This window comes from Streptomyces sp. NPDC052225 (assembly GCF_040679615.1).
Lineage (GTDB): Bacteria > Actinomycetota > Actinomycetes > Streptomycetales > Streptomycetaceae > Streptomyces.
On record NZ_JBFAVD010000003.1, the window covers coordinates 55,006 to 163,222 of the forward strand.

Consider the following 108,217-nt stretch of genomic DNA (forward strand, 5'->3'; position numbering starts at 1 on the left):
CCTGAAGCACTTCGCGATCTTCGGCCGGTGCGCCGACTGCTCCAAGGCCCACGAGGCCGCGCAGGAATAGCGGGCAGGAACAGCGGGCTGGAATAAGCGGGTCCGTCCGCTCGTCGTAGTGTGTGTGAACATGCAGCGACATGCGACGACCAGCCCCCTGCTGACCCTGCCCGGCGCCGTCCCCGGCGAGGGCGTCGACGAAGGCGTGGCCGCGCACTACGGCGACCTGTTCCGCGAGCAGCGCTCGCTGGCCGACGGCGCCGGCGTCGTCGACCTCTCGCACCGCGGCGTCCTCACCGTCACCGGCGACGACCGGCTGAGCTGGCTGCACCTGCTGCTCACCCAGCATGTCGAGCAGCTCCCGCCGAACCAGGCCACGGAAGCGCTGATCCTCTCCGCCAACGGGCACATCGAGCACGCCCTGTACCTCGTCGACGACGGCACGACGACCTGGGCGCACGTCGAGCCCGGCACCCAGGAGGCGCTGCTCGCGTACCTGGAGTCCATGAAGTTCTTCTACCGGGTCGAAGTCGCCGACCGCACCGGCGAGTTCGCGGTCGTGCACCTGCCCGCCGGGTCCATCGCGCCGGTGCCCGACGGCGTCGCGGTGCGCGAGACGGCGTACGGGCGCGACGTCTTCCTGCCCCGGCAGGACCTGGAGTCGTACGCCACCGCGAACGGGCCCGCGATCGGCCTGCTCGCCTACGAGGCGCTCCGCGTCGAGCAGCACCGGCCGCGGCTGGGCTTCGAGACCGACCACCGCACGATCCCGCACGAGCTGGGGTGGATCGGCTCTGCCGTGCACCTTCAGAAGGGGTGCTACCGCGGGCAGGAGACCGTCGCCCGCGTGCAGAACCTGGGCAAGCCCCCGCGCCGCCTCGTCTTCCTGCACCTGGACGGCAGCGAGGTGCACCTGCCGCCGCACGGCGCCGAGGTGCGGCTCGCCGCGGACGGCCCCGAGGGCCGCAAGATCGGCTTCGTCACCACGTCCGTACGCCACCACGAGCTCGGGCCGATCGCCCTCGCGCTGGTGAAGCGGAACGTGGCGGTCGACGCGGAGCTGATGGCCGAGACGACGGCGGCGGCCCAGGAAGTCGTCGTCGAGCCGTAAGCGGCCTCGGCGGGGCTCACATCTCCAGGAGGACCGTGAACGGGCCGTCGTTCGTCAGGGACACCCGCATCTGCGCCCCGAACCGGCCCGTCGCCACGGTCGCGCCCAGCGCCCGCAACTGCGCCACGACCTCGTCGACCAGCGGCTCGGCCACATCGCCCGGTGCCGCCGCGTTCCACGTGGGGCGGCGGCCCTTGCGGGCGTCTCCGTAGAGCGTGAACTGGCTGATCACCAGGAGCGGCGCGTCGATGTCGCTGCACGACTTCTCGTCGGCGAGCATCCGGACCGACCAGAGTTTGCGGGCCAGCTGGGCCGCCTTCTCCTTGGTGTCCTCGTGCGTGACCCCGACGAGGACACACAGGCCCTCGCCCTTGATCTCGCCGACCGTCTCGCCCTCCACGACGACGCTCGCGCCGTCCACCCTCTGCACCACTGCACGCATACCGCCATCATGCCGTGCCGCGGTACCTGCCTCGTCCGTGCTCCCGAACCCCCCATCCGGGGCCGAAATGGGGCACTCGGGCACAGGAGGGCCACCGGGAGTGGCACGATGCTCACACGTGGTGCTCCGATGGCGCGCCGCGTCAGTCCGGTCGAGGGGACGGTAAGCACGCCATGGATGCCAACGCCATGAGCCACACCACTAGTTCGGGGCCACCCGCCCCGTCCGGGGAACCCGTGTCGCTGACACACGGGGGCCGGGCCGGCGGTGCGCTCGCCCGGCCGCCCGCCCAGCGCACCGGCAGCCCGGAGCTGCCGCCCGCTCCCGCGCCCGAACTGGCCGGCCTGCGCCTGCCCGAGCTGCGCACGCTGCGCCGTGACGCGCAGCAGGACGAGGCGGACCTCAGCTACGTACGACGTCTCCTCCAGGGCCGGATCGACATCCTGCGGGCCGAGCTGGGGCGCCGGCGCGACCCCGAGAGCCCCGTCGTGGACCGGCTCTCGGAGATCCTGCGGGACCAGCCGACGCGGCAGCGCTCCTCGGCCCGGCACGTCACGCTCGGCACCCCGCACAGCGAGGAGTCCCGGCGCCTGGCCGCGGAGATGCTTGCGGAGGTGGAGCTGTCGGATCTGGAGGCCCGTACGGATGTCGAGCTGCACGCGGCGATGGGGCGGCTCGTCCGGTACGAGCAGCAGGTGTCCCGGCGGCGGCAGCAGTTGCAGCGGGTGGCTGACGATTGCAGCGCGGAGATCGCTCGGCGGTACCGGGACGGGGAGGCGCAGGTGGAGGACTTGCTCGGGGGGTGACCCCGGGGGCGCACCGTAGGGGTGGGGGTTCGGTTGCCGGGTGCGGGTTGCGTTGTGGCTGGTCGCGCAGTTCCCCGCGCCCCTGAAGGCTTGCGGCTCCGCCGCTTGCCTTCATCGGGGAAACGCGACGCGCAGCGTCCGCATTTCGGGGACGCGGGGAACTGCGCGACCGGCCCCCACCGGACCCGCACCCGAAACAATCCCCGCGACACCGCCCCACCTCCCGCCTAGCGTGAACCCATGACATCCCGCACCGCCGACGGAACAGACGTACGGACGATCACCGATGACGAGCTGCCCGCCTGGCTGCGCGCCCTGAACACGGGGTTCCTGCGCACCCCGACCGCGTCGGACGAGCGCCTCGCCAAGGTCCGCGCCAACTTCGACCTCGACCGCACCCGCGCCGCCTTCGCCCCGGACGGATCCGGCGACGTCACGCAGGTGGCCACCTTCCGCTCGTTCGCGCAGCACCTCACCGTGCCCGGTGGGGCGAGCGTGCCCGCCGACGCCATCACGAACGTCACCGTCAGCCCCACCCACCGCCGCCGCGGCCTGCTCAGCCGGATGATGGCCGCCGACCTGGCCGACGCCAAGGCGCGCGGGGACGTCGCGGCGACGCTGATCGCCGCCGAGTACAACATCTACGGGCGGTACGGGTTCGGGCCCGCGACCACCACCACGCAGTGGGAGATCGATGTGCCGCGGGCCGGCCTCGACCCGCGCTGGTCGGGCCCGGACGACGGCGGCCGGATCGATCTGGCCGGCCCCGAGGAGGTGCGCAAGGTCGGCCCCGAGCTGCACGAGCGGCTGCGCGGACGGGTCGCCGGCGTCGTGTCGCGGGACGACTTCTGGTGGCAGTACAACACCGGCCTGTGGCCGACCCCCGAGGACCCGTGGAAGGAGCCGTTCCACGCCGTGTACCGCACTGCGCGCGGTGAGGTCGAGGGGCTCGTCGTGTACGCCGCCGACGGGCACTGGGGCGACGCCAAGATGCCCGGGAACACGGCGACCGTGCACCAGCTGCTCGGCCTGACGCCGGCCGCCGAGCGCGCCCTGTGGACGTATGTCTGCTCGATCGACTGGGTGACCGCCGTGAAGACCGGCGGCCGCGCCCCCGACGACCTGCTGCCGCACCTGCTCCCCGACCCCCGGGCCGCCCGCATCGTGACGCAGGCCGACTTCCTGTGGGTGCGGATCCTGGACGTCGTACGGGCCCTGGAGGCGCGGTCGTACGAGGCGAGCGGGGAGCTGGTCGTCGAGGTGCACGACCGGGCCGGGCTCGCCGGGGGACGGTTCAGGTTGGCGGCGGCGCCCGACGGAGCGGTCTGTGAGCCGAGCGCCGCGGCTCCTCAACTCACGCTCGATGTAGGTGAGTTGGGGGCGCTGTGGCTGGGCGACGCGTCCGCGGTGCGGCTGGCCGCCCTGGGCCGGGTGGTGGAGGAAGAGGCGGGCGCCGCCGCCGTTGCCGACGCCCTGTTCCGTACGCCGCGGCGACCGTGGTGCCCCGACGTCTTCTGACGGCCGTACGAGCCACTGAAGGGTGGCTCGAGACCGACCGGGCTCCCGGCTCCCCTCCGGAAGGGAGCCCGGTCAGCCGCTCTGGGCCAGCAGCATGACGAGGACAGCCGCCCCGATGCCGCTGATCATGGTGTTCTTGGCCTTGAGGCCGATGGAGAGCACGACGAAAGCGATGATGCCCATCGGCCCGTACTTCCACTGGATGAGCTGCTCGAATCCGATGGCGAGCGCGGCGATGAGGATGGCGAAGACCGGCATGGGACTTACCTCCTTCGGGACCTACGGGTCCGAGTGGTGACCAACTCACCCGACATAGCGGTGACGTAGACCAACCTGTGTGACCGACGCCAACCCCCGAGGTTGTCCGACCATGTCGCTCAAGTTGGTCACCAACTCACAGATACTTATCTCCGCTGAAGTGCGACTCATAACCACCTTCTTCTCAACTCCCCAAAGATGGCGGGAAGTTGTAGTGTTTGGTTGTGAGTGCGGAGCATGCCGCCGTCAACGGACGGCCCAGGTCGCAGCGGGCGCAGCAGTCGTACCGCGACGTGGCCGATGAGCTGCGCGCCCGGATCAGGTCCGGGTCGCTGAGGCCCGGCCAACGCATGCCTACGCAGGCGCAGTTGGCGGACGAGTTCGGGGTGGAGCGGTCCGCCGTACGTCAGGCGCTGCGCGTTCTCCAGTCCGAGCACCTGCTGGCCAATGTCTCGAAGGGCAGCCCGGCCACCGTCGCCGAGAACACCCGGCCCGCCTTCCGGGGCCCCGGCGCGCTGCCGCAGCCCACGATGGTGGCCCTCGCCCCGCGCATCGCGGCCGCCTTCCACCGGAGTGACGTGGAGATCGACGCCCTGTGCCTGACGGCGGTCTCGCTGACCCTCGCGATGGGGGAGCCGCTGCGCCAGATCCACGCGGGCCGCATGAAACCGGCCAAGGTGCGCGTACGGGTGCTGCTGCCCAGCAACGACATCGAGCTGGCCTTCCCTGCCCCGGCCGAGGGCGAGGTGGGATCCGGTTCGGGCGCCGTGGTCGGCGGCCGGCTGCAACGGACCTGGCTGGCGCAGCGCAACGCGCAGGGCCAGGTGCTCAGGCACAACCTGCTGGCCCTGCGCGGGACGCACGGGATCGATGTGTCGGTGGAGTTCCGGGCCCTGCCGTTCACGCCGCCGGTCAAGCTCTACCTGCTCAACAGCAACGAGGCGCTGTTCGCCTACTACACACTGTCCCGGCGCGGCGCGCAGATCGACCACGAGCGGCTCGACGTGTACGACGCGCAGGGGGTGCGGCAGATGCTCTTCGCCTTCGAGCAGGGGGCGGGGCTGCGGGACACGACGTTCGTGGAGCAGTCCCATCTGTGGTTCAACAGCCTCTGGAACACGATCAGTTCGGACCTGACGCTCGGTTCCTAGGCCGCGGCCGTCAGTGGAGCGCGGGGCCGGCCACCATGATGGCGAGCAGGACGCCGCCGATGGAGCTGCACGTGGCGTTGCGGGCCTTGACGCCGACGGTCAGCAGCAGCAGGCCCGCGATGCCGGCCGGTCCGTAGTGCCACTGGACGAGCTGCTCGAAGGTGATCGAGAACACCGCGGCGAGGAGGCTCAGGAGAGGCATGACGGGTTCCTCCTTCATCGGGCTTCGGACGCGTACGGAGGCGTTGGTCGATGTACTCGCCATCTCCGGCTAGCTTGCGCCAAGTTGGCCACCAACTCCATGATGGTTGTCCCCACTTGGTCGCAGTACTAAAACAAGTCGCCAACAACTCCCGCCAAATAAAAGGAAGTTGTACCGTTTGGTTGTGACCCAGGAGAGCGTGGCAGACATGGCGGACATGGCAGACACGACGCTGAACGGCAGCAGAAGGCGCGGGCCCCAGGAGATCGCCGACGACCTGCGCGAGCGCATCAGGGCCGGCGAGCTCAGGGCGGGCGACCGGCTGCCCACGCAGGCCACCCTCGCCGAGGAGTTCGGCGTGGAGCGCGGAACGGTCCGCCAGGCGCTCCAACTCCTCCAGTCCGACGGCCTGTTGAGCAACATCAGCAAGGGCAGCCCGCCCCGCATCGCCTCATCGGTGCCCGGCAGGGACGAGCCGCAGCCCACGATGGTCGGCCTAGCCCCCCGCCTGGTCGAGGCCTTCGAGGCGCCGCACGTACGCATCGACGCGGTCTGCCTGACCTCGGAGACGCTGATGCTGGCGCTCGGCGAGCCGCTGCGCCTGATCCACGAGGGCCGGATGCGCCCCGAGTCCATCGACGTACGCATCCTGCTGCCGAGCCGCGAGATCGACCTGGCGTTCCCGGTCCCGGTCGCCGACGGGACGAGCGCGACCGACGAGGAGGCCGTCCACCAGCGCTGGCTCGCCACGCGCAACGCGCAGGGCCAGGTCCTGCGCCACAACCTCCGCTCGCTGCGCTCCTCGCACGGCATCGACGTCCATGTCACCTTCCGCGCCCTGCCGTTCACGCCGCCGGTCAAGCTCTACCTGCTCAACGAGGCCGAGGCGCTGCTCTCGTACTACATGGTCACGCGGCGCGAGGAGGAGATCGACAGCGGCACCAAGCTGGAGATGTACGCCGCCACGGGCACGCAGGCGCTGCTGTTCTCGTTCGAGAAGCGGGCCGGGCACCGGGACCGGGCGTTCGTGGAGGAGTCGCAGAAGTGGTTCACCGCCCTCTGGGAAACCATCACGTCCGACCTGACACTCTCCTAGTGACTTCTGATGCGACGAAGCAGACTGTTCCGGTGGCAGAAGAGACGGAACCCGAGACAGGGCCCGAGGCCGACCTCCATCGTGAATTGGCCGAGTTGGTCAGGGGCGCGCGGTACGTGCTCTTCGACTTCGACGGGCCGATCTGCCGGCTCTTCGCGGGCCGGCCGGCGAAGGTGATCGCCCGCGAGCAGGTGGCGTGGTTGGACGGGCAGGGCCTGGGCGAGGCGCTGACCGAGGCCGAGCGCCTCGACGCCGACCCGCACAGCGCGCTGCGCAGCCTGGGGTTGCAGCGCCCCGACAGCGACCTGGTCATCGAGATGGAGAAACGTCTCACCGACCAGGAGCTGCGCGCCGTCCGCTCCGCGTGGCCCACGGAACACGCCGATCCGCTCATCCGTACCTGGACTGCGGTGGGCGCGCGCCTCGCGATCGCGACCAACAACGCCCCCGAAGCGGCCCGCCGCTACATCGAAGGCCGTGGCCTGTCCGAGTGCTTCGAGCCGCACATCTACGGCCGCACCCAGGACCTGAAACTCCTGAAGCCGGACCCGTACTGCCTCAACCGCGCCCTCCGGGCGATGGGGGCGGCCCCGGCGGCGACCCTGATGATCGGTGACACCCCCACGGACCTCGTGGCGGCACGGGCGGCAGGCGTCGGATTCCTCGGTTACGCCCGCAACGAGCGCAAGGCCGGGCTGCTGCGGGAGGCGGGGGCGCGGCATGTGGTCGGTTCGCTGGAGCCGCTCCTGGGCATTCTCAGAAAGCGTCGCTGAACTGCCTCTTTCGCGGATGTGCCCGCACATGTAGGGGAGTTGGCAGCCAACTGACGTAGAGTTGACGGGACTTGGCACGGCGGGGAGGAGTGGGTCGCGGTGAACGACAAGGGCAACGCGACCCCGAGGGTCACGTCCGAGGAGATCGCCGACGAACTGCGCGCGCGCATCAAGGCCGGCACCCTCCGCCCCGGCGACCGGCTGCCGACCCAGGCCGCCCTGGCGGAGGAGTTCGGCGTGGAGCGCGGCGCGGTGCGCAGTGCGCTCCAGCGGTTGCAGGCGGACGGACTGCTGACGAACGTGAGCAAGGGCAGCCCGCCGCAGGTCGCCCGCTCGGCCGTGGAGGCGCCGATCGGGTCGCGCTCGGCCCGCAGCATCCTGGGCCCGCGCCTGGTGGCGGCCTTCGAGGACCCGGACGTACGGGTGGACGTGGCCTGCCTGACGGCGGAGACCCTGATGACGGCGCTCGGCGAGCCGCTGCGCCATGTGTACGAGGGCGCGAGCCGGCCGCGCTCCATCTACCTGCGGGTGCTGCTGCCCAGCCTGGACCAGGACCTCGACTACCCGTCGCCCGTGGCCGGTTGGGGCCACGACGACAAGCTGGAGAAGGCGGTCAAGGAGCGCACCCGGATCCAGCGGGAGGCGCAGAGCACGGTGCTGCGGAGCAACTTCGCGGGGCTGCGGCGCAGCGGGATCGACGCGCGGATCGAGTTCCGGTACACGGTGGGGACGCCGAGCCGTAAGACGTATCTGCTGAACCGGCGGGAAGTGCTCCTCGGGCACTACGTCCCCGGCCATTTCCTGCGCGAGGTCGACGAGTACGCGGGGCCGAGTCCCGTGGAGCTCTGCGACGTGGAGGGGTTCGACACCTCCATGTTCGTCTTCGATCACGCCAGAGGGGCGGGCGAGGCCGCGTTCGTGGACGCGGAGCAGGCCATGTTCGACGGGATCTGGGACCACGTGGCCCGCGCCGACTCCTGACCGCCGGCCGTCAGCCGGCCTGTGCCACGAGCAGCAGGGCCAGTACGGCGCCGACGGCGGCCCAGGAGACGGACTTGCGCTCGGCCGACCACATGAGGGTCCAGGCGGTCAGAGCGAGGAGGCCGAGGAAACCGTATTCGGACTGGACGAACTGCTCGAGGCCGTAGCCCAGGAGAGTAGCCAGTACTTCGGGCATGAGGATCATGGGTCCCACCCCTTTGGTCTGCCGCCACCGCGGACAATCTCTGTCAACCATCGCCCCAATCGGTCAAGTGGACCGATTGGACTGGTGGACTTGGATTGGTCTTGCCCTGGCCGATAGATCCTTACTCAACGCCCGGGAAATGGAGGGAAGTTGGCTGCTTTTGGTGTGCCGTTGGGCTGACAGAGGTACGTTCCCTCTGTGACGAACGGCCGGAGCGGCACAAGCGGCATGAGCGGCGGCAGGGAAGTCTTCCGTGTCGTCGAGGAGCTGCGCGCCCGCATGGCCGGCGGCGACTACCCCCTCGGCTCGCTCCTTCCGGCGCAGCGCAAGCTGGCCGAGGAGTTCGATGTGTCCCGGGATACGGTGCAGCGCGCTTTGGTGCAGCTCGCTGAGGAGGGGTGGATCGAGGCGCGGCAGGGAAGCGGCACGCGTGTCCTGGATCCTGCGCAGGCCCAGGATCCTCCGGTGCAGGTCCTGCGGGCGCAGCAGGTGCAGTCGTACACGGCGCGGGCGGCCAGAGAGGGGCGGGTGACGCTGCGCGAGTTCTTTGATGAGGCGTTCGCCGGACCCGACGTCGTCCTCGATGTCTGCACCCTCACGTCGGAGTCCCTCGATACCCAGATCAAGGGGCAGATCGACCGGATCAGGTCGGGACTCGCGGCTCCGCGCAGCATCGCCATTCGCATGCTGCTGCCGTCGGAGTCACTCGTTCTGCCGTATCCACGGGCACTGATCGACGCGGACGGGGAAGTCACCGCTCAGCTGAAGACGAGGCTGCTGCGGATCACGCACCAGCACAGCGAATCCATCCGCGTGGAGCTTCGGCAGTTGCAGGTCGAGAAGCTGGTGGAGTCCGCTCGGATCGAGATCCGGCACGTCGACCTCACGCCGATCTTCAAGCTCTATTTGATCAACCGCACGCAGGCCCTGCACGCACCGTACGAAGTCATCGAGCGGCCGATCGTCCTGGGGGACACCGAGGTCGCGGCGCTGGACGTCCTGGGCCTGGGCGCGACGCTCACCCACTACGTGGTGGATGAGAAGAACCCCAACGGGCGCGGTTCGGTCTTCATCAAGGGCTGGCAGGCGTGGTTCGACTCGGTGTGGACGCACCTGGCGCGCTGATTCGGGCTCGGTTCGAACGCCCGGTCTCGTGAGTGTTTCTTTACTCCGCTGATACTGCGCACTCTCGGACTCCGGTCGTGGGGCCTTTGGTACGGCACTACTCTGTGGCCCTGTTACGGCCCGACGCATAAGTAACCAGGAGCGGCCTGTGGGCGCTGTGATCGCCCCGAGTGCCAGTACGCCCGACGATGTGTGGCGCAGTGTTGCGGCGCGCGCGCAGCGTCATGGCGAGGGGATGAGCGGACACCACAACCTGAACCATGTGGTCACGCTGTCCGACGACGAGGCTGCACGGTCCGGGCTCCGGGGCGGCTCGCGCGTCATCGTCCGGCGCCGGAAGAGCGGGATCGCCCCGGTCGTGATCCGGACGTGGAAGGACGAGCAGGCGGTTCTGGACGCGATCGGCAGGACTCTGCGCCATGTGCCGCAATGCCTTGCGCGGGTCGGCGACATCTCGATCCACAGCTATATGGAGGGCACCCCCCTCTCCAGCATCTGCCGAAACGGTAAGCCGGTGGACTCCCTGCTGATCGGGGCGTTCGCCGGGCTCTTGGCGGACATGGCGTGGGTGCCGTCGGGCGAGCTGCCACCCCGCCCAGCCTTCTGGCCGCGTGAGGGCGACAGCCGCGGATATCTGCGGAATCTGCTGCTTCAGGCGGAGGCGCAGATCCGGCTGCCCAACTGGGCTGAATTCGGTGGGCTGTTCGTGGCGCTCGGCGTCCCGGAGAACGCGCTGCGGCTGTCCGGTGTGTGGGCGCCCAACCTGACGCGGCGGCCCTTCAGCCTGCTCCACGGCGATCTGCACCGGGACAACGTCATCGTCACGTACGAGGGCGCGCCGCCCCTGGTGTGCGTGGACTGGGAGTTGGCGTCGTACGGAGATCCGCTTCACGACCTCGCCGTGCACCTGGTGCGGATGCAGTACCCGACTGAGCAGCAGGGCGAGGTGATCGCGCGTTGGGGGGACGCGATGGCCTGTGTCCGCCCCGAGGCGACCGAGGGACTCCACAGCGATCTGCGGCACTACATCGACTTCGAGCACGCCCAGTCCGTATACCCGGACGTGATCCGCGCGGTCGGCTCGCTCGGCGAGAACTTCAGCCAGAGCGACCTGGAGGGCGCGGCGGTGGAGGTCCATCGTGCGCTCGGGGTGGCCCAGCGACCGCTCAGGTTGCGCAACCTCCTGGGCCCGGAGGCGATCGAGCCCCTGCTCTACCGCTGGCGGGTCGCTCGCGGCGCACGCCACCGGGGCAGGTTCTCCGCGTCCATCAACTGGCAGCGGGACAAACGGGTGGAGCTGCGTGAACACTTCACCGCCGCGGAGGTCGAGGAGGCGCTGTGGGCGGAAGGCGCGGCCACGGCCCGGCAGGTCTTCAAGGGCACCGCCCACCTGGGTACTGTCGTACGTGTCACGGGTTACGGCCCCGTCATGGTGCGCCGCAAGGTGGGCAAGGCAACCCCGATCGAGCCCAGGTTTCTTGTGGAGCACGCGGTGCTCCGGGCGATCGAGGACTCCGGGACGGCCGTCAGCGCGCCCAAGGTTCTCGCCCTGGGCGTCAGTGACGTCGAGGATCAGTTCACCATCCAGTCGTACGTGGGCCCTTCTGACATCCAGAGCCGCCCCAGGCACCCGGTGCACGGGCTGCTCCCCGGCGAGGCACACAACTTGGTGGACCAGCTGGCCGCGCTGTCCCAGGTCGACAACTGGCTGTTGACCCAGGACATGAAGGGAGTCGGCTTCTACGAGTGGATGTGCTCCCAACTGGCCACGATGGTCCGTCAGTTCTCGCGCAAGACCAAGGACCTCGCCACCAGGCTGGGCCTACCTGGCGACGCCGAGTTGGAACGGCGACTGCTGACGCATCGAGTGACGGATCGTCACTACGCGCTGCTGCACGGCGATTTGAACCCGTGGAACCTGGTACGCCAGGAGCGCGGCTTCGACCTCACGCTCATCGACTGGGAGATGGCGATGGTGGGCGACCCGCTGTACGACCTCGTGCGGCACACCCATCTGACGCCGACGACCCGGGAGATGAGGGACCGGATGTACGCCCGCTGGGAAAGGCGTCTGGCCCCGCGCTTCACCCACGGCTGGGAACGCGACGTACCCGTCTACCAGGGCTTCGAACAGGTCCGCTCGGCCTACGTCGACCTGGACCGCCTCGTCACCGGCTCCGGTCTGGACGCCCCGAACGTCCGGCGGGCCGTGGGCTCGTACACGACGACGCTCCGCAAAGCCCTGAAGTGGCTGGAAATGCCTCCGGCAACCACCCACGCAGCCAACCCCTACCTTGCCTTGGCCCTGCCGCACGCGGACGATGAAGTACGGAGTGCACCGGGGGCGCTCGTGGGCGGCTGAGAGCCCCGGTCCATCCCCCGGGCCGGGGGAGGATGACGAATGTCCGCAGACTTGGACAGGGGTCAGGACGGGGCCGGCGTCGGGCGGGCGTTGCGGCGCCTCCAGCAGCGGGTCGAGCCGACGGCCGTGCGGGTGCTGCTGCTCGCCATCTTCGTCACCGGCCTGATCGCCCAGTTCGTCAAACCCGTCGGCGACGCCCTGGAAGGCAAGGCGTTCCTCGGCGGCGCGCTGCTCAGCCTGGTCGGGTTCGTCCTCTACGACGCGCTGAAGGAACTCACCGCGGCGTCCCGGCTGCCCGCACGGGTCGAGGCGACGTCCCGGAACCTGGGTGCCTTCGTCACGGAGGCATTCCATGTCCGCCGGGTGGAGATCAGCTTCTTCGGCTATACCGGCGAGACCCTCTTCAACGAGCTGTACCACCGCCTGGAGAGCCTCGCCGAGAACCCGGGCCCGACCCGGCACGTCGCCGTACGAATGATCGTCCCGGACTTCTCCCGGCCGATGACCGTGCCGTCGAGGGTCGGGGCGGGCGGGGAACCCGAGGACGCCCCGGAGTTCCGCCGTAGGGTCGAGCGCAAATGCCAGGAGTACGACCAGATCCTCTCGGACCTCGCCGCCGATCTCACCCGGCTCGGGCACATCGAGGTGCACTGCGAGTACCGCGTCTGCCCCGGGCCGCCGCTGCACAAGCTCTGCATCTTCAACCGGAAGCGCGTCCTGCACGGGCTGTACGACATCTCGTCCCGTATGTCGCTGCGCGGCCCCGAGTACTACGACCCCAAGGGCTACGACACCGACCTGTCCGTGCTCGCCGCCGAGCGCAGGGTGGAGGACGAGCCGGCCGTGGCCATGTGGGTCAAGCACTTCGACGACCTGTGGGCCCTGGCCTCGGAGACGCCGGCCTGGCGCCGCGCTGCCGCGGCCTGACCCCGGGCCCGTACCCTCCTCCCCATGACCCAAGGCCCCGCCCCCTCCCTCCGTGAACTGAAGAAGCGGCGCACCCGCGAGGCGCTCTCCGAAGCCGCGATCCGGCTGTTTCTGGAGAAGGGGTTCGAGAACGTGTCGGTCGCCGAGGTGGCCGCCGCCGCCGAGGTGTCGAAGCCGACCCTGTTCCGGTACTTCGCGAGCAAGGAGGACCTCGTCCTGCACCGGTTCGCCGATCACGAGGACGAGGCGGCGCGGGTCGTGGCGGGGCGTGCGGAGGGCGTGTCGGCGGTCGAGGCGCTGCGGCGGCATTTCGTGGCGGGCCTCGATCGGCGGGACCCCGTGACCGGGCTGTGCGACCACCCTGCCGTGCTGGCGTATCAGCGGCTGCTGTACGGGACGCCGTCGCTGGTGGCGCGGCTGCACGGATACCGGGAGCGGTCCGAGCAGGCGCTGGCCGGGGCGCTCGGCGGGCCCGCGATCGAGGCGCGGCTCGCCGCCGGGCAGATCGTGGCCGTGCAACGGGTCCTCGCCGAGGAGAACGTGCGGCGGATCGCGGCCGGGGAGTCCGCCGACGCGGTCGAGGGGGACGCGGTGCGGGCCGCGGAGGTGGGGTTCGCTCAGTTGGCGCGCGGCTTGCCTGAGTAAAAGATTTAACTCGGTTACGTTATTGCGTTACCGTGGATCCATGACTGCCGCCGTCAGCCCCGACACCCTCGACGCCGAACGCCGCTATCACGACACCTGCCGCGCCGCCCTCGCCGCCATGATCGAAGGCGCCGACGAGCAGGTCGTCATCGGGGAGAACGCCTCCGCATCCGGCGCCGACGCCGAGGTGCTCGGGTATCAACTGCGCAGCAGGGCCAAGGGACTTCACGAGCTGCCGCAGGCGCCGGCGTTCTTCGGGCGGCTCGACTTCGGGGCCGGCGGGGAGCACGCCGGGCAGCGTTACTACGTAGGACGGCTGCGGATCAGCGAGCATCCGGCCGCGCCGCCGCTCGTCGTCGACTGGCGGGCGCCGGTGTCACGGGCGTTCTACCAGGCGGGCGCGGGCGATCCCCAGGGTGTGGACGTACGACGGCGCTTCGGCTGGGCGCCGGGCAGCGTCGGGGACTCCCGCGATCTGACCGGCCTGGAGGACGAGCGGCTCGGCGCCGGGGAGGGCGGGGGCGGCAGCCGGATCCTCGCCGGGGAGATCGAGCGGCCCCGCGTCGGCCCGATGCGCGACATCGCCGCGACCATCCAGCCCGAGCAGGACGACCTGGTACGCGCTGACGCCGCCACGTCCGTGTGCGTGCAGGGCGCGCCCGGCGCCGGCAAGACGGCGGTCGGGCTGCACCGGGCCGCGTACCTGCTCTATACGTTCCCGCAGCGCGTCCAGCGCGGCGGGCTCCTGGTGCTCGGGCCCAACCGGACCTTCCTCTCCTACATCTCCGCCGTGCTGCCCGCGCTCGGCGAGACCGGGGTGCGGCAGTCGACCGTCGAGGAACTGATGGGGCGCGGGGAGGTGCGGGCGGACGACGACGAGGCCGCCGCCGTCGTCAAGCACGACGTCAGGATGGCCGAGGTGCTGCGCCGCGCGCTCTACGCGCGGGTGCGGAACGGGCCCGTCGAGGCCGTGGCGGTTCCCGAGGGGTCGTACCGGTGGCGGGTGCCCGCCGGCGAACTGCGGCGGATCGTCGACGGAGTACGGGCCGAGGAGCCTCCGTACGCCGTCGGGCGCGAGCGGGTGCGCAGCCGGGTCGTGGCCTGCATCCAGGTGCAGGCCGAGCGGCGCGCCTGGCCCGTGAACGCCGCCTGGGTACAGAGGATCGGGCGGGCCCCGGCCGTGAAGGAGTTCGTGGACACGGTGTGGCCGCGGGTGCGACCGGAGGAGGTGCTCGCTCAACTCCTGGCGAACGGAGAGGAGTTGGCGCGGGCCGCCGATGGGATTCTGGATGCCGACGAGCAGCGGGCGCTGCTGTGGGCCAGGCCGCCGCGCTCGTACAAGTCCGCCAAGTGGTCGGCCGCCGACCTCGTCCTGCTCGACGAGGTCGCCGGGCTGCTCGAACACCCCGAGGGGTACGGCCACATCGTCGTCGACGAGGCGCAGGACCTGTCGCCGATGCAGGCGCGGGCCGTGGCGCGGCGCGCGGAGTTCGGTTCGCTGACCGTGCTCGGCGATCTGGCGCAGGGCACCACACCGTGGGCGGCCCGGAGTTGGAGCGAACTGCTCGCGCACCTCGGCAAACCGGAGGCGGCGGTGGTGCCCCTCACGACCGGGTTCCGGGTGCCGGCCGCTGTGCTCGCGCTCGCCAACCGGGTCCTGGAGCGGATCGACGTGGACGTACCGGCGGCCCGGTCGCTGCGCGCGGACGGGGAGTTGAGGGTCGAGCGGGTGCGTGACGTGGTCGCGGGAACCGTCGACGCCGTGCGGCGCGCGCTCGCGTACGAAGGGTCGATCGGGGTGATCGCGGCCGCACGCGATGCGGGCGCGGTGCGCGAGGCGCTGGCCGCGGCGGGCATCGCGGCGGCCGGGCCCGACGATCTGGGGGCCCGGGTCACCGTGCTCGCGGCGGGCGTCGCGAAGGGTCTTGAGTACGACCATGTCGTCGCCGTCGAGCCCGCCGCGATCGTGGCGGCGGAGACGCGCGGGCTCCAGCGGCTGTACGTGGTGCTGACCCGGGCGGTGTCACGGCTGGACGTGGTGCATGCGCGGGAGCTGCCGTTCGCCGCTTGAGTTGCTCGTGGCCGCGGTGTCTCGGCCGTGCGGGCGCCCGACCGCCACCGGCCGCGGTGTCTCAGCCGCGCGGGTGCCTGGCCGCCACCGGCCGCGGTGTCTCAGCCGCGCTGGCGCGGGCGCCTGGCCGCCACCGGGCTCGGCACGGGCGTACTGAGATAGCCCTCCGCCAGGTGGTTCATCAGGCGCAGGAACGTCTCGCGGTCCTCGGGCGGGAACGCCGCGAGCGCCTTCTCGTGCACTCCGTCCACGATCTTCTGGCTGCGTGCCGCGATCCGTGCGCCCTCCTCGGTCACCGCGATGATCCGCGCCCGCCGGTCGGTGCTCGACGGGCGGCGCTCCGCGAGGCCGGCCTTCTCCAGGGCGTCGACGGTCACGACCATCGTCGTCTTGTCCATGTCGCCGATCTCGGCGAGCTGGGCCTGGGTGCGCTCCTCCTCCAGGGCGTGCACGAGCACGCAGTGCATGCGCGCCGTCAGCCCGATCTCGGCGAGCTCCGCCGCCATCTGAGTACGCAGCACGTGGCTGGTGTGGTCCAGGAGGTAGGAGAGGTCGGGCCTGGTCCGGGTGGGGGCGGGCGTCATGGAGGTCATGGCTCCAGGATAGTCCACAACTGGTTCCGAGAAATATAGTCTGCAACGGAACCATCTGTTACGGTCGTGTTGTCGCCGTCGCCGGGCCCGCAAGGGGCCCGGCCCGACCGTCCGACCGAAGGGCTTCGCCATGCCTGCCACGTCCGTCCTGCCCGCCGAGGCGCCCGCCCCGGCCGCGCCGTCGGGGAGCCGCTCCCGCTGGCTGGCCCTCGGGGTCATCGCCACCGGGACCCTGATGATCATCCTCGACGGCTCCATCGTCACCGTCGCGATGCCGGCCATCCAGAACGACCTCGACTTCAGCCCCACCGGACTGAGTTGGGTGGTGAACGCCTACCTCATCGCGTTCGGCAGCCTGCTCCTGCTCGCCGGGCGGCTCGGCGACCTCGTCGGCCGCAAGCGGATGTTCCTCACGGGCACCGCCGTCTTCACCGCGGCCTCGCTCCTCGCGGGGGTCGCAACCGGCCCCGCGGTCCTGCTCGCGGCCCGCTTCCTCCAGGGGGTCGGCAGCGCCATGGCGGCCGCGGTCGGCCTCGGCATCCTCGTCACGCTCTTCACCGACCCGCGCGAACGGGCCCGCGCCATAGGGGTGTTCAGCTTCACCGGCGCCGCGGGCGCGTCCATCGGGCAGGTCCTCGGCGGCGTCCTCACCGACGCCCTCGACTGGCACTGGATCTTCTTCATCAACCTGCCCATCGGCGCCGCCGTCCTCGCCCTCGCCGTGCCCGCGCTCCCCGCGGACCGGGGGCTCGGACTGCGCGCCGGAGCCGACGCGTGGGGCGCGCTGCTGATCACCGGCGGACTGATGGCGGCGATCTGGGGGGTCGTCAACATCGAGGCTTATGGGGTGAGTTCGGTGCGAGGCGGCGGTCTCATCGGGATCGGCCTCGCGCTCGTCGCCGGGTTCGTCGTGCGGCAGGCGCGGGCGCGCACACCGCTCATGCCGCTGCGCGTCCTGCGCTCGCGCACCGTCGTCGGCGCCAACGTCACCCAGATCCTCACCCTCGCCGCCATGTTCGCCTTCCAGGTGCTCGCCGCGCTCTACATGCAGAAGGTCCTCGGGTACGGGGCCGCGAAGACGGGCCTCGCGATGCTGCCCGCGGCGGTCGCGATCGGGGCCGTCTCGCTGGGCGTCTCGGCGCGGCTCGCGGCACGGTTCGGGGAGCGCCGGGTGCTGCTCGCGGGCCTCGTCCTCCTCGCCGGGGCGCTCGGGTATCTCGCACGGGTGCCGGTGCAGGGCTCGTACGTCCCTGATCTGCTGCCCGTGATGCTCCTCGTGTCCGGCGGCGGCCTGGTCCTGCCCGCGCTCGCCGGGCTCGGCATGTCGGCGGCGGACGAGGAGGACGCGGGGCTCGCGTCGGGCCTGTTCAACACGACGCAGCAGATCGGTATGGCGCTCGGTGTCGCGGTCCTGTCGACGCTGGCGGCGTCCCGCACCAACTCCCTTCTGGGGGAGGGCAGTTCGTCGGCGGCGGCGCTGACCGAGGGCTACCGGCTCGCGTTCGGGGTCGGGGCCGGTCTGATCGGGGCGGCGTTCGTGGTCGCGCTGGTGGTGTTGCGGCCCGCACGTATCCGGTGACGGCGCCCTGACCGACGTACCCCTCCACCCCTCGTATATGAAGTCACCGAACCGAAGGAGCACCCTCATGGCCGGCGCCGCACCCCGATCGCTCACCGAACCGGAGCTTCAAGAGATCCTCGAAGAAGGGAAGTTCGGGGTGCTCGCCAGTGTGCGCGCCACGGGGCACCCGCACCTGACCACGGTCCTCTACCACTGGATCCCGGACGAACGCATGCTGCGGATCTCCACGACGCGGGGCCGCCTCAAGCCCCGCCACTACCGCGCCGACCCGCACGCCGCGCTGCACGTCAGGCGGGACGACTTCGCGTTCGCCGTCGCGGAGGGGGAGGCGGAGGTGAGCGCCCCGAGCGCGGAGCCGGGTGACGCGGTGGGGCTCGAACTCCTCGGCATGGCAAGGGAGTTCGTGCCGGAAGGCGGCGAGGAGGAGTTCCTGGCGGAGGTCGCCGCGGAAGAGAGAGTGGTCGTACGGCTGAAGGTGGCGCGGTTGTACGGCACCGCGCTCGACGTCGGCTGAGGCGGCCGTGACGACCGCGAGACCCCTGCTGTTCCTGGACGTCGACGGCCCGCTGATCCCCTTCGGTCCGCCCCCTCCGGGCGGCCACCCGACGTACGAGCCGGACCCGGACCCCTCCGGCCACCCCCTCCTCTCCCGCGCGAACCCGGCCCTCGGCCCGGCCCTCGCCGCCCTGCCGTGCGACCTCGTGTGGGCCACGACCTGGATGGACGACGCGAACGCGCTGGTCGGCCCGCGGCTGGGGCTCCCGGTGCTGCCGGTTCTGGACGAGCCGGAGGAGGAGGACCCGGAGGTGGTGCGCGGGGTGCTGCACTGGAAGGTCCGCCCGGTCGTCGCCCGGGCGGCAGGACGGCCCTTCGTCTGGATCGACGACGAGATCGGCCACGGCGACCGGAACTGGGTCGCCGCCCACCACCCCGGGCGGGCGCTGCTCCACCGCGTCGACCCCGGCCGGGGGCTGGCAGGCGCCGACCTCCGTCTCGTAGGGGAGTGGCTGAGGGGGGTGTAGAGGGCCGGTAGGCGGGCGGGTGCGGATTGGGTGTTGCATGGTCATGCGTTGTGATGCATACTCTTCCTATGTCTAAGGTTCTCACTTCCCTCCCCGTCGGCGAGCGCGTCGGCATCGCCTTCTCGGGTGGCCTCGACACCTCCGTCGCGGTCGCGTGGATGCGAGACAAGGGCGCCGTCCCGTGCACGTACACGGCCGACATCGGTCAGTACGACGAGCCGGACATCGCCTCGGTACCCGGCCGGGCGAAGAGCTACGGTGCCGAGGTCGCGCGTCTGGTCGACTGCCGTGCCGCACTGGTCGAGGAAGGGCTCGCCGCGCTCGCGTGCGGCGCGTTCCACATCCGCTCCGGCGGCCGGGCCTACTTCAACACCACACCCCTCGGCCGCGCCGTCACCGGCACGCTCCTGGTCCGCGCGATGCTTGAGGACGACGTCCAGATCTGGGGCGACGGCTCGACCTTCAAGGGCAACGACATCGAGCGGTTCTACCGCTACGGCCTCCTGGCCAACCCGAACCTGCGGATCTACAAGCCCTGGCTCGACGCGGACTTCGTGACCGAGCTCGGCGGCCGCAAGGAGATGTCGGAGTGGCTGCTCGCCCACGAGCTGCCGTACCGGGACTCCACGGAGAAGGCGTACTCCACGGACGCCAACATCTGGGGCGCCACCCACGAGGCGAAGGTCCTGGAGCACCTGAACACGGGCGTCGAGACGGTCGACCCGATCATGGGCGTCAAGTTCTGGGACCCGTCCGTCGAGATCGCCACCGAGGACGTCACGATCGGCTTCCAGCAGGGCCGCCCGGTGACGATCAACGGCAAGGAGTTCGCCTCCGCCGTCGACCTCGTCATGGAGGCCAACGCGATCGGCGGCCGCCACGGCCTCGGCATGTCCGACCAGATCGAGAACCGGATCATCGAGGCCAAGAGCCGCGGCATCTACGAGGCGCCCGGCATGGCCCTCCTGCACGCCGCGTACGAGCGCCTCGTGAACGCCATCCACAACGAGGACACCCTCGCCCAGTACCACAACGAGGGCCGCAGGCTCGGCCGCCTCATGTACGAGGGCCGCTGGCTGGACCCGCAGGCGCTCATGGTCCGCGAGTCCCTCCAGCGCTGGGTCGGCGCCGCCGTCACCGGCGAGGTCACCCTGCGGCTGCGGCGCGGCGAGGACTACTCGATCCTCGACACCACCGGCCCGGCCTTCTCGTACCACCCGGACAAGCTCTCCATGGAGCGGACCGAGGACTCGGCGTTCGGCCCGGTCGACCGGATCGGCCAGCTCACCATGCGCAACCTCGACATCGCCGACTCGCGCGCCAAGCTGGAGCAGTACGCGGGCCTCGGCCTGCTCGGCGCCGGCAGCCAGCCCGCCGACTCCGCGATCGGCGCGGCCCAGGCCGCCGCGACCGGCCTGATCGGCACCCTCCCCGAGGGCGGCGCCGAGGCCATCGCCTCCCGCGGCGAGGTCTCCGGCGACGACGAGGCGCTCGACCGCGCCGCCATGGAGTTCGGCACGGACTAGGGCGGCATATCGCGTACATGTGAGGGCCGGCCGACGCGTTGAGCGTCAGCCGGCCCTCACACGTTCCCGCCCGAGCCCCCTACCTCAATGCGGCGCCAGCACGCAGAACTCGTGCCCCTCCGGGTCCGTCAGACACGTCCACGCCACATCGCCCTGGCCGACATCCAGATCCGAGGCGCCGAGGGCGCGCAGCCGGGCGACCTCCGCCGCCTGGTCGTCGCCGGGGTACGGCAGCAGGTCGACATGGAGGCGGTCCGGCGCCGTCTTCGCGCCCGGCGTGCGCAGGAACTCCAGATACGGGCCGACCCCCTTGGCGGAGCGCAACACGGCCTGGTCGTCGGTGACTCGGTGCAGGGAGCAGTCCGTCGCCCCGCCCCAGAACCGGGCCATGGCCCGCGGGTCCGCGCAGTCGACGACGATCGCGGCGACGGGGCCGGTGTCCCGGTAGACGTCCCGGGGTTCGAGGACGCAGAACTCGTTGCCCTCGGGGTCGGCGAGGACCGTCCACGGCACGTCGTCGCCCTGGCCCACATCGGCGGGCGTCGCGCCGAGAGCGATCAACCGGGCGGTCAGCTCCGCCTGATGGGCCGCGGACGTGGTCGCGAGATCGAGGTGCACCCGGTTCTTCACCGCGGGATCCTTCGGCTCCGGCACGGGCACCACGTCGAGGCCCACGAACACCGGATCCGGCCAGACGGGCTCACCGCCCGACCCGCCGGGCGGACCGACGTAGGTGACGACGCCGGGGCTGTACGCGGTCCACCCGAGCGCCTGGGCCCAGAACTGACCGACCGCCGTGGCGTCGACGGCCTTGATGATGACGTGAACGGGGCGCAGCGGCATGCCCGAGATCCTACGGACGGGCCGACGCGTGGCGTGAAGCACTTTTGCAAGCAGATGCTTGCAAAAGTTAGCGCCGCTGCGGCAGTATCGACGTATGGCATCGCTCAACGTCGGAAGTCTCGGGGAGTATCTGCGCGAGCAGCGTCGCACCGCGCAGTTGTCGCTCCGTCAGCTCGCCGAGGCCGCCGGGGTGTCCAATCCGTATCTCAGCCAGATCGAGCGCGGGCTGCGCAAGCCGAGCGCGGAGGTGTTGCAGCAGGTCGCCAAGGCGCTGCGGATCTCCGCCGAGACGCTGTACGTGCGCGCCGGCATCCTCGACGCGGAACGTGAGCGGGACGAGGTCGAGACGCGTGCGGTGATCCTCGCCGACCCCTCGCTCAACGAACGCCAGAAGAACGTCCTGTTGCAGATCTACGAGTCGTTCCGCAAGGAGAACGGGTTCGGGATCGCGGGCGACGGGGCAGCCGAAGAGACCGGCGGCGATGCCGAGCCCTCAAGCAGCAGTTGATGTGATCCGGGAGGACCACGCCATGGCCATCAAGGACGACCTGCGCAAGACCCTCACCGACCCGACGCCGCTCTACTTCGCGGCAGGCACCGCCGAGTTGGCGTTTCAGCAGGCCAAGAAGGTGCCGGGACTCGTCGAGCAGCTGCGCGCCGAGGCGCCGGCGCGGATCGAGTCCGTACGCAACACCGACCCCAAGGACGTGCAGGACAAGGCGTCCGCGCGGGCCAAGGAAGTTCAGGCGACCGTCACCGCCAAGGTGAACGAGATCGTCTCCACGTTCGACACCGACCTGAAGAAGCTCGGTGAGACCGCACAGGACCTCGCGCTGCGCGGTGTCGGCTTCGCCGCCGAGGCCGCCGTGAAGGCGCGCGAGACCTACGAGAAGGTCGCCGAGCACGGCGAGGAGGCCGTGAAGGCCTGGCGCGGCGAGGCCGCCGAGGAGATCAACGAGATCGCCGTGGCCGTCGAGCCGGAGGCCGCGGCGAAGCCCGAGGCCAAGCCGGACGAGACGTCCGGGGCCAAGGCCGCTCCCGCCGCGAAGAAGGCGCCCGCCGCCAAGAAGACGGCGCCGGCCAAGAAGACCGCTCCCGCCGCCAAGAAGACGGGCTCCGGCAGCACGCCGCCCGCCAAGTAAGGGGTACGGCGACGGGCCGGGCACTTGTGGAGTGCCCGGCCCGTTGTCCGGGTACGGTGGCCGGAGGTCCTGAGAACCGAAGGCCCCGAGAACTGTTCAGGAAGTCGATTCTGGTGGTGGCGTTGTGCTGATGCAGGGTTTCAACACGGTGATGTCGCTGCTGAGTCTGGCGCTGATCGTCTTCAGCGGCTTCGCGTTCATCGACGCCGCCGTCCGGCGCGAGGACGCCTACCGCGCCGCCGACAAGAAGACCAAGCCGTTCTGGCTGATCATCCTCGGCCTCGCCTTCGTCGTGAACCTGCTGTTCCCGATCCTGTCGTTCCTGCCGATCATCGGGCTCGTCGCCACCATCGTGTACATGGTCGACGTGCGGCCCGCCGTCCGGCAGATCTCCGGCGGCGGGGGTCGCAAGGGCCGCGGTTCCAGCAGCGACGGCCCGTACGGGCCGTACAACGGCGGGCGCTGACCCGCGCTCCCCGGGCCGCCTCAGCGGTCCAGGAGCAGCACCGCCACGTCGTCGGTCAGATCGCCGCCGTTCAGGTCGCGGACCTCGTTCATCGCCGCTTCCAGGAGTTCCTCGCCGCGCAGGCCCGCCGCGCGCTGGCGGCGCACCAGCTCCACCATGCCCTCCTGGCCCAGGCGCTGGTTCCCGTCGCCGACCCGGCCCTCGATCAGGCCGTCCGTGTAGAGCATCAGGCTCCAGGACGCGCCCAACTCCACCTGCATACGCGGCCATCGGGCCTTCGGCAGCAGGCCGAGCGCCGGGCCGCTGTTCTCGTACGGCAGCAGCGTCGCCGCGCGGCCGGGGCTCGCGATCAACGGCGACGGGTGGCCCGCGAGGCACAGGCCCGCGCGCCGTCCGTCCGGCGATATGTCCACCGTGCACAGCGTCGCGAAGATCTCGTCGTCGTCGCGCTCGTGCTCAAGAACCTGCTGGAGCGTGGAGAGCAGTTCGTCGCCGCACAGGCCCGCGAACGTCAACGCCCGCCACGCGATGCGCAGTTGGACGCCGAGCGCCGCCGCGTCGGGGCCGTGCCCGCAGACGTCGCCGATCATCGCGTGGACCGTGCCGTCGGGCGTGCGCACCGTGTCGTAGAAGTCGCCGCCGAGCAGCGCCCGGGAGCGGCCGGGGCGGTACCCCGCCGCGAACCGCAGCGGCGAGCCGTCCAGGAGCGGCGTCGGCAGCAGGCCCCGCTCCAGGCGGGCGTTCTCCTGCGCGCGCAGCCGGGACTCGGTGAGCTTGCGCTGCGCGATGTCGGCCCGCTTGCGCTCGACCGCGTACCGGATGGCCCGGCCGAGCACACGCGCGTCCAGCTCGTCCCGGAACAGGTAGTCCTGGGCGCCCACACGCACCGCCTCGGCGCCGCGCTCGGCGTCGCCGGACGTGGTCAGCGCCACGACGGCCTGGCGGGGCGCGAGACGCAGGATGTGCCGCAGGGTCTCCAGCTCGTCCCCGTCCGCGCGGCCGGCCTTGGTGCCGGGCAGCGCGAGGTCGAGCAGGATGCAGCTGACGTCGTCGGTGAGCAGCCGCTCGGCCTCGGTGAGGTTGCGGGCGGTGCGCACCCGGGCCGGCTTCCCCGCGGCGTCGGGCATCTCGGGGACGCTGAGGGACCCTGCCGGGTCGTCCTCGATGACGAGCAGGGTCAGCCCGGCCGTCGGAGCAGCCGGGGCGTCCGCGGGCGCGGTGGCGTCCGTGACGTGCGCGGCCGGTGCGGCGTGCGCGGTGGATTCGGCGTCGGTGCGGTGGTCGTGGTCGTCGGTCGCCTGCCTGGGCAGGTCGGCGGAGTGCAGAGTCGCCGGCGCGGTCGCAGCGTGAGCCTGACCACCTTCCACGGCCGGAACTGCTCTCTGCCGCGGTACGGGTACGGGCATCGCTTGGGTTTCCTTCCCTCCCCCCGAGGGCGCGGTGGGACGAAGGTCCTCGAACCACCGACGGGGACATTAGCGGTAGCCGACGCCCGAACGGAATGGTGAGCGGCAAACGGCCAGCGTCATATGCCGTCACCAGTACCGCAATTGGGCAGGTTCCGGCCTCGCGCCCGGCACCCGGGAATGACGAACATCACGTGCGGCGCCCGGAACCGGAGCGCCGCGAGTGCGGTGCGTCACGTGGGACGGGTCACGCATCGCGGGCACCCCAGGGCCTTTGGTCCGACGTCAGGCGTCGGGCCGTACAACACCCAATATCGCCATGGATCCGGCACCCGCGATCGTCACGGTCCGCCCGGGGCGGGGAGCGTGGATGATCGCGCCGTCGCCTATGTACATCCCGACGTGACTGGCGTCGTCGTGGTAGATGATCAGGTCGCCGGGGCGCATGTCCTTGATGTCGATGTGCTTGAGCTGCTTCCACTGCTCCTGCGACGTACGCGGGATCGGCTTGCCCGCGGCGGCCCATGCCTGGGAGGTCAGGCCCGAGCAGTCGAACGATTTCGGGCCTTCAGCGCCCCATACGTACGGCTTGCCGATCTGGGCGCTCGCGAACCGCACGGCTTCCTTGCCGGCCGCCGTCGCCCTGCCGTTGATCTCCTTGAGGACGCCGGAGGAGAGCCAGGCCGTCTGCTTCTGCTGCTCGGCCTGCTCCTCCAGCTTCTTCAGCCGGTCGCGCTCCTTCTTCTCGAGCTTGCCCTCGAGGTCCTGCGCGGCCTTGATCTGCTTCTCGATCTTCTTCTTGGCGGTGGCCTTCTTCTTGCGGCCCTCTTCGAGGCGCTTCCACTGGTCGGAGGCGTCCTCGGCGTAACCCGCCAGCGCGTTCTGCGTCTTGGTGAGCTGGGCGACCAGGTTCTTGGTGGCCTGCTGGCCCTGGTACATCCGGCCCGCGTTGTCGAGGAACTGCTGCGGGTCGCCGGAGAGCAGGAACCGGGCCTCGCGCGGCACGCCGCCGGTGCGGTACTGCTCCCGCGCGCTCGCGCCCGCGCTCGACTTCAGGCGGTCCAGCTTCTGCTGGCCTGCCGCGATCTTCTGGGCCAGCTTCACGATCTCGACGGACTGCTTGTCGGCCTTCTCCTCCGCCGCGTTGTACTCGTCCGTCGCGACGCCCGCGTCGTGGTACAGCTTGTCGATCTTCTGGCGGACGGCCTCAAGGTCCGTGTCGCTCGCGGGTGTTGAGGGCGAGGGCGTGGGAGCCGGTGCCGCGTGGGCCGCACCCGGCGCCGTCAGCACGGTCAGGGCGCACACCAGCGCCACCGCCGCCATCGTCGTCGTACTCCGCTTGCTCATCCGCTCCGCCCCCACAGCCGAGTCAACCTGAAGCCAAAACTGATTTACCGTCAGTAACTTCTCCGCGTGCTCCGGGGATGGTGCCATGCGCACGCTGAATACGACAGACCCCGACGCTCTGACGAACGACCCCCCGAATTCGTTCCCCCTGGCGTCGCTCAGGCCTCCCGGGGCGCCAACGCCCCCCACGCCACGGTCACTTCGCCCTGCCGCCAGCGCGCGGGCCCGTCCACCACGGGCCAGTGACCCGTCAGATCCCGCACCGCCCGGATCCACCGCTGGCGCGCGCCGTACGAGGCGTAGGGCGCGGCCGCCGCCCACGCCCGGTCGAAGTCGCGCAGGAACGCGTGCACGGGCTCGCCGGGGACATTGCGGTGGATCAGCGCCTTAGGCAGACGCTCGGCCAGGTCGGACGGCACCTCCAGGGAGCCGAGCCGGGTCGCGAAGGTCACCGTGCGCGGGCCCTCGGGGCCGAGCGCGACCCACACGTGCCGCCGCCCGATCTCGTCGCAGGTGCCCTCCACCAGGAGCCCGTCGGGCGCGAGCCGCGCGCACAGCCGCTCCCAGACGCCCGCGACCTGCTCCTCGTCGTACTGGCGCAGTACGTTCGCGGCGCGGATGAGCAGCGGGGGAGCGGTGAGCGGCAGCTCGAAGCCGCCGTGCCGGAATTCCAGGCCCTCGCGCTCGTACGGCTGCGCGGCCGCGACCCGCGCCGGTTCGATCTCGATGCCGACCACGCGCGCCCGGGGCGCCGCCTCGCGCAGTCTGGCCAGGAGCTCCACGGCGGTCCAGGGGGCGGCGCCGTAGCCGAGGTCGACCGCCACCGGGTCGGCGGCGCGGCGCAGGGCGGCGCCGTGCACGGCCGCGATCCAGCGGTCCATGCGGCGCAGCCGGTTCGGGTTGGTCGTTCCTCGCGTCACCGTTCCCACGGGGCGGGAAGGGGTACGCGGGGTCATGGACACAGCGTATGCCGTACGGGGAGCGGGGCTTTGGTTGAGCCTCGTACGGTAATGATTCGGCAAAGTGGAAATGGAGGGGAGCGCTCCGGCGTTGCCGCCCTTGGACGAGGGCTTCTGCCCTCCCCGAGTCGTGCCCGCAGGACCGCCCGTACGCCCCAGCAAGGAGGGCCCGCCACGTGAGTCAGTACGTGACCAGGTTCCGCCGCTCCGGGGCGGCCCCGGCCCGCCTCCGGTTCCCGGGGGCGCACCGGCGCCCGCGCCGCGTGGCGATGCTCAGCGTGCACACCTCGCCGCTGCACCAGCCCGGCACCGGCGACGCGGGCGGCATGAACGTCTACATCGTGGAGCTGGCCAAGCGCCTCGCCGCGATCAATATAGAAGTCGAGATCTTCACGCGGGCCACTACGGGCGGCCTGCCGCCGGAGGTCGAGCTCGCGCCCGGCGTCCTCGTACGGCACGTGGACGCGGGCCCCTACGAAGGCCTGGCCAAGGAAGAGCTCCCCGCCCAGCTGTGCGCCTTCACGCACGGCGTCATGCAGGCGTGGGCGGGGCACCGGCCCGGCTACTACGACCTGGTCCACTCGCACTACTGGCTCTCCGGGCACGTCGGCTGGCTGGCCGCCGAGCGCTGGGGGGTGCCGCTGGTGCACGCCATGCACACCATGGCCAAGGTCAAGAACGCGGCGCTGGCCGAGGGCGACACCCCCGAACCCGCCGCCCGCGTCATCGGCGAGACGCAGATCGTGCGCGCCGCCGACCGGCTCGTCGCGAACACCTCCGAAGAGGCCGACGAACTGGTCCGCCACTACGAGGCCGACCCGGGCAAGGTCGCCGTCGTCCACCCCGGCGTCAACCTGGACCGGTTCAAGGTCGGCGACGGCCGGGCCGCCGCGCGCGCCCGCCTCGGCCTGCCGCAGGACGCGCTCATCCCGCTCTTCGCGGGCCGCATCCAGCCGCTCAAGGCGCCCGACATCCTGCTCAAGGCCGTCGCCGTACTCCTCGACGAGCGCCCCGAACTGCGCTCCCGGATGCTGGTTCCGGTGGTCGGCGGCCCCAGCGGCAGCGGCCTCGCCAAGCCGGCCGCCCTCCAGAAGCTCGCCGCGAAGCTCGGCATCGCCGACGTCGTGCGCTTCCAGCCGCCGGTCGGCCAGGAACAGCTCGCGGACTGGTTCCGCGCCGCTTCCTTGCTCGTCATGCCCTCCTACAGCGAGTCGTTCGGGCTGGTCGCCATAGAGGCGCAGGCCACCGGTACGCCGGTCCTCGCCGCGTCCGTGGGCGGCCTGCCGGTAGCGGTGCGCGACGAAACGACCGGCTTCCTTGTCGACGGCCACGAACCGGCCCGCTACGCGCGCGTGCTGCGCGAGTTCGCCGACCATCCCCACCTGGTGGACCGGATGGGCGCGGCGGCCGCCCGGCACGCCCGCTCCTTCGGCTGGGACACGTCGGCATCGGCGACCGCGGACGTCTACACCGCGGCGATGCAGGAACACCGCCGTCACGTACCCTCGCACCATGGCTGAGCACCCCACCGCCGCGGAGACCGTCGAGTCCGTGCTCAAGGACGCCGAGCTGGAGTGGGAGAGCCCGGAGCCCGGCTCGTACGTGGTCAAGCTCCCCGGCACCCGCAAGCTCTCCACGACGCTCTCCCTGCGCCTCGGCAGGCACAGCCTCTCCCTCAACGCCTTCGTGATCCGTCACCCGGACGAGAACGAGGCGGGGGTCCACCGCTGGCTCCTGGAGCGCAATCTGCGCCTGTACGGCGTGAGTTACGCGGTCGACCAGCTCGGCGACATCTACCTCACGGGCAAGCTCCCGCTCGCCGCCGTCACCCCCGAGGAGCTCGACCGGCTGCTCGGCTCGGTCCTTGAGGCCGCCGACGGCGCCTTCAACACGCTCCTGGAACTCGGCTTCGCGAGCTCGATCCGCAAGGAGTACGCGTGGCGGGTCTCGCGCGGCGAATCGACCCGCAATCTGGACGCGTTCACACATCTGATCCAGCGGCCTTCCAAGTAGCGCCCTCGCGTCGTTGAGTCCTCTCCTGCGTCTCTCCCCTCACTCTCCCTCAGCCGCTGCCTGACCCCTTCCGCCCCGAGGGGCTGCGTGGCATGCTCACGCGCGGCACTCACGTGAACGTCGTTCATATATATGTACGTCGGTGAAGGGTGGCAGCGGTGCGGGATCTCAGCAGGCGCGGCATGTTGGGCGGGGCGGTCGCCGTGGCGGCCACGGCGGTGACCGGAATCGGAGCAGGCGCCGCCCGGGCGAGCGGGGGCCAAGTGCCGGACATCTGGGCCGAGTTCGCGAAGGCGCCCTGCACACACCCGCAGATCCCGTACGTCGGCCGCGCGGGCAGCCGCCGCGCGTCCCGCGCCCGCCGCGTCTTCCGCGCCGAGTCCTACGGAGCGGCAGCCGACGCCCCCACCGACAGCGCCCCCGCGATCAACCGTGCCCTCGCCGCCGCCGGACGGGCCGGCGGGGGCACGGTGCTCCTCGGCGCGGGTACGTACCGGATCGACGACCTGATCCACATCGGCCACGACGACGTCGTCCTCAAGGGCGCGGGCAGCACCCGCACCAAGCTCTACGCCACCAGGAGCCTCACCGAGCTCATCGGCGTCTACGGCTCCCGCTACGGCGGCGACAAGTCCTCCTGGTCCTGGGCCGGGGGCTTGATCTGGCTCTGTCCGGCCGACCGATTCCGTACGCTCACGGACGCGATCCGCGCGCGGGCCTGGCCGTTCGAGGGCTGGACCGGCAACAAGCGCGACGAGTGGCGGACCCTGACGACCGTCGCCCCGGCGCTGCGCGGCTCCTGGTCGGTCACGGTCGCGGACGCCACAGAGCTCCGCGCCGGCGACCTCGTCCTGCTCCGCCTCGCCGACGACGCCGACCACACCCTCCTGGAACACATGGCGGGCGGCGGCCCCGGCCCCGAGGCGTACTCCTGGGACGACAAGACCAAGCTCACCTCGTACGTCCCCTACGAGTGGCCGGTGCGGATCGCGTCGGTGCGCGGTGACAGGGTCACCTTCGAACGCCCGCTGCCCCTGGACGTGCGCGCCGCATGGGACCCGCGCCTCACCACCCACGTGACAGCCCTGACCGGCGCGGGGATCGAGGGCCTGACCCTGGAAGCCGTCGAGACCCCGCAGTCCCCCCACCTCCTCGACAAGGGCTACAACGGCGTCGCGCTGCAATGCACGTACGACTGCCTGATCGACGACGTCACCGTCTGGAACGTCGACAACGGCTTCGGGCTCGTCGCCGCCTCCGCCTCCACGCTGCGCCGCACCCGCGTCGGCGGGCGCGGCTCGCACCACCCGTACTTCTGCCGCGAGGGCTCGCACGACAACCTGATCGAGGACTTCACCATCGCGCAACGCACCGTCCCCGCCCCCTCCGGCACGCAGCTGCACGGCATCAACGTGGAAGGCCTGTCCTCCCACAACGTCTGGTCACGCGGCGACATGCGGATGGGCACCTTCGACTCGCACCGCGGGATGCCGTTCGCCAACGTCCGCACCGACATCACGGTGGACAACAACGGCCGGCACGGCGGCGACGCCTCCGCCGGGCCGCTCTTCGGGGCGCGCTTCACTCACTGGAACATCAGGGTCACCAACGAACGCGCCGGCCTCATGAAGATCGACGGCCTCGCGCCGTACAGCGCGACCGTCGGCATCAACACGGTCCGCGAGTTCGACCAGACCGACGTCCCGGACTTCACCGGCGCGCTCAACTCCCGCCTGGAGCTGTACGGCACGACGGACGTGGTGCGCCCGAAGAACCTCTACGACGCCCAACGCACCCTGTAGTCAGGGTCGGTCGAAGGTCAGCTGAGCGCCACCATCCGCACGACCGTCACGGTCAGCACGGTCCCCGAGACGTAGTACAGGACTATCGCCCCGCCGACCGTCGCCTCGCGCCGGTCCCGCTCACCGGCCACCGAACTGGAGCCGTGCCCGTACGGGTCATGGGCGAGCGTGCGGGCCATCTCGGCGCGGAAGGCGTCCGGGTTCGCCATCTTGGCGAGGGTGTCGTCGGCGGGCGGGGCGTACGCGATTCGGCAGGCGCTGCGCCTGCGGCGCCGGCTCAAGCCGTGCCCCGCCTCTCCGCCTCGTCACGGGCGAGCCGGGCGAGGATCGCGTCGGCCTCCGGGTCGGGCACGGCCTCCAGCATCCAGTGCCGCATGACGGCGTGGATCTCGTCGACCCCGGCGGCGTTGATGGCCTTGTCGAACTCCGTGCGGCGCTTCGGATCGAGCGCCGCACGGATGGCCGGGATGTTGTTGGGGACGTCGACCTCGACACCGCCCACCAGCGTTCTGGGCGGCTCGTCGGTCTTCGTGCTCCTCGGGGATTCGGGCATGTACGGTCACGTACCCGCCCAACTGCCCCGTCACGCAGGGGCGTTCCCGACAGCCTCGGCGGTTTCCACAGGGGTGGCCACCGGTGCGCTCGGCTGCGCGGGCAGTGCCCGCATCAGCAGCCGGTAGCCGGCCGCGGTCACCGTGCCGAGCGCCGCGCACCCGGCCCACAGCCAGCCGGCCCCGGCGGTGTCGAGGACCCAGCCGCCCGCGAGCGGGGCGACCAGCGCCGCCGCGGACCACGACATCGTGTAGACGCCCTGGTAGCGGCCGCGGCCCTCGGCGGGGGAGAGGCGGGCGACGAGGCCGGACTGGGTCGGCGCGTTGACCATCTCGCCGAGCGTCCAGACGATCACGGTGAGGGCGTACGCGGCCAGCGACCCGGCGAAGGCGGTGAGCGCGAACCCGTAACCGATGAGCAGGGACGACACGGCGAGCAGCCGGCCGGGGTCGCGGCGCTCGATGAACCGGGTCAGCGGGATCTGGAGCGCGACGATCACGATGCCGTTGACGGCGGCGACGAGCCCCACGTCCGAGCTGGAGAACCCGTTCTCGCCCATCACGATCGGCAGCCCGACCGAGCTCTGCGTGAAGATGACGGCGACCAGGAACGACAGGCCGACCATCAGCATGAAGCGCCCGTCGCGCAGCACCGTCCCCATGGTGACGACGGCCGACCGCTGCCCCGGCACCACGGGCCCGGCCTGCGGCCGCGACTCCTTCACCTTCACGAAGACGACACAGGCGCAGGCCAGCGTCATGCCCGCCTCGACGAGGAAGCCGAACGTGTAGCTCTGCGCGACGAGGAAACCGGCGTACACCGACGAGACCGCGAACCCCAGGTTGATCGCCCAGTAGTTGAGCGAGAAGGCCCGCACCCGGTCCTCCGGGCGCACGATGTCGGCCATCATCGCCTGGATCGCGGGCCGCGACGCGTTCGAGGCGAGCCCGAGCGCGAAACCCGTGACGGCGATGGAGACCGGGTCGCGCACGAAGGCGAGGACCGCGACCGTCGCGGCGGTCGCGAGCTGCGCGCCGAGCAGCGTGGGGCGCCGCCCGACCCGGTCGGCGAGCACCCCGCCGCCCATCGACGCGATGACACCGCCGAGCCCGATGAGCGAGGCGACGAGACCGGCGTACGCGGCCGAGAAGCCCCGCGCGGCCGTCAGGTACAGCGCGAGGAACGTGAGGACGAACCCGCCGAGCCGGTTCACGAGGGTGCTGGTCCACAGCCACCAGAACTCCCTCGGCAGCCCGGAGACGGACTCCTTGGCGGCACGTCTGAGCGAGGTGACTGACATGGGTGCATCCCCCGGGGGTGGAGTAAGTGGTGCGACAGGTTTGCGTAACTTACGACCTGGGTAATCGCGCGCGCCAATCAGTTGTCGACCACCGTCAATCGGCGCGGACCAGAGCCGTCTATTAGGCTCGGGGCCATGGCCGACGCACCGTACAAGCTGATCCTCCTCCGTCACGGCGAGAGCGAGTGGAACGCGAAGAACCTGTTCACCGGCTGGGTGGACGTCAACCTGAACGAGAAGGGCGAGAAGGAGGCGGTCCGCGGCGGTGAGCTGCTCAAGGACGCCGGCCTGCTCCCCGACGTGGTCCACACCTCGCTCCAGAAGCGCGCGATCCGCACCGCGCAGCTGGCCCTCGAGGCCGCCGACCGCCACTGGATCCCCGTCCACCGCAGCTGGCGCCTGAACGAGCGCCACTACGGCGCCCTCCAGGGCAAGGACAAGGCGCAGACCCTCGCGGAGTTCGGCGAGGAGCAGTTCATGCTGTGGCGCCGCTCGTACGACACCCCGCCGCCGCCGCTCGACCGCGACGCCGAGTACTCGCAGTTCGACGACCCGCGCTACGCGACGCTCCCGCCGGAGCTGCGCCCGCAGACGGAGTGCCTCAAGGACGTCGTCGTCCGCATGCTCCCGTACTGGTTCGACGGCATCGTCCCGGACCTCCTGACCGGCAGGACGGTCCTGGTGGCGGCCCACGGAAATTCGCTCCGCGCCCTGGTCAAGCACCTCGACGGCATCTCCGACGCCGACATCGCGGGCCTGAACATCCCGACCGGCATCCCGCTCTCCTACGAACTCGACGCCGACTTCAAGCCGGTGAAGGCGGGCGGCACGTACCTGGACCCGGACGCGGCCGCGGCGGCGATCGAGGCCGTGAAGAACCAGGGCAAGAAGAAGTAAGCAGAGCTGACGAAGCCCCCTACCTGCGGGTTGTCCGCCGGTAGGGGGCTTTTCACTGCCTCTGGGCCGTCTCCGGGCCGTCAGGGCGATGAGGCCGTGCGCTGTCCGGGCTCCGGCTCCTGCCTCCACTCCGCTCTGGCGCCGGCGCTCTGGAGTACCGCGACAGCGGACTGGGCCCTTTCCGCAGACAGACCCTCAAGGAGGGGGACGGGCGCTTGGCGTGCCAGCTCCCGGCTGTGCCACAAGCTCTGGCCGGTCACCTTGCGCACTGCCAGAACCACATCCATTTCGCGGGCTCCGCAGTCGACGAGCATCACCTCGTAGGACGGGTCGTCGCAGATCAGCGTGTAGTACTCCGTGCCCTGTTCGTCGGACATCTCGCCCTCCTGCCTCAGCGAACGGGAGCGTATGCGCCCTCGAAGACGGTAGCCACGGCTTTTCGAGGCAGCTCGCTCCGCCCGCCGCGCTCCTGTCTCCCCCCCACTCCAGCCAACGCGTGCAACAAGCACATGAAGAGGCTGCGAAAGGGCGTACCGCTCCTCGCCGGCCGGGCGCCTTCCACTCGGATGCTCCCGAGGGCCTGGGGCCTCAAGAACTGGCCAGAGTCCTCGCGATGGTGCGTAGCCGCCTCTCGACTCTGGATGCTCCTGGCATCGTCATCGGGGCCGTCCCTGGGCCGTCCGACGCCGCTCAACAGTGGCCGACGACGACCACCAGGCGCCCGAGCCGACTGCCCCTGGCGAGCAAAAACCCAGCTCCCCGAGATCCCCGACAACACCCAGGGCAAGAAGAAGTAGGTTCCGCGATCAGGTTCTTGGATCGCAGTCCTTTGATCGCAGCCCTTTGATCACGCCCCGGGCCGCCGCCCCTTCCGGCGCCGCCCGGGGCATGGCATTTTCGTGCCGTGACGACACATCAGGCACACCAGTCCCGCACCGACGGCGTCGACCGTGAACTCGTCGACGCCGCGACAGAGATCGCCCGCACCCGCTGCCGCGGTGACAACCACACCGTCGCGTCCGCGGCCCGCGACCGCGACGGGCGGATCGTGACCGGGGTGAACGCGTACCACTTCACCGGCGGGCCCTGCGCCGAGCTGGTCGTCATCGGGGCCGCCGCCGGGCAGGGCGCGTACGAGCTGGAGACGATCGTCGCCGTGGGGGACCGGGAGCGCGGGGTGATCCCGCCGTGCGGGCGGTGCCGGCAGGCGCTGCTCGACTACTTCCCGCACATCAACGTCATCGTGGGCCCGCCGGACGCCCTGCGCGCCGTGCCCGTCGCCGAGCTGCTCCCGGAGACGTACGTCTGGGCGGACCACGCCGAGTGAGGGGCGGCGTCAGCGCACGCGGGCCGCGATCTCCCGCGCGCACGCCATCGACTCGGCCCGCGTCGTGTCGACGACCAGGTCGTACGTGACGCCCTGGTGCACCAACTCGGCCTGGGACGCGGCCATCCCGGCCACCCGGTTCCCGCGGGCCACCTCGCGCCCCGCCGCGGTCCGCGCGTCGCAGCGCACGCCGACCCAGAGCACGTCGAGTCCGTCGAGCGCCTTGGCCCAGCGGGCCTGGGAGTGCGGGCCGCCCAGGAACACCTCGTCGACGATCACCTTCGCCCCGGCCGCGGCCATCGCCGCGACGCCGGCGGCCCAGGCCTCCTCCGCCCGACGGAAAACGGGGCCGACGGTGATGGATCCGTCGGCCCCGAGGTCGATCCCGCCCCCGGACGGCGGCAGGGCGTCGATGAGCGTGTCGACACCGAGCGTCAGCCAGGGCCCCGACACCAGCACGCTCTGCAGACAGCGGGCGATGCCCGACTTGCCCGAACTGGAGCCGCCGTTGAGGACGATCACGTCAGTCATGGCGCCAACGTAATCGCTGGGCGCGTCAGTTGGAGAAGTACAGGTACTTCCAGGTGCCGTACGTCGTCGAGTTGACGTTGTCCCCGGACGAGTCGTTGATGTACGCGGAGCGCACCCGCGCCTTGATCCCGGAGGTGCCGGGGGCGCCCAGGTTCACGGACGACTTTCCGGCGGAGTCCAGGGCGAAGTACTCCGAGTTCGTGGTGCGCCAGGCACCGCCCGAGTAGACCTGAAGCTGAAGACGCTGCTTGCGGCCCTTGTAGTAGGACATCGTCGTGTTGATGACCGGGGCCGTCTTCTTGTGGAACCAGTAGTAGGAGTGCGAGCCGATCGTGGCGCGCTTGTAGTGCTTGGTGACGGCCGTGGAGACCTTCACGCGCGCGTAGGCCGTCGTCCTCACCGTCTTCGGCGCGTACCGCGTGTCCCCGGCGAAGACCGCCATGACCTCGGTGTCGCGGGTCATGTCGACGGTCGCGGAGAAGTTCCCGCTGGAGTTGACCGTCCCGGTCTTGATCAGCTTGTTCGGCTTGTCGCCGCCGTACGGGTTCGCCCAGATCTCGACGGTCCGGTTCTTGTACGTCGTCCCCAGGTGCGCGGTGAAGGAGACGTCGGTGCCGTACGCGTAGACGTTGCCGCCCTTGTTCAGTGACAGGCTCGTCGTGGTGTACGAGGCCTCGACCTCGCGGGACACGGAGACCGCGGTGTGCTGCGCGTCGCCCGCGTACGCGACCCTGTACGTGACCGGACCGCCGGCCTGCGGGGTGTCGGTGAAGCTGTACGAGCCGTTCGCCGCGACCGTGACCGTGGGCAGCGCCTTGCCGCCGGGGCTCTCCGCATCGGTGCGGGTGACCGTCAGGGCGGAGCCGGCGGGCAGCGGCACCGAGGCCGTCAGCTTCCCGGTGACGGTGAGCTGCTTGCCGCGCGTGACGGACGACGGGGCGTCGACGGTGAGCGCGGGCACGCTCAGCGTCGGGTCGGTGAGGACCTTCAGCGCCTCGCCGCCGCTGCCGTCCCTGACCACGGCGAAGATCCGTGAGGAGTCCGGCGCCCAGGCCAGGGTGCCGGTGTAGCCGGGGTAGGTGTGCAGCGGCGTCGTGGTGCCGGGCCGGTACACGGTGATCCCGGTGCCGTCGGCGCCGGCGATCAGGCCGTTCGGGGCGACGTCGGCTCCGTGGGCGTCCGGGTAGCGGCCCGTCTCGCTGAACGCGCCGTCCGCGTACGCGTTCCGCACGGTGCCGTTGACCAGCACCTCGTCGGCGCCGGGCACCAGGTCGATGTCGCGGATGTCCCCGTCGGACGGGGCGGCGGCGCTCTCGCGCCAGGCGGTCACCCGCGGCGTGCCGGTGGTGACGTCGAGGACGGCCATCGAATCCGGCGTCCAGCTCACCTCGGCGACCGCGAGCACTCCGGGCCGGGCGGGGTCGGTGTCCAGGAGCGCCTGCCCGTACATCTGTTGCTCGCCGAAGGGGGACAGCCCCATCGTCACGGCGTTCTCCGCGTCGGCGGCCGGGTCGACCGAGCCGAGATCGGCCTCCCACCGGTCCCCGTACGTGAACCACAGCCTGCCGCCGGTGAAGGCGACATGGCGCGGCCAGGCGCCGTCGGGCAACGCGTACCGGGTCCTGATGTCGAGCGTGGCCGCGTCGAGCGCGACGATCTCGTCCGAGCGCGGCACGGCCACGTACAGGGTCGCGCCGTCGTCCGAGACGGCCAGGTTGCCCGCCCCCGCGAGCCCGTCCACCGAGTCGAGGGCCGCGCCCGTGTAGTCGGCGGCCCAGATCGTGCCCGCCTGTTCGTCGCTGACGAAGACCCGTTTCAGCGGGCCGTCCACGACGATGCCGCCAGGAGCGCCGACGGAGACGGTCGCGGCCGAGGCCGGGCCCGCCGCGACGACGCTGAGCGCCGCCGACGAGAAGAGGACCGCGAGCGCCGTCGCGGTGGAAATGCTGCGCTTACGCACAGGTACGAACCCCCACACACAAAGAGATCCCGGTGGATGGCCGGGAGATGAGAGCGCCGCGCGACACCCCGGGCGTCCTGTGACGGCTGGGGGCGCGGCTGCCAATGCGCAGAGTAGGGCACAAAGTTGCCTGGTGAGGAGGGGTTTCACCGAGAAGATGCGGAGGATGTGGGGCTGGGCCGACAGGCCGCGCACATGTGCGCCGTTGATGCGCCCGCCCCCCTGGGCATCAAATGGGAGAGGTACTCCATCGCGGAGGCCACCGAGGAGGGAAAACCGATGGCTGCCGAGTCCCCCAGGCCCGTCCAGATGCCAGAAGCCCCCGTTGAAGTGAGCCGCCCTGTACCGCAGTTGGTGCTGCTCGGAGCCTGCGGATGCGGCTCGGGCTGCGGCTGCGGATGCCAGTCCGGCGCGCCCTGCCAGTGCGGCGGCTGCTGCGGCTGACGCGTGACGCGCGAGGGCCCCGCGCGGAGGTACCGTGCGGGGCCCTCGCGGGTGCGGAAAGGCTCAGGCGCCCTCGACCGCCGCGGCCGCCGACGCGGCCTGCACGTCGTCCGCGTGCTCGCCCGTCACCAGATAGACGACGCGCTTGGCGACCGAGACCGCGTGGTCGGCGAAGCGCTCGTAGTAGCGGCCGAGCAGCGTCACGTCGACCGCCGTCTCGATGCCGTGCTTCCACTTCTCGTCCATCAGGTGCTGGAAGAGGGTGCGGTGCAGCAGGTCCATCTCGTCGTCGTCCTGCTCCAGCTGCATCGCCAGGTCGACGTCCTTGGTGATGATGACCTCCGCCGCCTTCGCCATCAGGCGCTGCGCGAGCTGGCCCATCTCCAGGATGGTCGCGTGCAGGTCGTGCGGCACGGCCCGCTCGGGGAAGCGAAGACGGGCGAGCTTGGCCACGTGCTGGGCCAGGTCGCCGCTGCGCTCCAGGTCGGCGCTCATCCGCAGCGACGTGACGACGATCCGCAGATCCGTCGCCACCGGCTGCTGCCGCGCGAGCAGGGCGATGGCCCGCGCCTCCAGCTCGTGCTGGAGATCGTCCACCTTCTGGTCCGCGGCGATCACGGTCTCGGCCAGCTTCAGATCGGCGTCGAGCATGGCCGTGGTGGCGCGCCCGATCGCCGACCCGACAAGACGGGCCATCTCGACCAGGCCCTCGCCGATCGAGTCCAGTTCCTCGTGGTACGCGTCACGCATACGACGTTCCCTCTCGTACGGGGTCTTCCGGTGCGGCGCTGCTGCGCCCACGGTCCCACGTTCGGCCCTGTACGCGTCGGGTTCCGGCACCCCAAGTGAATCAGCACCGTACCCAAGGTGAACTCTGGGCGACGAGTGTTCGAGCGGCCACCCGGACGGCTGTGGAGGAACCACTCGGCCCGCATAACCTGAAGACATGGACGTGAACGCGGCGGTCGCCGCAGCGGCAGCGATCGCCGGAGTGTGCACCGGCGTGATCGCCATGCTGGCGTTCCGCTGGAGCGAACGCGACCAGAAACGCCCCACCCGCACCTCCCTGCACACGGACCCGGTTCTGCCGCCCGGCGTCGACACGGTCCTGTCCGTGCTGCGCTCCTCCGCCGTCGTCCTCGACGAGGCGGACAGCGTGGTCAAGGCCAGCTCCGCGGCGTACGCCCTCGGTCTCGTACGCGGCGGGAAGCTCGCCGTCGAGCCGATGCTTCAGATGGCCCGCGACACCCGGCGCGACGGCGAGATACGACAGGTGGAGCTCGACCTTCCGCGGCGCGGCACCGGCCGGGGCGACGCCCTCGCCGTGTCGGCGCGCGTGGCCCCACTCGGCTCCCGGCTCGTCCTCCTCCTCGTCGAGGACCTCACCGAGGCCCGCCGCATCGAGGCCGTACGACGCGACTTCGTCGCCAACGTGAGCCATGAGCTGAAGACCCCGGTGGGAGCGCTTTCGCTGCTCTCCGAGGCCGTGATGGACGCCTCCGACGACCCCGAGGCCGTCGAGCGGTTCGCCGGCCGTATGCAGATCGAGGCGACCCGTCTGACCAGCCTCGTCCAGGAACTCATCGACCTCTCCCGGGTGCAGAACGACGACCCGCTGGAGGACGCCGAGCCGGTCCGGGTCGACGAACTCGTCGCCGAGGCCATCGACCGCTGCCGCCAGCCGGCCGCGACGAAGCAGATCACCATGGCGGCGGGCGGCACCGCCGACCTGCACGTCTGGGGCAACCGCGGCCAGCTCGCCGCGGCCCTCGGCAACCTCGTCGAGAACGCGGTCAACTACTCGCCCGCCCGCACCCGCGTCGGCATAGCAGCCCGCCGCGTCACGGCCCCCGGCGGCGACCTCCTGGAGATAGCCGTCACCGACCAGGGCATCGGCATCTCCGACCGGGACAAGGAGCGCATCTTCGAGCGCTTCTACCGCGTCGACCCCGCCCGCTCCCGGGCCACCGGCGGCACGGGCCTCGGCCTCGCCATCGTCAAGCACGTGGCCGCCTCGCACGGCGGGGAGGTCACCGTGTGGAGCTCCGAGGGACAGGGCTCCACGTTCACCCTGCGGCTGCCCGAGGCGGCCGCTCCCCGCACCGCCCCGCAGACCAGCAGCTCAGAAGGCCCCGGAAACGTACGCGACGAAGACGACGCACACGGGCCCGACCACACAACCGCATACGAATCCATTCCTGTCGCCCCGGAGGTCCTTCCGTGACCCGAGTGCTCGTCGTTGAGGACGAAGAGTCCTTCTCCGACGCCCTGTCGTACATGCTCCGCAAGGAAGGCTTCGAGGTCGCCATCGCGGCCACCGGGCCCGACGGCCTCGACGAGTTCGAGCGCAACGGCGCCGACCTCGTCCTGCTCGACCTGATGCTGCCGGGCCTGCCCGGCACCGAGGTCTGCCGTCAGCTGCGCGGCCGCTCCAACGTTCCCGTGATCATGGTGACGGCGAAGGACAGCGAGATCGACAAGGTCGTCGGCCTCGAAATAGGAGCCGACGACTACGTCACCAAGCCCTTCTCCTCGCGCGAACTGGTGGCCCGCATCCGGGCCGTCCTGCGCCGCCGCGGCGAGCCGGAGGAGGTCGCCCCGCAGGCCCTGGAGGCGGGCCCGGTCCGGATGGACGTGGACCGCCACGTCGTCACGGTGTCGGGCTCCAAGGTCGACCTGCCCCTGAAGGAGTTCGACCTCCTGGAGATGCTGCTGCGCAACGCGGGCCGCGTGCTGACCCGTATGCAGCTGATCGACCGAGTCTGGGGCGCCGACTACGTGGGCGACACCAAGACCCTCGACGTCCACGTGAAGCGCCTGCGCGCCAAGATCGAGCCGGACCCGGGCGCGCCGCGCTACCTGGTCACGGTCCGCGGCCTGGGCTACAAGTTCGAGCCGTAGACGGCACGCGCACTGAGACGCCGAAGGGCGGCCGGATCACGGGATCCGGCCGCCCTTCGGCGTACTGCTGCGTCAGGCTCAGTGGCCCGCGGCGGAGTGCGAGGCCGAGGCCGAGGCGCCGGTGTTCGGCGAGGCCGAGCCGGAGGCCTTCTGGCCCGCCGCGCCGTCGGCCGACTCCGACGGGGACTCCGAGGCCGTGGCGGACGCGCTCGGCGTGGCCGGCATCTCGGTCGGGCCCCACTTCTCGAAGTAGCTCTCGGCGGGGACGACGAACGCCTTCATCTTGATCTCGCCGGCCTCGCTGAACGAGAACGTGATGGCCTGGGCGTTGCCGTCCAGGACCGCGGTGCGGCTGTTCGGCAGCTCGGCGGAGGCGTTGCCCTTGCCGCCGAGGACGATCGAGCCGCCGGCGGGGACCGTGATGGTCGAGCCGCCCTTGGGGTCGGAGAGCTCGGCGGTCTTGCCGACCCCGTCGACGGTGATCGAGTCGAGGGTCTGGGCCGTGCGGCCGTTGTTGAAGAGTGTGGCGGTGACCACGGCCGGGCCCTTGGACGTGCGGTCCGGCTGGGTGATGACGGTGGCGTTCTGGATCTTGATGTCACCGACGGAGGTCGCGGCGTTGTCCGGCTTGACCTCGAGTGTCTGGGCGTTGTTGCCGGCACCGCACGCGGCGAGCGAGGCGATCGAGAACGCGATGGCGGCGGCGGCAAGGGCGCCGCGTCGAAGGCTGCTGCTCACGGCGGCGGCAACTCCTAGAACGTGGGCGGACGAACGGCCTCACGGGGTTGTAAAGCCGTCCTAAGGGTCTGTCAGCGGCCTTAGGTTACCGAGCCGTTCCCGCGCCGCCGCACCCGACCCGCCCCTACGGCCCTCCGCGCCGTGGACCGCCCTCCGTCCCGGCAGCCCCATTGGCATCACGTTCACCATTCACAAAACCGCTGTCCAGCGCCCTGTGGGGATTTCCGGTAAGGAATGCATGGGCGTACGGAAAAACGATCATCCGGGGCCGGGAATCGCGATGATCAATTCTGGATTGATCTCGAACGAGTCTGCGGTTCCTCGAACGGAGCAGCGGAAGTTCATCGCTTCGAACCACCCAAACCGGGACGTTCGACCCCTTGGGGGCCCGTTCGGACGCCTGTAACGTACGCGTTTCTCTCCCGCCGAAGAGCCGCTCCGACCTGCGAATACCCTCCTCCGCTACCCCTCCGCAGCACGTTCCTGTTGTTGTTGTCAAGCCCCGAGATATGCCCTGACCTGCGAAAACGCCATTCAGAACCCGCCGTTTCCGTGTTACCCTGGATAGCCACGGAAGGGGTACCTGTCACATGACGTTCAAGGTTGGCGACACCGTGGTCTATCCCCATCACGGGGCCGCGCTGATCGAGGCCATCGAAACTCGCCAGATCAAAGGCGTGGACAAGACCTACTTGGTGCTGAAGGTCGCCCAGGGCGACCTGACGGTGCGTGTGCCAGCGGACAATGCGGAGTTCGTCGGCGTGCGTGATGTGGTCGGTCAGGACGGGCTCGACCGGGTCTTCGAGGTACTGCGTGCGCCGTACGCCGAGGAGCCCACGAACTGGTCGCGCCGTTACAAGGCAAATCTGGAGAAGCTCGCCTCCGGCGATGTCATCAAGGTCGCGGAAGTCGTGCGTGACCTGTGGCGTCGGGAGCGTGAGCGCGGACTGTCCGCGGGTGAGAAGCGCATGCTCGCCAAGGCTCGCCAGATCCTGGTGAGCGAGCTCGCTCTCGCGGAGAACACGAACGAGGACAAGGCCGAGGCCCTGCTCGACGAGGTTCTCGCGTCCTGATACGCGTTGCCGTCACGCTGTAGTCGAAGCGCGGCGTAGGTGAAGCGCAGCATGAATAAATGCCGTGGTGCCCGATGACCCCTGATGGTGTCGCCGGGCGCCGCGGCATGTTGCGTACCTGTGCACAGGAACGATCCCGGTACTTGGCGTGCCGGGCCCGGGCAGCTGGCTCGACCGGTGTCACGGAAGGGTCCGGTCAAGGCGTCGCGCCCGGCACGATGTGGCCATACCCACCCTCCCCGAGCGTACAAACCTGAACGGAACCGATGTCTGACGAAACGCCTCCCGTGGCCGTCGGCGCCCGCACCGCGGCCGTGATTCCGGCCGCCGGACGGGGCGTGCGCCTCGGCCCCGGCGCCCCCAAAGCGCTCCGCGCGCTCAGTGGCATCCCGATGCTGGTGCACGCCGTCCGCGCCATGGCGGCCTCCCGCTCGGTCTCCCTCGTGGTGGTCGTCGCACCGCCCGACGGCGCCGCCGAGGTGAAGAGCCTGCTCGCCGACCACTCCCTGCCCGAGCGCACCGACTTCGTCGTCGTGCCCGGCGGTGAGTCGCGTCAGGAGTCCGTGAAGCTCGGGCTCGACGCGCTGCCCGACACCATCGACATCGTGCTCGTGCACGACGCCGCCCGGCCGCTGGTGCCGGTCGACACCGTCGACGCGGTCATCGAGGCCGTACGGGACGGAGCCCCGGCCGTCGTCCCCGCGCTGCCGCTCGCCGACACGGTCAAGGAAGTCGTGCCGAGCACCGACGGCTCGCCCGAGCCCGTCGTCGCGACGCCCTCGCGGGCCCGGCTGCGCGCCGTCCAGACGCCGCAGGGCTTCGACCACGACACGCTCGTACGGGCCCACGAGACCGTCACCGACGACGTCACCGACGACGCGAGCATGGTCGAGAAGCTGGGCCTCCAGGTCGTGCTCGTGCCCGGGCACGAAGAGGCCTTCAAGGTGACCCGGCCGCTCGATCTCGTGCTCGCCGAGGCCGTACTCGCCCGCAGGAGGGCCAACGATGGGTTCTGACCGCATGGTGCTTCCGCAGGTCGGGATCGGGACCGACATCCACGCCTTCGAGGACGGGCGCGAGATGTGGTGCGCAGGGCTGAAGTGGGAGGCGCCCGAGTACGAGGGCCCCGGGCTCGCCGGGCACTCGGACGCCGACGTCGTCGCGCACGCCGCCTGCAACGCGCTGTTCTCCGCGGCCGGCCTCGGCGACCTCGGGCAGCACTTCGGGACCGGGCGGCCCGAGTGGTCCGGGGCGAGCGGACTGACACTGCTCGCCGAGGCCGCGCGGATCGTGCGCGACGCCGGGTTCGTGATCGGGAACGTGGCCGTGCAGGTCGTCGGCCCCCGGCCCAAGATCGGCAAGCGGCGCGACGAGGCGCAGAAGGTGCTCTCCGAGGCCGCCGGGGCGCCGGTGTCGGTGTCGGGGGCCACGACCGACGGGCTCGGGTTCCCCGGGCGCGACGAGGGCCTGATGGCGATCGCGACCGCGCTGGTGGTGCGGTCGGAGGCCTGACCTCGGACGACCCTGGGTTCCTGCACCGACCTCCCGGCTTATTGCGCATGTATTGCAGTTAGCATGGGCGGGCAAGTGCGGGGGTGCCCGGTTCCGTCGTGGTGAAGGCAGTGTCAGGTGATGGTCGGTGAGGTCGGTGCGTACGAGATCCGCGTGGCCGGGGACGGCGACGTGGACGGAGCCCGCGCCGTCATGCTGGACACCGTCTACCGCGACCTGAGGTCCGGGTACGTGCCGCGCTGGCACGCCGACATCATCGACCCCGCCGCGCACTACCTGCGCCCCGAGCGCTGCACCCTGCTCGTCGCCGTGCACCGGGCGAGCGGCGAGATCGTCGCGACGGGCGGCGTGCGCGACCGCGCGCCCGCCTCCCCGCCCAACCCGCGATGGGTCGCCGACCGCTTCCCCTCCGGCAGCACCGCCCAGCTGTGCCGGATCTACGTACGCCCCGAGCACCGCAGGCACGGGCTCGCGCGGGCGCTCGTACGGGAGTTGACCGACTTCGTGGCCCGCACCGGCGGGTACGAGACGCTCTATCTGCACACCGATCCGGGCGTCACCGGGGCCGAGCCGTTCTGGCGGTCGCTCGCCCACGAGGTCTGCGACGAGCGGGAGCTGCCCGGCGGCGGACAGGGCATCGTGCACTTCGAACTGCCGCTGCCCGCACCGGTTTCCGCGCCCGCCGCCTGATGCGCCGCCGCGGCTTCCTCCTGGCGGCGGCCGGGATCGGGCTCACCAGTGCGTGCGGCTCGTTCACCGGGACCTCGGGCGGCGGCCGGATCGCCGTCGACCTCGCCTTCGCGCCCACCCAGGGGCTCTCCCCGTACGGCGACGACGGGCTGCTGCTCAGCCGCCTCGCCGTCGTCGACGGGCTCACCCGCATGGACACCGACGGCGTGATCCATCCGGCGCTGGCCGCGCAGTGGACCCGTACGAACGCCACCACCTGGGAGTTCACGCTGCGCCGCGCGCGGTTCCAGGACGGCTCGGACGTCACCGCCGGCGCCGTCGTCGACGCGCTGCGGCGGGCCGGGCGGGCGAAGGTGACGCCGCGGGTGCTCAGCGACGTGAAGCTCGACGCCGAGGCGGCCGGGGAGCGGACGGTGCGGATCACGACCGGGGCCGCCGACCCGCTGCTGCCCGCGCGGCTCGCGAACCCGTCCCTCGCCGTCTTCTCCCCGAAGGCGTACGGGAAGGACGGCGCCGTCGATCCGGTGGGCACCGCCACCGGACCCTTCGCGCTCACGCGGCTGAACGGGGCCGTGTCCGCGACGCTCGACCGGTTCGACGGGCACTGGCGCGGGCGGGCCGCCGCGCGCGGCGTCGACGTGACGTTCGTCGCCGACAACAACGCCCGTGCCAACGCGTTGCGTTCGGGCCAGATCGGCCTCGCCGAGTTCGTGCCCGCCGCCCAGGCGCTCGTCCTCGGGGACAGGGCCCGCAAGGTCGCCACCGTACGGACGACGACGCTGTACCTGAACACCGGGCGCGGGCCGCTCGCGGACGCCGGGCTGCGGGCCGCCGTGCGCGAGGGCATCGACACCAGCGCGCTCGCGCGCAGCGTGTACGAGGGGTACGCGGAGCGGGGGCGCGGACTGCTCGGGCCCGGGTTCGCCTGGGCCGGCGGAGCTCAACTACCGGTGCGGGGACGGGCGTTGGCCGTGAAGCCGCGCGGGCAGCGGGTGACGCTGGCCACCTACAGCAACCGCGCCGAGCTGCCCGAGGTCGCCGCCGCGCTCCAACAGCAGCTGGAGCGGGCGGGGTTCAGGGTACGGCTCGTCGTCAAGGACTACGCGCGGCTCGAATCCGGGGCGCTGGAAGGGGAGTTCGACGCCTTTCTGATGTCACGGTCCACCGCGCTCGACACCGGCGACCCCGTCTCCTACCTCGCCTCCGACTTCACCAGCGGCGGCAGCTTCAACATCGCGCAGCTCGCCGACCCGGACGTGGACGCCGCCGTGCGCGACGCCGCCGGACGCGAAGGGCGCGCACGGCAGCGGGCCGTGCTCGCCGCAGAGGCCGCGATCCTGCGCACCGACGCCGCCGTCCCGATCGTCCACGAAGAGCACCTCCAGGGCGTCGGCGCCGGGGTGCGCGGGGTCGTCCTCGACCCCTACGAGCGACAGTTCGTCGGTCTGGAGACACGCGGCTCATGAAGGTGGCAGGCGGGCGGATACTCGCGGCCGGCGGACTGCTCGCCGGAACGGCGCTGCTGCCGTGGCTGACCCGCACCGACCCGGCGCTCACCGTGCTGCACGCGCGGTACGGCGACGCGCCCACGACACCGTCGCAGCTCGCCGAGGTGCGGGCCCAACTCGGCCTGGGCGACGGGCCTTTCACCTTCTTCGGACAGTGGGTACGGGGTGTCGCGCACGGCGATCTCGGCGCGTCCTGGGTGACGGGCGCCGACGTCGGCCCTGACGTCGCGGCCGCGTTCGGGGTGTCCGTGTCCCTCATGGCGTACGCGATGGTCGTCGCGGTGGTCGTCGGGGTCGCCTTGTGCGTGCCCTCGTTGCGGCGGGCGCGGGCCGAACCCGTGGCCGGGGTCGGCGCCGGGGTGCTCGCCGCGCTGCCCGAGTTCCTGCTCGCCTCGGTGCTCGCCACCGTGTTCGCGGTACGGGTCGGCTGGTTCCCCGCGCAGGGCTGGGCCTCGCCCGCCTCCGCGGTGCTGCCCGCGCTCGCCCTCGGCATCCCCGCCGGCGCCGTCCTCGGGCGGCTCGGCCAGGACGCGCTGCCCGCCGCCTTCGCCGAACCCTGGGTGCGGACCTGGCGGGCCAACGGGATGCCGCGCTCGCGCATCGCCCGGCACGCGGCCCGGCGCGCCCTCCCCGCGGTGCTGCCGCAGGCGGGCCTCACGGTGGTCGGGCTCACCGGTGCCGCGGCGGCCGTCGAGGCGGTGTTCGCGATCCCGGGGCTCGGCGGGACGGCGGTCGCGGCCGCGCTCGATCTCGACCTGCCGCTGTTGCAGGGCTGTCTGCTGGTGCTGCTCGCGCTGGGCGTCTGCGCCGCCGTGGCCGTCGGTCTCGTACGGCGATGGCTCCTCGGTCCCGCGCTCAAGGCCGGGGCGCTGCCGGGGCTCGCGCCGGTGCGGGCCGGCGGGCCCGGGCGGCTGTACGCGGCCGGGGCCATCGCCGTACTGCTCGTGGCCGTCGCGGCGTGGGGCCTCACCCGCGATCCGCTCTCCGTCGACCTCGGGGCCCGGCTCGCCGCGCCGTCCTGGGCGCATCCGTTCGGCACGGACGCGCTCGGGCGCGACGTGCTGGCGCGGCTCGGGCACGGGGCGCTGCGCACGCTCGCCGTCGCCGCCGCGGTCTGCGCCGCGTGCTTCGTCGTCGGGGTCGCGCTCGGGCTCACCCGCTGGGCGACCGGCGTCACCGAGGTCGCCAACGCCATGCCCGCGATCCTGGCCGGGCTCCTGGTCACGGGGCTCTTCGGCGCGGGGACGACGGGGGCTGCCGTCGCCGTCGCGGCGGTGGGGTGGGCGCCGCTCGCCGCGCACACCGCGGCGCTGGCCGAGGCGGAACGGGGTTCGGGGCACGTGGAGGCGGCCGTCGTGTACGGGGCCTCGCGGTGGCATGTGCTGCGGTTCCACGTGCTGGGCGGGGTGCTGCCCGCTGTCGCGCGGCACGCGGCGCTGCGGCTCGCGCCGACGACCCTGGCGCTGGCCTCGCTGAGCTTTCTGGGGCTCGGGACGCAGCCGCCCGCTGCCGAGTGGGGGCGGTTGCTGATGGAGAACCTGCCGTATGCGGAGCGGGCGCCTTGGGCTGTGCTGGTTCCTGCGGGGGCGTTGGCGGGGGTGGGGGCGGTGGTCGTCCTTGCCGGGGCCGGGAGGTGGCGGCGGCGATGAGCGACCGTCACGGGGCTCCGCCCCGGGCCCTGCTCCTCAATCGCCGGAGGGGCTTGATTGTGCGGAGGCGGCGATGAGGGGGTGTCGTCGCGGGGCTCCGCCCCGGGCCCTGCTCATCAAACGCCGGAGGGGCTGGATGGGGCGTAGGGGCTTGGTCAGTGAGTTGCCCTCTTATCTTCGGCTGCTCGCCGGGACCCAGTTGGCGTTCAATCTCGGGTTCTATGCCGTGCTGCCCTATCTCGCCGCTCATCTCAGCGACAGCATCGGGCTCGCCGGGTGGGCCGTCGGTCTTGTGCTGGGGCTGCGGACCTTCAGTCAGCAGGGGCTGTTCGTCGTCGGCGGGGCGCTGACCGACCGGTTCGGGCCGCGGCCCGTCGTGCTCGCCGGGTGCGCGCTGCGGATCGCCGGGTTCGTGTGGCTGGCGTTCGCCGGGAGCACTGCCGGTGTCGTCGGGGCCGTCGTGCTGGTGGGGTTCGCCGCCGCCCTGTTCTCGCCGGCCGTCGAGTCGGAGACCGCCCGCGAGGCCGTGCGGCACGAGCGGGAGACAGGGGTGCCGCGCGCCCAGGTGCTCGGCGTGTTCTCGGCGGCCGGGCAGGCGGGCGCGTTCCTCGGGCCGCTGCTCGGCACGGCACTGCTGTGGGCCGGGTTCCGGGCCGCGTGCCTGGCCGGGGCGCTGGTCTTCGCCGGCGTCCTGGCGGGGCACGCCCGGCTGATGCCGCGCCGGGCGCCGGTACGGGAACGGGCGCGGAGCGCGGGCGCGCTGCGGGGCGTGTTCGCGCGGCCCCGGTTCCTCGCGCTCTGTCTCGCGTACAGCGGCTACCTGATCGCGTACAACCAGCTGTACCTGGCGCTGCCGGTCGAGATCGACCGGACCACCGGGTCGCAGGACGCGGTCGGCGTCCTGTTCGCGCTCTCCTCGCTGCTGGTCGTCGGCGCGCAGCTGCCGGTCAGCCGCTGGGCGGCGGCCCGGCTCGCGCCGCGCACGGCGCTCACGGCGGGGCTGCTCCTGGTGGCGGCGGGGTTCGCGGTGGTCGCGGCGAGCGCCCCGTACGTTCCGGACGGCACGGTCCACGCGCTGCTGCCCGCGGCCGGTCTGGTCGTGCTGCTCACGTTCGGCCAGATGCTGCTCGTGCCCGCCGCGCGCGGCCTCGTCCCCGACCTCGTCGACGAACGGCACCTCGGCCTCGCCACCGGCGCGCTCTCCTCGGTGTCCGGGCTCGCCGTGCTCGGCGGGAGCGCTGCCACGGGAGCGCTGCTCGGGCTGCCCGCGCCCGTGCTGTGGGCGGCGCTCGCGGCGGTGCCGCTGGGGGCGGCGGGGCTGGCGCGCTGTACGGCACCCGTGCGAAGCGGAAGCCGAAATGCGGGCGCGGACCGATGCGGTCCCGCAGGATCGGGTACGCGTCCCCCATCCCTGTCAGCCGAGAATTCCCTGTCCTCCGAGAAGGAGTGAGCCATGTCCGCCCAGCTGTCCGACGAACTCAAGGCGCTGCTCGACACCACCGTCTTCATCGCGGTCGCCACCATCCAGCCCGACGGGAGCCCCCAGGTCTCCCCGGTCTGGGTCAAGCGGGACGGCGAGGACGTCCTGTTCTCCACGACCGTGGGCCGCCAGAAGGAGAAGAACCTCAGCCGCGACCCCCGCGTCACCGTCCTCGTCCAGCCCGCCGACAACCCGTACTCCTACGCCGAGATCCGCGGCACCGCCGAGATCACGACCGAGGGCGGCCAGGAACTCATCGACGAACTGTCCGTGAAGTACACCGGCAAGAAGTACGCGGACTTCAACCCCGCGTCGGGCCAGGACGCGGAGCGGGTCGTCGTACGGGTGAAGGCCCGCAAGGTCGTCGGACGGATCTGAGCGGCATCGGCCCATGGCACTCCTCCGGGGCCACTACCCTGGAGGGGTGACTATTCGCCTGTACGACACCAGCGCCCGGCAGATTCGTGACTTCGAGCCCCTCACGCCGGGCTGCGTCTCGATCTACCTGTGTGGCGCTACCGTCCAGGCGGCCCCGCACATCGGGCACATCCGGTCGGGGCTGAACTTCGACATCATGCGCCGCTGGTTCACGTACCGCGGCTACGACGTGACGTTCGTCCGGAACGTGACGGACATCGACGACAAGATCATCAAGAAGGCGGCCGAGCAGAACCGCCCCTGGTGGTCGATCGGGTACGAGAACGAGCGGGCGTTCAACGACGCCTACAGCGCGCTCGGTTGCCTGCCCCCGACCTACGAGCCGCGCGCCACCGGCCACGTCACCGAGATGGTCGAGATGATGCGCGGCCTCATCGAGCGCGGGCACGCCTACGAGGCCGACGGGAACGTGTACTTCGACGTCCGCTCGTTCCCCGGCTACCTGGAGCTGTCCAACCAGGACATCGACGACCTGCGCCAGCCCAGCGAGGAAGGCATCACCGGCAAGCGCGACCCGCGCGACTTCGCCATGTGGAAGGCCACCAAGCCGGGCGAGCCCAGCTGGGAGACCCCGTGGGGACGCGGCCGCCCCGGCTGGCACCTGGAGTGCTCGGCGATGGCCCACAAGTACCTGGGCTCCGCGTTCGACATCCACGGCGGCGGCCTCGACCTCGTCTTCCCGCACCACGAGAACGAGATCGCGCAGGCCAAGGCGTACGGCGACGACTTCGCCTCGTACTGGGTGCACAACTACTGGGTCACCATGGCCGGCGAGAAGATGTCGAAGTCGCTGGGCAACAGCGTCCTCGTCAGCGAGATGGTCAAGCACTGGCGGCCCATCGTGCTCCGCTACTACCTCGGCACCCCGCACTACCGCTCCACCATCGAGTACAGCGAGGCCGCGCTGCGCGAGGCCGAGTCCGCGTTCGCGCGGATCGAAGGCTTCGTGCAGCGGGTCACCGAGCTGGCCGGCGGCACCGTCGCCCCGGCCGACGAGGTGCCCCCGGCGTTCGCCGAGGCCATGGACGACGACCTCGGCGTCCCGCAGGCCCTCGCGATCGTGCACACCGCCGTCCGGCAGGGGAACTCCGCCCTCGCCGCCGACGACAAGGAAGCCGCCGTCGCCCGCCTCGCCGAGGTGCGCGCCATGCTCGGCGTCCTCGGCCTCGACCCGCTCGACCCGCAGTGGGCCGGCACCGCCGACACCGGCACCGAGGACCTGCACGGCGTCGTCGACAGCCTCGTACGGCTCGTGCTCGACCAGCGCGAATCGGCCCGCGCCCGCAAGGACTGGGCCACCGCCGACGCCATCCGCGACCAGCTCGGCCAGTCCGGGCTCGTCATCGAGGACAGCCCGAGCGGCCCGCGCTGGACCCTCGGTCCGCGCTGACACCTCGGTAAATGTGCCGCCCGGCTCTCCGGGCGGCACACTTCATAGACGTACACACATTCACGTAAGAGACAGGTAGGTCATGGCCGCCAACAACAACCGCCGCATGTCCGGCAAGAAGGGCGCGCAGGTCGGCAGTGGCGGCCAGCGGCGCAAGGGTCTCGAAGGGCGCGGTCCGACGCCGCCCGCCGAGATGCGCAAGAAGCACAAGAAGAACCGCATCGCCAACGCCCAGGCCAAGCGCGCCCAGGGCCGCCCGACCAGCCGCACCGGCGGCCCGCGCGGCAAGTCCACCTCCGAGATGGTCGTCGGCCGCAACCCGGTCGTCGAGGCGCTGCGCGAGGGCGTGCCCGCCACGACCCTGTACGTGCAGCAGTTCATCGACAACGACGAGCGGGTCCGCGAGGCGCTCCAGCTCGCCGGCGAGCGCGGCGGCGTCCACCTCATGGAGGCCCCCCGCCCCGAGCTCGACCGGATGACCAACGGCCTCAACCACCAGGGCCTCGTCCTCCAGGTCCCGCCGTACGAGTACGCGTTCCCGGAGGACCTCGCCGCCGCCGCGTACGACGCCGGTGAGGACCCGCTGATCGTCGCCCTCGACGGCGTCACCGACCCGCGCAACCTGGGCGCCGTCGTGCGGTCCGTGAGCGCCTTCGGCGGCCACGGCGTCGTCGTGCCCGAGCGGCGCGCGGCCGGCATGACCGCCGGTGCCTGGAAGACGTCCGCGGGCGCCGCCGCCCGTACGCCCGTCGCCCGCGCCACGAACCTGACGCGCGCCCTGGAGCAGTACAAGAAGGCGGGCATCGCTATCGTCGGCCTCGCCGCCGACGGCGAGCACAAGGTCGGTGACCTGGAAGCCCTCGAAGGCCCCGTCGTCATCGTCGTCGGCAGCGAGGGCAAGGGCCTGTCCCGCCTCGTCGGCGAGACCTGCGACTTCCGCGTCCGCATCCCGATGCCGGGCGGCACCGAGTCCCTGAACGCCGGTGTCGCCGCCGGTGTCGTCCTCTACGAGGCGGCCCGCCGCCGCGCCTGACCCGGCCGGAACGAAACCCTGCCCTGTACGGCAAGTGCCGTACAGGGCAGGCCTGTACGGCCCCACCGGCGTTGACGCGTCTCGGACAGATCGGCACAGTCAAGGCAGTGTCCTAAACACACATCACTCGGTTAGATGAGTGTGGACACCAGAACGCCCCGCACACCCTCGGGGGACCGCTCGTCGGGCTTCGACGACGTGCCCGCGCTGAGCATGGTGAAGGTTCCGTGCGACCCGGCGCAGGTCATCGTCAACCACGCGAGTTTCCGCGTGCAGCTCCCCAGGGTGCAGCAGACGCAACTCCCGCGCATCGCACGGCACATGAGCGCCCTGGGCGTTCCCGGAGCCGACGCGGCGACCACCCGTATCCCCGTCATCACCGCGGCCGGCACGCCTGGCGCCCGGCGCCGGCCCGTCGTCATGAGCGGCGGCGGCGACCTCGCCGCCAGCGGCCTCCTCCAGAGCGCGCGCCGCGCCGGAGACCTGGACGACGGCGGTGCCACGCAGGTCATCCCGCGGATCGACCTCGACCGCGACCTCGCCGACGGCGACCTCTACGCAGGGGAGCCCACGGAGGAGACGCCCGTCGTCATCGACCCGCGCCAGGGCGGCGACGGCACCCGGATCCTGCCCCAGATGCGGCAGTCCGGCAGCGCCTTCGAGGAGAGCGGAGAGCTCGCCCAAGTCCCGTACGAGGACGCCGAGTTCGACGAGGAGGAGAGCGAGGGGCAGAGCACCGCCGCACGGCGCTACGGACCCGTCCGGCACGCCTACTACCCCGGCCGCCGGATGAACCTCGGCGTCGTCCTCCTCCCGCTGCGCGTCTTCCTCGGCTTCATCTCCATCTACGCCGGCATGGGCAAGCTCTGCGACCCCGTCTACTTCGACGGCGGCGAGCGCGGCTCCATGGTCAAGTGGCTGAATTCGCTGCACCCTTGGGCCCTCGCCGAGCCGATGCGCGACTGGGCGCTCCAGCACCCGGTCGGCGCCGGCCTCGCCATCGCCTTCCTCCAGGTCATCGTCGGCGTCCTCACCGTCCTCGGCCTCTGGCAGCGGGTCGCCGCCGTCGTCGGCGCGCTGCTCTCGGCCGCACTGCTGCTCACCGTCAGCTGGAAGACCGTCCCCGCCTACGACGCGCCGGACATCATCTACCTCGCCGCCTGGTCGCCGCTGATCATCGCCGGCGCCCCCGTCTACTCGATCGACGGACGCCTCGCGAGCGGCGCCTGGCGGCGGCTCGGACCCCGCGCCGCACTGTGGGAGCTGCGCCGCTACGTCCTGCGTCGCGGCACCGTCGTCGCCACCCTCGTCATCGGCGGCACGCTGCTCATCGGCTCCCTGCTCGGCGGCGCCGTCCGCGACGCCGACCGGGTCACCGCCCCCGGTCCCGGCGACGCCCCGCGCAACGAACTGCCCGGCTCGCCGCTCCCCTCGGAGCCCGGCCGCAAGCAGCACCGCGCGCCGAAGAGCCCCTCGGCCTCGAACTCGCCGACGCAGGGCACCACCGCCAGCCCGTCCGGCGCGCCGAGCACCGCACCGGAGGCCGGCGCCACCAGCGGCACCAGCACGACGACGCCGACGCAGGGCTCCACCGCGGGCCAGGCACCGCCGCGGCAGACGACCCCGCAGCAGCCGCCGACCAGCACCACCAGCGGACCGACGTCCGGGGGCACGACGTCCGGCGGCACCACCTCCGGCGGTACGTCGGACGGTGGGACGACGTCCGGCGGAGGCGGCTCCAACGACGGAGGCGGCAAGCTCGTGGGCGGCCTCCTCGGCTGATCCCTCTCCGCCCGTACGTCGATGGGGCCCCGCACCAGTCAGGTGCGGGGCCCCATCGACGTAACGGAAGAAGCGCGTCGGCGGCTCAACGAGCCGGCGTGGCAAGCTCCTTCGCGGCCTCCGTGAGGTCCTTCGCCGTGTCGATCGCCCGCCAGTACGCGCCCTGCGGGATCGGGAAGCCGGCCAGACGCTTGGCCCGGGCCAGGCGCGGGAACGTGGTGCGCTCGTGGTCGCCGGTGTCCGGGAGCAGCGAGGCGAACTCGGGGGAGAAGACGTAGACGCCCGCGTTGATCAGATACGGCGACGGCGGGGCCTCGATGAAGTCCGTGATGTGCCCGAACTCGTTCGTCTCGACGGCGCCCCACGGGATGCGCGGCCGGGCGAGGGCCAGCGTCGCGGTCGCCTCGCGCTCCGCGTGGAAATCGGCCATCTCCTGGAGCGAGAACCGCGTCCAGATGTCACCGTTCGTCGCGTACCAGGGGCGGTCCTGGTACGGCAGGTGCGCCGCCGCGAACTTCAGGCCGCCGCCACGGCCCAGCGGCTCCTTCTCGACGACCGTCGTGACCCGCAGCGGCAGATCGGCGGACTCCAGCCACTCCTGGAGCACCTCGGCGAGATGGCCGCAGGAGACGACGGCGTCGGTGACGCCCGCCTCGGCGAGCCAGGTCAGCTGATGGCCGATGATCGGCGTCCCCGTACCGGGGATCTCCACCATCGGCTTCGGCCGGTCGTCGGTGTAGGGGCGCAGCCGCGAACCCTGGCCGCCCGCCAGGACCACGGCCTGGGTGGGACGGTGCTCGGGGCGCGGATACGCGTGCGGGCCGTGCGCGGCCGGTTCAGCGGTCGTCATGACCGGAACTGTAACCGCGCACGGCTCGCCAGGCCCTAGGGGTCCGGATGCCGGTGGGATCAGCCGCGGAAGCCGGCCACCCCCGACGCGAAGGAGGTGTCGCAGACCGGGCGGGCGTACGACTGCGCGCGGGCCGGTCCGTAGGCCTGCACGGCCGCGCGGCCCAGGGCCTTCGCGATCGACATGCAGTGCTTGGCGAGAGAGGGGCGCCGGTCGACCTCCTGCTGAAGGTGGGTGAGCGCGATGCCGGGGTCCTTCTCCTGGAGCTCCAGGAGAAGACGGTCGCGCAACACGTCCTGAGGGGCGCGCGACTTGGCGCGCGCGGAGACGTCCTGTGAGGAAGCCGTGAGGATGGAGTCGGAGGAGCCCCCCGACCAGTTGACTCGGGTGACCGCGAGGGTCCCGGAGAGCACCAGCATCACCGGCAGGACGAAGGCGAGCGTGCGGGCGGCGCGGCGGGCGGGTCCCCGGCCCGGGGCCCGGCGCGACTTCTGGGTGTAGGTAGCGGAGTGCGTCACGCGAGTGAGCGTAGCGGTCGGTGATGATTTGGCGACATTTAGTCACTCTGATGAGGGACTATCAACTACGTTTTGATGCTCGCGTGTTGACGTTGATGGTTGAAATGCCTGAACTGTCTCAATTGCCGGGGTATTTGTCGACAACGTCAGGCACGCGCAGAACGGGCCCCGCACCGAAGTGCGGGGCCCGTCAGGCGATCTACCGGTGACCGGGTCCCGGGGACCTCGGCCGCGTCAGTCGTGCCAGTCGCGTCAGTCGGAGAGGCGCTCGCCCGTGGAGGTCGCGAACACGTGGGTCTCGCCCGGACGCGGCACGACGTGCAGCTGGGCGCCCTTCTCCGGGATCTGGCGGCCGTTCACACGGACGACCAGGTCCTTGGCCTCGCCACCGACCTGGGCGGTGCCGTAGACGAAGCCGTCGGCGCCGAGCTCCTCGACCACGTTCACGGAGACCGCGAGGCCCGCCGGGGCGTCGCTGGCGTCCTTGGTGAGGGTCTTCGCGGCCTCGCCGCCACCCAGCTCGACGATGTCGAAGTGCTCCGGACGGACACCGACCGTCACCGTGGTGTCGCCCTTGTCCGAGGCGGCCTTGAGGGCCTCACGGTTCACCGGGACGACCGAGTTGCCGAACTTCACGCCACCGTCGGTGATCGGGACCTCGACCAGGTTCATGGCCGGGGAGCCGATGAAGCCGGCGACGAAGAGGTTCGCGGGGCGGTCGTACATGTTGCGCGGCGAGTCGACCTGCTGGAGCAGACCGTCCTTCAGCACGGCCACCCGGTCACCCATGGTCATGGCCTCGACCTGGTCGTGCGTGACGTACACGGTCGTGATGCCGAGACGGCGCTGGAGCGAGGCGATCTGCGTACGGGTGCTGACACGGAGCTTGGCGTCGAGGTTCGACAGCGGCTCGTCCATGAGGAACACCTGCGGCTCACGCACGATGGCGCGACCCATGGCGACACGCTGGCGCTGACCACCGGAGAGCGCCTTCGGCTTGCGGTCCAGGTACTCGGTGAGGTCGAGGATCTTCGCGGCCTCTTCGACCTTCTGCCGGATCTCCGCCTTGTTCACGCCGGCGATCTTGAGCGCGAAGCCCATGTTGTCGGCGACGGACATGTGCGGGTAGAGCGCGTAGTTCTGGAACACCATGGCGATGTCCCGGTCCTTCGGCGGCAGGTGCGTGACGTCGCGGTCACCGATGCGGATCGCACCGCCGTTGACGTCCTCGAGACCCGCGAGCATGCGCAGGGAGGTCGACTTTCCGCAGCCGGAGGGACCGACGAGGACGAGGAACTCGCCGTCCTCGATCTCGATGTCCAGGCCGTCGACCGCGGGCTTGGTGGAACCCGGGTAGACGCGGGTCGCCTTGTCGAACGTGACAGAAGCCATGGCTGTGAAGCCCCCTTCACCGGCAGGAACGTGCCGGACGATCCGTTGTAAAGGTGGTGAACCCCGCCGGGCGTCCCGGAGAGGTGTAGTCCACGCGGGTGAACTGATCGGACGGTACCTGGGGGGTGGGGGGTCTGTCAGTAGGTCGGCGGGTGTGAGATTCGCCGAAATTTTCGAGCTGGGCAGAGCAACGCTCTTTTGACCTGCGCCTTGCGGCTTCCTGCTTCACCGCCCGCCGCCGACGGACGACGGGCTACCCCGCCGCACCGCACGGTCTCACACAGGCTCCACAGGCATTCCGGCCGACGGCCCGTCGGTCCGTACTACGTCATCACCTCGTCCTACGCGGCTGCCGCCAGCTCCTCCGGCGCCAGCTCCGACGCCCGCAGCACCGAAGGCACCGCCTGCCCCGGTGGCAGCGCCGACGCCACCAGCCAGTACAGCCGCATCCCCTCGTCCCGCAGATTCACCGCCGCGTTCACATCCCGATCATGGGCCGCGCCGCACTCGGCACACACCCACTCCCGCACCGACACATCCAGCTTCGGCCCCTTCGCATGACAGCCCGAACACCGCCGCGTCGACGGGAAGAACCGGTCCACGACCACCAGCGTCCGCCCGTACCACTCGCACTTGTACGTCAACTGCCGCAGCAGCTCACCCCAAGACGCGTCCCGGATCGAATCGTTGAGCCGCGCCTTGCGCCGTCGCCCCTTCCCCTTCGCCGGGGCCAGCAGGGTCACGATCGACAGATCCTCCACCACGAGCACTTGGTTCTCGCGCACGAGGCGGGTCGTCAACTGATCGAGCATGTCTTTGCGTACGTCACTGATCAGCGCGTACAGCCGGGCGATCTTGTGCCGTACCTTCTCCCGGTTCCGCGAACCGTGCTTCTTGCGATGCAACTCCCTTTGTAAACGAGCCAGTTGATCCGCGTAACGCCGCATCAACCTCGGAGGATCCACCTTTGTGCCGTCATCCAACGTCACCAGCGACGCCAGCCCCAGATCCACCCCCACGGCCCGAGGCTCACGCGACCCCGCCACGAACGCCTCCGGCAACGGTGCGACCGCCTCCTCCACCAGGAACGCCACAAAAAACCGCCCCGCCCGGTCCCGCGACACCGTCAACCGCAACGGCACCACCCCCGCAGGCAGCGGCCGCGACCACCGCACATCCAACGGCTCACTTTGCAACGCCAGCTTCACGGCCCCCGTACCCGGCCGCCCCGCATCCTCCCGCCAGCTGAACCCCGTCCGCGCATACGTCGCACCATCACGAGCCCGCCCTTTCTTCTTCGGCTTCGGATACTTCGCCGACCCCCGGAAGAACGCCTGAAACGCCGCCTGCAAATGCCGCAACGGCTGCTGCAACACAGTCGACGACACCTCGCCCAGCCACGCTGTCCCCTCCGCACGACGCCACCCCGTCAACGCCCGGCACGTCTCCGCGAACCCCACCGACACCCGATGCTCACGCCACGCCTTCTTCCGCAGCGCAAGACCCTCGTTGTAGACCCAGCGACACGCACCGAACGTCCTCACCAGCTGCTCGGCCTGCGCGTCGGTCGGATAACAGCGGTAGCGATAGACCCGCTCTCGGACACCGGACTCCTTGGCGCGCCGCGTGGCCGCCCTGCGGCCGCTCGGCCTGCTGCTGTCGGCGATCCCCAGCACCTCACGCTTCACACGCCTGGCCTCCGCGCCCGTCACCGACCGCGGCTTCTCCTTCTCCGCCGGAACATCCCCCATGAGCCCTGCCCCCTCGCTCCCGCAGTCCGATAGTCGGAACAGCGCGTCCGTACGATCAACGAACGGGTGGGCGGGAGGTCACGCCCGTGACTCCGGCGCCGGGGCGTACGAGAACTTCTTGGCCTGCGAGAAGGGGTGCTGTGTAGAGTGAGTGAGCCTTCGCGTACGGCGTTGTGGTGCGCGGTGCCGCCTTAGCTCAATTGGCAGAGCACCAACCTTGTAAGTTGGATGTCGTCGGTTCGATTCCGACAGGCGGCTCTGCAAAAGCCCAGGTCACTCCATGTGGCCTGGGCTTTCTGTTGTTGAGCGGTACACCTCGAGGGGCTCTGGATGACTGGTCGCGCCACCCGCGGGCGGCGCAGACCGCACGTCTGGTGGGCGACCGGCTTGAGGGCGTCCCGCTGCACGTCTCGGTGGTCGCCGGTGACCATGTGCCGTACGTGCCGGAGAAGGATGAGCTTCCGGCCGAGTCGGCGGTCTGCCTCCGGCTCCTCGCCGACGCCAGTGAGGTGAGCAGGAGCGCGGGCCCGGCGCCCGGATCGTCCGGGACGCCATGTGTGCGCCGAAGCGGCGGTGGCTCGGCCCCAGTTACTGCAATGCGGCCCTCGCGGTCATCCGCGACGCGCCCGATCGCCCCGCCTCCGTTCTCGTGGCCAACGACACGCGGCATCTGCCGACCGAACTGCGGTGGACGGGTTTTCCCCTGAGCTGCACGTGTGAAGCGCCGCTCAGGGCAGCTGTCAGTGTTCGGAGCCGGAGTCGTCGGGGCGCAGTCGTGGTGTGGGTCCCGCTGCATGGCGTACCGACTGGCTGCTTCCAGGGAAGGCGGCCGATATTGCTCAACTCCCTTTTTCCGCAAGCGGGTTGGAGCCCACCGGCGCCAATCAAGGGGGGTGGGCCGTCGTCGCGGGGGATGCTTGGGCAGCCGGTGTCCTGACCTTGAGATCTTGGAATCGTCCGCCGGGATCTGGCGGCTGTCTATGCCGCCCTTCGTTGCGATCGGCAACGTGCCGATGTGAGGATGTTGAGCATGGAGGGGACGGGGGCAGCGGTGAGACGTCCGGTGGCATGCGGCGTTCCGTGTTCGACGAGTACGCGGAGAGGGCGGACCGGCCGACGGCCGAGGTCCGGGACAGTATGGGCCGTTCACCGCAGGAGGGCCCTGCCGATCCGCTTGCTGAGGGGCCGTCTCCCGATGAGCCGCCGGTGTTCGTGCCCCTCGGCGAAGAGACGGACGGTGGCGCGCCCAGCATGCTGACTGCCGACTTCAACGGGATCCGTTTCCTTCTCGCCCTCCGCGATGAGCAGACGCCGATCAAGTACGCCCAGGCGCGCGGCGAGTACTTCCGCGTACCGGCGGCCGTGTTGCGCGCGGACCACGACTTGCCTGAAGGAGATGCGGCGTGACCAACGGGGGCGGCGCGAGCGGCAAGGACCTCAAGGCTGAGGGCCTGGAGCTGATCACCCAGGGGCTGACCGAGGCGCTGGCCGAGCTCAAGGAGCTCGGCATGGTCGGTGAGGCCGGCGCCGGGCGTGGCTTTTCGGACGTTGCCCTGTCCGGGCTCGAGTTGGGCGTGGACAACGTCACCGAGACGTTCAAGTCGTTCTGCGAGCGCTGGGAATGGGGCGTGCGCTCGTTGATCAACGAGGGCAATACGTTCGCGCAGGCCGTGGGCCTTTCCGCGGGCACGTACTACGAGACCGACCAGTACGTGGAGGGCACCCTGAAGGTGGCCACCAACTCGCTGATAGGCAATCCGTACGCGAGTGAGGACGAGGTCACCCAGAAGGGCTGGGGCGATATCGCCACCTCCGGCGTGCTCGGCGGCCCGGACTACAGCAAGGAGTCCTGGGACAAGGCGAACGCCAATGTGGAGCAGGGCTGGAAGGACGCCGGGCGAGACATCGTGACCTCACGCACCGGTGCCTTCGGCCTGAATCCGGAGAATCTGCACGGTGCCGCCGGGGTGTCTGACGCCGAGTACGACAAGTGGTTGGACGACACCTTCGGACCTTCCCCCGAGGCCCGTGCCAGGGCGGCCGAGGTGCAGAGCGGGGGCGACGGCGGGTGAGCGTCTTCGGTGACATCAAGGACGGTATCAACGGCGGACTGAAGGCCGGCGGCGATCTGATCGACGCGGGCAAGAAGAAGCTCGGTGAGGGCGTCGACTACGTCAGCGACAAGACCGGCGCCCTCCTGGACGAGGTCGGCTTGGACAAGGCCGGTGACTGGGTCCACAACGCGGGCGACCACGTTGCCGCGGGCCTTGGTGCCACCCCTACCGAACAGGGCCTGGGCCACACCGACGACCCCACCCAGCTGGTGCACGGCAACCCTGGCCACATTCGCGAGAGCGCCAAGCACCTGGCCGACTTCCATGCGGCCTTCGACCGCGTCGGCCAGGGCATGAGGAAGGTGCACGCCTCGGGCTGGACCGGCGAGGGCGGCGACGCCTTCCGCCGCACGTTCGAGATGCACCCCACGAAGTGGCTGCACGCGGCTGATGCCTGCGAGGATGCGGCCAAGGCCCTTGTCGCTTACGCGGAAGCGATCAAGTGGGCGCAGGACAAGGCGCAGGACGCCATCGACCTGTGGAAGAAGGCCGAGCACACCAGCAAGAGCGCGGTCGAGGCGTACAACAAGAAGGTCGACGTCTACAACGCCAAGGTCAAGGCGGACGAGGATCCCGGGCCCAAGCCCGATCCGTTCCACGACCCGGGCGATGCGCAGCGCAAGGAAGCCGAGAACCTCCTCGAGGACGCTCGACGAGGGCGGAACGAGGCGGCGGGCACAGCGGACGCGGCCATCAAGGCCGCCCTGGCGCACGCCCCCGCGGAGCCTCCGCCCTTGGACCAGATCGGCGGGAACCTCGGCGACCTCTACAAAGCAGGCAACATCGAGCGGACCCACCTGCTCGGCGGCGTGGTCAAGGGCACTGCGGGACTGCTCAACTTCGCTCGCGGTCTCAACCCCACCGACCCCTACAACCTGACCCACCCGGCCGCGTACTACCAGAACGTCAGCATGACCCTGTCGGGCCTCGTCTCGACGGGCACCCACCCCGAACGCATCGTCACCGCAGCAGTGGACGGCTTCAAGAACGATCCGTCCGAGTTTTTCGGCCGCCTTCTCCCTGAGCTCGCCGGCACCAAGGGAGCGGGCTTCGCCAAGAGCGGGATGCGGCTTGCGATGCGGGAGGGCGTGGAGGGCGCGGCGTCCGGTGTGGCGTCCAAGGGGCTGCGATACGGGGACGACCTCGGCAAAGCGGGTGCGCACGCGGACGATGCCCTCCAGGGGGCGCCGAAGCTTTCCATGGACGATTTCGACGAGCTCAGAACGGCGCAGAAGCATGCAGTGGCGTCTGGCGAGCTCTATGACGGCGCGCTCACCTTCCCGGATCAGAACGCCGCGATCTCCTATGGAAGAAATGTCTGGAACGACTACGCGGACAGCCTCCCTGAAGGAACAAAGAAGTCTCTCTTCGACTACTCGGACGAAAAGGGTGCACCGAACCCCGCGCACGCCACGTACAAGGAAATGAACGGCTACCTTCGCGGCAATACCGATCTTGGGACTCCAGACGTTCTCCGTAATATCGAGAACACCGACAAGGCGCTGGCAGGGACTCCTGTCCCTCAGGACATCACCGTCGTCCGCGGGACGGGCACGAGTCACATGGGGGCAGAGGCCCCTGATGACCTCATCGGCAGGCAGTTCACCGACGACGGTTACATGTCGACGTCACTCGGTGACAACGGCGCCGTCGGCGGATTCGGCGGCTCCGACGCCATCCTGCACCTTCGGGTCCCCGAGGGGACTCCGGCGATGTGGATGGAGAATGTCAGTAAATTTGGCATGGGTGAACGTGAGCTGCTCCTGGGGCGCGGTACCACCTACCAGGTGACCCGCGCCTTCGAGGAAAACGGCCAGTGGCACGTCTACGGCGAAGTCCTGCCGAGGAACTAGCAGAGGAAGCACTGATGAACTCCGAGCATGAGGCCAAGCCTCGCTTCGTCAAGCGGACCACCAACCCCCGCTTGCATGAGGAGGACCCGGTGCTCGTCGTGTCCGGTGGGCCGCCTCGCTACGGTTTCAAAACCACCGGTCCCGTGCGCTACGTGTCTGTGGCCGACAGTCAGAACGAACCGATCGGTTATCTGTGGTTCAACGACCATGATGAGGCGGCGAGTTGGGTCGCGCTCAAGGCGAAGGGTTCCGACGCCGTCAACCTGGGCGCCGCGTGGAAGAGGCGACTCGGGGCGGGCAAGGCTCGCGGGCTCACGCCGTCTCAAGCTGTGAACGAGCTGATCCAGCAGTGGCCCTCCACCAATAGCACCCATATTGTCCAGGGCTCGCTCGCTGAGGCGCCGAGCCTGGAAGCGCTCAAGGAGCTGGCCGGCCACTCCACCGTCCAGCGTGTCAGGAAGGCGGCGGCCGGTTCGCTCTTCGGCCTGGCCATCGGCGACGCCATGGGTTACCCCACCGAGTTCCTCGACATGGCTCAGATCACCGCGAAGTTCGGTCCCTGGCGCGAGATGGGGCTGCCGCTCTCCGCGGGCGATGTGGTTCGGGTGACCGACGACACGCAGATGATGCTGGCGGTCGGTGAGGCGCTCATGGAGGCGGGCATCGGCGATTCCGGAGCTCGTGGGGTCCGCGGCGCGGACACCGCTGCCGCGTTGACCCCGGTGTCGGTCGAGGCCGCTCTTCGCAAGCACTTCGTCTCGTGGCTGCACGACCCCGACAACAACCGAGCTCCCGGCCAGACCTGCCTCAACGCCTGCGTGGCCTTGGAACGCGGCATCCCCTGGCAGGAGGCCACCGTCATCAACTCCAAGGGCTGCGGCGCCAACATGCGCGTCACCCCGGTTGCCCTGATCCCCGGCCTGAGCCGTGGACAGCGGGCGGGTATCGCCCAGTTGCAGGCCGCGCTCACGCACGGCCACCCCACCGCGCTCGCCGCCAGCGACCTGACGGCCCATGCCACGTGGCTCCTCGCGCACGGCTGCTCGCTCGGCGACCTGATTCCCCAACTGCGCACGTACGCCCAGGAATCCCGCGGTTCCTACTACGGCGACTGGCTCGGGGATCTGGCGGCCAGGGCCGGGGCTTCCGACCCCGCTGCCTACATCGCCTTCGGCTGGGACGAGTGCCTGCGCGCGCTCGACACCGCGGCCTCCGCGCTGCGTACGAAGGACGCCGACCGGGACCCCTCCGCAGCCGTCGGCGCCGGTTGGGTGGCCGAGGAGGCGCTGGCAACGGCCCTGTACTCCTTCCTCGTGGTCGACGGCGATGCCCGCTCGGCAGTCATGCGGGCCTCCCACTCGTCCGGCGACTCGGACTCGATCGCCGCGCTGGCCGGAGCCTTCGCCGGTGCGAAGCACGGCGTCCTGTTCTGGCCTCCGGAGTGGCGGGAGGCCCTGGAGTACGAGGACCGCATCGGCGCGCTCGCCGCAGCGTGGGACACGGTCTGACGGCAGCAGCAGAGAGATGAACTGATGCGGGTACCTGTGCCGGCGGATCCCGCTGAGCGGACCACCGAGTGGTTGCAGGAGGTGTACGGCGGACTTGCCGAGCTGGCTACGCCGCGCCCTGTCTGCGAGACGGGAGCGGCGTGGATGATGTCCTGCCGCACGCTGGCGCAGCCGGGATTCCCCCGTACTCCGATGCTCGCGGCGTCCGTTGTGGTCCCCAAGGTCGGCGGGTACCCCTTCCATCCGGCCCCGAGTGATCCCTTTGCAGATCTGCAAGCGGTGCCACCTCAGCAATCCGCCGAGCGGATCACCGGCCAGGCCCGCAGAATCAATGCCCGTGGCTGCATCGCTGCGGTGCACTCCGGCGTGAACGGCTGTCCGTCCGTCGCGCTGCCCTGGCAGCCGGCCCACGAGGCACCGGGGTGGTGGGCTCGCCTCCGGCACCGTTACTTTGCGGACTTCGAGAACGTGTCCGTGCACGACTGGGACGACGTCGTCCGGGCCGTCGAGGCCCCTGGCCCGGACACCCGTGCGGTGATCTGGGTCCGGCGTGCGGTGGGCGGACACGAGGTCACTGGCAACTTGATCTATGGGCACAACCGCCAGGGGCAGGTCGACTTCGTGGACGGGGTGACCGCCTCGCGCGCGCGACTCGACACACAGTGGGTGCGCGAGGTGGTTCTCGCGCGAGCTCTTCCCGGTGCCGCCCGAGGCGCTCATCGCTGTCAGTGAGGCACGCGAGGCGGCGAGCCAGTGCGGTCGGCGGGCCCGGGTCAGCGGCGGCCTGCCACTCGGTCCGCTGCCTTTGCCAGGCGGGAGGAGTCCGGGGTGTGGGTGGTGAGTTCGCGGCGGTCGGCGGCGTAGTACGTGGCGTACATGCCGTGGACGCCGAGCCAGCGGAAGGGTTCGGGTTCCCACTTGCGGACCTTGTGGTTGACCCAGGGGAGGGTGGTGAGGTCGGTGGGGCCCGATTGGCCGGAGTCCTGTTGGACGAGGTCGCGCAGGGTGCGGGCGGCCAGGTTCGCGGTGGCTACGCCGCTTCCTACGTAGCCGCCTGCCCAGCCGAGGCCGGTTGAGCGGTCGAGGGTGACGGTGGCGCACCAGTCGCGGGGGACGCCGAGGACGCCGGACCAGGCGTGGGCGACGCCGATGCCGGTGAGCTGGGGGAAGAAGCGGGTGAGGATCTCGTAGAGCGAGTCGATGGTCTGTCGGTGGGTGCGGCCGTCGTTGTCGGTGCGGGAGCCGTAGCGGTACGGGACTCCTCGGCCGCCGATCGCGATGCGGTCGTCGGCGGTGCGCTGCGCGTACATGTAGGCGTGGGCCATGTCGCCGAGCGTCTCGCGGCCTTCCCAGCCGATGGATTCCCAGATCTCCGCCGGTAGTGGTTCGGTGGCGATCATGGAGGAGTTCATGGGGAGCCAGGTGCGGCGCTGGCCCTTGAGGGAGGCGGTGAAGCCCTCGGTGCAGCGCAGGACGTAGGGGGCGCGGACGGTGCCGTAGGGGGTGACCGCGTGCTTCGGCCTGATCTCCGTGACGGGCGTTGATTCGTGGATGGTGACGCCGAGGGATTCGACGGTCGCCGCCAGGCCCTGGACGAGCTTCACCGGGTGCAGGCGGGCGCCGTGCGGGGTCCAGGTCGAGCCGACCGCGCCCGCGACCCGGATGCGTTCCGCCGTTTCGCGGGCGCCGTGCAGGGTGCGTTCCTTTTCGCCGTACGTGAGTTCCGTGGCGTGGAAGGCCTTGAGGCGTGCCAACTGGGCCGGGGTGTAGGCGACTTCGAGGACGCCGCCGTGGTGGATGTCGGCGTCGATGGATTCGGTACGTGTCACGTCGATGACCTCGGTCACCGTGTCGTTCATGGCCTGCTGGAGGCGGACCGCCGCGTCGTGGCCGTGGAGCTTGGCGTAGCGGTCGCGGCCGGCGATGCCGTTGTAGAGCCAGCCGCCGTTGCGGCCCGACGCGCCGTAGCCGCAGAACTTCTGTTCCAGGACGGTGATGCGGAGGAAGGGGGCGGCCTTCTTCAGGTAGTACGCCGTCCACAGGCCTGTGTAGCCGCCGCCGACGATGACCACGTCGGCGCTCGCGTCGCCGGTCAGGGGCTCGCGGGCGACGGGGATGCCGACGCCCTGGTCGCGGGAGTACCAGAACGATATGCCGCCGTTGACCGTGGCCGTCGCGTTGTTCGAGCTGCTCATGGCGGTGGACGTTATCGGGAGGCCGGGGGTTTGCGGGAGGGGGGCGGGGCCTTGGTCCCGGGGGGTCGGGTCCTTCGGCGGCGTTGCCGGGTGTAGGGCGTGCGTAAGTTGGTGGGATCCGCCGTGTTGGGGCGAGTTGTTGTCGCTTTGCGGTTGTTTGTTGATGGGTTCGTTGCGCGGAGGGTTCGGTATGCGGAGTGCGGTGCGTGGTGCGGGGGCCGTCGCCCTGGTTCTGGCGCTCGGGGCGGGGGTCGCCGCCTGTTCGGGCGGGGCCTCCGGGGATGCCGGGGCCGCCGCCGAGGTGCGGGCCGTCGCCGATCCGGGCGGCCTCGCCGGGTTGCCGGCGCGGGTGGACGGCGCCGTCGTCACGGTCGGGGACGAGGACGCGCCGCACACGGTGCGGGTCTACGAGGACGCGCGCTGTCCGTACTGCAAGAAGTTCGAGGAGGGCGGGGCGCGGGCGCTGGTGGGTCCTGTGGCCGACGGTGACGTGAAGGTGGAGTACACGATCGCGTCGTTCCTGGACAAGAACCTGGGCGGTTCGGGCTCGGTGAACGCCGCGAACGCGCTGCGGGCCAGCGTCGACGCCGGGAAGTTCCCCGAGTTCCATGCCGCCGTGTTCGCCAGTCAGCCCGCCGACGAGTCCGTGGACGCGTACACGAACGGCTTTCTGCTGAAGATCGCGGACAAGGTGGACGGGCTGCGCTCCGGCGCCTTCGACAAGGCCGTGAACGACGGCTCGTACGTGAAGTGGGTCGGTGACGCGATGCGGGCGTTCCGGGACGACGGGGTGCAGGGCACGCCGACCGTCGTGATCGACGGGAAGAAGGCGGGCGGCGGCGAGGACGCGATGTACGGGCAGGCGTCGTTCGCGGCGGTGCTGAAGGACGCCGGGATCGGTTAGGCCGCCGCGCCCTTCCGGGTGGCCCGCGCCCTTCCGGGTGGCCCGCGCCCTTCCGGGTGGCCCGCACCCTTCTAGGCCGCCCGTGCCTTTCTGCGGAACGGGTGCCAGAGCGCGCCCCTGTCCCGGACGACCGGGTGGCACGCCAGGCCGATCAGGACCGAGGTGAAGTGGCCGAGGTCGGTGAAGGTGCGGCCGGTGAGCAGCGGGCTGCCGTAGACGACGAGGACGCCCGCGAGGTACACGTACCGCCAGGGCGGCGCGATCCGGTAGGTGAGGACCGCGACGATACCCGCGAGCGCGTAACTCACGCCGACGTCAAGGGTGTTGACCGAGGACGCGGGCGCGTGGCCGTGGCGGATCGCCCAGAGCAGGGCGCCCTCGCTGATCAGTGTCGCGAGGATGTGCGCGGCGCCGGCGACGCCGAGCCAGCGGGCCGTGCCGAGCCAGCGTTCCGCCTGCGCGTGGAAGACGGTGTAGAGCACGGCGTACGGCCACCAGCTGCTGCCGTCGATCCAGAACGCCGAGGAGACCAGGACCCGGATCGGGTCCGTCGACAGCTCGTGCAGGTTCGTGGAGCGCTGGCGCAGGAACTCCTGCTCGAAGTCGGGGCTCATGTGGTGCACGGCGACCGTCGTGATGAAGAGCGTGGCCAGCCAGAGGTACGTGCCCGGCGCGCTGCGGACGTACGACCACACGCGGTGCGGAAATTGGCGCATGGCTGATTGAGGCACGTCGGTAGGGTCGGTTCGGTGATCGACATTCCGGGTGGCCTGGTGGAGTCGCAGTACACGTACGCCGGGGAGGCCGGACGTGCGTTCATCGCGGCGCTGCCCGCGCGGGTCGAGGAGTTCCTGGAGAGGTGGGGCCTGCGGCCCGACGGGGCGCCGATGCACGGGATGGGCGCGCTGGTGCTGCCCGTGGTGCGGGCGGCCGACGGGGTGCCCGCGGTGGTGAAGTTCCAGGTCCTCGACGAGGAGACCGAGGGGGAGCCGGTCGCGCTGCGGCTGTGGGGCGGCGACGGGGCGGTCCGGCTCCTCGACCACGACCCGGCCACGGGCACGATGCTGCTCGAACGCCTCGACGCGGGGCGGATGTTGAGCGGTGTGGAGGACTCGCGCAGGGCGGTGCTCGTCATCGCGGAGCTGCTCGCACGGCTGACGGCCGGGCCGGCGCCGACCGGGGTGCGGCGGCTGTCGGACATCGCGGGCCGCATGCTCGCCGACGTACCGGAGGCCCTGCCGCGGATCGCCGACCCGGTCGGGCGGGGGATCGTGGCGGACTGCGCGGCGGCCGTACGGGAAGTCGCCGATGAACCCGGCGACCGGCTGCTCCACTGGGACCTGCACTTCGAGAACGTCCTCGCGCCGCTCGACGGCCGGGAGCCGTGGCTGGCGATCGATCCGAAGCCGCTCGCCGGGGACCCGGGGTTCGACCTGTGGCCCGCGCTCGACAACCGTTTCGAGCCGGACGAGGTGGTGTGGCGGTTCGACGCGATGACGGACGTGCTCGGTCTCGACCGGGGGCGGGCGCGCGCGTGGACGCTGGGGCGGGTGTTGCAGAACGCGCTGTGGGACGTCGAGGACGGGCGGCCGCTCGCGGCGGACGGGATGGAGATCGCACGGCGGCTCGCTCCGCGCTGAGCCGGGTTGACCTGCGGGGGTGGCGGGGCCGGTGACCTGCGGCGGTAGCCTGCGGGCATGATCCGTAACGCCACGCCCGCCGACGTCCCCGTCATCCACGCCATGGTCCGTGAACTCGCCGAGTACGAGAAGGCGTTGGACGAGGCCCGGGCCACCGAGGAGCAGGTGCGCGAGGCGCTGTTCGGGGAGCGGCCCGCCGCGTTCGCGCACATCGCCGAGGACGAGTCGACCGGAGAGCCCGTCGGGTTCGCGCTGTGGTTCCTGAACTTCTCGACGTGGCGCGGGGTGCACGGGATCTACCTGGAGGACCTGTACGTACGTCCCGAGGCGCGCGGCGGCGGCCACGGCAAGGCGCTGCTGACCGAGCTGGCGCGGATCTGCGTGGAGCGCGGTTACGAGCGCCTGGAGTGGTCGGTGCTGAACTGGAACGAGCCGTCGATCAACTTCTACCGGGCGCTCGGGGCGCTGCCGCAGGACGAGTGGACGGTGTACCGCCTGACGGACGACGCCCTCAACGAGCTCGGCAAGTAAGGGACTTACGGCTCCAGGACCACCTTGCCCGTCGTGCCCCGCGTCTCCAGGGCGCGGTGGGCGGCGGCCGCGTCGGCGAGCGGGAAGCGGTGCACCGCCGGGGCGAGGACGCCGCTCGCGGCCTGGGCGAGGGCGGCGAGTTCGAGGGTGCGTACGGGATTGTCGCCGCCGGCCTTGCGCATCATCGCGGGGCCGAGGACCTGTTCCTGGGTGATCGCGCGGCGGGCGAGGTCGTCCTCGGCGAGCAGGAGCGGGCCGCTGTCGCCGCCGATGCCCTGGCCGGACCAGCCGAAGATGAGGTGCTGCCCGCCGGGGCCGAGCAGGTCGAGGGCGGCGGTGGCGGTGTCGCCGCCGACGCCGTCGAAGAGGACGGTGGCGTCGAGGCCGCGCGCGTCGAGGAACTTCCGCGCCAGGGCGGGCCAGTCGGGGTCCTTGTAGTCGAGGGCGAGGTCGGCGCCGTTCGCCTCGACGAGGGCGGTCTTCGCGGGGCCGCCGGCCAGGCCGACGACGGTGCCGCCCGCGTGCTTCACGTACTGGACGAGGAGCGTGCCGATGCCGCCGGCCGCGGCCGGGACGAGGGCGACGGTGTCGGGTGTGACGGCCGTGAAGTTGAGGATGCCCAGGGTGGTGCGGCCCGTGCCGATCATGGCGACGGCCTGGGCCGCGTCCAGGTTCGGCGGGATCTCGTGGAGCCGGGCGGCGTCGGTGACGGCGAGTTCGGCGTAGCCGCCGGGGGCGAAGCCGAGGTGGGCGACGACCTGCTTGCCGAGCCAGGACGGGTCGGTGTCCGGGCCGAGCGACTCGACGGTGCCGGCGACCTCGCGGCCGGGGATCGTGGGCAGGTCGGGGAGCTGGGGGAGCGGGCCCTTCTCGCCGCCGCGGATCGCGGTGTCGAGCAGGTGGACGCCCGCGGCCGCGACCGCGATCCGGACCTGTCCCGGGCCGGGCTCGGGGTCGTCGGTCTTCTCGTACGTGAGGTTCTCGGCGGGGCCGAAGGCGTGCAGTCGGACGGCGTGCATGGGCGCTCCCGAGGGGCTCTGGGTGTCGGTGGCGCCAGTCTTCGACCTCAAGCGTGGTTGAGGTCAAGGCCCGCTCCGCCGGGGCCGGGCGGCGGTGATTGTCAGTGGCGGCGTGCAGCATGGGGTCATGGCGGACAGGCGTGGTGCGGCGGCGAAGGTGAAGAAGGCGCGGCGGCCGGAGGTGCGGCTGCCCCCGCTGGTGCCGTGGGCGGCGGGCGGCCGCCTCGAACCGGACGGGGACTACGACGGGGTGGAGTTCCGCGACGCGGACTTCGCCGGGCAGGAGGGGATCGGGGCGCGGTTCATGGACTGCGCGGTGGAGGGGTGCGGCTTCGACGAGACGGGGCTCGCCAAGGCGCGGATCCTGGACTCGACGCTGACCGGGGTGCGGGGCGTGGGCACGGACCTGGCGGGGGCGACGCTGCGGGACGTGGAGCTGGTGGACGCGCGCCTCGGCGGGGTGCAGCTGCACGGGGCCGTGATGGAGCGGGTCGTGATCCGCGGCGGGAAGATCGACTACCTGAACCTGCGCAAGGCGAAGCTGAAGGACGTGGTCTTCGAGGGCTGCGTGCTGGTGGAGCCGGACTTCGGGGGTGCGCGCCTGGAGCGCGTGGAGTTCGCGGGGTGCGTGCTGAAGGGCGTCGACTTCTCGGGGGCGACGCTGGTGGACGTCGACCTGCGGGACGCGGCGGACCTGGAGATCGCGCGGGGTGTGGACCGGCTGGGCGGCGCGGTGATCTCCACGTCCCAGCTCCTCGACCTGGCGCCGGTGTTCGCGGCGTTCCTGGGGGTGCGGGTGGAGGGGAGCTGAGGGAGCCCGGCTACTTCACGCGCGGGAAGCGGCCCTGGAGGTCCCAGATCGCCGGGTTGTCGGCCAGGTCCTCGTGCATGTCCGTGAGGTCGGCGAGCAGGTCGTGCAGGAAGTCCCGTGCCTCGCGGCGCAGTTCGGAGTGGGAGAAGGTCAGCGGGGGCTCGTCGCCGGGCATCCAGTCGGCCTCGATGTCGACCCAGCCGAAGCGGCGCTCGAAGAGCATGCGGTCGGTCGACTCGGTGAAGTCCAGCTCCGCGTACTGGGGGGTCGCGGAGCGGCTGCCGCGCGGGTCGCGGTCGACGCGCTCCACGATGTCGCACAGCGCCCACGCGAAGTCGAGCACCGGCACCCATCCCCAGGCTGTGGACAGTTCCCGGTCGGCCTTGGTGTCGGCCAGGTACACGTCGCCGCAGAACAGGTCGTGGCGCAGCGCGTGGACGTCCGCGCGCCGGTAGTCCGTCTGCGGCGGGTCCGGGAAGCGGCGGGAGAGGGCGTAACCGATGTCGAGCACGTACGTGATGGTGTCATGCCGGTGACGGTGCGGCTCAGGGCAGCAGGCGCTGCTCCTTCGCCACGGCGACCGCGCCCGCCCGGGTGTCGACGCCGAGCTTGTCGTAGATCCGGCCGAGGTGCGTCTTCACGGTGGCCTCGCTGATGAACAGGGCCTTGGCGATCTCCCGGTTGCCGAGCCCGTGCGCGAGCTGGGCGAGGATGTCGCGCTCGCGGTCGGTGAGGGTGGGCCGGGGCGTGCGCATATTGGCCATGACGCGGCTGGCGACCGGAGCCGACAGGGTCGTACGGCCCTGCGCCGCGGCGTGGATCGCGGCGAACAGCTCCTCCGGGCGCTCGGCCTTCAGGAGGTAGCCCGTGGCGCCGGCCTCGATGGCGCGGGTGATGTCGGCGTCGGTGTCGTACGTGGTGAGGACCAGGACGTGGGGGCTGCCGCCCGGGTCGGCGGACGTGAGGCGGCGGGTCGTCTCGACGCCGTCGATGCCGTCGCCGAGCTGGAGGTCCATGAGGACGACGTCCGGGTTCAGTTTCGCGGCGAGGGCGACGGCCTCCTCTCCGGTGCCCGCCTCGCCGACGACCTCGATGTCCGGGGCGCTGTCCAGCAGGGCGAGCAGCCCGGCCCGGACGACGACGTGGTCGTCGCAGAGCAGGATGGTGGTGGGCGTCTTGTCGGGGCTGGTCATGGGGTGGACCTCCTGGTGGGTTCGGCAGCATCACGCCCGAGCGAATCAGGCCCTTGGGGCGCGGGTGAGCCAATCAAGCCCCTGCGGCGATTGAGCAGCGGGGTCCGGGGCAGAGCCCCGGGGCCTCAGCATCATTGCCGGGTGCGGCGCCGTGGGGGCTGGTCGGCGCAGTTCCCCGCGCCCCTGCGGGGCGCTCCTACGGAGCCCGAGGCTCCAGCGGGACCGAGACGCTGAGGACCGTGCCCTCGCCCGGGGCCGACTCGATCGTCAGGGTGCCGCCGAGCTGATGAACCCGCGCCCGGATCGCCGGAAGACCGTGGCCCCGTACGCCGGAAGGACCCGCCGGCAAGGACGCCGGGTCGAACCCGTGCCCGTCGTCGGCGACATCCAGCAGCGCCCGGTCGTCGTCGAGCAGGGTCAGCGTCACCGCCGCACTCGTCGCCCCGGAGTGCTCCCGTACGTTGGCCAGCGCGCCCTGCGCGATCCGCAGCAGCCCCGACCGCACCCGGTCGGGGAGTACGGCCCCGTCACCCCCGTCGACGAGTACCCGTACGGTGAGGCGCTCCCCGGACTCCCGCCCCGCGAGGGCCCGCAACGCCTCCTCCAGGCTGCCGCCGCGCGCGAGATCCGCGGGCGCGAGGTCGTGCACGAAGCGGCGTGCCTCGACGAGGTTGTGCTCGGCGATCGACGCGGCGGTGCGCACGTGGGTGTGGGCCTTGTCCGGCGCCGTGTCCCACACCCGGTCCGCCGCCTGCAACAGCATCTGCTGGCTGGACAGGCCCTGCGCGAGGGTGTCGTGGATCTCCATGGACAGGCGCTGGCGCTCGGCCAGCGTGCCTTCGCGGCGTTCGGACGCGGCGAGCTCACGGCGCGTACGGATCAGGTCGTCGATGAGGGCCCGCTGCCGTGCCGTCTGCCGCTGCATCTGGAGGAAGACGGCCGTGGCGAGGACGGCGACGGCCGGCGGCCCGAGGACCAGGTCGGGGTCCCAGCGCCCCGCGAGACGTACCTGCGAGGCGATGACGAGGACGGTCAGCAGGCCGACGAGGACGAGGGCGGTGCGCGTGGGCAGCGTGCGCAGGCCCGTGTAGAACAGCGGGATCCCCACCCACGCGAAGCTCGGCGCGAGGACGACGAGCACCACGACGACGGTGACGACCAGGCCCAGCCACAGCCGCCGCCGGGCGGCGGGCCTGCGCGGGCTGTCGCACGCGATGCCGGCGATGTACAGCACGGCGAGGGCCGCGCTGAGCGCGATGATCCACGGCGTGCGGGTGCCGCCGGGGTGGCGCAGCAGGAAGCGGGCGAGGGCGACGCCGAGCAGCAGGAAGAACGCGGCGTGCATGACGATCGTCAGCCACCGGGTGTCGTCCTCGTACGACCGGACGGGACGCACCGGATCCTGCGCTTGCATGGCCACGGCCACCTCCTCCGAACTGGGCAAACACTGCCATTGTCGGCCGACTGTCCGCCCCCGGGGTCAACCGATCGGATGACCCGGGCGTCGGCCGCTCGGCCCGCCGCGAGGAGCCGGTACGTCGACGGGTGAGGGCCGGTTCCGGGCCCAGGATTGATCTCAGAGCGGGACGGCGGGAACCGGGAGGACCGGAGGAGCCGGACCTCCGCCCTTCCACCTCTGTCCCACCCCTTTCACCCTGGAGTTGTTCCTCATGAAGCACGTCAAGAAGGTCTCGAAGCGCACCCGCGTCCTCACCGGCACCACCCTCGCCGCGGCCGTCGCCCTCGGTGGCGTCGGCGCCTACTCGGCGAGCGCCGCGGACACCGCCGCTCCGGCCGCCGCCAAGCCCGCCGCGGCGAAGGCGGACAACACCCTCCAGACGAAGCACCTGACGATCGTCGCCGCCCAGGACGCCGCCGAGGCCGTCCTCGACGCCGCGAAGAAGGAGAACCAGAAGGTCTCCGTCGCGATCGTCGACCGCAACGGCAACACCATCCTGACCCTGCGCGGCGACGGTGCGGGCCCGCAGTCCTACGAGGCCGCCGAGAAGAAGGCGTTCACCGCCGTCTCCTGGAACGCCCCGACCTCGGAGCTGACCAAGCGCCTGGAGTCGGCCCCGACCCTGAAGGACATCCCCGGCACCCTGTTCCTCGCCGGTGGCGCCCCGGTCACCGCCGACAACGCCCCGATCGCCGGCATCGGCGTCGCGGGCGCCCCGTCCGGCGACCTGGACGAGAAGTTCGCCCAGGCCGGCGTGGCCGAACTGGCGAAGTAGGCCACAGCCCGGTCCCCCGCCGGCCCCTGGGGCGCGCACGAAGTGCGCCGCCCTCAGGGGCACGGGGAACCGCGCGCCCAGCCACCATGTGAGCGCACTCGCCCATGACCCAGATCCTGCAACGGCGCGTGGGCGGAGCGGCACTCCAGCCCCGCCGCCTCACCCGGAGGGGCCCGATGAACCGCACCCTGCTGGAAGCGTCCCGCACCGGCGACGCCGAAGCCGTCCGCGCCGCCCTCACCGCCGGCGCCGACCCCGAGACCCGCGACGCCCACCACCGCACCCCCCTCCTCATCGCCGCCCTGCACGACCACGTCGCCGCCGCGGAGGCACTCGTCGAGGCGGGCGCCGACCCGAACGCGCAGGACGATCGCGACGACACCGCCTGGCTGGTGACGGGCGTCACCGGCAGCGTCGCCATGATGCGCACGCTGCTGCCCGCGGGACCCGACCTGAAGGTCACCAACCGGTTCGGCGGCATCTCCCTGATCCCCGCCTCCGAACGCGGCCACGTCGACTACGTGCGGGCCGTGCTGCGCGAGACCGACATCGACGTCGACCACGTCAACCGGCTCGGCTGGACCGCCCTGCTCGAAGCCGTGATCCTCGGCGACGGCGGCCGCCCGCACCAGGAGATCGTGGAGCTGCTCATCACGGCGGGCGCGACGCCCGACCTGCCCGACGGCGACGGCCTCACGCCTCTCGACCACGCCGAGCGGCGCGGGTTCGCCGAGATCGCCGGTCTGCTGAGGGCCGTACGGTGAAGCGCGCGGCCCTCACTCTCGTCGCCGCGGGCGTCCTGCTCGCGGGCTGCTCCACGACGAGCCAGGCCGAACCCGACCGCAAGTCCTCCACCACTCGGGCCGAACAGCGGGCCACCGCCCCGGCCCCGTCGGGCCGCACCCCCGAAGGCACCCTCCTCGTCGCCGACTTCGGCGCCGACACGGTCACCTTCATCGACCCCGACAAGGGCGCCTTCGACTCGGTGAAGGTCGGCGAGGCCCCCTACGGGCTGGCCGTCGGCGACGACGGGCGTGCCTGGGTGGCCACCGCCGAGGGCGTCGCGGTCGTCGACACGCACACCCGTGAACGTACGGCCCTCATCCCGTACGAGACGGACGAGACGCACGACCTCGGCCCCGTCACCGACGGCGAGTACCGCGGCGGCGGCATGGGCATCGCGCTCGCACCCGACGGCGACCACGTGTACGTGGGCGTCAACGTCCCCGGCGGCAACGGCACGTTGGAGACGATCGACACCAAGACCCGCGAAGTCACCGATGTCACGGACGTCGGCCGGCGCCCCTTCGACGTCGACGTGTCGCGCGACGGCGGCGAGGTCTACGCGACCGACCACGACTCGTTCGACGTCACGGTCGTCGACGCGCGCACCCACGACACGCGCCGCATCGAGGTCGCCCCGTACGGCACCGAGGGCGGCCTCGGCTCCTGGCTGAAGCCGCACTACGCGGCCGTACGGCCGTCCGACGGCAAGCTGCTGCTGCCGTTCGAGGGCGAGCGGCTCGTCGTCCTCGACCCGGAGACCGGCCGCTCGGCCATCGAGCGGATGACGGCCAACACCCACCAGCACGGCGTCACGATCACCCCCGACGGCACCCTCCTCGCCGTCGGCACGGGCCCGATCGACCCGTCCGAGGACGAGGGCCCCTCCCTGACGATCCGCACGAAGGACGGCACGGAGAAGGTCGTCCCGCTGGAGGGCCCGCACGAGGACGTCGCGGTCTCCGCCGACGGCGACACCGCGTACGTCACCGGCGGCTTCACCCGCGACGGCTTCTGGAACGGCATCACGGTCGTCGACCTCGACAGCGGCGACACCCGCCGACTGGCGGCGGGCGAACGCCCGTTGGGCATCGCGGTGCTCTAGCCGCTGCCGAAGCGGTCACATACCGGGCCATAGGATCACGAGGTGCGCACCCCCCGCGTCCTCGTGACCCTATGGCCCCTTCTTGCCCTCCTCGCTCTCACCGCCTGCCACGGCGGCGTCCACGGCACCCCCGGCAGGTCCGGGCTGCGCGACCCGTACTTCCCCCGGCTCGGCAACGGCGGCTACGACGTCGCCCACTACGACCTCGGTCTCGCCTACGACCCGGACACGCACCGCCTGACCGGCACCGCCGACATCACGGCGAAGGCGGGCAAGGACCTCAGCGCGTTCAACTTCGACCTGACCGGGATGACGGTGAAGAGCGTCACGGTCGACGGCGAGGAGGCCGTGGCCAGCCGCGCCGGGCACGAGCTGACGATCCGCCCGCACGACGAACTCCGGCGGGGCGACACGTTCCGCACCGTCGTGCGCTACTCCGGCGAGCCCGTCACGATCACCGACCCGGACGGCTCGAAGGAGGGCTGGCTGCGCACCGCCGACGGCGCGCTCGGCCTCGGCGAACCCACCGGCTCGATGGCCTGGTTCCCCGGCAACCACCACCCCTCGGACAAGGCGACGTACGACATCACGGTCACCGTCCCGAAGGGCGTACAGGCCGTCTCCAACGGCGAGCTGACGCGCACCTCGACCGCCACCGACGGATCCGGCGCGACCACCTACGCCTGGCACGTGCCGCAGCCGATGGCGAGTTACCTGGCGACGGTCGCGATCGGAGAGTTCCGGACGAGCAGCTCCACCACCCCCTCGGGACTGCCCGTCCACACGGCCGTCGACCCGCGGGAGGAGGCGGCGAGCGCGAAGGTCCTCGCCCGGCTCCCCGAGGTCGTGGCCTGGGAGACGAAGAGGTTCGGCCCGTACCCGTTCTCGTCCACCGGCGCGATCGTCGACCGCGAGGGCGACGCGGGCTACGCCCTGGAGACCCAGAACCGCCCCGTCTTCCCCGGAGCACCCGGACTCGGCCTGCTCGTCCACGAGTTGGCGCACCAGTGGTACGGCGACTCGGTCACCCCGAGGTCATGGCGCGACATGTGGCTCAACGAGGGCTTCGCGACGTACGCGGAGTGGCTGTGGGACGAGGACCACGACGGCGACACGGCGCAGGACACCTTCGACACCCTCCGCGCCACGTCGGCGAGCGACGGCATCTGGTCCTTCCCGCCCGCCGAACCGCCCAGCGCCGCGCACATCTCGGACGCCCCGGTCTACGAACGCGGCGCGATGGTCCTGCACCGCGTCCGTCAGATCATCGGCGACCCCGACTTCTTCTCTCTGCTGAAGAGTTGGCCCCGGGAGCACAAGTACGGAAACGCCGACACCGACGACTTCACGGCGTACGTGGAGAAGCGGAACCCCGGCAAGGAGGAGGCCCTTGCCGGGGTCTGGAAGGACTGGCTCTACGGCAACGGGAAGCCGAAGTAGCCGATCCGGTGCGTCAGTTGACGTTCACGGCCGCCCAGGTGGCCGCGACCGCCGCCCGCTCGGGGCTGCTCGCGCCGTACAGGTCGGACGCCGCCTGGAGGGTGGCGGTGCGCGCGGCGGCGTAGTCCGTCGACGACGTCATGTAGGTCGTCAGCGCCTTGTACCAGATCTGCTGAGCCTTGTCCCGGCCGATGCCGGCGATCGAAGTCCCGTTGTACGTAGGCGAGTTGTAGCTGACGCCGTTGATGGTCTTGGCGCCGCTGCCCTCGCTCAGCAGGTAGAAGAAGTGGTTGGCGACGCCGGACGAGTAGTGCACGTCGAGCCGGCCGACCGTGCGCGACCAGAAGTCGGCCGAGGAGCCGTCCTTGCTGGGCTTGTCCATGTAGCGCAGCGGGGTGCCGTCGCCGTTGATGTCGATCTTCTCGCCGATGAGGTAGTCGCCGACGTCGGCGGAGTTGCCCGCGTGGAACTCGACCGCCGTGCCGAAGATGTCGGAGGTCGCCTCGTTGAGGCCGCCCGACTCGCGGCTGTACTTCAGGCCGGCCGTGGACGCGGTCAGGCCGTGGCTCATCTCGTGGCCCGCGACGTCGAGGGAGGTCAGCGGGTGCTGGTTGCTGATCCCGTCCCCGTACGTCATGCAGAAGCAGCTGTCGGACCAGAAGGCGTTGACGTACGCGGTGCCGTAGTGGACCCGGCTGTACGCGGCCTTGCCGTCACCGGCGATGCCGTTGCGGTTGAAGGCCTCCTTGTAGAAGTCCCAGGTCTCGGCGGCTCCGTAGGCGGCGTCGACGGCGGCGGTCTGCCGGTTGGCGACCGTGCCGTCGCCCCACGTGTCGTCGGCGTCGTGGAAGAGGGTGCCGGTGCCGTTCGTACCGCCGTTGAGGTCGTACGTCTTGTGGCCGCCGCGCCCGCCGTCGACCAGGTCGTAGCCCCCGGAGGCGGAGGCGGTGGTGCCGAGGGCGACGGTGCCGCTGTACTCGCTCACCCCGGTGCCGTTCTCGATGGCCTGGTACCGGTACAGCTCCTCGCCGCTGTCGGCATCCGTGATGACGTGCAACTCGCTCGGAGTGCCGTCCTTCTGGGTGCCCGTCACGACGGTCTCGTACGCGAGGGTCGGCGCGGCGGACTTGTCGGCCGCCCACACGACCTTGCGTACGGAGTCGGCGGCGGCGCCCTTGATGCTCTTGTCGGCGGCGACGGCGGACTTCTTCGCGGCGGCGGTGGACTCGGCGGCGTCCGTCGACGCCACGGATATCGCACCCTTGCGGGCCTTCGTGGCGCCCTTGAGGCCGCCGTCCTTCGCGGTGTGGACGACGAGGTCGCCGCCGAGGACCGGCAGGCCGTCGAAGGTCCGCTCGTAGCGGGTGTGGACGGTGCCGTCCGCGTCCTTGACGACGTCACGTGCGACGAGCTTCTCGCCCTTCGCCAGGCCGAGTCGGGATGCCGTGGCGGAGGCGTCGGCCTGCGCGTCCTTGAGGGCGGCGACCCGCTGGGAGGCGCTGAGCGCGACGGCGGTGGCACCGTCCGCGCGGTCGGCCGCGTTGGCGGACGTGCCGGCCTGTACGCCGAGGACGACCATCGCGGCGGAGGCGACGAGGGCGGCGACGCGGGGAGCGGTAGAGCGGTGTCTCACTCGGAACTCCTTGAGTACCCGGGGGTGCGTGGGGGGCGCGGGGAGAGAGTGACACCGGGCACCCCTCGTTTGACAGAGCGCCGTCAAAGTTTTGCCGGTTCGTGTCCGGATGGGGTGGGTGGCTGTCCGTTAATCGACGGAGCCAGGCTGATTCGCGCCCTTGCGCAGCACCCGGCAGGGCCTGCCGAGCTGCCGGTCGCGCCGCCGGCCGATCTCCTCGTACCCGAGCGCGTTCCAGAAGGCGAGCGCCTTGGCATTCCCCTCGAGCACGGCGAGCCGCACCCCGTCCCGCCCGGCCTCCCGGAACCGCCGCTCGACGGCTTCCGCCAACTGCCGCCCGTAGCCCGAGCGCTGACGCCGCGCGTCGACGAGCAGCAGCCCGATCCACGGGTCGGGGTCGGCCGGATCGGGATGGTGCGCGAGCGTCACCACGACCCCGACCAGCTCACCTCCGGCCCGCCCGAGCAGGACCTCCGCCCCCGGCTGCGCCAACTCGTCGGCGAGCGAGGCGGCCACCTGCTCGGCGGTGATGTCGTCCGGGTCGGGAAAGTCCCCGCTGAGGGCGAAGAACTCCCGGTTGGAGGCGTAGATCCCGACGATCTCCAGCAGCAACTCGCCGGGGAGGGCGGGGCCGTCGGGGTCGGGTGCGGGGCTGAGGACTTCGAGGTGCATGGCCCCCATCCAACCCCCACCGCCGTGGCCGGTCGCGGATTGTCGGGCCGGTGCACCATTCAAGCCCCTGCGGCGATTGAGCAGCGGGGTCCGGGGCGGAGCCCCGTGGCCTTCACCCTGTCACCGGGTCACCGGAAAGACGCCCGCCCCCAAAAAACGTTGCGCCCACCCCGGCCCAGCCCCCAGGATCCCGCCATGGCCAAGACCGCCCACACCCCGAGCCGACTGCCCGCCGCCCTCCCGACCGGGCGGCGACAGCAGCAGACCGGCCCCCACCGGAAGCCGACCCCGCCCACGGAGTGACGGCGACCCTGGTCGCGGGCGCACTCGCCGGCTACGGCATCGCCGTACCGGTCGGCGCCATCGCGGCCTACCTGATCGCCCTCACCGCCCGTACGAATCTCCGTACGGGAGCCTGCGCCGCACTCGGCGTGGCCACCGCCGACGGCCTCTACGCCCTCGCCGCCGTGGTCGGCGGAGCCGCAGTCGCCCCCGCGATCCGCACCGTCCAGGAACCCCTGCGCTGGGCCTCGGCGGCCGTCCTGCTCGCCCTCGCGGCACACGGCCTGACGCAGGCCGTACGCCGCCACCGCGCACCCCCTGCGACGCCCCGTGACACCGGCGCCCAACTGACCGCGCCCCGCGCCTACTTGGGCCTGCTCGGCCTGACCCTGCTCAACCCCATGACGGTGATCTACTTCGCCGCGCTCGTGCTCGGCTCCGGCGACACCGTCTCGGGAGCCGCCCGGCGCACACTGTTCGCGGCAGCCGCGTTCGCCGCCTCCGCCAGCTGGCAACTCCTGCTCGCGTCCGGGGGAGCCCTGCTGGGCCGCGTGGCCACGGGCCCCCGCGCCCGACTCGGCACGGCACTCGCGTCCGGTGCGCTGATCACCGCGATGGCGATCCGGCTGGTGTGGCGGTGACGCAGCGTTCCGGCTTCGGTGATTTCGGGCCAACAGTGTCCGTGGGGTCGTAACCATTTGCTGACCCCGGAGGATTCCCGTGCCAGACCTCTTGAACTGGAGTGTTCGACCTGCAAGCCAGGGAGGGACAGCGAATGACGGATGGCAACGATCGGGACGGATCTGCCATGTCCTACAGTAGATCGTTTCAACGTCGGTAGTTTCGTGGCGACTGATCACCGACAACGGGGAGAACGATGAAGCTGCTCCGCGCCCGAAACGCAGCCGCAGGTATGGGAATCGCCGTCTTGGCGCTGATGTCTGTCGGAGTGACGCCCGCGCAGGCTGCAGGTGAGAACTGGACCGTGTACGCGACCTTCCTGTCGCCCAAGGGGTACGACATTCCTCTGCGCTACGGCCGGCACGACAACACCGCTGGCCACACGACTGGCTTTGGGGTCTATCACATCGAGGACCGCAACCACAGGCTGGGCCAGAGCTGGGCGACGTTCAAGGGAGACATTGACCAAGTTCTCCACAGCTCGAAGACGACGTGCAGCAAGGCGGGCACCACCTGGACATGCACCTCGCATGAGATTTCCGGCGTCAACTCGACGTGGGGGAACATGAAGGTCTCCTACACGCACAGTGACACAGGAACTCCTGACGGGCGCGCGAGGGGCATCATCACGGCCTACTACCTCAACGACTGCGGATGCTTTGCCCCGGGCAGCGAAGGAGCAAAGAAGGAGTGATGACCCATGTCGATGGTTGAGGACTACGCCGGCTTCCTGAAGGATTTCGGTGCTGCCGCAGCGGCGCATATCTCAAGTCAGGTGGGCGATCACGGTGAACTGACGTCCTGCGTGTTCTCGGAGGACCCCGAGGGCGTCTGGGCGGAGGCCACGCTGTCCCTCCGTGGGGTCACTGCACAGCGCCGAGGTGCACCTGTGTACACGCGCCGGAATCTGATCATTCGACGCGACGACGGTCCGGTCGACGACGCCCTGTCAGGAGCTGGCCTGTTCGCCAGCGCGGTGATTGAAGACCTCGACAACAGCTGGCGCTCATAGGGCAACAGTTGCCTTGCCGCTGGACGGAACGTCAACAGCGCAAGAAAGCGGGGAAGTCGTCGGCACCTGCGCAATCCAAGCCCCTGCGGTGGCTGAGAAGCGGAACCCCGTGGCCGACAGGACACTTGCGTCCGGTCTGCCGATCACCGCGATGGCGATCCGGCTGGTGTGGCGGTGAACGGGCCGGGATGCATATGACTCAAAATCCGCTTCAGTTTCGTGCGCCTGTCGCGCGCGAAACTGAAGCGGACTTTGAGTTGCGGGGTTGATCGGCTACGGCGCGACCCCGCCCGACTCGGGCTCCGGCAGGCGTGCGCCCCGGCTGTCCGCGATGCGGCGCACGTCGGTCAGGGACTCGCGCATCCGCTCGACCAGGAACCGGAGTTGGGCGGGTGTGCAGGCGTCGTCGGTGAGCATGTCGTCCACGTGGTCGAGGAGATCGTCCGCCATCCCGAGCTGGACACTCTCGATGTTGTCCGCGACACGGGCGAGGTAGCCCGTGCCGTCACCGATGAGGTACGCGGGCTTGCCCTCAGTGGTGGCCCAGGGGAGGAGGCGAGGGGGTGCGGTGTGGTCGGTCATCACGCCGTCACCTCCATGCCGTGGATGATGCGCGGGCCGGCGTCGACGCCGTGCACTGCCAGCCACAGTGCGCGGCGTCGGGCGCGTTGGCGTCGCGCCTCTTCTCGCCGCTCGTGGGCCACGAGGTACGGGCGCACGAGCCGGTTGTTCTCGCCTCGGAGCGCGGGAGCGGCCGTATGCGGGTGAGGCAGGGCGGGCAGTGGCGCGACGTGCGGGGTTCCTGTTGCCCGATGGCGGCCCCGGGCGGGGAGGAGGAGCCGCGGCAGTGACTCGATGAGGCGGGCGATACCGTAAGACATGTTGACCTGCTTCCAGCGGAGCCAGGTCGGCCGCGCCCCGGGAGGTCCCGTAAACCTCGCCGGGGTTTTGCGTGCGGCCGTCCATGGCGGGACGGGCAATCTCACGTTCTGAGACCAGAGTTGCGGGTCGCCGCGTACAGTTCCAGTAGGCGCAGAGTGACAATTCCGCTGGTCACAGGGGGAGTTAAGCGATGAGCAACGCTTTCGGGGAGTGGCTCAAGCAGCAGCGCGAGGCGGCGGGCCTGACACAGCAGGCGCTCGCGAACATGGTGGTGATGACGCGTTCGCACATCGCGCACATCGAGGCCGGGCGGCGCATCCCGTCGGAGGACGACGCCAAGCGGCTGGACCGGGCGCTCGGGACAGGGGATGTGCTGTTCAGCTTCCTGCCCAAGAAGGACGACAGGGCGGTCGCCGAGCACTTCGAGGCGGCCCGGCAGTTCGAACAACAGGCCATCATGATTCGGGAGTTCGCGCCCGCATTCGTTCCCGGCCTACTGCAGACAAGGGCGTACGCCGACGCCGTTCTGCGCACGAGTTTCCCTCCGCTGGGTGACGCGGAGCGTGACAGGGCCGTTGTCACACGACTGGAGCGCGCTCACGTCCTGGCGGACCCTGTGACACCCGTACTCTGGGCGCTGCTGGACGAGGCAGTCATCCGGCGGCCTTTCGGAGGGCCTGACGTGATGGCGGAACAACTCACCCACATCGCGGACCTCGCCGACAACGAGCGCATCCGCGTGCATGTGATGCCGTTTGGCGCAGGGGGTTACATGCTGCTCCAGGGCATGCTCTCGCTCATGGAGTTCGAGGATCAGCCGCCTGTGGCGTACGTGGAAGGGCTGTTGACCGGAAGGGTCGAGGATTCGCCATCCCTGGTCCGGCGAATCGAGCGCACATACGATCTCGCTCTGGGCAGTGCACTGCCGGTGAAGGAGACGGTCGATCTCCTGAGAGCGACAGCAAAGGATTACGGTCACCATGACAGCTGAGCGGCACCACATCCCCCGGGCCTCCGAGCTGGGCGGCTGGCGCAAGTCGAGCTATAGCGGGGCTGATCAGGGAAGCTGCCTTGAAGTAGTGGACGGCCACCCCACCACCGTCCCCGTCCGCGACTCCAAAACCCCCCACGGCCCCGCCCTGCTCATTCCGGCAACCGGCTGGTCCGCGTTCGTCAACGCCGTCAAGGGCGGCAACTTTCCTGCCTGAACTGGCAGTTCACCCGCGTTCAGGCCTTCACCACATGGATGTCGGGGGCGCTCCCGACCGGCACGCGGCACTGGGAGCACCCCCGACTACCCGGTGAGTCCGGGGAGTTGCGAACGTCAGACGTTCACGCCGAAGTCCTGCGCGATGCCCGTGAGGCCCGAGGCGTAGCCCTGGCCCACGGCGCGGAACTTCCACTCCGCACCGTTGCGGTACAGCTCACCGAAGACCATCGCCGTCTCCGTCGCCGCGTCCTCGGAGAGGTCGTAGCGGGCGATCTCCGTGCCGCCGGCCTGGTTCACGATGCGGATGTACGCGTTGCGGACCTGGCCGAAGTTCTGCGAGCGGCTCTCCGCGTCGTAGATCGAGACCGGGAAGACGATCTTGTCGACGTCGGCCGGCAGCGCCGACAGGTTGACGTTGATCGCCTCGTCGTCGCCCGCGCCCTCACCGGAGCGGTTGTCGCCCGTGTGGACGATGGACTGGTCCGGCGTCTGCTTGTTGTTGAAGAACACGAAGTGGGCGTCCGAGTAGACCTTGCCCTGCGTGTTCACCGCGATCGCCGAGGCATCGAGGTCGAAGTCGGTGCCGGTGGTGGTGCGGACGTCCCAGCCGAGCCCCACGGTGACGGCGGTCAGGCCCGGAGCCTCCTTGGTGAGCGAGACGTTGCCACCCTTGGACAGGCTTACAGCCATGGTTCGGGAGTCCCTTCCCTCGTTAAGTACGGCGTACGTGATGTACGGGTGCAGCCGAAGCTACTCGTACCCCTATGAACGCGGAGCGGGGATCCCAGGTTCCAGGTCTCTTTACTTTCTTTGCTTCGCCGGAAATACGGGTGACGCGGACCGTGCGCACACGCGACCATGGACGCATGTCCGGTCCTTATCCCATCCGCGGTTCGGTCGTCCTCCCGGAGGCCGAGCTCCTGTGGCGTTTCTCGCGGTCGTCCGGGCCGGGCGGGCAGCACGTCAACACCAGCGACTCGCAGGTGGAGCTCCGCTTCGACCTGGCCGCCACGAAGGCGCTGCCCGAGGTGTGGAAGGCGCGCGCCCTGGAGCGGCTCGCGTCCCGTCTCGTGGACGGCGTCATCTCCGTACGGGCGTCCGACCACCGTTCGCAGTGGCGCAACAGGGAGACGGCGGCGACCCGGCTCGCCGCGCTGCTCGCGGAGGCCACGGCCCCGCCGCCGAAGCAGCGCCGGCCGACCCGGATTCCCCGGGGGATCAATGAGCGGCGGCTGCGGGAGAAGAAGGCGCGGTCCGACACCAAGCGGGGGCGTACCGGGCGGGACTGGTAGGGCGCGGCCGGGGCTGTCGTGCGGGTTTCGGGGCTCTGCCCCGGACCCCGCTGCTCAATCGCCGCAGGGGCTTGAAATGCGCAGCCGCCGCAGGGGCTCGGTCAGCCCAGGTGCCGGTACTTTCCGCGGAAATACGTCAGCGGGCCCCCGTCCGCGCTCGGTGCCGTCGCGGCGAGGACCCGGCCGATCACCAGTGTGTGGTCCCCGGCCAGGACGCGCTGCTCCGTGCGGCACTCCAGCGTCGCGAGCGCCCCGCCGACCAGCGGGGCGTTCGTGTACTCGCCGCGTACGTACGGGATGTCCTCGAAGAGCAGGCGGTCGCTGATACGGCCCTTCATCGCGAAGCGGCCCGCGATGTGGCTCTGCGACTCGGACAGGACGGAGACCGCCCACAGGGGCTGCTCGTCGAGCAGGTCGTCCATCCGGGAGCTGTTGCGCAGCGACACCATGACGAGGGGCGGGTCGAGGGAGACGGACATGAAAGCGGTCGCCGTCATCCCGGAGTCCTCGCCGAGGGGCCCGTCCGGATCGTCCTGCGCCTCGTGCGCGGTCAGCAGGACGACGCCGGCGGCGAGGCGGGAAAGGGCTGCGCGGAACTCGTCGTTGCTCACCCCCTCAGCATGCCCGGGGGAACGGGGTGCGGGGGCGCGGGCAGGGGTGACAGGGGTGGCAGGGGGAGTCTTCAACACACCGACGACGCTAGTCGCGCGTTCCCGCGCCCCGCATCGGGCCGATGGCCGAGACCGGTCCTAGGACTCGGGGACCAAGTGACTTGAGTCACAGGAGCCATATTTTGTTGACCCTGTGTACCGGGTGGGCAGCGCGCTGTGATTCAGTGGCGGACAACACTGCGAGATGAACGTGCCGCTGCACGTGCGAGTGAGAACAGAGCCGATCAGATTCTGGAGTGCTGTCGAGGTCTCGGGGAGAACTGAGCATGGAGACCGAGTCGGAGCCCTACGTCCGTCTTGCGACCCTGCGTCAGCTGCACCAGGTCATGGCGGACATGAACACCGCCCGCAGTCTGGCCGACACCTTGCAGACCGTCGCCGACGGTGTCGTCAACGGGCTCGGTTACGAGCTGGCCTGCGTCAATCTCGTGCGCCCCGACGGCGATCTGGTCGTCGCCGCCTTCGCGGGGAACTCCGCGGCCGAGGCCCTGATCACCGGCCGGGTCGGCTCCCGCGCCTCCTGGGACCGCCGCCTGAACATGGGCGAGCGCTGGGGCGAGCTGCGCTTCATCCCGTACACCGAGGGCTGGATCCTCGACGAGGACGACGTGCCGCAGTGGTTCACCGACGGGCCGCCGCCCCGCTTCGACGACGAGTGGCACCCCTCCGACCGGCTCTTCGCCCCCATGTACGCCTCCGGTGCCTCCGGCGGCGAACTGCTCGGCGTCATATCCGTCGACCGCCCGCGAGGGGGCCGCAGGCCCGGCGCCTGGGGCCGTGAAGCCCTCCAGATGTACGCCTTCCAGGCCGCGATCGCGATCAGCAACGCACGGCTGCGCGCCAACATGCAGCGGGCCCTCGTCCGCCTGGAGCGCGAGCAGCAGGCCCTGCGCGCCAGCGAGGAGAGCTTCCGGCAGGCCTTCGAGTACGCGCCCTCCGGGATGGCCATCGCCGAGATGGGCGGCGACCAGCACGGCCGGATCCTGCGCACGAACGACGCCCTGTGCCGGCTGCTCGGCCGCCCCGCCTCCGCCATGCGGCGCTACTCCTTCTCCGACCTCGTGCACCCCGAGGACATAGGTACGTTGCTGCGGACCTCCGCCGAAGGGGGCCGCGCCGAGCTGCGGCTCGGGCGGCGCGACGGCACGTACGTCTGGGTCAGCCTGCGCAACAGCGTGGTGGCCGACGCCGCCGACGGCCCGCGTTTTCTCCTCACGCACGTCGAGGACATAGAGGAGCGCAAGCGCCGCGAGCTGCAACTCGCCCACCGCGCCTCGCACGACTCGCTGACCGGCCTGCCGAACTCGGCCGAGCTGCGCTCCCGCCTGTCCGCCCGGCTCTGCCAGCGGCCGGTGGAGGGCGCCAGGCCCAGCGCCATCGACTCGCTGGACGCGGCGTACGGGGACCACGCAGCCCTCGCCGCCCACGACTCGAACGGGCACGGCTTCGACTTCGCCGCCGTCCACCGCTCCGGTCTCTACGACGGGCTCGACGGCTTCGACCACCATGTGCACGTCGCGGCCCCCGGCGGCGACGACTCGGGCGCCGACGACGGCACCAAGGGCCTCGCCGTCCTCTTCTGCGACCTCGACGGCTTCAAGTCGATCAACGACCGGTTCGGGCACAACGCGGGCGACGCGGTCCTCATCGAGGTCGCCCGCCGTCTGACCAGCGTGGTCCGCGACGGGGACACGGTCGCCCGGCTCGGCGGCGACGAGTTCGTGGTGCTCGCCGACGGGCTCGGCCGGGCCGACGCACAGGACCTCGCGGTCAGATTGCGGAACGCCATCATTCCGCCGATTCGGGTGGACGGCCGCGCGGTGCGCGTGGGCGCCAGTTTCGGCATCGGCTGGGCCCACTGCGGAATGACCGCGGACGAGGTCTTGCAATCCGCTGACCAGCGGATGTACGTAGAGAAAAGATCGCGCGCCAAGCAGCACCGGCGCGCCGGGTAGGCGGAGATCGCCCGGGATTCTCATCCACCTGTGAGGTCAAGGCCACTCCTTGGGGTCACCCGCAGCGGGTACGCTCGCCCGGGTAAGCAACGCGTAGGGAGTGATCAGGGATGGCGCCCGGCAACAACGGCGCGAGCACCACGCCCGAGGACGACGATCCGTTCGGCTATCTGTACGCCGACGGGCAGGCGGCCGGGGCGACCCCGCCCAACGGTGGGGGCGGCGGCTACGGCTACCCGAATCCCCGTACACCCCGTTCCTCGTACAACCAGGTCCGCGCGGTCGGCGAGCGCCAGTACGGGCAGCAGCCCGCGCAGGCGACCCAGCCGACCCAGGCCTACCAGCAGCCGAACGCGCACTACCAGGCTCCCGAGACGCTGCCCGGCGGCGGCGTCCCGAGCCAGCCGGGTCCGCCGCAGGCGCCGTCGCGCGGCCGGGGCTCCGGCGGCGGACGCGGTCCGAACACCAAGGCGCTGCTGATCGGCGCGGTCGCGGTCGTCGCGGCCGTCGTCATCGGCATCAGCGTGGCCATGCTCAGCAACGACTCGGGCGACGACAAGGGCGGCGACGCCGGCGGCAAGCCGACGAACAACTCGCAGACGGTGCGGCCCAGCCAGACCCCGTCGAAGTCGACCGCGGCCGACGACCCGGTCGACCTGCCGAAGACCGACGCGAAGACCCTCAAGCTGGCCGGCGGCACCGTGGTGGCGTCCGACGTGAAGGGCGCGAAGGCGGCGGGCGGCGTGTACGTCGCGGGCTTCAACAAGGTCGGCGCAAGCCTGACCTGGACCGTCAGCGACATCCCGAAGGACGGGTCGTACCGGCTCTACGTGAACTACGGCGTGCCCGGCAAGGACTCCGACGCCACGATCAACGTGAACGGCACGAAGCAGACCCGGCCGCTCAGCATGGACAACTTCGCCCACGCCAAGGAAGGCGACTGGGAGAAGGGCTGGACGAACACCTGGGCCATCGTCCAGCTCACCAAGGGGACGAACGCGATCACGGTCTCCTGCGAGCAGGGCAACACGTGCGACGCGAACATCGACCAGATGTGGCTCGCCAAGTCCTGACCGCGGGCCCTAGGCGGCGCCGAGCCGCTCGGCGACCGTCACCTTGCCCACCAGGTCCTCGTACGTCCCCCGGTCGAACTCCCCGGCCACCGGGGACACCACCGTCGCCGCCGACAGGGCGACCGCGCGGGCCAGGCGGTCGGGCCACGGGAGACGGTCCGCGTGGCCGGAGAGCAGGCCCGCGACCGCTGAGTCGCCGGCGCCCGTCGGGTTGCCGGCCAGGCGGTCCGGGGCCGGGGCGTGCCACTCGCCGTCCGGGGTGAGGGCGCACAGGCCCTGCGCGCCGAGCGAGGCGATCACGGCGTGCGCGCCGCGCCTGCGGACGTCCTTCATGGCCTGCAACGGCTCGTGGGAGCCGGTGAGTTCGGCCAGCTCGTCCGCGTTCGGCTTGACCATGTCGGGGCGGGCCGCGACGCCGCGCCGCAGCGGTTCGCCGCTCGTGTCGAGGAGGACCGGCACGGACGCCGACCTCGCCGCCCGCACGAGCGTCGCGTACGCGCCGACCGGGACGCCCGGCGGCAGGCTGCCGCACAGGGCCACCGCGGACGCGGAGCGCAGCAGATGCTCGTACGCCTCCTGGAAGGCCGACCACTCGGCGGGGGAGACCTGCGGGCCCGGCTCGTTCAGCTGGGTCGTGTCGCCGGTCGACGCGTCGACGACGGCGACCGTGCGGCGGGTCGGGCCGCCGACGGGGACGAGGGCGTCCGACATCCGCTCGGCGCCCACGAGTTGCTCCTGGAGGGTGCGTCCCGTCGCGCCGCCCACGAAGCCCGTCACGGTCACCTCGTGGCCGAGTGCGGCGAGCACCCGCGCCACGTTGAGCCCCTTGCCGCCGGGCCGCTCGGTGACCTCGGTGACGCGGTGCGATGCGTGCGGGCGCAACTCCTTGACCTGGTAGGTGATGTCGAGTGCGGTGTTCAGCGTGACCGTGAGGATCACCGACCCCACCCCCCTTACGAACCTTGCGGACTTTCGGTAGCAGGGGCCGATCATGCCAAAAGCGCGGCGGTTGGCCCAGACCTCGGACCAACCGCCGTGCGCCGCGGGGGAGTTACGGCTCGACGATCCACTCGCCCTTGCGCATCACGCCCTTGAGCTCGAACTCCTCGTCCAGGACGACCAGATCGGCGTCCTTGCCGGGGTCGAGCGAGCCCACCGTGTCGTAGACGCCCAGCAGTTGTGCGGGGTTCGCGGAGATCGCGTGGACGATGTCCTCGACCGGCAGCTCGTCGATGGTCGCCGCCCGCTTGAACGCCCGGTCCAGGGTGAGCGTCGAGCCCGCGATCGAGCCGCCCTCGACGAGCCGCGCCACGGAGTCCTTCACCTCGACCTCCAGCGTGCCGAGCATGTAGCGGCCGTCGCCGAACCCGGCGGCGTCCATCGCGTCCGTGATGAACGCGACCTTCCGGCCGCCCTTGTGGTGGAAGGCCAGCTCCAGGGCGGCCGGGTGCAGATGCGTACCGTCGTTGATCAGCTCGACGGTGATCCGCTCGTCCTCCAGGAGCGCCGCGATCGGGCCCGGCGCGCGGTGGCCGAGGCCCGGCATCGCGTTGAACAGGTGCGTGGCGACCGTGGCGCCCGCGTCGATGGCCTCCACCGTCTGCTCGTACGTCGCGTCGGTGTGCCCGATCGCGGCGATCACGCCGTGTTCGGCGAGCAGCCGCACGGAGTCGATGCCGCCGGGCAGCTCGGTGGCGAGCGTGACCATCTTGGCGCGGCCGCGCGCGGCGTCGATCAGCTTGCGGACCGCGGCCGGGTCGGGGTCGCGAAGCAGCGTCTCGTCGTGGGCGCCCTTGCGGCACGGCGAGATGAACGGGCCCTCGAAGTGGATGCCGGCGATCTCGCCCTGCTCGGCCAGCTCGGAGAGCAGGCCCGCGCGCTGGGTCAGGAAGTCCATGTCGCCGGTGACGAAGGACGCGACGACCGTCGTCGTGCCGTGCAGCCGGTGGGTGTGGACGCCCTTGAGGATGTCCTCGACCGTGCCGGAGGTGAAGGACGCGCCGCCGCCGCCGTGGTTGTGCATGTCGACGAAGCCGGGCACCACCCAGTGGCCGGAGAGGTCGACGGTCGTGGCGTCCGCGAAGGGGGTACCTCCCAGCTCGTTCGAGAGCCTGGGGGAGCTTCCGGCGATCTTCGTGCCGTCGACGATGACGCGTCCGTCGGTGACGGTCCCGGTGGGCAGGACCACCTTGGCACCGGCGAGCACTTTTGCTGTGGCCATCAGGTGGTTACCTCCGCGCAGTCGGTGGATCGGGTGTGGTCGAGCAGGTCCCAGGCGAGCAGGCCCGCGCCCAGGCATCCGGCGGTGTCCCCGAGGACGGCCGGGACGATCGAGGGGAGGGACTGGAACGTCACGCGTTCCGCGACGGCCGCCCGCAGTGGTGTGAACAAGGTTTCCCCGGCCTCGGCGAGACCGCCACCGATGATCAGGGTGCGGGGGTCCAGCAGAGTGAGCGCCATGACCAGGCCGTCGGCGAGCGCCTCCACGGCGTCCTGCCAGACCCGGGCGGCCTTCGGGTCCCCGGCGTCCACGGCCCGCGCGCAGTCCGCCGCGGTGGCCTTCTCGTCGCCGCTCGCGGCCTGCCAGGCCAGGGTGACGGCGGACGCGGACGCGTACCGCTCCAGGCAGCCGCGCTGACCGCAGCCGCAGGGCACGCCGCCGGGGCGGACCACGACATGGCCGATCTCGCCCGCGGAGCCGTGCGCGCCGGGCTCGATGCGGCCCGCGATGCCGATGGCGCCCGCGATCCCGGTGCCGAGCGGCAGGAACAGGAACCGGTCGGCGTCCCGGCCCGCGCCGAGCCGCCCCTCGCCGAGGCCGCCGGTGCGCACGTCGTGGCCGAGGGCGACGGGGATGTTCCCGAGGCGCTCGCTGAGCAGGGCCCGCATGGGGACGTCCCGCCAGCCGAGGTTGGCGGCGAACAGGGCGATGCCGCCCGCCTCGTCGACGACGCCGGGTACGGCGACGCCGGCGGCGAGCGCGGGCTCGCCGAGGTGCTCCTCGCCGTACGCGCGCAGCTCGGCGGCGAAGCCGAGTATCGACTCGACGACCGCGTCGGCGCCCCGCTCGCGATCCGTGGCCCGGCGCGCCTGGTGCAGCAGTGCGCCGTCCGCCCCTACCAGGGCGGCCTTCATCCCGGTGCCGCCCACGTCCAGGGCGATGACATGTCTCACGGGGGACAGTGTCGCGCGTGCACCCCTGAGAGGTCTAGTCCACTGCGCGACGAGCATGGTCAACTCGCGGAAGGGCGAGGGGTGGTGTGTCCGGTTGTCGAACGTGCGTTTCCGCTGTGAGCCGCATGTGGTGTAGACCTTGTCCGACCGTGGGAGATCCTCGCGGCGATCGAGCAGGACAAGGGTGGGTGCGGCAGTGCGCAAGGGGAGGGTGGCGCTCACCGCGGCGGCCGCGCTGGGTGTCGTGGCGACGTCGGCGCTGGTGACGGGCTGCGGAGCCGGCGGTTCCGACGACGTCACGCTGAAGCTGGTCGCCGCCGACTACGGCGACTCGTCGGCCAACGCGTCCAGGAAGTACTGGGACAAGCTCACCACGGCCTTCGAGAAGGACCACCCCGGCATCAAGGTCGACGTCGACGTCTACTCGTGGGACGTCGTCGACGACAAGGTCAAGCAGATGGTCGACGCGGGCAAGGCCCCCGACATGGCGCAGGTCGGCGCCTACGCCGACTACGCCGCCGCGGGCAAGCTCTACTCCGCCGACGAGCTGCTCTCCGTCCCCGTGCAGGCCGACTTCCTGACCGAGACGCGCGAGGCCAGCGAGGTCGACGGCGTGCAGTACGGGATGCCGTTCGCCGCCTCCACGCGCCGCCTCTTCTACAACAAGGCGCTCTTCGAGAAGGCCGACATCACGCCGCCGAAGACCTGGTCGCAGCTGGTCGCCGACGCCCGCGCGCTCAAGGCGCAGGGCGTGCGCTACCCCTTCGCGCTGCCGCTCGGCAAGGAAGAGGCGCAGGCCGAGACGCTGATCTGGACGCTGAGCAACGGCGGCGGCTACACCGACAACGTCGGCAGCTACGCCATCGACGCCAAGCAGAACGTCGAGGCTGTCGACTGGCTCAAGAACGACCTGGTCGACGCGGGCCTCACCGGCCCCACGGCCCCCTCGAAGCTCAACCGGACCCCGGCCTTCCAGGCGTTCGCCGCCGGTCAGGTCGGCATGCTCGCCGGGCACCCCACGCTGATGAACATGGCCAAGGCGAAGAAGCTCGACTACGGCGATGTCGCGATCCCCGGACCCCACGGGACTCCCAAGTCCACGATGGGCGTGAACGACTGGATGATGGCGTTCAAGCAGGGCGGCCACCGCAAGCAGGTCGGCGAGTTCCTCGACTACGTGTACAGCCCGAAGAACGTCCTCGCGTTCTCCCGCGAGTACACCCTCGCGCCGGTCACCGTCTCGGCCTCCGAGACGATGGCCGCCTCGGCCCGCGACAAGGACATCCGGCCGTTCATCGACGAGCTCAGCGGCGCCACGTTCTACCCGGCGAACAAGACGTCCTGGCCGCAGGTCAGCGCCGACATCAAGGCGCAGATCGGCACGGCCGTCTCCGGCTCCGGCAGCGCCGCGGGCGTCCTCGGCCGGATCCAGAACTCCGCGGCGGCCGCGGAAGCCGCCGAGTAGCGTGGCGGGCATGGAGTCTCTGGGCGAACGGGAGAAGGCCGTCCTCGCGTTCGAGGGCCGCGGCTTCGAGTCGCCGGGCGCGAAGGAGCGGGCGATCCGCGAGGAGCTCGACCTGGCCCCGGTCCGCTACTACCAGCTCCTGAACGCGCTGCTCGACGATCCCCGGGCACTGGAGGCGGCGCCGGTCACGGTGAACAGGTTGCGACGTGTCCGGGAGGAGCGGCGGAGCCACCGCTAAGGTCGGTCCCATGGACGCCCTCAGGACCGCCGCCGGCCGGGACGGACTGGCCGCCATCACCGCCCGCCCCCACAAAGCCGTCATCGCGCTCGACTTCGACGGGACCCTCGCCCCGATCGTGCCCGACCCCGACCAGGCCCGCGCCCACCCCGACGCGGTGCCCGCGCTCGCCGCGCTCGCGCCGAAGGTGGCCTCCATCGCGGTGATCACCGGCAGGCCCGCCGGCGTCGCGGTCCGCCACGGCGGCTTCGCGGGCGTGCCCGGCCTCGAACACCTCGTCGTCCTCGGCCACTACGGCGCCGAGCGCTGGGACGCCGTCACGGGCACGGTGCACGCCCCCGCACCGCACCCGGGGGTCGCCGCGGTCCGCTCCGAACTCCCCGGAGTCCTCGCCGAGTCGAACCTCTGGCACGACACGTACATCGAGGAGAAGGGCCGCGCCGTGGCGGTCCACACGCGCCGCGCCCCCGACCCGCAGGGCGCGTTCGAGACGCTCCGCTCACCGCTGTCGGCCCTGGCGGCACGGCACGGCCTGGTGGTCGAACCCGGCCGCATGGTCCTGGAACTGCGCCCCCCGGGCGTCGACAAGGGCGTGGCCCTCACCGAGTACGTACGGGAGGTCGGCGCCGAGTCGGTCCTCTACGCGGGCGACGACCTCGGCGATCTCCCGGCCTTCGCCGCAGTCGAAAAACTCCGCTCGGACGGCATCCCGGGCGTCCTCGTGGCGGCGGACACGGTGATCGCGGAGCTGGCCGAGAGGGCCGACCTGGTTCTGGACGGCCCGGAAGCTGTGGTCCGCATGTTGCGCGATCTGCCCCTTTAGGGGCGCGGGGAGCGGCGCGACCAGCCCCCACGGCGCCGCACCCGGCAGCGATGCCGAGGCCCCGGGGCTCTGCCCCGGACCCCGCTGCCCAATCGCCGCAGGGGCTCACTCGGCCCCCAGCGCCTCCAGCTGCTCCAGGAACCACGGCCCGGGCGGCAACGAGGTGGCGGCGGCAGCCAACCGCTTCGTACGCTCCGCTCGCTCGTCGTCCGGCATGGCCAGCGCGGCGGCCAGCGCCTCCGACGTGCCGGTCACGTCGTACGGGTTGACCACCAGCGCGTCCTCGGCCAGTTCCTCGTACGCGCCCGCCTCCCTCGACAGGACCAGGACGCAGCCGTCGTCCGAGACCACCGGGACCTCCTTCGCGACGAGGTTCATGCCGTCGCGGATCGGGTTGACCAGGGCGACGTCCGCGAGGCGGTACGCGGCGAGGGAGCGGGCGAAGTCGTCCTTCACGTGGAGGATCACCGGGGTCCAAGACGGTGTGCCGTAGCGGGAGTTGATGGACTCGGCGACGCGGGAGACCTCCGCCGTGTAGTCGCGGTAGACCGCCAGGTCCTGCCGGGAGGGATACGCGAACGCCACATGGACGACCTTCTCCCGCCACTCGGGGCGGGTCTCCAGGAGCAACTCGTAGGCGTGCAGGCCGCGGACGATGTTCTTCGACAGTTCCGTGCGGTCCACCCGGACGATCACCTTGCGGTCCTCGCCCACCTGCTCGCGCAGCGCCGCCAGACGCTCGTCCACGTCCGGCCGGTGCGCCCGCTCCCGGAGGAAGTCCGCGTCGGCGCCGAGCCCGTGCACGCCGATCCGCGTGCCGGACGTGCCCCCGAGGATCCGCGTACAGCAGTCGGTGAAGGCGTCCGCCCAGCGGCGGGTCAGAAAGGCCAGCCGGTCCGCGCCGAGCATCCCGCGCAGCAGCTGCTCGGCGATGTCGTCGGGCAGCATCCGGAAGTAGTCGACGGGTGCCCAGGGCGTGTGCGAGAAGTGGCCGATGCGCAGGTCGTCGCGGAGCTCGCGCAGCATGCCGGGGACCAGGGCCAGGTGGTAGTCCTGGACGACGACCGTCGCCCCCGGCGCGGCCTCGTCCGCCAGCGCCTGCGCGAAGGCCCGGTTGTACGCCTCGTACGACGCCCACCGGCGGCGGAACTCGGTGCCGAACGACGGCTCCAGAGGCGTCTGGTACAGCATGTGGTGCACGAACCACAGGACCGAGTTCGCGATCCCGTTGTACGCGTCCGTGTGCACGTCGGCGTCGATGTCCAGCATCCGTACGCCGGGTTCGGTGACCCCGCGCCGCACCGCCTCGCGGTCGCCGTCGCCGAGGGCCGCGCACACCCACAGCTTGTCCTCGACGACGCTCAGGGCGGAGACGAGTCCGCCCCCGCCGCGCTTCGCCTCGACCGAACCGTCGTCGCCGACGGCGTAGGAGACCGGGCCGCGGTTGGACGCGACGAGAACCTCAGCAGCACCATGCGTGGAAGCCATAAGCCGAAACTAGCCCGCCCCGGAAACGCTCAAACGTACGGCCGGGCTCCATCAGGAGCCCGGCCGTACACAACGCCGGCTGCCGCGTCGGCCGCGGCGTCAGTTCCTGCGGGAGCGGACCGCCGCGAGAATCAGCGCGCCGAGCCCGCACAGCGACACGGCGAGGCCGCCGTACAGCAGGGTGTGCGAGTCGGAGCCGGTCTCGGCGAGCTCGGGAGCGGTCGGCTTCGGGGGCGTGGGCCGGGCCTGGACGCGGCCCACGGTGAAGGTGATCGTGCACGACGGGTCGGTGCTGCCCTTGGCGCAGACGCTGCCCGGGATCACCAGGTGACGGGTGACCGTCCTGCCCGGGGTGTTGGGCACCTCGATGTGGACGGGCACCGTGATCTGGCCGTGCGGCGGGACGGTGACCTCCCGGAGGGTGCCGTCCTCGTCGGTGACCTCGGTCTCGCGCGGGGTGTCACCGGGGTTGCGGATGACGACCGGGACGACGAGGTCGCCGGGCGGCGGGTTCAGCGGGAACTCGCCCACGTCGACGATCAGCTGCGGCGGCGTCGGCGGCGCCGGCGGCTCCTCGATGACGGGCGTGATGCCGCACTTCGGGTCCGTGGAGCCGTCCTCGCAGTTGGTGCGCGGGGTGTCGGCGACGATGTTGTTGGTGAGCTTGCCGTCCCCGCCGACCGGGTCCTTGACCTTCACCGAGTACGTGACGGTGGCCGTCTTGCCGGCCGGGATGTCACCGGTGAAATTGATCTTCGGCGCGGTGTAGGAGACGTTCCCGACGCTCGCCTTCGCGTCGTTGTTGTACGTCGCGTCGTCGAGGTTCTCGGTGAGGTCGTCGGTGAACTTCGCGTTCGGGTAGTCGAGCTTGCTGATGTTCTCGGCCTTGACCGTGTACGTCACCGTGTCGCCGGGCCGCACCGTGGCCGGGCTCGCCGTCTTGGTGATCTCCAGGTCGGGGACCGGGACGGACAGCGCGAGCGCCGAGGGGACGTACGTGTCGCCCTTGGTGGAGAAGCTCAGCGTGGTGGAGGTGGCGCCGACCGGGATCGGCTCCGCCTTCACGGCCGCCCGCGAGGAGCCGCCCGAGACGTCGAACTCCTTCGCGTCGATGCTCAGGTTGTTGACCATCTTCGGGTCGAGGGCGCCGTCGTCCTCGGAGATGAAGAAGTTGTTGGTGTTGCCGGTGTGCGACTCGGTGATGTTCTGGCCGCCGACCGCGAACTTGTCGCCCGAGGTGTTCCAGTCGCCCTCGTACGCGGTGACGCTCGCGTGCGGGGTGCCGCTCGTGCGGTAGAAACCGTCGACCGTGACCGTGGTGGCCGGCGACGTGGAGCGCTGGAGGACGTGGCCGCCGTAGACGTACACGTTGCGGCGGTCGGGCGCGTAGGTCTCGTCGGGGCCGTCGTACTTGTAGACGACGGTCATCGACCAGCCCGCGACGCAGCCCTTGCCGGTCGGCGCCCAGATGTCGCCGACGGCGACGGGGACCGGCGCCCCGGTCCCGGTGACCCCGCTGAACAGGCTCGTGACGTCGGCCTCGCCGGTGTAGTAGTGCGGGCCGCTGGTGGTCGCCGGGTCCCGCACCAGGTTCTGCGGGGCGACCTTGGTGGGCGTCGCGCCGGCCACGCCGACCACGGGCACCGCGGCGAGCGGGTCGCCCGGCGAGGGCAGCACGTCCGCGCCGGAGATGTCGCAGCGCTTGAGGGCGGCGCCGCTGGGGCCGCGGTACGTGCCGTCGTTGCCGCCGAAGAAGAGGCGGGCGTAGGCGACCTTCGCGCCCGGCGGGATGGCGACCCGGCCGGTGCTGGAGCCGTAGCCGTCCGTCGTCCCGGCCGTGTTGATCCGCTCCATGACGAACGTGTTGTTGTTGTCCTTGCCCTCGCCGTTCGCTGCGACGGCGCAGCGCGCGGCCATGGTGGCGTCGCCGGTGGGGCAGCCCATGACCGTGTTGCCGATGGTCTTGAAGTCGCCGTAGATCGACTCGTCGTAGCGCTGGGCGAAGGGGGAGATGACGTCCGCTGCGGCCGGGACCGTGGCGGCGCCGACCAGTGAGCCTGTGAGGGCGGCGGTGGCGGCGAAGGCCGCCGTGCCGCGTGCGTATCCCTGTACGTGTCTGAGCCACATAAAGGGCAATTTAGGCAAAAATCATAATCATCCAGTGGTTACGCCACGCGACGCTCCGCATACTCACTGATTTCGGTCATCGGGGGCCGCTCCTCGGTGTCCACCGCGTGCGTCCGCGGCTCGAACCCGTCCTCGCCCCGCTCGAACTGGGTGAGCACCGGCCGCACCAGATGCCCGCGCGCGAGCCGCAGCTGCGCCGTGCGGTAGATCGCCGCCGCCATCCGGCCAAGGGCCTGCCCGTCCTGGTGCCGGTGCTTGCGCACCCCCACGTCCACCTGGGCGAGCGCGTCCAGGCCCACGGTGTGCAGCGCGTCGACGAGGAGGCCGAGCTCCACCCCGTATCCGACGGGGAACGGCAGCTGTTCGAGCAGCGAGCGCCTGGCCGCGTACTCGCCGCCCAACGGCTGGACGAATCCGGCCAGTTGGGGCCAGTGCAGATTGAGGATCGGCCGCGCCATCAGCTCCGTGACCCGGCCGCCCTGGCCGGCCGCGGAACCCAGCGGCCGGTCGTACATGGCCTTGACGAAGTCCACGCCCGGGTCGGTGAGCAGCGGGCCGACGATCCCCGAGACGAAGTCCGCCGAGAACTCCTTCAGATCCGCGTCGACGAAGCAGACGATGTCACCGGACGTGACGAGGAGCGAACGCCACAGCACCTCGCCCTTTCCGGGCCGCGCCGGGATCCGCGGCAGGATCGTGTCCCGGTGCACGACCCGCGCCCCGGCCGCCGCCGCGACCGCCGACGTCCGGTCCGTGGAGCCGGAGTCGATCACGACGAGCTCGTCGACGAGCGGCACGGCCTCCGTCATCAGCTCGCGTCGGATCACGGCGACGATCTCGCCGACCGTCTCCTCCTCGTTGAGCGCGGGCAGTACGACGCTCACGGTCCGGCCCGACGCCCGTTTCGCGGCGATCAGACGGGACAGCGGACGGTCGGCCACGGACCAGGAACGCCCGCTCAGCCAGCGCTCGACCTCTTCCAGCACGGTCAGAGTCCTCCCGTATGTGATCCATCTCGCGGTTCGGACGACTATCTCAAGGGTCCAGGGCGTCGGTTACAGTCTTGAACAAGGCCGGTGACCATCGCATGTCGGGGTCGCCGCCCACGCCTCAGTGCGTGACACACAACCGAATACCGCTCATCCAGAGGGGCAGAGGGATACGGCCCGTTGAAGCCCCGGCAACCCTCCAGCCGGTCTCGTACGACTGTCATCGTCGACGTCGCGGGGCTCCCGGCTAGGGAAGGTGCCAAATCCGTCTCGCGGCGAGGTGCGCCGCGAGGAAGATGAGGAGAAAGGGCCTCGCCTCTCATGGCTGTACAGACTGTCGCCACCGAAACCGCCGCTCCGACCGTTGACCTCGGTCCCGCCGCAGGCCTCTCCTGCCGCGAGTGCGGTGCTCAGTTCCCGCTCGGTCCGATCTTCGCGTGCGTCGAGTGTTTCGGGCCTCTGGAAGTCGCGTACGACCTTCCCGTCGGCGACCCCGAGGCGCTCCGCAAGCAGATCGAGGCGGGCCCGGCCAACATCTGGCGCTACGCCCCCCTCCTGCCGGTCCCGGCCGACGTCGCCGAGAAGCCGAACCTGAACCCGGGCTGGACCAAGCTCGTCAAGGCCGACAACCTCGCCCGCGAACTCGGCGTCGAGCAGGGCAAGTTGTTCGTCAAGGACGACTCCGGCAACCCGACCCACTCCTTCAAGGACCGCGTCGTCGCCCAGGCCATCGAGGCCGCGCGCGCTTTCGGTTTCACGACGCTGTCGTGCTCCTCCACCGGCAACCTGGCCGGGGCCGTCGGCGCCGCCGCCGCCCGCGCCGGCTTCCGCTCGTGCGTGTTCATCCCGCACGACCTGGAGCAGGGCAAGGTCGTCATGGCCGGTGTCTACGGCGGTGACCTCGTCGCCATCGAGGGCAACTACGACGACGTGAACCGCTTCTGCTCCGAGCTCATCGGCGACCCGCTGGGCGAGGGCTGGGGCTTTGTGAACGTGAACCTGCGCCCGTACTACGGCGAGGGCTCCAAGACGCTCGCCTACGAGATCTGCGAGCAGCTGGGCTGGCAGCTCCCGGACCAGCTGGTCATCCCGATCGCGTCGGGTTCGCAGTTCACGAAGATCGACAAGGGCCTCCAGGAGCTGATCAAGCTCGGCCTCGTCGAGGACAAGCCGTACAAGCTCTTCGGCGCCCAGGCCGAGGGGTGCTCGCCGGTCTCGGTGGCGTACAAGGCAGGCACCGACGTCGTACGGCCGCAGAAGCCGAACACGATCGCCAAGTCCCTTGCGATCGGGAACCCGGCCGACGGCCCCTACGTCCTCGACATCGCCCGCCGCACCGGCGGCGCCGTGGAGGACGTGAACGACGAGCAGGTCGTGGACGCCATCAAGCTGCTCGCGCAGACCGAGGGCATCTTCGCCGAGACGGCGGGCGGCGTGACGCTCGGCGTCACGAAGAAGCTGATCGAGGCGGGGCTCATCGACCCGTCCCTCACCACGGTCGTCCTGAACACCGGTGACGGGCTCAAGACCCTCGACGCGGTTGCCGATTCGTCCCAGGCGACCGCCACGATCCGGCCGAGCCTCGACGCGTTCCGCGACGCCGGCCTCGCCGCCGACCACTGAGCCAACCGAACTTGTAGGAACGGGAGTCACCCAGCCATGAGCGTCAACGTCCGTATTCCGACCATCCTGCGCACCTACACCGGCGGCCAGGCCGAGGTCCCCGCCGAGGGCGCCACGCTCTCCGAGGTCATCGCCGACCTGGAGAAGAACCACACCGGGATCGCCGCCCGCGTCCTGGACGACCAGGGCAAGCTGCGCCGCTTCGTGAACGTCTACGTGAACGACGACGACGTCCGCTTCGAGCAGGGCCTGGAGACGGCGACGCCGGACGGCGCGGGCGTCTCGATCATTCCGGCCGTCGCCGGCGGCTGATCTTTCGCCGATCTGCTCAGAGTTACGTGAATTGCCCCCTCCGCAAGAGAAGCGGAGGGGGCAATTCTGCATGGTTGAGCGCGGTACAGTTGGGGAAGCTGCTTCGTTTCGGTACGTGGCGCATGACGGGCGCATATGAGTTCTCGCCCGACGCCCGCCAAGAAGTAGCCAAAGTGCGCAGCCCTTTCGGGCCCTTTATGGCATTTATGCGGCCCGACTTGCCCCGGGATCTGTCCAGTTGGCCCGTTTTCCCCGATCGTGCGTGCCCAGAATTCTCGTCCGACTGACCTGTTGCAGACGGCAGTTGGGCAGATACATTCAGCCGCGGTCGACGCGTTCCGGCGCACACCCCCAAACCCTTTGGGGCGTGAGGTCTGACCCGGGACCGCGAAGTGCGGTCTCGCGCAAGGGCCAGTAATAGGGGAGTTAGGCATGGCTCAGGGCACCGTCAAGTGGTTCAACGCGGAGAAGGGGTACGGCTTCATCGCGGTCGACGGTGGTGCGGATGTATTCGTCCACTACAGCGCGATTCAGATGGACGGCTACCGCACCCTCGAAGAGGGTCAGCGAGTGGAATTCGAGATCTCGCAGGGCCAGAAGGGGCCGCAGGCCGACATGGTCCGCCTGGCCGCCGGCTGAAGCGCGCGCGTCCGACTGAAAGCTTCGTACGTCGCACGTCCATGGAGGGTCCGTCTCCCGGTCATCGGGGACGGGCCCTTCGTGCTGCCCACCTGCGGTTCTGGTAGACGGCCTTGCACTCGTGGGGGTCGAGTGCTAATCATTGGCTTAGCACTCTCCCCGTGAGAGTGACAGAACTTGGATCGAGTCGGTGAGGCTCGCAGGCCGGGTGGGGCAAGGAACCACAAGGGCTGCAGGCCGTCCGTCGCGGGCACCTGCACGGTCCGTTTGCGTTTCCACCCCGTCCGGGAGGACCACTTCACATGGCCAAGATCATCGCGTTCGACGAGGAGGCACGGCGCGGCCTCGAGCGCGGCATGAACCAGCTCGCCGACGCCGTCAAGGTGACCCTGGGCCCCAAGGGTCGCAACGTCGTCCTCGAGAAGAAGTGGGGCGCCCCCACGATCACCAACGATGGTGTGTCCATCGCCAAGGAGATCGAGCTCGAGGACCCGTACGAGAAGATCGGCGCCGAGCTGGTCAAGGAGGTCGCGAAGAAGACGGACGACGTCGCCGGTGACGGCACGACGACCGCGACCGTCCTGGCCCAGGCCCTGGTGCGCGAGGGTCTGCGCAACGTGGCCGCCGGTGCCAACCCGATGGCCCTCAAGCGTGGCATCGAGAAGGCCGTCGAGGCCGTCTCCGCCGCCCTGCTCGAGCAGGCCAAGGATGTCGAGACCAAGGAGCAGATCGCTTCCACGGCCTCCATCTCCGCCGCCGACACCCAGATCGGCGAGCTCATCGCCGAGGCCATGGACAAGGTCGGCAAGGAAGGCGTCATCACCGTCGAGGAGTCCCAGACCTTCGGTCTGGAGCTGGAGCTCACCGAGGGTATGCGCTTCGACAAGGGCTACATCTCGGCGTACTTCGCCACCGACATGGAGCGTATGGAGGCGTCGCTCGACGACCCGTACATCCTCATCGTCAACTCGAAGATCGGCAACGTGAAGGACCTCCTTCCGCTGCTCGAGAAGGTCATGCAGTCCGGCAAGCCGCTGCTGATCATCGCCGAGGACGTCGAGGGCGAGGCCCTGTCGACCCTGGTCGTCAACAAGATCCGTGGCACCTTCAAGTCCGTCGCCGTCAAGGCCCCGGGCTTCGGTGACCGCCGCAAGGCCATGCTCGGCGACATCGCCATCCTCACCGGTGGCACCGTCATCTCCGAGGAGGTCGGCCTCAAGCTGGAGAACGCCGGTCTCGACCTGCTCGGCCGCGCCCGCAAGGTCGTCATCACCAAGGACGAGACGACGATCGTCGACGGCGCCGGTGACAGCGACCAGGTCCAGGGCCGCGTCAACCAGATCCGTGCCGAGATCGAGAACTCGGACAGCGACTACGACCGCGAGAAGCTGCAGGAGCGCCTGGCGAAGCTCGCCGGCGGTGTTGCGGTCATCAAGGCCGGTGCCGCGACCGAGGTCGAGCTCAAGGAGCGCAAGCACCGCATCGAGGACGCCGTTCGCAACGCGAAGGCGGCCGTCGAAGAGGGCATCGTCGCCGGTGGTGGCGTGGCCCTCCTCCAGGCCTCCGCGGTGTTCGAGAAGCTGGAGCTCGAAGGTGACGAGGCGACCGGCGCCAACGCCGTGAAGCTCGCCCTTGAGGCCCCGCTCAAGCAGATCGCCGTCAACGGTGGTCTCGAGGGTGGCGTCGTCGTGGAGAAGGTGCGCAACCTGGCCGTCGGCCACGGTCTGAACGCCGCCACGGGCGAGTACGTCGACATGATCGCCGAGGGCATCCTCGACCCGGCCAAGGTGACGCGCTCCGCGCTGCAGAACGCCGCGTCGATCGCCGCGCTGTTCCTGACCACCGAGGCCGTCATCGCCGACAAGCCGGAGAAGGCCGCCGCCGGCGGCGCTCCGGGCGGCATGCCGGGCGGTGACATGGACTTCTGAGCCGGAACTTCGGCTCGGGTCGGTCTTTGACGCCTAGGGCGGTATCCCCTTTGCCGGGATGCCGCCCTTCGGCGTTTTCCGGGGTGGGTTCGCTGCGCGGGCCCCGTCGCCGTTGGTGGTGCCTCCGTACGGCGGGTTTCGCGCCGTTGGGGCTGGGCGCGCAGTTCCCCGCGCCCCTGCGGGGCGCTCCTTACGGGGCTTCCGCGTAGCTGGTCCAGGCTTCCCGGCCTGCCTTGGCCGCGCTCTGGGTCGCCGTCTGGGCCTGGCGCAGGGCGCGGGAGGCCAGCTCCGTCGGCGGGACTTCCCAGCTGCCGGTCCAGGAGCGGCCCGCGCGGGCCAGTTCGTAGACGAGGACGCCGACGCCCGCCGTGGCGACGATCATGCCGACCCCGGCGAGCCCCGCACCGGCGGTCAGCCTGCTGCGGTTCGGGCGGAACTCGGTCCAGGAGATCTTGGAGAAGGTGCTGTCAGCCATGGGGCCAGGATGCGGGAGGGCCGGGCAGTGCGCATGTCGGCCGTCCCCGGACGGGGAGCCCGGTCCGCACCCGGAACGGGTCGCTGACGTGTACGACGCGGATGCCGGGCACCGGTGACGTGGGTGACGTGAGCGCCGGGGGTTCGTTGGCCCCGGTATGACGATGAAGCGGAAACAGTGGGCTGTGCGGGTGTGCGCGACCGGAGCGGTGGGCGTGGCGGCGCTGTCGGGGGCCTTCGCGTCCGGCGCGTACGCGGCCGAGCCCGAGCCGACGGGGCACACGGTGATCATGTCGAACGAGGAGGCCGAGGCCGCCGGGTTCGTGGCGACCGACTGCTACGAGCCCGGCGTGTACTACTTCGGGGGCTGTCAGCCGCGGCCCGGCGTCGAGCGGCGGGCGCGGTAGTCGGACATCTTCGCGCGGGCGCCGCAGGTGTTCATCGAGCACCAGCGGCGCCGGCCGGGGCGGCTCTCGTCGACGTAGAGCAGGGAGCAGTCGGGGGCGGCGCACTCGCGGACGCGGTGGGCGTACGGGCCGGTCAGCAGGTCGGCGCCGTCGCGGGCCACGTGGGGCAGCAGGTCGCCGATCGAGCGGACCTCGGGGGGTACGAGCGCGGCGCGGCCCGTCGCGGCGAGGGTGAGGCGGGGGCCCGGCAGGGAGCGGGACGACCAGGTGCTGATGGTGTCCAGGTCGGCGGCGGTTGGCGCGGTGAAGGCGCCGTGCAGCGCTTCGCGCAGTTGCCGGGCGTGGGCGAGGACGCGGGGGGACGCGGCGGGGGCCGGGGGTGTGCACAGGCCCGCTTCCACGCACCAGCGGGTCAGGTCCTGCGGAGTGCGCAGGCGGTCGAACTCGGCTGCTCCCAGGCCCCGTCCGCCCAGGGTCGCCGTGAAGTCGACCGAGAGGCGGCCGCCGTACCAGCGGAAGGCGTAGGGGTCGGAGTGCTTGTCCGGGCCCCGGCTCCTGCCCTTTTCCTTGTCCACCATCCGGGCACGGTAGCAGGTTACCTGTTTAGGGGGTAACGGGCCGGAGCCCCGCGGAGCTCGGGGGAAGCGTCCGCGGGGCCCCGGGGTTCAGAGGTGACGACGAGGGGCGTCAGACCTTCGCCGGCTGCTTCGGCTCGGGGGTGTCCGTGGTCTGCGGGGCCGACGGGCCCTCCTCGGCGTGGGCTTCCGGCGATTCACCGAGGTCCACATCCGCGTTGAACTCGGCCATCATTTCCTTCGTGAAGCCGAAGCAGTACGTGGCGAGGTAGCCGACGATGTAGCCCACCAGCAGGCCGCCCGCGTAGATCGCGCAGGTCACGCCCAGGCCCTTGTCGCCGTCGAGGAGCGGGAAGAGCGCCCAGCCGGACGGGCCGATGGCCGTCGAGCCGACCTGGGTGCCGAGCATCGAGAAGAGGCCGATGAACGCGCCGCCCGCCGCGCCGCCGACGCAAGCCGTGATGAAGGGGCGGCCCAGGGGGAGCGAGACACCGTAGATGAGCGGTTCGCCGACGCCCAGGAAGCCCGCGGGGAGCGCCGACTTGATGGTCTTGCGGATCGACGTGTTGTTCTTGAGCTTCTTGTAGACGGCGATCGCCGCACCGACCTGGCCCGCGCCCGCCATCGCGAGGATGGGGAGCAGGACCGTGTAGCCCTGCTGCTCGATCAGGGTGGTGTGGATCGGGATCAGCGCCTGGTGCAGGCCCAGCATGACCAGCGGCAGGAACAGGCCGCCGAGGATCGCGCCGGCGAAGATGCCGGTGTTCTCCAGGAGCCAGTTGGCGCCGTCGCCGATCGCGGTGGAGACCTCGCCCGCGACGAACATCAGGCCGAAGATCGTGACCAGGCCGGAGATGAGCACCGTGAGGGTCGGGGTGACGAGGACGTCGACCGCCTCGGGCACCCACTTGCGGCACCACTTCTCGATGTGGACGGCGAGGACCGCTGCGCCCAGCGCGCCGAGCACGCCGCCCTGGCCGGGCGAGAGGGTCTGGCCGAACACGTCGATGTTGGCGACACCCGGGTAGACGATGATCGCCGCGACCGCGCCGCCGAGGATCGGCGTGCCGCCGAACTCCTTCGCCGTGTTGTAGCCGACGAACACCGCGATCAGCGCCATGAATCCGGAGGCGATGGCGGCGAGTGCCGGGGTGACGCCGGGCAGCCAGTGCAGGTTGACCAGCAGGCCGTTGATGCCGGCGATGATGCCGCAGCCGATCAGGGCCGGGATCAGCGGCACGAAGATGTTGGCGATCTTGCGCAGGAACAGCTTGAACGGCGTGGCGTTCTTCGCCTTCTGTGCCGCCCTCAACTCCGCGCCCTGCGCCGCCAGTCCATCGGCGGTCGGCGCGGCGGGGGCGGGGGCGGAGGCCTTGCCCTCCTGCACCAGCTCCTCGAACTCCGGGGTGACCCGGGCGACCTTCCCCGGGCCGAGGACGATCTGGTACGTGTCGTCCTCGACGACGCCCATGACGTCGGGCAGCGCCTTCAGCGCCTCGTCCTGGACCAGCGAGCGGTCCGCGAGACCCAGGCGGAGCCGGGTCATGCAGTGGGCTACGGAGGTGACGTTCGCGGCACCGCCGACGAGCGGCAGGATCGAGGCCGCCACGTCGCGGTTCTTGTTCTCAGCCATGGTGCGTGCTGCCTTGCTGTGCGGGGAGTGGGGAGGGTGCGGGAGGTGTCAGAGGGTGGTCTTCAGGGGGGCTTCAGAGGGTGGTCGCCGCCGCGAGGGCGGCGCGCAGGTGGCCCTTCGACTCGGTCAGCAGGCGGGCCGCCGTCGGCCCGTCCACGTCGCCGAGCACGACGAGGATCGCGTTCTTGACCTCGCCGTCGGTGGCGGCGAGCGCGGCCTCGATGGCGGCGTCGTCGGCGCCCGTGGCCAGGGCGACGATGCGGCGGGAGCGGGCCCGCAGCTTCTCGTTCGACGCGCGTACGTCGACCATGAGGTTCCCGTACGTCTTGCCGAGCCGGATCATGGTGATCGTCGACAGCATGTTGAGGACGAGCTTCTGCGCCGTGCCCGCCTTGAGGCGGGTCGAGCCGGTGAGCAGCTCCGGTCCTACGACGACCTCGATGCCGTGGTCGGCCGCGGCGGCCAGCGCGCTGTCGGCGTTGCAGGACAGGCCGATGGTGAGCGCGCCGCGGGTGGTGCGGGCGTGCTCCACGGCGCCGATCGCGTACGGGGTGCGGCCCGAGGCGGAGATGCCGACCACGATGTCGTCGGCGGTCAGGTTCAGCGCGTCCAGGTCCTGCGCCGCGAGCTCCTTGGAGTCCTCGGCGCCCTCGACCGCGGTGACCATCGCGGACGGGCCGCCCGCGATCAGGCCGACGACCTCGCCCGGGTCCGTGTTGAAGGTGGGCGGGCACTCGGACGCGTCCAGGACACCGAGCCGGCCTGCCGTGCCGGCACCCGCGTAGATCAGGCGGCCGCCGCGGGCCATGCGCTCGGCCGTGCCGTCGATCGCGGCGGCGATCGCGGGGAGCTGGGCGGCGACGGCGGTGGGGACGGAGGCGTCCTCCGCGTTCATGATCCTGGCGATCTCCAGCGTGGACTGCTGGTCGATCTCGGCGAGTTCCGGGCGGAACGCCTCCGTCGTCAGCGTGGCCAGTTCGGCTCGGAGGTCGCTGTATGTGGCGTCAGGGGTGGTGGACATCGTCGTCTCGGGGCCTTCTGTGCGGGGCTCTTTGGGGGCGGGGGCTCTTGTGCGGGTCGCGGGGCTCTGCCCCGGGCCCCGCTCCTCAATCGCCGGAGGGGCTTGATCTGGTGGCTGGGTAGCTTGCTTCAGTTGCTACTTGCGCGTTGTTCGGTGGCGGTGGGCCAGGGCCTCGTAGGAGGCCGAGAGGGCCGGGGCCGTCGTCTCGTACGTGCGTTGGGCCACGCCCACGAACAGGCAGTCCACGACGAGGAGTTGGCTCGTGCGGGACGACATCGCCGCGGGGCGCAGCTCGCTCTCGCGGGCGATGGACGTGGTGAGGATGTGGTCCGCGTACTGCGAGACGGGGCCGTCGGGGCGGCCGGTGATCGCGATGGTCGTCGCGCCGTGCTCGAAGGCGACGCGCAGCGGCTCGATGACGTCGCCGGTGCCGCCGGAGTGCGTGATGGAGACCGCGACGTCGCCGGAGCGGAGCGTCACCGCGTTCGTGATCGCCAGGTGCGGGTCGCTGTGGGCGT

At 71.0% G+C, this 108,217-nt stretch carries 111 protein-coding genes, 1 tRNA gene and 1 riboswitch (2 of these 113 running past the window's edge); of the genes, 68 read left to right on the forward strand and 44 right to left on the reverse strand.

What is annotated here, in order from left to right; all coding sequences use genetic code 11:
• Window positions 1–70 carry the end of a transcriptional repressor gene (locus AB0L37_RS05840; RefSeq protein WP_365500749.1) on the forward strand. Its footprint begins 377 nt before the window's first position, so only the last 70 of its 447 coding nucleotides appear in the window; its start codon lies beyond the left edge, outside the window; its stop codon occupies window positions 68–70.
• A 60-nt stretch (window positions 71–130) separates the two neighbouring features.
• Window positions 131–1,111: a glycine cleavage T C-terminal barrel domain-containing protein gene (locus tag AB0L37_RS05845; RefSeq protein WP_365500752.1), complete on the forward strand. Its 981-nt coding sequence runs from the start codon at window positions 131–133 to the stop codon at window positions 1,109–1,111.
• 16 nt (window positions 1,112–1,127) lie between these two features.
• On the opposite strand, the gene dtd is transcribed toward AB0L37_RS05845, so the two are convergent.
• Window positions 1,128–1,553, reverse strand: coding sequence for a D-aminoacyl-tRNA deacylase (dtd, locus tag AB0L37_RS05850; protein WP_365500754.1), 426 nt, complete (start codon window positions 1,551–1,553; stop codon window positions 1,128–1,130).
• Between the two features lie 188 nt (window positions 1,554–1,741).
• On the opposite strand from dtd, the gene AB0L37_RS05855 reads away from it, so the two are divergent.
• The gene (locus AB0L37_RS05855) at window positions 1,742–2,359 is read left to right on the forward strand and encodes an ABC transporter substrate-binding protein (RefSeq protein WP_365500756.1); all 618 of its coding nucleotides are present in this window, start codon (window positions 1,742–1,744) and stop codon (window positions 2,357–2,359) included.
• A gap of 240 nt (window positions 2,360–2,599) precedes the next feature.
• A complete protein-coding gene (locus tag AB0L37_RS05860) occupies window positions 2,600–3,877 on the forward strand; it encodes a GNAT family N-acetyltransferase (RefSeq protein ID WP_365500758.1) in 1,278 nt (425 codons plus the stop codon).
• A 72-nt stretch (window positions 3,878–3,949) separates the two neighbouring features.
• Here AB0L37_RS05860 and AB0L37_RS05865 read toward each other — a convergent pair whose 3' ends face one another.
• The gene (locus AB0L37_RS05865; protein ID WP_365500760.1) at window positions 3,950–4,135 is read right to left on the reverse strand and encodes a hypothetical protein; all 186 of its coding nucleotides are present in this window, start codon (window positions 4,133–4,135) and stop codon (window positions 3,950–3,952) included.
• A 218-nt stretch (window positions 4,136–4,353) separates the two neighbouring features.
• Here AB0L37_RS05865 and AB0L37_RS05870 point away from each other — a divergent pair, with 218 nt between their 5' ends.
• Complete coding sequence (locus AB0L37_RS05870; RefSeq protein ID WP_365500762.1) at window positions 4,354–5,286, forward strand: GntR family transcriptional regulator; 933 nt, start codon at window positions 4,354–4,356, stop codon at window positions 5,284–5,286.
• A 10-nt stretch (window positions 5,287–5,296) separates the two neighbouring features.
• Here AB0L37_RS05870 and AB0L37_RS05875 read toward each other — a convergent pair whose 3' ends face one another.
• The gene (locus AB0L37_RS05875) at window positions 5,297–5,488 is read right to left on the reverse strand and encodes a hypothetical protein (protein WP_365500764.1); all 192 of its coding nucleotides are present in this window, start codon (window positions 5,486–5,488) and stop codon (window positions 5,297–5,299) included.
• A 208-nt stretch (window positions 5,489–5,696) separates the two neighbouring features.
• On the opposite strand from AB0L37_RS05875, the gene AB0L37_RS05880 reads away from it, so the two are divergent.
• From AB0L37_RS05880 to AB0L37_RS05890, 3 genes are all read left to right on the forward strand, one after another.
• Window positions 5,697–6,584: a GntR family transcriptional regulator gene (locus AB0L37_RS05880; protein ID WP_365500766.1), complete on the forward strand. Its 888-nt coding sequence runs from the start codon at window positions 5,697–5,699 to the stop codon at window positions 6,582–6,584.
• Between the two features lie 32 nt (window positions 6,585–6,616).
• Complete coding sequence (locus AB0L37_RS05885) at window positions 6,617–7,357, forward strand: HAD family hydrolase (RefSeq protein WP_365500768.1); 741 nt, start codon at window positions 6,617–6,619, stop codon at window positions 7,355–7,357.
• Window positions 7,358–7,456: 99 nt separating this feature from the next.
• Complete coding sequence (locus tag AB0L37_RS05890) at window positions 7,457–8,338, forward strand: winged helix-turn-helix domain-containing protein (protein ID WP_365500770.1); 882 nt, start codon at window positions 7,457–7,459, stop codon at window positions 8,336–8,338.
• 10 nt (window positions 8,339–8,348) lie between these two features.
• On the opposite strand, the gene AB0L37_RS05895 is transcribed toward AB0L37_RS05890, so the two are convergent.
• The gene (locus AB0L37_RS05895; RefSeq protein WP_365500772.1) at window positions 8,349–8,543 is read right to left on the reverse strand and encodes a hypothetical protein; all 195 of its coding nucleotides are present in this window, start codon (window positions 8,541–8,543) and stop codon (window positions 8,349–8,351) included.
• A 228-nt stretch (window positions 8,544–8,771) separates the two neighbouring features.
• Here AB0L37_RS05895 and AB0L37_RS05900 point away from each other — a divergent pair, with 228 nt between their 5' ends.
• The 5 genes from AB0L37_RS05900 to AB0L37_RS05920 all read left to right on the forward strand — a co-directional run bounded on the left by AB0L37_RS05900 (window position 8,772) and on the right by AB0L37_RS05920 (window position 15,673).
• Window positions 8,772–9,668, forward strand: coding sequence for a winged helix-turn-helix domain-containing protein (locus AB0L37_RS05900; protein ID WP_365501421.1), 897 nt, complete (start codon window positions 8,772–8,774; stop codon window positions 9,666–9,668).
• A gap of 235 nt (window positions 9,669–9,903) precedes the next feature.
• The gene (locus tag AB0L37_RS05905) at window positions 9,904–12,030 is read left to right on the forward strand and encodes an aminoglycoside phosphotransferase family protein (RefSeq protein WP_365500774.1); all 2,127 of its coding nucleotides are present in this window, start codon (window positions 9,904–9,906) and stop codon (window positions 12,028–12,030) included.
• Window positions 12,031–12,069: 39 nt separating this feature from the next.
• The gene (locus tag AB0L37_RS05910; protein ID WP_365500776.1) at window positions 12,070–12,957 is read left to right on the forward strand and encodes a hypothetical protein; all 888 of its coding nucleotides are present in this window, start codon (window positions 12,070–12,072) and stop codon (window positions 12,955–12,957) included.
• A gap of 24 nt (window positions 12,958–12,981) precedes the next feature.
• Window positions 12,982–13,602 (forward strand): TetR/AcrR family transcriptional regulator, encoded by a 621-nt coding sequence (locus AB0L37_RS05915; protein WP_365500778.1) that lies wholly within the window; start codon window positions 12,982–12,984, stop codon window positions 13,600–13,602.
• Window positions 13,603–13,642: 40 nt separating this feature from the next.
• Window positions 13,643–15,673: an AAA family ATPase gene (locus tag AB0L37_RS05920; protein WP_365500780.1), complete on the forward strand. Its 2,031-nt coding sequence runs from the start codon at window positions 13,643–13,645 to the stop codon at window positions 15,671–15,673.
• Between the two features lie 101 nt (window positions 15,674–15,774).
• Here the strand turns inward: AB0L37_RS05920 and AB0L37_RS05925 are convergent, their stop codons facing one another.
• On the reverse strand, window positions 15,775–16,266 hold the full coding sequence (locus tag AB0L37_RS05925) for a MarR family winged helix-turn-helix transcriptional regulator (RefSeq protein ID WP_365500782.1): 492 nt from the start codon (window positions 16,264–16,266) through the stop codon (window positions 15,775–15,777).
• 130 nt (window positions 16,267–16,396) lie between these two features.
• Between AB0L37_RS05925 and AB0L37_RS05930 the strand changes: the two genes are divergently transcribed.
• The 4 genes from AB0L37_RS05930 to argG all read left to right on the forward strand — a co-directional run bounded on the left by AB0L37_RS05930 (window position 16,397) and on the right by argG (window position 20,396).
• The gene (locus tag AB0L37_RS05930) at window positions 16,397–17,845 is read left to right on the forward strand and encodes an MFS transporter (protein ID WP_365500784.1); all 1,449 of its coding nucleotides are present in this window, start codon (window positions 16,397–16,399) and stop codon (window positions 17,843–17,845) included.
• Between the two features lie 67 nt (window positions 17,846–17,912).
• Window positions 17,913–18,362 (forward strand): TIGR03618 family F420-dependent PPOX class oxidoreductase, encoded by a 450-nt coding sequence (locus tag AB0L37_RS05935; RefSeq protein WP_365500786.1) that lies wholly within the window; start codon window positions 17,913–17,915, stop codon window positions 18,360–18,362.
• Window positions 18,363–18,369: 7 nt separating this feature from the next.
• On the forward strand, window positions 18,370–18,870 hold the full coding sequence (locus AB0L37_RS05940; protein WP_365500787.1) for an HAD domain-containing protein: 501 nt from the start codon (window positions 18,370–18,372) through the stop codon (window positions 18,868–18,870).
• Between the two features lie 68 nt (window positions 18,871–18,938).
• Entirely contained in the window at window positions 18,939–20,396 is a 1,458-nt protein-coding gene (gene argG / locus AB0L37_RS05945) for an argininosuccinate synthase (RefSeq protein WP_365500789.1), read from the forward strand.
• Between the two features lie 84 nt (window positions 20,397–20,480).
• Here argG and AB0L37_RS05950 read toward each other — a convergent pair whose 3' ends face one another.
• Window positions 20,481–21,239, reverse strand: coding sequence for a VOC family protein (locus AB0L37_RS05950; RefSeq protein WP_365500791.1), 759 nt, complete (start codon window positions 21,237–21,239; stop codon window positions 20,481–20,483).
• A gap of 94 nt (window positions 21,240–21,333) precedes the next feature.
• Between AB0L37_RS05950 and AB0L37_RS05955 the strand changes: the two genes are divergently transcribed.
• From AB0L37_RS05955 to AB0L37_RS05965, 3 genes are all read left to right on the forward strand, one after another.
• A complete protein-coding gene (locus AB0L37_RS05955) occupies window positions 21,334–21,747 on the forward strand; it encodes a helix-turn-helix transcriptional regulator (RefSeq protein ID WP_365500793.1) in 414 nt (137 codons plus the stop codon).
• A 22-nt stretch (window positions 21,748–21,769) separates the two neighbouring features.
• Entirely contained in the window at window positions 21,770–22,381 is a 612-nt protein-coding gene (locus AB0L37_RS05960) for a hypothetical protein (RefSeq protein ID WP_365500795.1), read from the forward strand.
• A gap of 130 nt (window positions 22,382–22,511) precedes the next feature.
• Entirely contained in the window at window positions 22,512–22,847 is a 336-nt protein-coding gene (locus AB0L37_RS05965) for a DUF2516 family protein (protein WP_365500797.1), read from the forward strand.
• 20 nt (window positions 22,848–22,867) lie between these two features.
• On the opposite strand, the gene AB0L37_RS05970 is transcribed toward AB0L37_RS05965, so the two are convergent.
• The 3 genes from AB0L37_RS05970 to AB0L37_RS05980 all read right to left on the reverse strand — a co-directional run bounded on the left by AB0L37_RS05970 (window position 22,868) and on the right by AB0L37_RS05980 (window position 26,556).
• Complete coding sequence (locus tag AB0L37_RS05970) at window positions 22,868–24,253, reverse strand: fused response regulator/phosphatase (protein WP_365500799.1); 1,386 nt, start codon at window positions 24,251–24,253, stop codon at window positions 22,868–22,870.
• A 285-nt stretch (window positions 24,254–24,538) separates the two neighbouring features.
• Window positions 24,539–25,600 (reverse strand): NlpC/P60 family protein, encoded by a 1,062-nt coding sequence (locus tag AB0L37_RS05975; protein WP_365500801.1) that lies wholly within the window; start codon window positions 25,598–25,600, stop codon window positions 24,539–24,541.
• Window positions 25,601–25,758: 158 nt separating this feature from the next.
• The gene (locus tag AB0L37_RS05980; RefSeq protein ID WP_365500803.1) at window positions 25,759–26,556 is read right to left on the reverse strand and encodes a class I SAM-dependent methyltransferase; all 798 of its coding nucleotides are present in this window, start codon (window positions 26,554–26,556) and stop codon (window positions 25,759–25,761) included.
• Between the two features lie 179 nt (window positions 26,557–26,735).
• Here AB0L37_RS05980 and mshA point away from each other — a divergent pair, with 179 nt between their 5' ends.
• From mshA to AB0L37_RS05995, 3 genes are all read left to right on the forward strand, one after another.
• Window positions 26,736–28,079, forward strand: coding sequence for a D-inositol-3-phosphate glycosyltransferase (mshA, locus tag AB0L37_RS05985; RefSeq protein ID WP_365500805.1), 1,344 nt, complete (start codon window positions 26,736–26,738; stop codon window positions 28,077–28,079).
• Window positions 28,072–28,572 (forward strand): YbjN domain-containing protein, encoded by a 501-nt coding sequence (locus tag AB0L37_RS05990; protein WP_365500807.1) that lies wholly within the window; start codon window positions 28,072–28,074, stop codon window positions 28,570–28,572. The genes mshA and AB0L37_RS05990 overlap by 8 nt, the downstream gene beginning before the upstream one ends.
• A gap of 182 nt (window positions 28,573–28,754) precedes the next feature.
• On the forward strand, window positions 28,755–30,374 hold the full coding sequence (locus AB0L37_RS05995) for a glycosyl hydrolase family 28-related protein (RefSeq protein WP_365501423.1): 1,620 nt from the start codon (window positions 28,755–28,757) through the stop codon (window positions 30,372–30,374).
• 17 nt (window positions 30,375–30,391) lie between these two features.
• Here AB0L37_RS05995 and AB0L37_RS06000 read toward each other — a convergent pair whose 3' ends face one another.
• From AB0L37_RS06000 to AB0L37_RS06010, 3 genes are all read right to left on the reverse strand, one after another.
• Window positions 30,392–30,583, reverse strand: a complete 192-nt coding sequence (locus tag AB0L37_RS06000; RefSeq protein ID WP_365501425.1) for a hypothetical protein — start codon at window positions 30,581–30,583, stop codon at window positions 30,392–30,394.
• A 68-nt stretch (window positions 30,584–30,651) separates the two neighbouring features.
• Complete coding sequence (locus AB0L37_RS06005) at window positions 30,652–30,927, reverse strand: hypothetical protein (protein ID WP_365500809.1); 276 nt, start codon at window positions 30,925–30,927, stop codon at window positions 30,652–30,654.
• 30 nt (window positions 30,928–30,957) lie between these two features.
• Window positions 30,958–32,226 (reverse strand): MFS transporter, encoded by a 1,269-nt coding sequence (locus AB0L37_RS06010; protein WP_365500811.1) that lies wholly within the window; start codon window positions 32,224–32,226, stop codon window positions 30,958–30,960.
• Between the two features lie 135 nt (window positions 32,227–32,361).
• Between AB0L37_RS06010 and AB0L37_RS06015 the strand changes: the two genes are divergently transcribed.
• Window positions 32,362–33,123, forward strand: a complete 762-nt coding sequence (locus tag AB0L37_RS06015; protein WP_365500813.1) for a phosphoglyceromutase — start codon at window positions 32,362–32,364, stop codon at window positions 33,121–33,123.
• A gap of 80 nt (window positions 33,124–33,203) precedes the next feature.
• Here AB0L37_RS06015 and AB0L37_RS06020 read toward each other — a convergent pair whose 3' ends face one another.
• Window positions 33,204–33,500 (reverse strand): ribosomal protein L7/L12, encoded by a 297-nt coding sequence (locus AB0L37_RS06020; protein WP_365500815.1) that lies wholly within the window; start codon window positions 33,498–33,500, stop codon window positions 33,204–33,206.
• A 527-nt stretch (window positions 33,501–34,027) separates the two neighbouring features.
• Here AB0L37_RS06020 and AB0L37_RS06025 point away from each other — a divergent pair.
• The gene (locus AB0L37_RS06025) at window positions 34,028–34,450 is read left to right on the forward strand and encodes a cytidine deaminase (protein ID WP_365500816.1); all 423 of its coding nucleotides are present in this window, start codon (window positions 34,028–34,030) and stop codon (window positions 34,448–34,450) included.
• Between the two features lie 9 nt (window positions 34,451–34,459).
• Here the strand turns inward: AB0L37_RS06025 and cpt are convergent, their stop codons facing one another.
• The 3 genes from cpt to phoU all read right to left on the reverse strand — a co-directional run bounded on the left by cpt (window position 34,460) and on the right by phoU (window position 38,135).
• The gene (cpt, locus tag AB0L37_RS06030) at window positions 34,460–34,981 is read right to left on the reverse strand and encodes a chloramphenicol phosphotransferase CPT (RefSeq protein WP_365500818.1); all 522 of its coding nucleotides are present in this window, start codon (window positions 34,979–34,981) and stop codon (window positions 34,460–34,462) included.
• Between the two features lie 25 nt (window positions 34,982–35,006).
• Window positions 35,007–36,941 (reverse strand): Ig-like domain repeat protein, encoded by a 1,935-nt coding sequence (locus tag AB0L37_RS06035; RefSeq protein ID WP_365500820.1) that lies wholly within the window; start codon window positions 36,939–36,941, stop codon window positions 35,007–35,009.
• Window positions 36,942–37,448: 507 nt separating this feature from the next.
• The gene (phoU, locus tag AB0L37_RS06040; RefSeq protein ID WP_365500822.1) at window positions 37,449–38,135 is read right to left on the reverse strand and encodes a phosphate signaling complex protein PhoU; all 687 of its coding nucleotides are present in this window, start codon (window positions 38,133–38,135) and stop codon (window positions 37,449–37,451) included.
• A 196-nt stretch (window positions 38,136–38,331) separates the two neighbouring features.
• Here phoU and AB0L37_RS06045 point away from each other — a divergent pair, with 196 nt between their 5' ends.
• Window positions 38,332–39,609: an ATP-binding protein gene (locus AB0L37_RS06045; RefSeq protein WP_365500824.1), complete on the forward strand. Its 1,278-nt coding sequence runs from the start codon at window positions 38,332–38,334 to the stop codon at window positions 39,607–39,609.
• Entirely contained in the window at window positions 39,606–40,286 is a 681-nt protein-coding gene (locus AB0L37_RS06050) for a response regulator transcription factor (RefSeq protein WP_018527980.1), read from the forward strand. Before AB0L37_RS06045 ends, AB0L37_RS06050 begins: the two co-directional genes overlap by 4 nt.
• A gap of 78 nt (window positions 40,287–40,364) precedes the next feature.
• Here AB0L37_RS06050 and AB0L37_RS06055 read toward each other — a convergent pair whose 3' ends face one another.
• Window positions 40,365–41,024 carry a DUF461 domain-containing protein gene (locus AB0L37_RS06055; protein ID WP_365500826.1) on the reverse strand — a complete coding sequence of 220 codons (660 nt, stop codon included), beginning with the start codon at window positions 41,022–41,024 and terminating at the stop codon, window positions 40,365–40,367.
• 590 nt (window positions 41,025–41,614) lie between these two features.
• Here AB0L37_RS06055 and AB0L37_RS06060 point away from each other — a divergent pair.
• From AB0L37_RS06060 to AB0L37_RS06110, 11 genes are all read left to right on the forward strand, one after another.
• Window positions 41,615–42,097, forward strand: a complete 483-nt coding sequence (locus AB0L37_RS06060; RefSeq protein ID WP_003953493.1) for a CarD family transcriptional regulator — start codon at window positions 41,615–41,617, stop codon at window positions 42,095–42,097.
• A 266-nt stretch (window positions 42,098–42,363) separates the two neighbouring features.
• Window positions 42,364–43,113 carry a 2-C-methyl-D-erythritol 4-phosphate cytidylyltransferase gene (ispD, locus tag AB0L37_RS06065; RefSeq protein WP_365500828.1) on the forward strand — a complete coding sequence of 250 codons (750 nt, stop codon included), beginning with the start codon at window positions 42,364–42,366 and terminating at the stop codon, window positions 43,111–43,113.
• Window positions 43,103–43,609 (forward strand): 2-C-methyl-D-erythritol 2,4-cyclodiphosphate synthase, encoded by a 507-nt coding sequence (gene ispF, locus AB0L37_RS06070; protein WP_365500830.1) that lies wholly within the window; start codon window positions 43,103–43,105, stop codon window positions 43,607–43,609. The genes ispD and ispF overlap by 11 nt, the downstream gene beginning before the upstream one ends.
• A 120-nt stretch (window positions 43,610–43,729) precedes the next feature.
• Complete coding sequence (locus AB0L37_RS06075; protein WP_365500832.1) at window positions 43,730–44,299, forward strand: GNAT family N-acetyltransferase; 570 nt, start codon at window positions 43,730–43,732, stop codon at window positions 44,297–44,299.
• Complete coding sequence (locus AB0L37_RS06080; RefSeq protein ID WP_365500834.1) at window positions 44,299–45,765, forward strand: ABC transporter substrate-binding protein; 1,467 nt, start codon at window positions 44,299–44,301, stop codon at window positions 45,763–45,765. Before AB0L37_RS06075 ends, AB0L37_RS06080 begins: the two co-directional genes overlap by 1 nt.
• Window positions 45,762–47,456: an ABC transporter permease subunit gene (locus tag AB0L37_RS06085; protein ID WP_365500836.1), complete on the forward strand. Its 1,695-nt coding sequence runs from the start codon at window positions 45,762–45,764 to the stop codon at window positions 47,454–47,456. The genes AB0L37_RS06080 and AB0L37_RS06085 overlap by 4 nt, the downstream gene beginning before the upstream one ends.
• Window positions 47,457–47,592: 136 nt before the next feature.
• Window positions 47,593–48,906, forward strand: coding sequence for an MFS transporter (locus AB0L37_RS06090; RefSeq protein WP_365500838.1), 1,314 nt, complete (start codon window positions 47,593–47,595; stop codon window positions 48,904–48,906).
• A 3-nt stretch (window positions 48,907–48,909) separates the two neighbouring features.
• The gene (locus tag AB0L37_RS06095) at window positions 48,910–49,314 is read left to right on the forward strand and encodes a PPOX class F420-dependent oxidoreductase (protein WP_365500840.1); all 405 of its coding nucleotides are present in this window, start codon (window positions 48,910–48,912) and stop codon (window positions 49,312–49,314) included.
• Window positions 49,315–49,360: 46 nt separating this feature from the next.
• Window positions 49,361–50,764, forward strand: a complete 1,404-nt coding sequence (gene cysS / locus AB0L37_RS06100) for a cysteine--tRNA ligase (protein WP_365500842.1) — start codon at window positions 49,361–49,363, stop codon at window positions 50,762–50,764.
• 82 nt (window positions 50,765–50,846) lie between these two features.
• The gene (rlmB, locus tag AB0L37_RS06105) at window positions 50,847–51,797 is read left to right on the forward strand and encodes a 23S rRNA (guanosine(2251)-2'-O)-methyltransferase RlmB (protein WP_365500844.1); all 951 of its coding nucleotides are present in this window, start codon (window positions 50,847–50,849) and stop codon (window positions 51,795–51,797) included.
• Between the two features lie 135 nt (window positions 51,798–51,932).
• The gene (locus AB0L37_RS06110) at window positions 51,933–53,579 is read left to right on the forward strand and encodes a DoxX family protein (protein WP_365500846.1); all 1,647 of its coding nucleotides are present in this window, start codon (window positions 51,933–51,935) and stop codon (window positions 53,577–53,579) included.
• An 85-nt stretch (window positions 53,580–53,664) separates the two neighbouring features.
• On the opposite strand, the gene AB0L37_RS06115 is transcribed toward AB0L37_RS06110, so the two are convergent.
• The 4 genes from AB0L37_RS06115 to AB0L37_RS06130 form a co-directional block, all read right to left on the reverse strand.
• Window positions 53,665–54,429: a nucleotidyltransferase family protein gene (locus AB0L37_RS06115; protein ID WP_365500848.1), complete on the reverse strand. Its 765-nt coding sequence runs from the start codon at window positions 54,427–54,429 to the stop codon at window positions 53,665–53,667.
• Between the two features lie 59 nt (window positions 54,430–54,488).
• Window positions 54,489–54,947 carry a hypothetical protein gene (locus AB0L37_RS06120; RefSeq protein WP_365500850.1) on the reverse strand — a complete coding sequence of 153 codons (459 nt, stop codon included), beginning with the start codon at window positions 54,945–54,947 and terminating at the stop codon, window positions 54,489–54,491.
• A 252-nt stretch (window positions 54,948–55,199) separates the two neighbouring features.
• Window positions 55,200–56,339: a sn-glycerol-3-phosphate ABC transporter ATP-binding protein UgpC gene (gene ugpC, locus AB0L37_RS06125; RefSeq protein ID WP_365500852.1), complete on the reverse strand. Its 1,140-nt coding sequence runs from the start codon at window positions 56,337–56,339 to the stop codon at window positions 55,200–55,202.
• 341 nt (window positions 56,340–56,680) lie between these two features.
• On the reverse strand, window positions 56,681–58,090 hold the full coding sequence (locus AB0L37_RS06130; RefSeq protein WP_365500854.1) for an RNA-guided endonuclease TnpB family protein: 1,410 nt from the start codon (window positions 58,088–58,090) through the stop codon (window positions 56,681–56,683).
• Between the two features lie 185 nt (window positions 58,091–58,275).
• On the opposite strand from AB0L37_RS06130, the gene AB0L37_RS06135 reads away from it, so the two are divergent.
• From AB0L37_RS06135 to AB0L37_RS06160, 6 genes are all read left to right on the forward strand, one after another.
• A tRNA-Thr gene (locus AB0L37_RS06135) sits at window positions 58,276–58,348 on the forward strand.
• A gap of 822 nt (window positions 58,349–59,170) precedes the next feature.
• Entirely contained in the window at window positions 59,171–59,497 is a 327-nt protein-coding gene (locus AB0L37_RS06140; protein ID WP_365500856.1) for a hypothetical protein, read from the forward strand.
• Complete coding sequence (locus tag AB0L37_RS06145; RefSeq protein ID WP_365500858.1) at window positions 59,494–60,162, forward strand: hypothetical protein; 669 nt, start codon at window positions 59,494–59,496, stop codon at window positions 60,160–60,162. The genes AB0L37_RS06140 and AB0L37_RS06145 overlap by 4 nt, the downstream gene beginning before the upstream one ends.
• Window positions 60,159–62,057 (forward strand): putative T7SS-secreted protein, encoded by a 1,899-nt coding sequence (locus AB0L37_RS06150; RefSeq protein ID WP_365500860.1) that lies wholly within the window; start codon window positions 60,159–60,161, stop codon window positions 62,055–62,057. The genes AB0L37_RS06145 and AB0L37_RS06150 overlap by 4 nt, the downstream gene beginning before the upstream one ends.
• A gap of 503 nt (window positions 62,058–62,560) precedes the next feature.
• A complete protein-coding gene (locus AB0L37_RS06155; protein ID WP_365501427.1) occupies window positions 62,561–63,565 on the forward strand; it encodes an ADP-ribosylglycohydrolase family protein in 1,005 nt (334 codons plus the stop codon).
• A gap of 24 nt (window positions 63,566–63,589) precedes the next feature.
• Entirely contained in the window at window positions 63,590–64,297 is a 708-nt protein-coding gene (locus AB0L37_RS06160) for a toxin glutamine deamidase domain-containing protein (RefSeq protein ID WP_365500862.1), read from the forward strand.
• A gap of 41 nt (window positions 64,298–64,338) precedes the next feature.
• Here the strand turns inward: AB0L37_RS06160 and AB0L37_RS06165 are convergent, their stop codons facing one another.
• Window positions 64,339–65,760, reverse strand: a complete 1,422-nt coding sequence (locus AB0L37_RS06165; protein ID WP_365500864.1) for an FAD-binding oxidoreductase — start codon at window positions 65,758–65,760, stop codon at window positions 64,339–64,341.
• Between the two features lie 190 nt (window positions 65,761–65,950).
• Here AB0L37_RS06165 and AB0L37_RS06170 point away from each other — a divergent pair, with 190 nt between their 5' ends.
• Window positions 65,951–66,664, forward strand: a complete 714-nt coding sequence (locus AB0L37_RS06170) for a thioredoxin domain-containing protein (protein WP_365500866.1) — start codon at window positions 65,951–65,953, stop codon at window positions 66,662–66,664.
• A 71-nt stretch (window positions 66,665–66,735) separates the two neighbouring features.
• Here AB0L37_RS06170 and AB0L37_RS06175 read toward each other — a convergent pair whose 3' ends face one another.
• On the reverse strand, window positions 66,736–67,380 hold the full coding sequence (locus AB0L37_RS06175; RefSeq protein WP_365500868.1) for a rhomboid-like protein: 645 nt from the start codon (window positions 67,378–67,380) through the stop codon (window positions 66,736–66,738).
• A 33-nt stretch (window positions 67,381–67,413) separates the two neighbouring features.
• Between AB0L37_RS06175 and AB0L37_RS06180 the strand changes: the two genes are divergently transcribed.
• A complete protein-coding gene (locus AB0L37_RS06180; protein ID WP_365500870.1) occupies window positions 67,414–68,304 on the forward strand; it encodes an aminoglycoside phosphotransferase family protein in 891 nt (296 codons plus the stop codon).
• 57 nt (window positions 68,305–68,361) lie between these two features.
• A complete protein-coding gene (locus tag AB0L37_RS06185) occupies window positions 68,362–68,835 on the forward strand; it encodes a GNAT family N-acetyltransferase (RefSeq protein WP_365500872.1) in 474 nt (157 codons plus the stop codon).
• A gap of 5 nt (window positions 68,836–68,840) precedes the next feature.
• Here AB0L37_RS06185 and AB0L37_RS06190 read toward each other — a convergent pair whose 3' ends face one another.
• Window positions 68,841–69,854, reverse strand: a complete 1,014-nt coding sequence (locus AB0L37_RS06190; RefSeq protein ID WP_365500874.1) for a zinc-binding dehydrogenase — start codon at window positions 69,852–69,854, stop codon at window positions 68,841–68,843.
• 127 nt (window positions 69,855–69,981) lie between these two features.
• Between AB0L37_RS06190 and AB0L37_RS06195 the strand changes: the two genes are divergently transcribed.
• Window positions 69,982–70,665 (forward strand): pentapeptide repeat-containing protein, encoded by a 684-nt coding sequence (locus AB0L37_RS06195; protein ID WP_365500876.1) that lies wholly within the window; start codon window positions 69,982–69,984, stop codon window positions 70,663–70,665.
• Between the two features lie 10 nt (window positions 70,666–70,675).
• On the opposite strand, the gene AB0L37_RS06200 is transcribed toward AB0L37_RS06195, so the two are convergent.
• From AB0L37_RS06200 to AB0L37_RS06210, 3 genes are all read right to left on the reverse strand, one after another.
• Window positions 70,676–71,176 carry a hypothetical protein gene (locus AB0L37_RS06200; RefSeq protein WP_365500878.1) on the reverse strand — a complete coding sequence of 167 codons (501 nt, stop codon included), beginning with the start codon at window positions 71,174–71,176 and terminating at the stop codon, window positions 70,676–70,678.
• A gap of 34 nt (window positions 71,177–71,210) precedes the next feature.
• Window positions 71,211–71,858: a response regulator transcription factor gene (locus AB0L37_RS06205; protein ID WP_365500880.1), complete on the reverse strand. Its 648-nt coding sequence runs from the start codon at window positions 71,856–71,858 to the stop codon at window positions 71,211–71,213.
• Between the two features lie 196 nt (window positions 71,859–72,054).
• Window positions 72,055–73,272 (reverse strand): sensor histidine kinase, encoded by a 1,218-nt coding sequence (locus AB0L37_RS06210; RefSeq protein ID WP_365501429.1) that lies wholly within the window; start codon window positions 73,270–73,272, stop codon window positions 72,055–72,057.
• Window positions 73,273–73,528: 256 nt separating this feature from the next.
• Here AB0L37_RS06210 and AB0L37_RS06215 point away from each other — a divergent pair, with 256 nt between their 5' ends.
• From AB0L37_RS06215 to AB0L37_RS06230, 4 genes are all read left to right on the forward strand, one after another.
• Window positions 73,529–74,092: a heme-binding protein gene (locus tag AB0L37_RS06215; protein ID WP_365500882.1), complete on the forward strand. Its 564-nt coding sequence runs from the start codon at window positions 73,529–73,531 to the stop codon at window positions 74,090–74,092.
• A gap of 176 nt (window positions 74,093–74,268) precedes the next feature.
• On the forward strand, window positions 74,269–74,856 hold the full coding sequence (locus tag AB0L37_RS06220; protein WP_365500884.1) for an ankyrin repeat domain-containing protein: 588 nt from the start codon (window positions 74,269–74,271) through the stop codon (window positions 74,854–74,856).
• Window positions 74,853–75,980 carry a YncE family protein gene (locus AB0L37_RS06225; RefSeq protein ID WP_365500886.1) on the forward strand — a complete coding sequence of 376 codons (1,128 nt, stop codon included), beginning with the start codon at window positions 74,853–74,855 and terminating at the stop codon, window positions 75,978–75,980. Before AB0L37_RS06220 ends, AB0L37_RS06225 begins: the two co-directional genes overlap by 4 nt.
• A 42-nt stretch (window positions 75,981–76,022) precedes the next feature.
• Complete coding sequence (locus AB0L37_RS06230) at window positions 76,023–77,420, forward strand: M1 family metallopeptidase (RefSeq protein ID WP_365500888.1); 1,398 nt, start codon at window positions 76,023–76,025, stop codon at window positions 77,418–77,420.
• A 13-nt stretch (window positions 77,421–77,433) separates the two neighbouring features.
• Here the strand turns inward: AB0L37_RS06230 and AB0L37_RS06235 are convergent, their stop codons facing one another.
• Window positions 77,434–78,999: a M4 family metallopeptidase gene (locus AB0L37_RS06235; protein WP_365501431.1), complete on the reverse strand. Its 1,566-nt coding sequence runs from the start codon at window positions 78,997–78,999 to the stop codon at window positions 77,434–77,436.
• Between the two features lie 183 nt (window positions 79,000–79,182).
• Window positions 79,183–79,725, reverse strand: coding sequence for a GNAT family N-acetyltransferase (locus AB0L37_RS06240; RefSeq protein WP_365500890.1), 543 nt, complete (start codon window positions 79,723–79,725; stop codon window positions 79,183–79,185).
• 299 nt (window positions 79,726–80,024) lie between these two features.
• Between AB0L37_RS06240 and AB0L37_RS06245 the strand changes: the two genes are divergently transcribed.
• From AB0L37_RS06245 to AB0L37_RS06255, 3 genes are all read left to right on the forward strand, one after another.
• Complete coding sequence (locus tag AB0L37_RS06245; protein WP_365500892.1) at window positions 80,025–80,648, forward strand: LysE family transporter; 624 nt, start codon at window positions 80,025–80,027, stop codon at window positions 80,646–80,648.
• A 236-nt stretch (window positions 80,649–80,884) separates the two neighbouring features.
• Window positions 80,885–81,382, forward strand: a complete 498-nt coding sequence (locus AB0L37_RS06250; RefSeq protein WP_365500894.1) for a hypothetical protein — start codon at window positions 80,885–80,887, stop codon at window positions 81,380–81,382.
• 6 nt (window positions 81,383–81,388) lie between these two features.
• Window positions 81,389–81,700: a hypothetical protein gene (locus AB0L37_RS06255; protein WP_365500896.1), complete on the forward strand. Its 312-nt coding sequence runs from the start codon at window positions 81,389–81,391 to the stop codon at window positions 81,698–81,700.
• Window positions 81,701–81,973: 273 nt separating this feature from the next.
• Here the strand turns inward: AB0L37_RS06255 and AB0L37_RS06260 are convergent, their stop codons facing one another.
• Both AB0L37_RS06260 and AB0L37_RS06265 read right to left on the reverse strand, forming a co-directional pair.
• Complete coding sequence (locus AB0L37_RS06260) at window positions 81,974–82,282, reverse strand: hypothetical protein (protein WP_365500898.1); 309 nt, start codon at window positions 82,280–82,282, stop codon at window positions 81,974–81,976.
• Entirely contained in the window at window positions 82,282–82,581 is a 300-nt protein-coding gene (locus AB0L37_RS06265; protein WP_365500900.1) for a hypothetical protein, read from the reverse strand. Before AB0L37_RS06265 ends, AB0L37_RS06260 begins: the two co-directional genes overlap by 1 nt.
• Before the next feature lie 191 nt (window positions 82,582–82,772).
• Here AB0L37_RS06265 and AB0L37_RS06270 point away from each other — a divergent pair, with 191 nt between their 5' ends.
• Both AB0L37_RS06270 and AB0L37_RS06275 read left to right on the forward strand, forming a co-directional pair.
• The gene (locus tag AB0L37_RS06270; protein WP_365500902.1) at window positions 82,773–83,573 is read left to right on the forward strand and encodes a helix-turn-helix transcriptional regulator; all 801 of its coding nucleotides are present in this window, start codon (window positions 82,773–82,775) and stop codon (window positions 83,571–83,573) included.
• Window positions 83,563–83,790, forward strand: a complete 228-nt coding sequence (locus AB0L37_RS06275) for a DUF397 domain-containing protein (protein ID WP_365500904.1) — start codon at window positions 83,563–83,565, stop codon at window positions 83,788–83,790. Before AB0L37_RS06270 ends, AB0L37_RS06275 begins: the two co-directional genes overlap by 11 nt.
• Window positions 83,791–83,906: 116 nt before the next feature.
• Here the strand turns inward: AB0L37_RS06275 and AB0L37_RS06280 are convergent, their stop codons facing one another.
• A complete protein-coding gene (locus AB0L37_RS06280; RefSeq protein WP_365500906.1) occupies window positions 83,907–84,482 on the reverse strand; it encodes a TerD family protein in 576 nt (191 codons plus the stop codon).
• Window positions 84,483–84,658: 176 nt separating this feature from the next.
• On the opposite strand from AB0L37_RS06280, the gene arfB reads away from it, so the two are divergent.
• Complete coding sequence (arfB, locus tag AB0L37_RS06285; protein WP_365500908.1) at window positions 84,659–85,084, forward strand: alternative ribosome rescue aminoacyl-tRNA hydrolase ArfB; 426 nt, start codon at window positions 84,659–84,661, stop codon at window positions 85,082–85,084.
• 101 nt (window positions 85,085–85,185) lie between these two features.
• Here the strand turns inward: arfB and AB0L37_RS06290 are convergent, their stop codons facing one another.
• Window positions 85,186–85,695: a flavin reductase family protein gene (locus tag AB0L37_RS06290; protein ID WP_365500910.1), complete on the reverse strand. Its 510-nt coding sequence runs from the start codon at window positions 85,693–85,695 to the stop codon at window positions 85,186–85,188.
• Between the two features lie 326 nt (window positions 85,696–86,021).
• Between AB0L37_RS06290 and cdgB the strand changes: the two genes are divergently transcribed.
• Both cdgB and AB0L37_RS06300 read left to right on the forward strand, forming a co-directional pair.
• Entirely contained in the window at window positions 86,022–87,710 is a 1,689-nt protein-coding gene (gene cdgB, locus AB0L37_RS06295) for a diguanylate cyclase CdgB (protein ID WP_365500912.1), read from the forward strand.
• 110 nt (window positions 87,711–87,820) lie between these two features.
• The gene (locus tag AB0L37_RS06300; protein WP_365500914.1) at window positions 87,821–88,783 is read left to right on the forward strand and encodes a carbohydrate-binding protein; all 963 of its coding nucleotides are present in this window, start codon (window positions 87,821–87,823) and stop codon (window positions 88,781–88,783) included.
• A gap of 9 nt (window positions 88,784–88,792) precedes the next feature.
• On the opposite strand, the gene AB0L37_RS06305 is transcribed toward AB0L37_RS06300, so the two are convergent.
• The 3 genes from AB0L37_RS06305 to AB0L37_RS06315 all read right to left on the reverse strand — a co-directional run bounded on the left by AB0L37_RS06305 (window position 88,793) and on the right by AB0L37_RS06315 (window position 91,957).
• A complete protein-coding gene (locus AB0L37_RS06305; RefSeq protein WP_365500916.1) occupies window positions 88,793–89,722 on the reverse strand; it encodes a 1-phosphofructokinase family hexose kinase in 930 nt (309 codons plus the stop codon).
• 112 nt (window positions 89,723–89,834) lie between these two features.
• Complete coding sequence (nagA, locus tag AB0L37_RS06310) at window positions 89,835–91,004, reverse strand: N-acetylglucosamine-6-phosphate deacetylase (protein ID WP_365500918.1); 1,170 nt, start codon at window positions 91,002–91,004, stop codon at window positions 89,835–89,837.
• The gene (locus AB0L37_RS06315; RefSeq protein ID WP_365500920.1) at window positions 91,004–91,957 is read right to left on the reverse strand and encodes an ROK family protein; all 954 of its coding nucleotides are present in this window, start codon (window positions 91,955–91,957) and stop codon (window positions 91,004–91,006) included. Before AB0L37_RS06315 ends, nagA begins: the two co-directional genes overlap by 1 nt.
• A 196-nt stretch (window positions 91,958–92,153) precedes the next feature.
• Here AB0L37_RS06315 and AB0L37_RS06320 point away from each other — a divergent pair, with 196 nt between their 5' ends.
• Genes AB0L37_RS06320 through otsB form a run of 3 tightly spaced genes read left to right on the forward strand, consistent with a single transcriptional unit; the run spans window position 92,154 to window position 94,483 of the window.
• Window positions 92,154–93,422: an extracellular solute-binding protein gene (locus tag AB0L37_RS06320; RefSeq protein ID WP_365500922.1), complete on the forward strand. Its 1,269-nt coding sequence runs from the start codon at window positions 92,154–92,156 to the stop codon at window positions 93,420–93,422.
• A 10-nt stretch (window positions 93,423–93,432) separates the two neighbouring features.
• On the forward strand, window positions 93,433–93,660 hold the full coding sequence (locus AB0L37_RS06325; RefSeq protein ID WP_365500924.1) for a DUF3263 domain-containing protein: 228 nt from the start codon (window positions 93,433–93,435) through the stop codon (window positions 93,658–93,660).
• A 10-nt stretch (window positions 93,661–93,670) separates the two neighbouring features.
• Window positions 93,671–94,483, forward strand: coding sequence for a trehalose-phosphatase (gene otsB / locus AB0L37_RS06330; protein WP_365500926.1), 813 nt, complete (start codon window positions 93,671–93,673; stop codon window positions 94,481–94,483).
• A gap of 105 nt (window positions 94,484–94,588) precedes the next feature.
• Here otsB and AB0L37_RS06335 read toward each other — a convergent pair whose 3' ends face one another.
• The 3 genes from AB0L37_RS06335 to AB0L37_RS06345 all read right to left on the reverse strand — a co-directional run bounded on the left by AB0L37_RS06335 (window position 94,589) and on the right by AB0L37_RS06345 (window position 99,084).
• Window positions 94,589–95,971 (reverse strand): trehalose-6-phosphate synthase, encoded by a 1,383-nt coding sequence (locus AB0L37_RS06335; RefSeq protein WP_365500928.1) that lies wholly within the window; start codon window positions 95,969–95,971, stop codon window positions 94,589–94,591.
• A gap of 99 nt (window positions 95,972–96,070) precedes the next feature.
• Window positions 96,071–98,098 carry an isopeptide-forming domain-containing fimbrial protein gene (locus AB0L37_RS06340; RefSeq protein WP_365500930.1) on the reverse strand — a complete coding sequence of 676 codons (2,028 nt, stop codon included), beginning with the start codon at window positions 98,096–98,098 and terminating at the stop codon, window positions 96,071–96,073.
• Window positions 98,099–98,136: 38 nt separating this feature from the next.
• The gene (locus AB0L37_RS06345; protein WP_365500932.1) at window positions 98,137–99,084 is read right to left on the reverse strand and encodes a glucosyl-3-phosphoglycerate synthase; all 948 of its coding nucleotides are present in this window, start codon (window positions 99,082–99,084) and stop codon (window positions 98,137–98,139) included.
• 150 nt (window positions 99,085–99,234) lie between these two features.
• Window positions 99,235–99,390, forward strand: a riboswitch (SAM riboswitch).
• A gap of 18 nt (window positions 99,391–99,408) precedes the next feature.
• On the opposite strand from AB0L37_RS06345, the gene thrC reads away from it, so the two are divergent.
• From thrC to groL, 4 genes are all read left to right on the forward strand, one after another.
• Window positions 99,409–100,710, forward strand: a complete 1,302-nt coding sequence (gene thrC, locus AB0L37_RS06350; RefSeq protein WP_365500934.1) for a threonine synthase — start codon at window positions 99,409–99,411, stop codon at window positions 100,708–100,710.
• A gap of 36 nt (window positions 100,711–100,746) precedes the next feature.
• Window positions 100,747–101,022: a MoaD/ThiS family protein gene (locus AB0L37_RS06355; protein ID WP_142217854.1), complete on the forward strand. Its 276-nt coding sequence runs from the start codon at window positions 100,747–100,749 to the stop codon at window positions 101,020–101,022.
• Between the two features lie 432 nt (window positions 101,023–101,454).
• The gene (locus tag AB0L37_RS06360; protein ID WP_005486335.1) at window positions 101,455–101,661 is read left to right on the forward strand and encodes a cold-shock protein; all 207 of its coding nucleotides are present in this window, start codon (window positions 101,455–101,457) and stop codon (window positions 101,659–101,661) included.
• Between the two features lie 302 nt (window positions 101,662–101,963).
• Window positions 101,964–103,589 (forward strand): chaperonin GroEL, encoded by a 1,626-nt coding sequence (groL, locus tag AB0L37_RS06365; protein ID WP_365500936.1) that lies wholly within the window; start codon window positions 101,964–101,966, stop codon window positions 103,587–103,589.
• A gap of 190 nt (window positions 103,590–103,779) precedes the next feature.
• Here the strand turns inward: groL and AB0L37_RS06370 are convergent, their stop codons facing one another.
• On the reverse strand, window positions 103,780–104,064 hold the full coding sequence (locus AB0L37_RS06370) for a hypothetical protein (RefSeq protein WP_365500938.1): 285 nt from the start codon (window positions 104,062–104,064) through the stop codon (window positions 103,780–103,782).
• Between the two features lie 163 nt (window positions 104,065–104,227).
• Between AB0L37_RS06370 and AB0L37_RS06375 the strand changes: the two genes are divergently transcribed.
• On the forward strand, window positions 104,228–104,470 hold the full coding sequence (locus AB0L37_RS06375) for a hypothetical protein (protein ID WP_365500940.1): 243 nt from the start codon (window positions 104,228–104,230) through the stop codon (window positions 104,468–104,470).
• Here the strand turns inward: AB0L37_RS06375 and AB0L37_RS06380 are convergent.
• The 4 genes from AB0L37_RS06380 to AB0L37_RS06395 form a co-directional block, all read right to left on the reverse strand.
• Entirely contained in the window at window positions 104,434–105,048 is a 615-nt protein-coding gene (locus AB0L37_RS06380; protein ID WP_365500942.1) for an ABATE domain-containing protein, read from the reverse strand. The two genes, AB0L37_RS06375 and AB0L37_RS06380, sit on opposite strands and share 37 nt — an antisense overlap.
• A gap of 109 nt (window positions 105,049–105,157) precedes the next feature.
• Window positions 105,158–106,678 carry a PTS transporter subunit EIIC gene (locus AB0L37_RS06385; protein ID WP_365500944.1) on the reverse strand — a complete coding sequence of 507 codons (1,521 nt, stop codon included), beginning with the start codon at window positions 106,676–106,678 and terminating at the stop codon, window positions 105,158–105,160.
• A 73-nt stretch (window positions 106,679–106,751) separates the two neighbouring features.
• Window positions 106,752–107,699, reverse strand: a complete 948-nt coding sequence (gene murQ / locus AB0L37_RS06390; protein ID WP_365500946.1) for an N-acetylmuramic acid 6-phosphate etherase — start codon at window positions 107,697–107,699, stop codon at window positions 106,752–106,754.
• A gap of 135 nt (window positions 107,700–107,834) precedes the next feature.
• A protein-coding gene (locus tag AB0L37_RS06395; protein WP_365500948.1) for a MurR/RpiR family transcriptional regulator crosses the window boundary here: on the reverse strand, window positions 107,835–108,217 show its 3' portion. It continues 535 nt past the right edge of the window; only the last 383 of its 918 coding nucleotides appear in the window; the start codon falls outside the window, past its right edge — the gene reads right to left on this strand; the stop codon is at window positions 107,835–107,837.

What these genes read in the sequence shown, in the direction of transcription:
- AB0L37_RS06300 (WP_365500914.1), top strand. Translation starts at nt 87,821, where the DNA reads ATGGCGCCCGGCAACAACGGCGCGAGCACCACGCCCGAGGACGACGAT.
- AB0L37_RS05915 (WP_365500778.1), top strand. Translation starts at nt 12,982, where the DNA reads ATGACCCAAGGCCCCGCCCCCTCCCTCCGTGAACTGAAGAAGCGGCGC.
- AB0L37_RS06170 (WP_365500866.1), top strand. Translation starts at nt 65,951, where the DNA reads ATGCGGAGTGCGGTGCGTGGTGCGGGGGCCGTCGCCCTGGTTCTGGCG.
- AB0L37_RS05920 (WP_365500780.1), top strand. Translation starts at nt 13,643, where the DNA reads ATGACTGCCGCCGTCAGCCCCGACACCCTCGACGCCGAACGCCGCTAT.
- AB0L37_RS06235 (WP_365501431.1), bottom strand. Translation starts at nt 78,999, where the DNA reads ATGGTCGTCCTCGGCGTACAGGCCGGCACGTCCGCCAACGCGGCCGAC.
- AB0L37_RS05935 (WP_365500786.1), top strand. Translation starts at nt 17,913, where the DNA reads ATGGCCGGCGCCGCACCCCGATCGCTCACCGAACCGGAGCTTCAAGAG.
- cdgB (WP_365500912.1), top strand. Translation starts at nt 86,022, where the DNA reads ATGGAGACCGAGTCGGAGCCCTACGTCCGTCTTGCGACCCTGCGTCAG.
- AB0L37_RS05990 (WP_365500807.1), top strand. Translation starts at nt 28,072, where the DNA reads ATGGCTGAGCACCCCACCGCCGCGGAGACCGTCGAGTCCGTGCTCAAG.
- AB0L37_RS06215 (WP_365500882.1), top strand. Translation starts at nt 73,529, where the DNA reads ATGAAGCACGTCAAGAAGGTCTCGAAGCGCACCCGCGTCCTCACCGGC.
- murQ (WP_365500946.1), bottom strand. Translation starts at nt 107,699, where the DNA reads ATGTCCACCACCCCTGACGCCACATACAGCGACCTCCGAGCCGAACTG.
- AB0L37_RS06160 (WP_365500862.1), top strand. Translation starts at nt 63,590, where the DNA reads ATGCGGGTACCTGTGCCGGCGGATCCCGCTGAGCGGACCACCGAGTGG.
- AB0L37_RS06020 (WP_365500815.1), bottom strand. Translation starts at nt 33,500, where the DNA reads ATGTCCGACGAACAGGGCACGGAGTACTACACGCTGATCTGCGACGAC.
- AB0L37_RS06090 (WP_365500838.1), top strand. Translation starts at nt 47,593, where the DNA reads ATGGGGCGTAGGGGCTTGGTCAGTGAGTTGCCCTCTTATCTTCGGCTG.
- AB0L37_RS06205 (WP_365500880.1), bottom strand. Translation starts at nt 71,858, where the DNA reads ATGACCAGCCCCGACAAGACGCCCACCACCATCCTGCTCTGCGACGAC.
- AB0L37_RS06370 (WP_365500938.1), bottom strand. Translation starts at nt 104,064, where the DNA reads ATGGCTGACAGCACCTTCTCCAAGATCTCCTGGACCGAGTTCCGCCCG.
- AB0L37_RS06110 (WP_365500846.1), top strand. Translation starts at nt 51,933, where the DNA reads ATGAGTGTGGACACCAGAACGCCCCGCACACCCTCGGGGGACCGCTCG.
- AB0L37_RS06015 (WP_365500813.1), top strand. Translation starts at nt 32,362, where the DNA reads ATGGCCGACGCACCGTACAAGCTGATCCTCCTCCGTCACGGCGAGAGC.
- dtd (WP_365500754.1), bottom strand. Translation starts at nt 1,553, where the DNA reads ATGCGTGCAGTGGTGCAGAGGGTGGACGGCGCGAGCGTCGTCGTGGAG.
- AB0L37_RS06130 (WP_365500854.1), bottom strand. Translation starts at nt 58,090, where the DNA reads ATGGGGGATGTTCCGGCGGAGAAGGAGAAGCCGCGGTCGGTGACGGGC.
- AB0L37_RS06250 (WP_365500894.1), top strand. Translation starts at nt 80,885, where the DNA reads ATGAAGCTGCTCCGCGCCCGAAACGCAGCCGCAGGTATGGGAATCGCC.
- AB0L37_RS05955 (WP_365500793.1), top strand. Translation starts at nt 21,334, where the DNA reads ATGGCATCGCTCAACGTCGGAAGTCTCGGGGAGTATCTGCGCGAGCAG.
- AB0L37_RS06340 (WP_365500930.1), bottom strand. Translation starts at nt 98,098, where the DNA reads ATGTGGCTCAGACACGTACAGGGATACGCACGCGGCACGGCGGCCTTC.
- AB0L37_RS05980 (WP_365500803.1), bottom strand. Translation starts at nt 26,556, where the DNA reads ATGACCCCGCGTACCCCTTCCCGCCCCGTGGGAACGGTGACGCGAGGA.
- AB0L37_RS06325 (WP_365500924.1), top strand. Translation starts at nt 93,433, where the DNA reads ATGGAGTCTCTGGGCGAACGGGAGAAGGCCGTCCTCGCGTTCGAGGGC.
- AB0L37_RS06175 (WP_365500868.1), bottom strand. Translation starts at nt 67,380, where the DNA reads ATGCGCCAATTTCCGCACCGCGTGTGGTCGTACGTCCGCAGCGCGCCG.
- nagA (WP_365500918.1), bottom strand. Translation starts at nt 91,004, where the DNA reads ATGGCCACAGCAAAAGTGCTCGCCGGTGCCAAGGTGGTCCTGCCCACC.
- AB0L37_RS05960 (WP_365500795.1), top strand. Translation starts at nt 21,770, where the DNA reads ATGGCCATCAAGGACGACCTGCGCAAGACCCTCACCGACCCGACGCCG.
- AB0L37_RS06335 (WP_365500928.1), bottom strand. Translation starts at nt 95,971, where the DNA reads ATGGCTTCCACGCATGGTGCTGCTGAGGTTCTCGTCGCGTCCAACCGC.
- AB0L37_RS06240 (WP_365500890.1), bottom strand. Translation starts at nt 79,725, where the DNA reads ATGCACCTCGAAGTCCTCAGCCCCGCACCCGACCCCGACGGCCCCGCC.
- AB0L37_RS05845 (WP_365500752.1), top strand. Translation starts at nt 131, where the DNA reads ATGCAGCGACATGCGACGACCAGCCCCCTGCTGACCCTGCCCGGCGCC.
- AB0L37_RS05905 (WP_365500774.1), top strand. Translation starts at nt 9,904, where the DNA reads ATGAGCGGACACCACAACCTGAACCATGTGGTCACGCTGTCCGACGAC.
- AB0L37_RS05975 (WP_365500801.1), bottom strand. Translation starts at nt 25,600, where the DNA reads ATGAGCAAGCGGAGTACGACGACGATGGCGGCGGTGGCGCTGGTGTGC.
- AB0L37_RS06190 (WP_365500874.1), bottom strand. Translation starts at nt 69,854, where the DNA reads ATGCACGCCGTCCGACTGCACGCCTTCGGCCCCGCCGAGAACCTCACG.
- AB0L37_RS06375 (WP_365500940.1), top strand. Translation starts at nt 104,228, where the DNA reads ATGAAGCGGAAACAGTGGGCTGTGCGGGTGTGCGCGACCGGAGCGGTG.
- cpt (WP_365500818.1), bottom strand. Translation starts at nt 34,981, where the DNA reads ATGACTGACGTGATCGTCCTCAACGGCGGCTCCAGTTCGGGCAAGTCG.
- AB0L37_RS06280 (WP_365500906.1), bottom strand. Translation starts at nt 84,482, where the DNA reads ATGGCTGTAAGCCTGTCCAAGGGTGGCAACGTCTCGCTCACCAAGGAG.
- AB0L37_RS06360 (WP_005486335.1), top strand. Translation starts at nt 101,455, where the DNA reads ATGGCTCAGGGCACCGTCAAGTGGTTCAACGCGGAGAAGGGGTACGGC.
- rlmB (WP_365500844.1), top strand. Translation starts at nt 50,847, where the DNA reads ATGGCCGCCAACAACAACCGCCGCATGTCCGGCAAGAAGGGCGCGCAG.
- AB0L37_RS06080 (WP_365500834.1), top strand. Translation starts at nt 44,299, where the DNA reads ATGCGCCGCCGCGGCTTCCTCCTGGCGGCGGCCGGGATCGGGCTCACC.
- groL (WP_365500936.1), top strand. Translation starts at nt 101,964, where the DNA reads ATGGCCAAGATCATCGCGTTCGACGAGGAGGCACGGCGCGGCCTCGAG.
- AB0L37_RS06075 (WP_365500832.1), top strand. Translation starts at nt 43,730, where the DNA reads ATGGTCGGTGAGGTCGGTGCGTACGAGATCCGCGTGGCCGGGGACGGC.
- argG (WP_365500789.1), top strand. Translation starts at nt 18,939, where the DNA reads ATGTCTAAGGTTCTCACTTCCCTCCCCGTCGGCGAGCGCGTCGGCATC.
- AB0L37_RS06210 (WP_365501429.1), bottom strand. Translation starts at nt 73,272, where the DNA reads ATGCAAGCGCAGGATCCGGTGCGTCCCGTCCGGTCGTACGAGGACGAC.
- AB0L37_RS06095 (WP_365500840.1), top strand. Translation starts at nt 48,910, where the DNA reads ATGTCCGCCCAGCTGTCCGACGAACTCAAGGCGCTGCTCGACACCACC.
- AB0L37_RS06005 (WP_365500809.1), bottom strand. Translation starts at nt 30,927, where the DNA reads ATGCCCGAATCCCCGAGGAGCACGAAGACCGACGAGCCGCCCAGAACG.
- AB0L37_RS06265 (WP_365500900.1), bottom strand. Translation starts at nt 82,581, where the DNA reads ATGTCTTACGGTATCGCCCGCCTCATCGAGTCACTGCCGCGGCTCCTC.
- AB0L37_RS05925 (WP_365500782.1), bottom strand. Translation starts at nt 16,266, where the DNA reads ATGACCTCCATGACGCCCGCCCCCACCCGGACCAGGCCCGACCTCTCC.
- AB0L37_RS06195 (WP_365500876.1), top strand. Translation starts at nt 69,982, where the DNA reads ATGGCGGACAGGCGTGGTGCGGCGGCGAAGGTGAAGAAGGCGCGGCGG.
- phoU (WP_365500822.1), bottom strand. Translation starts at nt 38,135, where the DNA reads ATGCGTGACGCGTACCACGAGGAACTGGACTCGATCGGCGAGGGCCTG.
- AB0L37_RS06085 (WP_365500836.1), top strand. Translation starts at nt 45,762, where the DNA reads ATGAAGGTGGCAGGCGGGCGGATACTCGCGGCCGGCGGACTGCTCGCC.
- ispD (WP_365500828.1), top strand. Translation starts at nt 42,364, where the DNA reads ATGTCTGACGAAACGCCTCCCGTGGCCGTCGGCGCCCGCACCGCGGCC.
- arfB (WP_365500908.1), top strand. Translation starts at nt 84,659, where the DNA reads ATGTCCGGTCCTTATCCCATCCGCGGTTCGGTCGTCCTCCCGGAGGCC.
- AB0L37_RS06355 (WP_142217854.1), top strand. Translation starts at nt 100,747, where the DNA reads ATGAGCGTCAACGTCCGTATTCCGACCATCCTGCGCACCTACACCGGC.
- AB0L37_RS05910 (WP_365500776.1), top strand. Translation starts at nt 12,070, where the DNA reads ATGTCCGCAGACTTGGACAGGGGTCAGGACGGGGCCGGCGTCGGGCGG.
- AB0L37_RS06260 (WP_365500898.1), bottom strand. Translation starts at nt 82,282, where the DNA reads ATGACCGACCACACCGCACCCCCTCGCCTCCTCCCCTGGGCCACCACT.
- AB0L37_RS05950 (WP_365500791.1), bottom strand. Translation starts at nt 21,239, where the DNA reads ATGCCGCTGCGCCCCGTTCACGTCATCATCAAGGCCGTCGACGCCACG.
- AB0L37_RS05860 (WP_365500758.1), top strand. Translation starts at nt 2,600, where the DNA reads ATGACATCCCGCACCGCCGACGGAACAGACGTACGGACGATCACCGAT.
- AB0L37_RS05875 (WP_365500764.1), bottom strand. Translation starts at nt 5,488, where the DNA reads ATGCCTCTCCTGAGCCTCCTCGCCGCGGTGTTCTCGATCACCTTCGAG.
- AB0L37_RS06220 (WP_365500884.1), top strand. Translation starts at nt 74,269, where the DNA reads ATGAACCGCACCCTGCTGGAAGCGTCCCGCACCGGCGACGCCGAAGCC.
- AB0L37_RS06380 (WP_365500942.1), bottom strand. Translation starts at nt 105,048, where the DNA reads ATGGTGGACAAGGAAAAGGGCAGGAGCCGGGGCCCGGACAAGCACTCC.
- AB0L37_RS06010 (WP_365500811.1), bottom strand. Translation starts at nt 32,226, where the DNA reads ATGTCAGTCACCTCGCTCAGACGTGCCGCCAAGGAGTCCGTCTCCGGG.
- AB0L37_RS06185 (WP_365500872.1), top strand. Translation starts at nt 68,362, where the DNA reads ATGATCCGTAACGCCACGCCCGCCGACGTCCCCGTCATCCACGCCATG.
- otsB (WP_365500926.1), top strand. Translation starts at nt 93,671, where the DNA reads ATGGACGCCCTCAGGACCGCCGCCGGCCGGGACGGACTGGCCGCCATC.
- AB0L37_RS06115 (WP_365500848.1), bottom strand. Translation starts at nt 54,429, where the DNA reads ATGACGACCGCTGAACCGGCCGCGCACGGCCCGCACGCGTATCCGCGC.
- AB0L37_RS05965 (WP_365500797.1), top strand. Translation starts at nt 22,512, where the DNA reads ATGCAGGGTTTCAACACGGTGATGTCGCTGCTGAGTCTGGCGCTGATC.
- AB0L37_RS06255 (WP_365500896.1), top strand. Translation starts at nt 81,389, where the DNA reads ATGTCGATGGTTGAGGACTACGCCGGCTTCCTGAAGGATTTCGGTGCT.
- AB0L37_RS05855 (WP_365500756.1), top strand. Translation starts at nt 1,742, where the DNA reads ATGAGCCACACCACTAGTTCGGGGCCACCCGCCCCGTCCGGGGAACCC.
- AB0L37_RS05930 (WP_365500784.1), top strand. Translation starts at nt 16,397, where the DNA reads ATGCCTGCCACGTCCGTCCTGCCCGCCGAGGCGCCCGCCCCGGCCGCG.
- AB0L37_RS06385 (WP_365500944.1), bottom strand. Translation starts at nt 106,678, where the DNA reads ATGGCTGAGAACAAGAACCGCGACGTGGCGGCCTCGATCCTGCCGCTC.
- thrC (WP_365500934.1), top strand. Translation starts at nt 99,409, where the DNA reads ATGGCTGTACAGACTGTCGCCACCGAAACCGCCGCTCCGACCGTTGAC.
- AB0L37_RS06165 (WP_365500864.1), bottom strand. Translation starts at nt 65,760, where the DNA reads ATGAGCAGCTCGAACAACGCGACGGCCACGGTCAACGGCGGCATATCG.
- AB0L37_RS06060 (WP_003953493.1), top strand. Translation starts at nt 41,615, where the DNA reads ATGACGTTCAAGGTTGGCGACACCGTGGTCTATCCCCATCACGGGGCC.
- AB0L37_RS06270 (WP_365500902.1), top strand. Translation starts at nt 82,773, where the DNA reads ATGAGCAACGCTTTCGGGGAGTGGCTCAAGCAGCAGCGCGAGGCGGCG.
- AB0L37_RS05880 (WP_365500766.1), top strand. Translation starts at nt 5,697, where the DNA reads ATGGCGGACATGGCAGACACGACGCTGAACGGCAGCAGAAGGCGCGGG.
- AB0L37_RS06275 (WP_365500904.1), top strand. Translation starts at nt 83,563, where the DNA reads ATGACAGCTGAGCGGCACCACATCCCCCGGGCCTCCGAGCTGGGCGGC.
- ugpC (WP_365500852.1), bottom strand. Translation starts at nt 56,339, where the DNA reads ATGGCTTCTGTCACGTTCGACAAGGCGACCCGCGTCTACCCGGGTTCC.
- AB0L37_RS05900 (WP_365501421.1), top strand. Translation starts at nt 8,772, where the DNA reads ATGAGCGGCGGCAGGGAAGTCTTCCGTGTCGTCGAGGAGCTGCGCGCC.
- AB0L37_RS05895 (WP_365500772.1), bottom strand. Translation starts at nt 8,543, where the DNA reads ATGATCCTCATGCCCGAAGTACTGGCTACTCTCCTGGGCTACGGCCTC.
- AB0L37_RS06045 (WP_365500824.1), top strand. Translation starts at nt 38,332, where the DNA reads ATGGACGTGAACGCGGCGGTCGCCGCAGCGGCAGCGATCGCCGGAGTG.
- ispF (WP_365500830.1), top strand. Translation starts at nt 43,103, where the DNA reads ATGGGTTCTGACCGCATGGTGCTTCCGCAGGTCGGGATCGGGACCGAC.
- AB0L37_RS05865 (WP_365500760.1), bottom strand. Translation starts at nt 4,135, where the DNA reads ATGCCGGTCTTCGCCATCCTCATCGCCGCGCTCGCCATCGGATTCGAG.
- AB0L37_RS06155 (WP_365501427.1), top strand. Translation starts at nt 62,561, where the DNA reads ATGGGTTACCCCACCGAGTTCCTCGACATGGCTCAGATCACCGCGAAG.
- AB0L37_RS06000 (WP_365501425.1), bottom strand. Translation starts at nt 30,583, where the DNA reads ATGGCGAACCCGGACGCCTTCCGCGCCGAGATGGCCCGCACGCTCGCC.
- AB0L37_RS05970 (WP_365500799.1), bottom strand. Translation starts at nt 24,253, where the DNA reads ATGCCCGTACCCGTACCGCGGCAGAGAGCAGTTCCGGCCGTGGAAGGT.
- AB0L37_RS05995 (WP_365501423.1), top strand. Translation starts at nt 28,755, where the DNA reads ATGTTGGGCGGGGCGGTCGCCGTGGCGGCCACGGCGGTGACCGGAATC.